We start from the raw sequence: 113609 nt of genomic DNA on the forward strand, positions 1-113609 counted from the left end.
CAGCGCGGCCAGCGCGGCGGCGTAGATCAGCCGCCGTGGACGCGGACCGGCGGTTTCCTCGGGAACGGGCGTCTGCTCACTGGTCACCCCTGAAGGGTATCGGCCGCCCACAGCGCCCCCATGGCGGGCCCGAGCGTCTCTCCGGCGGTTCCGGACCCACGGCCGTGGCGAGGTTCACGTGCTCATCTCTTACTTGATCCCTACCTCGGCCTGTGCCGGGTACCACCCAGTAGGTACTCTGCAACTCATGCGTGCACTTCTCGTGGTCAATCCGGCAGCTACCACCACAAGCGCACGTACGCGCGATGTGCTGATCCACGCGCTCGCGAGCGAGATGAAGCTCGAGGCGGTCACCACCGAGTACCGAGGGCACGCGCGCGATCTGGGCAGGCAGGCGGCGGACAGCCGGGACGTCGACCTGGTGGTCGCCCTCGGCGGCGACGGGACGGTCAACGAGGTCGTCAACGGCCTGCTGCACGCCGGGCCCGATCCGGAGCGGCTCCCCCGTCTCGCCGTGGTCCCCGGCGGCTCCACCAACGTCTTCGCCCGCGCCCTGGGCCTGCCCAACGACGCCGTGGAGGCGACCGGCGCGATCCTGGACGCGCTGCGCGACGGCAGCGAGCGCACGGTCGGCCTGGGCCTGACCTCGGGCACGCCCGGCACGGAGGACGAGGCGGTGCCCGCGCGCTGGTTCACCTTCAACGCGGGCCTCGGTTTCGACGCGGGCGTGGTGGGCCGGGTCGAGCAGCAGCGCGAGCGCGGCAGGAAGTCGACGCACGCGCTGTACGTCCGTCAGGCCATGCGTCAGTTCTTCGGCGAGGCCCACCGCCGGCACGGCACGATCACCGTGGAGCGCCCGGACGCCGATCCGGTGACCGATCTGGTGCTGTCCATAGTCTCGAACACTTCTCCGTGGACGTTCCTGGGCAATCACCCGATGTACGCGTCACCTAAGGCCTCGTTCGATAAAGGCCTCGACGTACTCGGTCTCAGCCGAATGACGACGACCGCGGTTGCCCGGTATGGCACCCAGTTGCTCACTTCGTCCCCCGAGCGTGGCCCGCATGGCAAGCATGCGTTCTCCCTGCACGACCTGGACCAGTTCACCTTGCATTCCAAGGTGCCCCTGCCCCTTCAGATGGACGGCGACCACCTAGGGCTGCGTACGAGCGTGACGTTCACAGGCGTACGCCGTGCACTGCGTGTGATTGTGTGAGCAGAAAGGGCTGAAGTCCTTTCACTCGAACGTTTAGGCCAGGATCCACCCCATGGAAGTACGGCTGTGACCTAGTCGACACCGAGGAATCAAAAAAAACTTTCCGGAAGGGGTTGTATCCGCCGCTGAGGTTTGCGAGTCTCTACGTGGCGATCGGGACAGCCCGCAACACCGGCTCCACAGATCACCGGAACCCCTCATCAAAACCCAGGACCACGGCAGGGAAACCTGACGTTCGGCCCTTCACTTGTTGAGGGATTCGTGAAAGCGTTCACATTCACAAGCAACTTGCATGTAATACCAAGGAGAGGTAGCAGCCATGGACTGGCGTCACAACGCCGTTTGCCGCGAGGAAGACCCCGAGCTCTTCTTCCCCATCGGCAACACCGGTCCTGCGCTGCTGCAGATCGAGGAAGCCAAGGCCGTCTGCCGCCGCTGCCCCGTCATGGAGCAGTGCCTGCAGTGGGCGCTCGAGTCCGGCCAGGACTCCGGCGTCTGGGGTGGTCTCAGCGAGGACGAGCGTCGCGCCATGAAGCGCCGCGCCGCCCGCAACCGGGCCCGTCAGGCTTCTGCCTGACGCACCCACCCCGCCTGAGCTTGGCGGCGCGTACAGCGAGTACGCATCTCCCGCCCCCGAGCCGCAGCGCGCAGTACCCCCGATGCGCAGCACAAGCTGGCAACGAGCATTCGAGCCCCGGACCACTTCAGGTCCGGGGCTTCTTGCTGTGCCCGTTTACTGAACACAGCGCGTTTCACTCCTACTTGTTCGCACTCACCGGCACGTCCAGGATCACCCGGGTGCCGCCCTCCGGTACCGGAACCATGTCGAACGTGCCGCCCAACTCGCCCTCCACCAGCGTCCGTACGATCTGAAGACCGAGGTTGCCGCCGGTGTGCGGGTCGAAGCCCTCGGGCAGACCGACCCCGTCGTCCTGGACCGTGACGAGGAGGCGGGCCTCCTTGGTCGTACCGCCACGGACGGCCGAGACCTCGACCGTGCCGGTCTCGCCCTCGCGGAAGCCGTGTTCCAGGGCGTTCTGGAGGATCTCGGTCAGCACCATCGACAGCGGGGTGGCGACCTCGGCGTCGAGGATGCCGAAGCGGCCGGTGCGCCGGCCGGCGACCTTGCCGGGCGAGATCTCCGCGACCATCGCCAGGACCCGGTCGGCGATCTCGTCGAACTCCACGCGTTCGTCCAGGTTCTGAGACAGCGTCTCATGCACGATCGCGATCGACCCGACCCGGCGCACCGCCTCTTCCAGGGCTTCGCGGCCGCGATCGGACTCGATACGGCGGGCCTGGAGGCGCAGCAGCGCGGCGACCGTCTGGAGGTTGTTCTTGACCCGGTGGTGGATCTCCCGGATGGTCGCGTCCTTGGTGATCAACTCGCGCTCGCGGCGCCGCAGTTCGGTGACGTCACGGAGCAGGACCAGCGAACCGATGCGCGTGCCCTTGGGCTTCAGCGGGATCGCCCTGAACTGGATGACCCCGTCACCCGACTCGATCTCGAACTCGCGCGGCGCCCAGCCGCTGGCGACCTTGGCGAGCGCCTCGTCCACCGGGCCGCGGGTGGGGGCGAGTTCGGCGGTGGTCATGCCGAGGTGGTGGCCGACGAGGTCGGAGGCGAGGCCGAGACGGTGGTAGGCGGACAGCGCGTTCGGGGAGGCGTACTGGACGACACCGTCGGCGTCGAGGCGGATCAGGCCGTCGCCGACGCGTGGGGCGGCGTCCATGTCCATCTGCTGGTTCGCGAACGGGAAGGAACCGGCCGCGATCATCTGCGCGAGGTCCGACGCGCTCTGCAGATACGTCAGTTCCAGACGGCTCGGGGTGCGCACGGTGAGCAGGTTGGTGTTGCGCGCGATGACACCGAGGACGCGCCCCTCCCGTCGCACGGGGATCGACTCGACCCGTACGGGGACCTCTTCGCGCCACTCCGGGTCGCCCTCGCGCACGATCCGGCCCTCGTCGAGAGCGGCGTCGAGGAGCGGGCGGCGGCCGCGTGGGACGAGGTGGCCGACCATGTCGTCCTGGTAGGAGGTGGGGCCGGTGTTGGGGCGCATCTGCGCCACGGACACATACCGGGCGCCGTCCCGGGTGGGCACCCACAGCACGAGGTCGGCGAAGGAGAGGTCGGAGAGCAGTTGCCACTCCGACACCAGCAGATGGAGCCACTCGAGGTCGGAGTCGTCGAGGGCGGTGTGCTGGCGGACCAGTTCGTTCATGGAGGGCACGAGTGCGAGCGTACCTGGGGGTATGTGGATGGCCTAAAAGCGCCGGGGATCGTACGGCCCTGCGCACCGGCCCGGTCCGGACGGGCCCTGAGAACACCCGCGGGCCGCGGCGCCTGAGAGGGACCCTCAACCCTCTCGGCACCGCAGCCCGGAGCAACAACGGCCGCGGGGTGTGCGGTCCCGGTCGGCCGAAGGATGAGGAGCCGGGGCAGTCAGGGCAGAGAGCACCGGTTCCTCGGTCCGCCTTCCTGTGCGGGGAAGACGGAAGTCTGTGTATTCAGTTCTCTGCAACGCATTGTGGACTAGACCACTCGATGTGTCCATGCGTTGGAGGCTGTTCGTTGTTGTCAGTTCTCCGAGGGTCCCCGAAGCGGCTCGACCCCCGCTGGAGAACTGATCGGACGCCCTAGCATCCACCACGCAGCCTAACCCGTGTGGGTTCATGTGCGGGGCCAGATGGCCATGGCAATTTCCGCGAGCGCCTCCAGTTCCGACCGGCTCGCCCCGTCGCGCGCCTGTTGGGACATGCCGTTGATGATCGCCCCGGTGTGGCGGGCGAGCGCGGCAGCGTCGAGGCCGGGCGGGAGTGCGCCGGTGGCGATGTCCGCCCTGATACGACTCTCGAAGGCGGCGATGGTGGCGTTGCGCCGGTCACGCAGGGAGTCCGCGACCTCCGGGGTCGTGCAGTTGATGGCCGCGTGGGCGATGAGACAGCCGTGCGGGCGCTCCGGGTCCGTGTACTTGGCGGCGGCTTCCCGCAGAGTCCGTTCCACCACGGCGCGGGCCGTGGGTTCCTCGGCGAGCGCCCGGTCGGCGAAGGCGGCGTAGCGGACGGTGTAGACGCGCACGGCTTCGTCGAAGAGGGAGCGCTTGTCGCCGAAGGCGGCGTAGAGGCTCGGGGCTCCGATGTCCATGACCCGGGTGAGGTCGGAGACCGAGGTGGCCTCGTAGCCGTGCTCCCAGAAGGCGAGGATCGCCTTCTCCAGGGCGGTCTCCCGGTCGAAGGAACGGGGCCGGCCGCGGGGCCTGGCCACGGGGGCGGTCTTCGCCTTGGTCTCCTCGCTGCTCACCATGGAGTGCATTTTATAGCGGGTGCTAGAGAATTGTCGGCACCCTGTTGTACGGTCTTTATGTATCGATCGCTAGGGAATTTCGAGGGGGCGTCGGCATGGGTGAGACGGGTGTGCTCGCGGGCAGGACGGCACTGGTCACGGGGGCGAGCAGGGGGATCGGGCGGGCGGTGGCCGAGCGTCTGGCGCGCGACGGGGCGCGGGTCGCCGTGCACTACGGCAGCAATGAGGCGGCGGCGAAGGAGACGGTCGCCGCGATCGAGGCGGCGGGCGGGAACGCCTTCGCGATCCGGGCCGAGCTGGGCGTGCCCGGCGACGCGGAGTCCTTGTGGGAGGCCTTCGACCAGCAGGCGCGGGGACTGGACATCCTGGTCAACAACGCGGGCATGGCGCTCTTCGCGACCGTCCAGGATACGGACGAGGAGCTCTACGACCGGACGCAGGCGGTCAACGCCAGAGCGCCGTTCTTCATCGTCAAACACGGCCTGCGGCGACTGCGCGACCACGGCCGGATCATCAACGTCACGGCGGCGACGGACTCTGCGATCTCTCGCTCGCGGGCGGCCCGGGTCGAGGCCACGAGGTCCGGGGAGCCGCCGGACTGACTGACGGTGACGACCAGGACGTCGGTGAGGTCGGGGCGGGCGCCGTAGGCCGTGGTGGTCGACATCGAGGTCAGACCGCAGGGCAGGCCGAGGCGGATCTCCAGGAGGTACTTGGCGTAGAGCGCGGCGTTGTCGGAGGTGCCGCGGGCGGTGAGCAGGACGAAGCGGGGATTGCGGGCGGCGATCTCCTGGGCGACCTGCCGGATGCCGGGGGCGCCGTCCGCCAGGATCCGGCGGAGCACGGCAGGCTGCTCGGCCATCTCGCGGGCCATGATCCGGCCGGGGAGTTCGCTCTGGGGCTCCGATGTCGTGGCGGTCATGCGGGGGGCCTCCCGGGTGGGGCCGTGCGTCCGGTTCTCGAGTGGCCGGCGGCCGGTGGCCTCTCCTATTCCACTCCCCCGGGCGCCAAGACGCCTGTGCGGGGTGCGGATCCGTCCGTCCCGGCGTCTCGTCCACACCTGTTCGCGGCCGTCTCGTACGGGCCGCTTCACCTGGGCAGGGAAAGCCGATTCTGTTAAATTGGTCTAAACCACACAGCCCTTTCAGAACGGCAGGCCCAGCGTGGAAGTTGTCATCGTTCCGGACGCCAAGTCGGGTGGCGAGCTCATCGCCGAGGCCATGGCGCAGCTCCTGCGACGCAAGCCCGACGCGCTGCTCGGCGTGGCCACCGGCTCGACACCGCTGCCGATCTACCAGGCGCTCACCGCGAAGGTGCGGGCCGGTGCGGTGGACGCCTCGCGGGCGCGGATCGCCCAGCTCGACGAGTACGTGGGGCTGCCTGCCGAGCATCCGGAGTCGTACCGGTCGGTGCTGCGGCGCGAGGTGCTGGAGCCGCTGGGCGTCGGAATGTCCTCCTTCATCGGGCCGGACGGTACGGCGGAGGACGTTCAGGGGGCGTGCGAGGCGTATGACGCGGCGCTGGCGAACGCCGGGGGTGTGGATCTGCAGTTGCTCGGGATCGGGACCGACGGGCACATCGGGTTCAACGAGCCGTGTTCTTCCCTGGCCTCGCGGACCCGGATCAAGACGTTGACCGAACAGACCCGGGTGGACAACGCGCGGTTCTTCGACGGGGACATCTCGCAGGTGCCGCATCACGTGATCACTCAGGGGATCGGGACGATCCTGGAGGCTCGGCATCTGGTGCTGCTCGCCACGGGTGAGGGGAAAGCAGATGCCGTGGCGGCGACAGTGGAGGGGCCGGTTGCTGCGGTGTGTCCGGCGTCGGCGTTGCAGTTGCACCCGCATGCGACGGTTGTGGTCGACGAGGGGGCCGCGTCCAAGTTGAAGCTGGCGGACTACTTCCGGCACACGTTCGCCAACAAGCCGGAGTGGCAGGGGATTTAGTCCGGTCTCGTCTGCCGGGTTCGGTTCGTTGCGGGGTGCGGGTTCGCTGTGGCTTGTCGCGCCCACGCGGCGGGGCCGCACATCGATACAGCCCCGCGCCCCTCAACGCAATACAGGCGCCGGTTCCCTTCCGAGGAACCGGCGCCTGTCTCGTCGTAGCGGCTACTCGCCCGCGATGACCTCCGCCGCCGCCCTGCCGCACACCCTCGCCGCGCCGTGCGTCGCGATGTGCAGGACGCCGCGTGCGGGGGCCTGGGGGACGCCCATCTCGACCACGATCGTGTCCGGGCGGCTGCGGAGGACGCTGTCCAGGGCTGCCGTCATCCAGGGGTGGCGGTGTTCGTCGCGGACGACGGCGACGATGCGGCGCCGACCCGCTGCCGCCAGTGCGGCCATCCCGGCGCCCTCGCCCGAGAAGCTGCCCGTTTCCGTGCCGGGCAGCAGGCGGGTAAGTTCCGCGGCCACACCCCAGGGGGTCTCGTCGCCCACCGCGAAGTTGGCGACCGGGGTGAAGGCGGCGACATAGGGCGGCTCGGTGAGGGGCGTGGGCCTCGCGCCGGTCAGGGTGAGGGCTCGGCGGGCCGCGCGGAGGCCTACCTCCGGGTCCGGGTCGGCCGCCGGGTCGGCCGCCGATGCCGCCGCCGTCCAGCGGGCCAGGGAGCGGACGCGTTCCGCCGCGTCCGCCAGGCGCTCCTCGGGGAGTTCGCCCGAGCGGACCGCCGACACCAACGCGTCGCGCAGACGTCGTACCGTCTCGTCGTCCGCCAGACCGCCGCCCACGCAGATCGCGTCCGCGCCGGCGGCGACGGCCAGCACGCTGCCGCGTTCGATGCCATAGGTGTCCGCGATGGCCCGCATCTCCATGCCGTCGGTGACGATCAGGCCGTCGTAGCCGAGTTCGCCGCGAAGGAGGTCCGTCAGCACCTTGTGGGACAGCGTCGCCGGGTGCTCGGGGTCCAGGGCCGGGACCAGGATGTGGGCGCTCATCACCGCGCGGGAGCCGGCGGCGATCGCGGCGCGGAACGGGGAGAGTTCACGGGACATCAGCACCGGGAGGTCCACGTCGATGCGCGGCAGGGCGTGGTGGGAGTCGATCGCCGTGTCGCCGTGGCCCGGGAAGTGCTTGGTGCAGGCGGCGACTCCGGCCGACTGAAGGCCCGTGACGTAGGCCGCCGTGTGCCGGGCGACCAGGTCCGCGGAGGCGCCGAAGGAGCGGACGCCGATCACCGGGTTGTCCGGGTTCGAGTTCACGTCGGCCGACGGGGCCCAGTTGAGGTTGACCCCGCAGGCGGCGAGGCGGCGGCCGAGTTCGGAGGCCACCTCGCGCGTCAGGTCCACGTCGTCGACCGCGCCGAGTGCGTGGTTGCCGGGGAAGGAGGAGCCCGTCCGCACCTCCAGGCGCGTGACGTCGCCGCCCTCCTCGTCGATGGCGACCAGGACGTCGTCGCGTTCGGCGCGCAGCTGGGCGGTGAGGGCAGCGAGTTGGTCCGGGGAGTCGATGTTGCGGCCGAACAGGCCCACCGAGGCGAGCCCCTCCCCCAGGCGGCGCAGCAGCCAGTCGGGGGCGGTGGTGCCGGTGAAACCGGGCTGGAGGACGGTCAGGGCGTCGCGGGTGAGCGTGTCCGTACCGCTGGCGAAAGTCGTCATCGGGTGGCGTTATCCCTTCACCGCGCCGGCGGTCAGGCCCGCGGCCATCTTGCGCTGGACGAGGAGGAACAGGACGACGATCGGCACGGCCATGAGGGTGGATCCGGCCATCATCGGGGCGTATTCGGTGCCGTGCTTGGTGGTGAAGTTGCCCAGCCAGACGGTCGCCGTCTGGTTCTCCTGGCTGAGCAGCATGAGGGCGTAGAGGTACTCGTTCCAGGCCTGGATGAAGCCGTAGACCGAGGTGGCGACCATGCCGGGGGCGAGGAGCGGGAAGACCACGCGCAGGAACGCGGTCGTGCGGGAGCAGCCGTCCACCATCGCCGCCTCCTCCAGCTCCTTCGGGATGTTGACGATGAAGCCGCGCAGCGTCCACACCGTGAAGGGGAGGATGAAGGTCAGATAGGTGAGGACCAGGCCGGACAGCCGGTCGTACTGGCCGAGGTCGTTGAGCAGCAGGAAGACCGGGATGATCATCGCGACCAGCGGGACCATCTGGACCGCCAGGATGCCGACGATCACGATCTTGCGGCCGCGGAAGGCGAACCGGGAGATGGCGAGCGCGGCCAGCAGGCCGATGACGATGCCGATCGCCACCACCGAGAGGGACACGACGAGGCTGCGGCCGACCGGGCCCCAGAAGTCGGCGATGTTCAGCGCCCGGTCGAAGTTGGCGAACGTGATGCCGGTGGGCAGCAGGCTCGGATCCGGGTCGATGGCGTCCTTGGCCGGCTTGAAGGCCGTGTTGAGCATCCAGTAGACGGGAAAGCCGGCGGTGACGAAGACGAGGAGACCGAGGAGGTTCCAGCCGGCCTTGGACTTCCGGCGCCCCGAACGGCCCTTCGAGCCGCGCCCCGGCGTGGTGGTCGCGCTCATGCTGGTCATTCGACGTCTCCGATCTTCAGCATCTGACGCATGTAGACCGCGACCACGCCGAGCAGGAGCAGCACGGTGAGCAGGGCGATCGCCGAGCCCTGGGCGTAGTCGTTGACCACGAAGGCACGGTCGTAGGAGTAGGTGGTGAGGAGCTGGAACTCGGCCTCCGGATGTCCGTTGCGCATCACGAAGACCTGCGGGAAGACGCCCATGTCCCAGATGACCGAGAGCGTCGTGAGCATCACGATGATCGGCTTGAGGATGGGGAGGGTGACGAACCGGAAGACGCCCCAGGCGCCCGCGCCGTCGAGGCGGGCCGCCTCCTCCAGTTCGGCCGGGACCTGGGTGAGCCCGGCGCTGAGGGTGATCACGACGAAGGGGACGGCTCCCCAGACCACCAGCAGCATGATCACGGCCAGGCCCTGCGGTCCGCTCGCGAACCAGTTGTGGCCGACCATCTCGACCCCGGGCAACTTGCTGAGCAGCGCGTTGAGGATCCCGTAGTCCGCGTCGAAGAGCCATTTGAAGACGGTGGTGGCGACGATGATCGGCATGCCCCAGCTGGCCACGAGGGCGATGTTGACGAGGGTCTTCACCCAGCCGGAGACCCGCTGGAGCAGCAGCGCGATCAGCATGCCGGCGACCATCGTGAAGATGACGCAGCCGGCCGCGAAGACGACCGTGCGCACGACGACCGCCCAGAACTCGCCGTCGCCCAGCACCTTGCTGAAGTTGTCGAACCCGACCGACTCGGCCGGCTTGAAGCCCCACAGCTGGGACTGCCCGAACTCCTGGAAGGACAGGGTGACCAGGCGGACCAGCGGATAGCCGAGGACGAGCGCCAGGATCAGCAGACAGGGGGCGAGCAGCAGCCAGGGGGTGCCGGCTCCGCCGGTACTGCGCCGTCCGGCCGGCTTCTTCCGCACGGCCGGTGCTGGTGGTGGTGACTGCCGCGCCGGCGGCACTTTGGCAGTGGTCGTGTCTGCGGCACTCATCCGCGCGCTCCTCAGCGGTCCCTCGAGGTCGAACGAGAAGCAGGGCCCCGTCACGCTCAACGGGGCCCCGCCGGTGGTCACTTGGTGTTGATGACCTTGTCGATCGCGGCGTCCGCGTCCTTCGCGGCGTCCTCGACCGACTTCTTGCCGGTGCCGATGGACTGCAGCATGGTCTGCAGGACCTGGGCCTTCTCGACCTGGCCCCAGCCGGGCGCCATCGGGACGAACCAGTTGGACTCGGCCGCGGTGGCCGGGACCGCCGTCGCCGGGTCGTTCTTCAGGGTGGCGAGGTCGGTCTTGTTGTTGGGCAGGTTGCCCTTGGCCATCAGGCCCTTCTGGCCGGAGGAGCCCGTGAAGGCGTTGATCCACTCGGCGGCGACGGCCTGCGCGTCGGACTTCACCGGTACGGCGAGGTCGGAGCCGCCCAGGAAGACGGGGAGGTTCTTGCCGGACGGGCCGGGCATCACGAAGTTCTCGACGTTGCCCTCGAGCTTGCCCGTCTTGTCGTTCTCCTTGGCCGCGGCGGTGGCGCCCTCCCAGGCGGGAGCGAAGATCATGCCGGACTTGCCCTGGCCGTAGACGATGTAGCGGTCGGACTCGTCCTTGGTCTTGTCGCCGTGCATGTACGTGTCGACGACGTTCTGGAACGCCTTCAGGCCCTTGACGGACTCGGGCGAGGAGAGGTTGGCCTTCCACTGGCCGCCGGACTCGACCGCGATGGAGCCGCCGGCGTCGTAGACGAAGGACATGGCCGCGTACCAGTCACGGGTGGGCTGGTACCAGGCGTTGAACTTGTCGCCCTCCTTCTTCTGGACCTTGTCCAGGGCGGCGGTGAGCTCGTCGTACGTCTTCGGCGTGGACTTGACGCCGACCGAGGCGAAGAGGTCCTTGCGCCAGTTGGCGACGCGGCCACCGGCGTAGTACGGGACACCGTAGGTCTTGCCGTCGTAGGTCACCGAGGCCTTGAGGCCGTCCAGCCAGGCGTCCGAGCTGTCGAACTTCGCCGGGTCGACGGGCGCGAAGGCGCCCTTGACCATGTAGCTCAGCATCTCGGTGTTGCCCATCTCGACCACGTCGGGGGCCTTGTCGGTGGCGAGGACCGCGTCGAGCTTGGCGTTCTTGTCCGGCCAGCCGTAGTACTCGTGCTTGATCTTGATGCCCGGGTGCTTCTTCACGATGGCCGCGTCGGCGGCCTTCACCAGCTCGGGCCAGTTGTTCTGCGCGTCCACGGTGAGCCAGACGGTCAGTTCCTTGGCGTCGGCGCCGCTGTTGTCCGAGCTGCCGCTGTCACTGTCCCCACATGCCGCGATGGAGACCATCATGCCCGCGATACCGATCGCGGCTATCAGCTTGCGCTTCACGCCACCCTCCTCAGGGATGCCACAAACCCCCCTGCCTCCCCGCACGAGCGTTGGGCCGGGACCTGGACCAATGGTGTAGACCAGTACCGGGAGCTTGGACCAGACCAGGAAGCCTGTCAAGGGTGTCCGAATAGGCTCTGACCAGCCGTTATCCGACCTACATATGCAAGAACCTTTAAGTAAGAAGCCAGCGAAATCAGCACCGCCGGAGTACTGTCTTCCACTAGACCACCTGGGACTATGGACTAGACCAAAAGAGGCGGCGACGGTATACAGAAGGGATCACGATGTGACCCGCATCCGGAGCCGGGAAGGCAGAGCATGACTACCGACGTCAGCAGTGCGGAGAACGAGGGCGGGGCCGGCGTCCGTACCGCGCGCGTGCCCAAGTACTACCGCCTGAAGAAGCACCTGCTCGACATGACGGAGACACAGTCGCCCGGTACGCCGGTCCCGCCCGAGCGCACCCTGGCCGCGGAGTTCGACACCTCCCGCACGACCGTCCGCCAGGCCCTCCAGGAGCTCGTCGTCGAGGGCCGCCTCGAACGCATCCAGGGCAAGGGCACCTTCGTCGCCAAGCCGAAGGTCTCCCAGGCACTCCAACTCACCTCGTACACCGAGGACATGCGCGCCCAGGGCCTCGAACCCACCTCGCAGCTCCTGGACATCGGCTACATCACCGCCGACGACCGCCTCGCCGAGCTCCTCGACATCACGGCCGGCGGCCGGGTGCTGCGCATCGAGCGCCTCCGTATGGCGAACGGCGAGCCGATGGCCATCGAGACCACCCACCTCAGCGCCAAGCGCTTCCCGGCACTGAGGCGCAGTCTCGCGAAGTACACCTCCCTCTACACCGCGCTCGCCGAGGTCTACGACGTCCATCTCGCCGAGGCCGAGGAGACCATCGAGACCTCGCTGGCCACTCCCCGCGAGGCCGGCCTGCTCGGCACCGACGTGGGCCTGCCGATGCTGATGCTGTCCCGCCACTCCCTGGACCGGGACGGGCAGCCGGTGGAGTGGGTGCGGTCGGTGTACCGCGGGGACCGGTACAAGTTCGTGGCACGCCTGAAAAGGCCGGTTGACTAGGAGCGCCCAAAGGGGCACGGGGCTGTGTCGATATGCGGCTCCGCCGCGCGGGCGCGACCAGCCACGACGGCGCGGCGGCCGACCGCCGGCCTCACGGCTCACCCAGCGGAGCGATACCGCACGCGGTGTAGCGCAAGCGCACATCCTGCTCTACGGTCCTCCCGTCTCCGTATGGACGGGAGGACCGCGCTGTGCGTACCGCGAACGTCCGAACCATCGCCATCTGGACCGTCGTCGCGCTGATCGCCGCCACCGGCTGGGCCGTGCTCGCACTCTCCCGCGGTGAGGACGTCTCCGCCGCCTGGATGGTCGCGGCCGCCCTCGGGTCGTACGCGATCGGCTACCGCTTCTACGCGAAGTTCATCGCGTACAAGGTCCTCAAGGTCGACAGGACCCGGGCCACCCCGGCCGAACGCCTCGACAACGGCATCGACTTCCACCCCACCGACCGGCGCGTCCTCCTCGGCCACCACTTCGCGGCGATCGCCGGCGCCGGACCGCTCGTCGGCCCCGTGCTGGCCGCGCAGATGGGCTATCTGCCCGGCACGATCTGGATCATCGTGGGCGTGATCTTCGCGGGCGCCGTCCAGGACATGGTGGTGCTGTTCTTCTCGACCCGTCGCGACGGCCGCTCGCTCGGCCAGATGGCCCGCGAGGAGATCGGCCCGTTCGGCGGCGCGGCAGCCCTCATCGCCGCCTTCGCCATCATGATCATCCTGCTCGGTGTGCTGGCCCTGGTCATCGTCAACGCCCTCGCCCAGTCCCCCTGGGGCACCTTCTCCATCGCCATGACCATCCCGATCGCCCTGCTCATGGGCTTCTATCTGCGGGTCCTGCGCCCCGGCCGGGTCGCCGAGGTCTCGCTCATCGGCGTGGCGCTGCTGCTGTTCGCCCTGGTCGCGGGGCGCTGGGTCGCGGAGTCCTCGTGGGCCGGCGCCTTCACCCTCGCGCCCTCGACGCTGGTCGTCTGGCTGGTGGCGTACGGCTTCATCGCCTCGATCCTGCCGGTGTGGATGCTGCTCGCACCGCGCGACTACCTCTCCACCTTCATGAAGATCGGCACGATCTTCCTGCTCGCGCTCGGTGTCGTCGTCTCCCTGCCGACGCTGAAGATGGACGCGGTCACCGACTTCGCCTCACGCGGCAACGGCCCCGTTTTCGCGGGGTCGTTGTTCCCCTTCGTCTTCATCACCATCGCCTGCGGCGCCCTGTCCGGCTTCCACTCCCTCATCTCCTCCGGCACCACGCCGAAGATGATCCAGAAGGAGACGCAGGTCCGGATGATCGGCTACGGCTCCATGCTGATGGAGTCGTCGGTCGCCGTGATGGCGCTGGTCGCGGCGAGCATCATCGACCCGGGCCTGTACTTCGCGATGAACGCGCCCTCGGGAGCGATCGGCACGACCGTGCAGGAGGCCTCACGGGTGGTGACCGGGTGGGGCTACGCGATCTCCCCCGACGATCTGGCCCGGGCGGCCGAGCGGGTCGAGGAGTCGTCGCTGCTGTCCCGGACCGGCGGGGCACCCACCCTGGCCATCGGTGTCTCGGAGATCTTCTCCAAGGTCACCGGCGGGAGCCTGAGAGCCTTCTGGTATCACTTCGCGATCATGTTCGAGGCGCTGTTCATCCTGACCGCGCTCGACGCCGGCACGCGCGTGGGCCGGTTCATGCTCCAGGACATGCTGGGCAACGTCATCAAGCCCTTCAAGAACATCAGTTGGAAGCCCGGCCTGGTCATCACCAGCGCGATCGTGTGCGGTCTGTGGGGGTACTTCCTCTGGGTGGGCGTCCACGAGCCGCTCGGCGGGATCAACCAGCTGTTCCCGATCTTCGGCATCTCCAACCAGCTCCTCGCGGCCGTGGCCCTGGCCGTCTGCACCACGCTGCTCGTGAAGTCCGGACGCCTCAAGTGGGCCTGGATCACCGGGATCCCGCTCGCCTGGGACGCCACGGTCACCCTGACCGCGAGCTGGCAGAAGGTGTTCTCCAGCGACCCCAAGGTCGGCTTCTTCAAGCAGCGGCAGATCTTCCAGGACGCCATCGACCGGGGCGAGGTGCTGCCGCCCGCCAAGACCATGGACGACATGCGCACCGTGGTCACCAACTCCACGGTGGACGGCGTACTGACGGCCGTCCTCGCACTGCTGATCGTCGTGGTGATCGCCGACGCCCTGCGGGTCTGCGTCCGGCACGTACGCCGTCCCGCGCTCTCCACGCTCAGCGAGTCGCCGTACGTCGAGTCGAAGATCGTCGCCCCGGCCGGGCTGTTCCCGACCCGGGAGGAGAAGGAGGAGGCACGCCATGAGGTCGGCACTGCGGCGCGCACTTAGGGGTGTGCGCTGGTACGTGCGCGAGCTGACCGACGAGTCGGCGTACGACCGCTATGTCGCGCACGTCCGCCGGGACCACCCGCAGGCGGCCGTGCCGACCCGGAGGGCGTTCGAGCGGATGCGGTCGGACCGGCAGGAGGCGGACCCCCGGCAGGGATTCCGCTGCTGCTGACACCGATTCCGGACCTTCACCAAATCGACATACCGATATGCGGACGAGGTCTTCCACTCCTGTCACACCGTGACCTAGATTGCCTGCGCGTTACACGGTGATCAGTGAGGATCGGAGCCGCCGTATGTCAACAGATTCGCCCGAGGCCAGACCACCGGTGGTGACACCCGTGCGGGTCGTCATCGCCCTGTGCCTCCTGGCACCGTTCGTCGCCATGCTGTGGGTCGGCTCGTACGCCAAGGTGGACCCCACGTTCATCGGCATCCCGTTCTTCTACTGGTACCAGATGCTGTGGGTGCTCATATCGACCGCGCTGACGATGGTCGCGTACAAGCTGTGGCAGCGTGACCAGCGCGCCCGCCGGGAAGGTGCCTCCAAGTGAACGACGGCGTGAACGGCGTGGCACTCGCCGTCTTCATCATCTTCTTCCTGGCCGTCACGGTCATGGGCTTCCTGGCCTCGCGCTGGCGCAAGGCCGAGAACGAACACACGCTGGACGAATGGGGCCTGGGCGGCCGGTCGTTCGGCACCTGGATCACCTGGTTCCTGCTCGGCGGCGACCTCTACACGGCGTACACCTTCGTCGCCGTACCGGCGGCGATCTACGCGGCGGGCGCGGCCGGCTTCTTCGCGGTGCCCTACACGATCCTTGTCTACCCGCTGATCTTCACCTTCCTGCCCCGCCTCTGGTCGGTCTCCCACAAGCACGGCTATGTGACGACGTCCGACTTCGTACGCGGCCGGTGGGGCTCCAAGGGCCTGTCGCTGGCGGTGGCCGTCACGGGCATCCTGGCGACGATGCCCTACATCGCCCTCCAACTCGTCGGCATCCAGGCGGTGCTGGACGTCATGGGCGTCGGCGGCGGGGAGGACACCAACTGGTTCGTCAAGGACCTCCCGCTGCTCATCGCCTTCGGTGTGCTGGCGGCGTACACCTACTCCTCGGGGCTGCGTGCCCCCGCGATGATCGCGTTCGTGAAGGACACGCTGATCTACATCGTCATCGCGGTGGCGATCATCTACATCCCGATCAAGCTGGGCGGGTTCGACGAGATCTTCGGCGCGGCGAACGACAAGTACACCGCCGCCAAGGCGGGCGGCCTGGTCCCGCCCGAGGCGGGCCAATGGACCTACGCCACGCTGGCGTTGGGCTCCGCGCTCGCGCTGTTCATGTACCCGCACTCGATCACCGCGACGCTCTCGTCCAAGAGCCGTGAGGTGATCCGCCGCAACACCACGATCCTGCCGCTGTACTCGCTGATGCTGGGCCTGCTCGCCCTGCTGGGCTTCATGGCCATCGCGGCCGGTGTCGACGTCACCAACCCGCAGTTGGCGATCCCGCAGCTCTTCGAGGACATGTTCCCGAGCTGGTTCGCGGGCGTGGCCTTCGCGGCGATCGGCATCGGCGCGCTGGTGCCGGCGGCGATCATGTCCATCGCGGCCGCGAACCTCTTCACCCGCAACATCTACAAGGACTTCATCAATCCGGACGCGACGCCGCAGCAGGAGACGAAGATCTCCAAGCTGGTCTCGCTGCTGGTGAAGGTGGGCGCCCTGGTCTTCGTCCTCACCATGGACAAGACGGTCGCCATCAACTTCCAGCTCCTGGGCGGCATCTGGATCCTCCAGACCTTCCCGGCCCTGGTCGGCGGCCTGTTCACCCGCTGGTTCCACCGCTGGGCGCTGCTCGCGGGCTGGGCGGTCGGCATGATCTACGGCACGGTCGCCGCGTACGGCGTGGCCTCCCCCACGCAGAAGCACTTCGGCGGCTCGTCGAAGGAGATCCCGGGCATCGGCGAGATCGGCTACATCGGCCTGACGGCGTTCGTGCTCAACGTGGTGGTCACGGTGGTCCTCACGTTCGTCCTGAGGGCCGCGAAGGCCCCCGAGGGCATCGACGAGACGCGCCCCGAGGACTACACGGCGGACGCGGGCGACCCTGGCGTACAGGTGGAACTGCCGCCGGCGACCGCGGGTTCCGCTCACTGAGGTCACGGTGATCGACGGGCCGCCGGAAATCCGGCGGCCCGTCGGCGTGCCGGTCGGGCACACTCGCCCTCATGGACATCGAGATCCGGGCAGCGGACCCCACCGAATACGACACGATCGGCGAGATCACGGCCCAGGCCTACCTCCTGGACGGCCTCCTCGCCTTCGGCAACAGCGACTGGTACCTGGGCGAGTTGAGAGACGTCGCCAAACGAGCCGCGGCGGCCGAGGTACTCGTGGCCCTCCTCGGCGGCGAGCCGATCGGCACCGTCACCTACGTCGCCGCCGGCGGCCCCATGGCGGAGCTCTCCCGCCCCGGGGAGGCCGAGATCCGCATGCTGGCCGTGTCCCGGGCGGCCCGCGGCAGAGGAGCCGGCGAAGCCCTCGTGCGTACCTGCGTCGACCGGGCGAAAGCCGCCGACGGCTGCACCGGCATGGTCCTGTCGACCCAGCCGATCATGCACGCCGCGCACCGCGTCTACGAACGCCTCGGCTTCACCCGCGCCCCCGCACGCGACTGGAACCCGATCGAGGGCGTCGAGTTCACGCTCCTCACCTACGAGTTGACTCTGTCAACTACACCCGTCGTGAACGACCGGGCTTGCTGCTCGAGTCATCACTGGCTGTGATGGGATCGGCTGCGTCCTGAGCTCACGCGAGGAGCGTGAGTTCTGGGGCCGTTGACTGGGCCCCGCAGACCCACGCCATCCACCCGCGGTGGGCGATGTTGTGGGACGAGTTGAGGTCCGCGTGCTCAACGAAGCCGCAGGACCGGCAGGCGAAGACGGCCTGGGAGGGCCGGTTGCCGCGTGCGATGTGGTGACACTGGGAGCATTCCTGGCTGGTGTACGCCGGATCGACGTACACCACCGGCACCCCGGCCTTCTTCGCCTTGTAGGCGATGAAGGCGCCGAGCCGGGCGAAGGGCCAGGAGTGGAGCGCGGCGCGTTGGGGCTTCCTCAGCCGTGCCCGCTGCCGGATGCCCGTGAGGTCTTCCAGGGCGATCCCGCGTGCGGTGCGTTCAGCCTCCGCCACGACCTGCTTCGAGATTTTGTGGTTGATGTCCTTGGTGCGGCGAGCCTCACGGCCCGCGTACTTCTTCGCACGCCGCTTCGCGGACTTCGTACCCTTCTTCTGCAGTTTGGAGCGTAGTTTGCGGTCTTGCTCACGCCGCCGGTTGATCTTCCGGCCGGAGTGCCGGGTCCCGTCCGAGGTCACCGCGATGTTCACGATGCCCAGGTCGACCCCCAGGAAGGAGGTCGGGTCCGCGTTCAGCGCCTTCTCGTCGATCTCGCAGGTCGCGATGAGGAACCAGACGCCGTCCTGACACACCAGGTCGGACTCGCCCCTGCGGTGCGCGGCGAGCACGGCCAGCTGCTCGGCCTGTCCGGTGAAGGCAAGGTCCTTCATCCGGCCGCCGGTGGTCCAGATCGAGACGGTGCGCCGCTGGTGTTGCCAGGACAGCATCCGGTCGTCGTAGGGCTGGGCGGCATCCGGCCGGAAGGCGACCGGCTTGCCCAGGACGCGGGTGTGGCGTTGGGAGCCGGGCCGCCCGTAGCGGCCGCCCCGCAGGTTGGCCTTCAAGGTGGTGTAGGCGTCGCAGGTCTTCTTGATCGCGTGCTGGGCGGCCTGCGCTCCCAGCTCCCACCGCTGCCGGATCGGAAGGTAGGCGTGCTTGCGCAGACCCAGCGGTTTGCGCTCATTTTCCTCGAAAGCAACCCGGGCGGCCCACGTGGCGGCCTCGTTGCAGGCGTGCAGGGTCGCCTCAAGTGCTTCCGCCTGTAGGGGCGTTGGCAACAGCTTCACCCGCACCACCAGCTTCATGAACACGACCCTAACCACCCGGACACGCCCGCCGACTACGCGCGTAGGTATTCCGCTTGACCGGGTGATCCCTCGACCGCGCGTTCGTTTCATGGCTCTCATTCGACTCCGCCGACGGCATTCCAGGCGCTCGCGCCCAGCGACACGGCTCGGTGACGCTCCGCGTCGCAGTCCTGGGATGCCATTCCTCCCGGGCGTGAACGCCCGGGGTTCCTCGCAAGATCACGCTGAAATCGCCGCGACACAACATCTAGGGGTGCCAACTGAACCCGGCACAAGATGTATGCTCATGCTCGCTGTCGCCGCAGGGGAATCCGGTGCGAATCCGGAACTGTCCCGCAACGGTGTACTCATGTGTGCATAAGCGCATTTGAGAGTCAGTCCGAGGACCTGTCGACAGTGTGCCCAGGCCGCCGTGGCCCGGGTGCCAAGACGTCCGGGCCTCGTGGAGTGGGCCGGTGGACGCGACGCCCCGTGCGCTCGTGTGCTGCCCCCTGCCCTCCGCAAGGCCCCCGTGCCGAGCGAGGGAGAGCCCCCACGTGACCATCGCGCCAGTCGACCCGGCTTCAGTGACGCAGGCGGAGACCGACGGTCCCGGAACCGCGCTGCTGCGGACCCTGACCGAGCTGACCGCCGACCTCCCCGACGCCGACCCCGGACGGGTCGCCGCCGCCGCACTGCGCGGCCGGTCCGCCCGGGCCGACGAGTCGGAGCTGCGCGAGCTGGCGACCGAGGCGGCCGCGGGGCTGATCTCCGAGGACCCCGCCTACTCCCGGCTCGCCGCCCGGCTGCTGACGATCAGCATCGCCGCCGAGGCCGCCTCGCAGGGCGTCACGACCTTCACCGAGTCGGTCGCGGTCGGCCACCGTGAGGGCCTGATCGCGGACCGCACGGCGGAGTTCGTCCGGGTGCACGCCGCAAGGCTCGACGCCCTGATCGACGCGCATGCCGACGACCGCTTCGGCTACTTCGGTCTGCGCACCCTGCACAGCCGTTACCTCCTGAGGCACCCGATCACGCGCCAGGTCATCGAGACCCCCCAGCACTTCATGCTCCGGGTGGCGTCCGGCCTCGCCGAGGACGACACGGCCCGGGCCATGGACGAAGTCGCCGCGCTCTACCGGCTCATGAGCCACCTCGACTACCTCCCCTCCTCCCCCACGCTCTTCAACTCCGGCACCCGGCACCCCCAGATGTCGTCCTGCTACCTCCTCGACTCCCCGCTGGACGAGCTGGACTCCATCTACGACCGCTACCACCAGGTCGCCCGTCTCTCGAAGCACGCCGGCGGCATCGGACTGTCGTACTCCCGCATCCGCAGCCGCGGTTCGCTGATCCGCGGCACCAACGGGCACTCCAACGGCATCGTCCCGTTCCTGAAGACACTCGACGCCTCGGTCGCCGCCGTGAACCAGGGCGGCCGGCGCAAGGGCGCGGCCGCGGTCTACCTGGAGACCTGGCACTCCGACATCGAGGAGTTCCTGGAGCTGCGGGACAACACCGGTGAGGACGCCCGGCGTACGCACAACCTGAACCTCGCGCACTGGATCCCGGACGAGTTCATGCGCCGGGTGAACGCCGACGGACAGTGGTCCCTGTTCTCCCCCGCCGACGTGCCCGAGCTGGTGGACCTGTGGGGCGCGGAGTTCGACGCGGCGTACCGCGAGGCGGAGGCGAAGGGCCTCGCCAAGAAGACCATCCCGGCCCGTGACCTGTACGGCCGCATGATGCGCACCCTCGCGCAGACCGGTAACGGCTGGATGACCTTCAAGGACGCCGCCAACCGCACCGCCAACCAGACGGCCGAGGCGGGCAGCGTCGTCCACTCGTCCAACCTGTGCACGGAGATCCTGGAGGTGACCGACGACGGGGAGACGGCGGTCTGCAACCTCGGGTCCGTCAACCTCGGCGCGTTCGTGCTCGGCGACGACATCGACTGGGAGCGGCTGGACGAGACCGTCCGCACCGCCGTCACCTTCCTCGACCGGGTCGTCGACATCAACTTCTACCCGACCGAGCAGGCGGGCCGCTCCAACGCCCGCTGGCGCCCGGTGGGCCTGGGTGCGATGGGCCTCCAGGACGTCTTCTTCAAGCTGCGGCTGCCCTTCGACTCCCCGCAGGCCAAGGCGCTCTCCACCCGGATCGCCGAGCGCATCATGCTCGCCGCGTACGAGGCCTCCGCCGACCTGGCCGAGCGCAACGGCCCGCTGCCGGCGTGGGAGCGGACCCGTACCGCGAAGGGTGTCCTGCACCCCGACCACTACGACGTGGAGCTCACCTGGCCGGAGCGCTGGGCGGCACTGCGGGAACGCATCGCGGCGGTCGGCATGCGCAACTCGCTCCTGCTGGCGATCGCCCCCACGGCCACCATCGCGTCCATCGCGGGGGTGTACGAGTGCATCGAGCCCCAGGTCTCGAACCTCTTCAAGCGCGAGACACTGTCCGGTGAGTTCCTCCAGGTCAACTCCTACCTGGTGGCCGAGTTGAAGAAGCTCGGCGTCTGGGACGCGCAGACCCGGGAGGCGCTGCGCGAGGCCAACGGCTCGGTGCAGGGCTTCACCTGGGTGCCGCAGGACGTCCGCGACCTGTACCGCACGGCGTGGGAGATCCCGCAGCGCGGCCTGATCGACATGGCGGCGGACCGGACCCCGTTCCTCGACCAGTCGCAGTCCCTGAACCTGTTCCTGGAGACGCCGACCATCGGCAAGCTCTCCTCGATGTACGCGTACGCCTGGAAGCAGGGCCTGAAGACGACGTACTACCTGCGCTCGCGCCCGGCGACGAGGATCGCCCGCGCGGCCCAGGCGCAGGCCCAGCCCGAGAAGACCGTCCCCGTCCAGCAGGTGACCTCCGAAGAGGCCCTCGCCTGCTCCCTGGAAAACCCCGAGTCCTGCGAGGCCTGCCAGTAATTCCCGCCCGCCACCCGACCACCACCCCTGGAGGACGGCGCTCCGCGCCGGCTGTTATGACTGACCAGAACCTGCTCGACCCCGGCTTCGAGCTGACTCTGCGCCCCATGCGCTACCCGGACTTCTACGAGCGCTACCGGGACGCCATCAAGAACACCTGGACCGTCGAGGAGGTCGACCTCCACTCGGACGTCGCCGACCTGGCGAAGCTGTCCGAGGGCGAACAGCACATGATCGGCCGCCTGGTGGCCTTCTTCGCGACGGGTGACTCGATCGTCGCGAACAACCTGGTCCTGACCCTCTACAAGCACATCAACTCCCCGGAGGCGCGCCTGTATCTGTCGCGCCAGCTCTTCGAGGAGGCCGTGCACGTCCAGTTCTATCTGACCCTTCTGGACACCTACCTCCCCGACCCGGAGGACCGTGCGGCCGCCTTCGACGCGGTGGAGAACATCCCCTCCATCCGTGAGAAGGCCGAGTTCTGCTTCAAGTGGATGGACTCGGTCGAGAAGCTGGACCGCCTGGAGACGAAGGCCGACCGCCGCCGCTTCCTTCTCAACCTGATCTGCTTCGCCGCGTGCATCGAGGGCCTGTTCTTCTACGGCGCCTTCGCCTACGTCTACTGGTTCCGCAGCCGCGGCCTGCTGCACGGCCTCGCCACCGGCACCAACTGGGTGTTCCGGGACGAGACCATGCACATGTCCTTCGCGTTCGAGGTCGTCGACACCGTCCGCAAGGAGGAGCCGGAGCTCTTCGACGACCAGCTCAGGGACCAGGTCGTCGACATGCTGAAGGAGGCCGTCGAGGCCGAGCTCCAGTTCGGGCGCGACCTGTGCGGTGACGGCCTGCCGGGCATGAACACCGAGTCGATGCGCCAGTACCTCGAGTGCGTCGCCGACCAGCGCCTCACCCGCCTCGGCTTCGCCCCGGTCTACGGCTCCGAGAACCCCTTCTCCTTCATGGAGCTCCAGGGCGTCCAGGAGCTGACCAACTTCTTCGAGCGCCGTCCGTCCGCGTACCAGGTCGCCGTGGAGGGCACGGTCGACCTGGACGAGGACTTCTGACCGAGGATCGTGGATCCCTCCTCGCCGCTGTTACGTCACAACGGTGAGGAGGGATTCTTCATGCGCCGTATCGCGACTCTCGCGGTCACAGTCCTGCTGCTGGCCGGGTGCGGAACCCAGACCGGCGGCGACCGAGGTGACAGCGGTGACTCCGTGTCGCCGTCGCCTTCGGGCTGTACGTCCGTACCGGAACTCCACGCCGCCGACAATGGCCGCACGGTCTGCCTGGCGGTGGGCGGCACGCTCCGGGTCGCCCTGGACGGGGCGAAGAACCGGCCGTGGACACCGGTCACCGCCGAGGGCAGCGGGCTGAAAGCCGCCAACAGCGGCATCGTCCTGCTGCCGGGCGACGCGAACGCGGCGTTCGAAGCGGTCTCGGCGGGCCGCACGAAGCTCAGCTCCTCGCGACCGCTGTGCGCCGCCGAGACCGGCAAGGTGTCCTGCAAGGGCCTTCAGGACTGGTCGGTCACCGTGGTGATCACTTGAGCGTGACCGCGTCCCCCACCGACACGACACGTGCGGTCGTCGTCGTGCCGGGGAAGTACCAGCGCCAGCTGCCGGCCGAGGTGACGGTGACCTTGGTGCTCAGCTTTCCGGCGTCGCCCGTCTTCACGGTCCTGACCGTGCTGTAGTGGGCGGCGCCGGCCGGGCGGTACTGGAGCTTGACCTCCTGGCCGGTGAAGCCGTGGTACTTGAGGTCCTCCCAGTCGGCCCGGGAGAGCTTGCCGTTGATGGTGAGCTTCGCGCCCTTGGCGACCGGCTCGGGGGTGGCGTCGGTCGTGAGCTTGGAGGCGCGCTTGACCTTGTACTGGGCGATGTCGTCCGAGATCCAGTAGTCGCCGTCGTTCGCCTTGACGGTGGCGTCGACCCGCCAGACGCCGGCGACCTTGTTGCTGTCGATGTCGTCACTGTCGGCGATCCAGCCGGGGTCGATCGTGACCGTACCCGTGCACACCGACGTCGTCGAACTCTTCTTCACGCAGGACGAGTCGCCGTCCCAGGTCGCGAAGCCGTAGCCGTTGGTCTTGTTGAACGTGAAGAGATCCGTGATCTTCTTGACGCCCGAGTCGTCCTTGATGGTGATCGCGACCGGGTACTTGACGGTCTTCGCCGTGCCGACGATGACGTTGCCGCCGCCATTGACGACCGTCTTCGTGACCCGGATGTCGCCCTTCCCCTCGGCGTGCGCCCCCGTGGCCGTGAGCAGTACGAGCGCTGCCGTCCCGCCTGCCACGGCCCATGTTCTGTGTCTCATGATCCTCCCCTGTCGGTGCAGGAGAGGTTAGACGGTGCGAGCCAGCCGCCGTGAGGTGCCCCTGTGCTGCTGGGCTGCCTTGATCTGGCGGTCCATGCGGCGGTCGCGGACGATGCCGATCACGGCGGGGGTGACCAGCAGGACCAGGATTCCGAGAACGATGAGCATTCCGATCAGTCCCTCTGTCTGTGCGGTAGTCATGACACCACTGTCGCGCCGGACACTCCTTACCAACAGTGGCAGGACTGCCGTACAACCTCGATTTACTGCCACTTCCGAGGCATACTGACACCATGCTGAAAAACGTGGCGGCCGTACTGCTCGACGGCGTGCACCCCTTCGAACTCGGGGTGATCTGCGAAGTGTTCGGCATCGACCGCAGCGACGAGGGCCTGCCGACGTACGACTTCGCGGTCGCCTCGGCGGAGGGTCCTTCGCTGACCACGCATGTCGGCGGCCTCACCGTGGGCACGCCGTACGGCCTCGAGCGGCTGGAGGAGGCCGACCTGATCGCGGTCCCCGCGGGGGCGGACTATGTCGTGCGCGACTATCCGCCCGAGCTGCTCGACGCGCTCAGGAGGGCCGTCGACCGGGGCGCCCGGGTACTCAGCGTCTGCTCCGGCGTCTTCGTGCTCGGCGCCGCCGGTCTCCTCGACGGGCGGCGCTGCAGTGTGCACTGGCGGCAGGCGGACGAGCTCGCCGTACGCAACCCGCGGGCGGTCATCGAGCCCGATGTCCTGTACGTCGACGAGGACCCGGTGATCACCTCCGCCGGTACCGCCGCCGGCATCGACGCCTGTCTGCACATCGTGCGCAAGGAACAGGGACCCGAGGTCGCCAACAAGATCGCCCGGCGCATGGTCGTACCCCCGCACCGGGACGGCGGACAGGCGCAGTACATCGAGCGGCCCCTGCCGAAGAACTCGTGCGACACCGTCGGAGAGGTGCTGGTGTGGATGGAGCACCACCTCGACGAGGACGTCACCGTCGAGCAGCTCGCCGACCGCGCCCACATGTCCCCGCGCACCTTCGCCCGCCGCTTCCAGCAGGAGACGGGCACCACTCCCTACCGCTGGATCCTGCGCCAGCGCGTGCTGCTGGCCCAGCACTTGCTGGAGGCGACCGACGAGACGGTGGACGCGGTCGCGGGCCGAACCGGGTTCGGCACCGCGGCCGCACTGCGCCACCAGTTCGTCCGGGCGCTGGGGACCACCCCGAACGCCTACCGAAGGGCGTTCAGGGGGCCGGAAGCGGCCTGAGCGGTCACCTCGCGAGGGGCCGCAGCAGCAGCTTGTGCGGACGCAGCGTGATGCCCACCCGCGTCCCGTCGTCGGAACCCGACACCTGCTCGAAGCGGTACTTCGTCGCGACCGCCGCCGTGATCAGTGACAGCTGCGCCATGGAGAAGTGGTCGCTTGGGCACTTGCGGTTGCCCACGCTGAACGGGCTCATGGCGTATTTCGGCACTTCCTTGACCCGCTCGGGAAGCCAGCGGTCGGGGTCGAACTCCAGGTTGCCCTTGTACGACTTCGCATCGCGCTGGATCGCGTACGGGCTGTAGACGATGTCGGCACCGGCCGGAATGCGATACCCGCCGAGTTCCGTGTCGGCGACCGCCCGGCGCGTCAATATCCACACGGCGGGGCGCAAACGCATGGCCTCGACGACGACATTGTTCGTGTGGGTCAGCGCCCGGACATCCTCGAATGCGACAGGACGGCCGCCCGTTACGGATTGCACCTCCTCGCACACCCTGTCCGCGTGTTCCGGGTGTTCCGCGAGCACTTGGAGCAGCCACATGATCGTGGAGGCCACTGTTTCGCTGCCCGGGGTGAGTATGGCGACCACCTGGTCGTGGATCTCCTGTTCCCCGATGGGGTCGCCATTGTCGTCCTTCGCCTCCAGCAATGCCGTCAGCAAATCGTCCGGCTTTTGACCAGATGTGCGGCGCTCGGCGACGATCTCGTCGACCACCAGATGCAAATCGGCCAGGGCCGCGTTGAATTTGCGGTTGGGCGGCAGGGGGAGGTTGTACAGCGGTCCGAGCGGGACGACCATCCGCCGGTACATGCCCCGGAAGACGGTGGCGAGCGCGACGCACAGCCGCTCGGCCCGCTCGTCCATGAAGTCGCCGCGCAGCAGACAGCGGGCCGCGATGCGCACGGCCACCCGGAAGGACTCGGAGGTGCAGTCGATGGTCTCCCCGGGCTGCCAGCGCGTCGTCAGCGCGTGCGCCTCCTCCTCCATGATCGGCCCGTATCCGGGGATCGCGTCGAGCCGGAAGGCGGGCTGGATGGTGCGCCGCTGCCGCCGGTGCCGCGGACCGTTGGCGGTGGCCACGCCCTCTTTGCCGAGCAGGCCCTCCAGGGACTGCCACAGCGGCCCGTCGATGACGTAGTCGGGGTTGAGTGCCATGGCCCCGGTGAGGGCCGGCGTGGTGACGGCGTACACCGTCTTGGGTCCGAGCTTGAGGCGCACGACATCGCCGTGGTCGCGCAGCTGGGACATGAAGGCCAGCGGATCCCGCAGCAGTTTCAGCCCGTGCCCGAGGACCGGGACGGCCCCTCCCGCGAGGACCGGTTCAAGGGGCCCGGGCCCCGGTGTCACCGGGGCTTCGGGCTTCACAGACTCGACGGTCATTTCTCACCTGCCGCTTCGTTGTTGACGTACGGGGGTGTGGACCGGTCGTCCCAGCTGTCGACCATGTAGCGGCCGGACTCGTGGTGGAACCAGTAGACGGTGCTGAACCAGTTGCGCATATTGCCGACGCAGGCCCGTACGGTGGCGCTCAGGTCTTTTCCGCGCAGGGTTCCGTCGTCGAGCGACGCGGCGAACCGCAGGGCTGCTTTCTCGGCGACAAGGAATTCACTGACGCATTCCTCGACCCGTCGCCGGACTTCCCTTATGGCCTCCTCGAGCGTCAGCCCCTCGTGTTTGATGAAGCTGATCCCGAGATTATGGACCTCGTCGCCCGCTATTTCCTTCGGCAGCGAACAGAGGTCGTTGTACCAGGCGGCGAATTCCTGGCTCAGGAGTGCCGCCCGCCGATATGCCGGGTGTTTCCTCACCCGGTCCGGGAGTTCCCGGCCCGCGCTCGGCTCCAGCAGATCGGTCCAGATCCAGTGCGCGAAAGTGAGGCGTCGCAGCGCGAGGTATTCCTCGACGGTCGGCACCACACCTTCCGTGCGGTTGCGGAATTCCCGGTCGTACGCCTCGATCACCGAGTGGAAGTGCCGGGCGAACCGTGCGTTCCATGTGCCGGGCAGGAACGCGTACAGCCGCACCATGGTGTCGGCGAACGCGGCGACCAGGGGATCCTCGTGATGCAGGTGCTCCCCGGGGGAGTCGAGTGCCGCGTGCAGCCGGTGCTTGAGCCGCCGCCAGGCACCGCGCCGGCGGTGGACGATGTCGCGGTCGTGCCGGTCGTCCCAGACGAAGAACCACGCGCTGTAGTCCGCTATCGCCTGGAGGACCTCGTCGGGGGCGCCCAGGTAGTAGCCCGCCATGAGGTCCGTGTAGCAAAGACCGTCGGCATATTCCTCCACCTTGTCCGCCGGCATGAGCCGCTTTTCCAGCAGCCAGGTGCGTGTCTTCTCCTGGAGCTGGGGCCAATACGAGTGGAGTTGCCGGGGAAACGCCGCCTCGATCATCGGGAGAGAGAGCGACGGCGGGACCGCGATCGCTGTCGGTGTCGCTGTGGTGCCGTGTGAGAAAGCATGCACGAACTAACCCCTCTCAGCCGTCAGTTACGCGCGCCCCTCCCGCAGTGCCGGGCGTGCGCCGTTGCGTATCCCCGCACTTCCCATTCAGCACCACAACTGACCGATCTGGGAACGCATTTGCACCATTCACTACCCCACAGTGCCGAGAATCCCCCCTTGTGTGACTCAATCTGGACCGCTAAGGGAGCACATCCGATCGAACGTGCGACGGACAGACGAACGGCGCCTGGTCAGCGAGGGAAACCTGAACAGACGCCGTGCGCAAGGGACTTGAGTGATCCCGAGAGGTCTCAGTCGTTGGCGACCACGGGGTAGCGGGGCTCGTTCTCGGCCATCTGCCGCAGCGCGTCCTTGCGTTCCCGCTTGGAGAGCCGGTCGATGTAGAGGTATCCGTAAAGGTGATCGGTCTCGTGCTGCAAACACCGAGCGAAGTACCCTGTGCCGCGGACCTTGATCGGGTTGCCCTTCTCGTCCTGCCCGGTCAGCTCCGCGTAGTCGGGGCGGGCGAGCGGCGCGTACGCGGTCGGCACGGACAGGCAGCCCTCGTTGCTGTCGTCCAGGACACGCCGGTCGGCGGGCAGGTCGACGAGCTTGGGGTTGCAGACCACGCCGACGTGCCGCTTGCCCTCGTCGTCCATGCAGTCGTACACGAAGACCTTCAGGTCGACGCCGATCTGGTTGGCGGCCAGGCCCACGCCCTCGGCGGTGCGCTGCGAGGCGAACATGTCCGCCACCAGCTGGTCCAGCTCCGCGCCGAACTCGGTGACGTCCCTGCACTCCTTGTGCAGCACCGGATTCCCGACGACGGTGATGGGCCGCGAGGTCCCACGCTCCCGCCAGCCGTTCTCCCGCTCCTCGGTCTCCTCGGTGTCGATGACGAAGCCCTCGTCGTCCACGGGGAGCACGCCCGCGTGCTGCTGATCGGTGTCCTGCTGCGCCATGACCGACGTATGCCTTCCTGAAACCATGGGAATTCTGCGAATACAGGGTAAGGGGAGCGCGCCCTGAAGGGGCGCGGGGCAGTGTCCGATATGCGGCTCCGGCGCGTGGGCGCGACCAGTCCACCACGGACCAGCAGCCGAAAGACGGCCTAACAGACCTCTTCCAGATCACGCCAGTCACGGGAATCCGGGCTGTCGGCGACCCACCCGTCCAGCAGCCCCCGGACCAGCGCGGCCGGCGCCGCGACGCCACACTCCCGCTCCGGCACCCACAACTGCCCGTCCGTCCGATGCCCCAGCGGCCCCGGATGCCCCGGCTCGCTGTGGTCATGCGGATCGAGATGCTCCCCGTCGCCCTCGTCTGACGGCATCTGCGACTCGGAACACATCCGGCACAGCAGCCGAACGGAAGACGACCAGTCCTCCGCGGCGAACCCCGCGTCGGAGGCGAGCTGCTCCAGGGCGTCCCGGTCGGCCTCCGTCGCGGCCTCCAGCAGCACCACCCACGTCGGCACCGGCGACGGCGCCCACAGCTCGATCTCGTCGAACACGGGGTACGAGTGCCCGGCAGCGGTGGTCCGCTCGCCGTGCGGCACCCCGTCGTGGAGCACGACCTCACCCCAGCGCCGCCCGGACGACGGCAACGGGATCGACAGCACCTCGATGCGGGCCGGATCCAGCCGCCGACCCCACACCACCTCGGCCTCCCCCTCCGGGGACAGCCGTACGGCGGCGCTGCCGAGGTCCATGCCGGCCGGCTCCCCGGGGTCCGCGGCCCCGCCGGGCACCCGCAGCCCGTAGGCCTGCCAGGCCCGCCGGGCCAGCGGCCAGTCCTGGAGCGCGGTGGCCGCGATGCCGACGTTCCACCAGTCGGGTGCGCCCGTCTCCCGGTCGAGCAGCGCGACGGCCCTGAGGCCCGCGGCCCGCGCCTGCTCCCAGTCGTGCCGGAACTTGTGCAGCAGGGCGAGGTTGAACCAGGACTCGGACAGCCAGGGCTCCAGATCGGCGGCGCGCGTCAGCAGCGCGCCCGCGTCCTCGTACCGACCGTCGCCGATCAGCGTGAACGCGCGGTCTGTGGCCTGCCGCCAGGAGGCGGAGGGCCGGTGCCGTCCCTTGCCGAAGATCCTCACGATTCCCGCCTGCCAGTTCCGTTCAGTGGGCTGGCCATCGCCCCCGGACACCCTCTTCTTCGCATCCAACCATGCGCGGCTGGAAGGGCGCTCATTACCCATGGGTTACCCAACCGAGGGCAGGGTAAGACTGTCCCTGGCCAGCACCCGGGCCAGCGCCTCCACGACCTCGGGCGCGTAGTCCCCCGCGGTGGCGAGCCGCAGCTCCTCCAGGGCGGTGAGGGGCCCGCCGGGTCCGGCCTCCCGCGCCTTCTCCTCGTAGGCGTTCACCGCCCGCACGATCCGTGCGGCGACAGGCTGCTGCCGGTAGGGGTCGGCCTGCCGCTCCACGACCACGGCGACCGTGCCGTCCACCCCCGTCTGCCGTACGACGGCCCCGCCGAGCAGGGCGATCCGCCGCTGCTCCTCGGTGGGCAGCCCCGCGGTGGCCCCCGCCGGGACGGGGTCGATCAGGCTCAGCTGCCCGATGTCGTGCATGAGGGCGGCGTACTCCAGGACGGTGAGATCGGGCCCGGTCAGCCCCAGGTCCCGCCCCACGGCCTTGCTGAGCTCGGCGACGCGGCGGGCGTGCCCTGCGGGGGTGTACCCGGCGATCTCGGTGGCCCTGGCGAGGGAGGCGATGGTCTGCCGGTAGGTGGTCCGTACGGCGGCGTACCGCCGGAAGGCCAGCTGGGTGAGGAGGAGGGGCACGGAGAACACGGGCAGCGCCCACAGTCCGACGACGGCGACCGCGAGGGCCATCACCGCGCCGGTCGCGCAGACGGCGGACCCGATGCCGAGCAGGGCCCGCAGCTCGTGCCTCAGCAGCGGGGCGAAGGGCCAGCGGGTGCGGGAGTGCGCGAGTGCGGCGGCGAGCACGGCGTCGCAGAGTGCCGTGAGGGCGAGGAGCGCGATCAGGACGAGGGCGTACGCCGGTCCGGCCCAGTCGTCCTGGACGCCCCGGTTGTAGAGGGGCTGGAAGCAGACGGCGCAGAAGGCGGTGCTGAGCAGACGCCGCGAGAGATGGTCGATCATCGGCCCCTGCCCGCGCGCGATGTGCGGCACGCTGGCGAGGAGCGCGGCGGCGAGCACGACGGTGATCACCTGGAGGACCCCGTGCGTGGTGGGCCGCCCGGCGTCCGCCCCGAGCAGCGCGTACGCCAGCGCCCCGGCGGCCCCGAGCGGCGCGGCCTCCCGGACCCGGGCACCGGTCCACCGCGCGAGCTCCCCGCCGGTGATCAGCACCCCGAAGGCCAGCGCGACCCCGCGCTCCTCGAGCCCCGTCCAGAGAACGACCCCGAGCGACACAAGAGCGAGAACCCCCGCCGAACCATGCACAAGCAGCCGGGGCCACCTCATCGGTGCGCTTCGGGGCGGCTGGAGACCGGGCGTCGGGGCCTCGGTGGGCGTTCCTCGTCCGCGGTCACCGCGGGGCGCCAGCCGTGTCTGCTCAGCGCCCGCACCAGCGCCGTGACCATCCGCGGGTCGAACTGCGACCCCGCGCAGCGCTCCAGCTCCTCCAGCGCGGTGGCGACAGGCCGCGCCCGGCGATAGGACCGCGTCGACGTCATGGCGTCGAAGGCGTCGGCGACCGCCACCACTCGCGCGGACTCGGGGATCTGGCTCCCCACCAGCCCGTACGGATACCCGCTCCCGTCCAGCCGCTCGTGGTGATGCAGGACGGCAGCCCGCGCCTCCCCCAGAAACGAGATCCCCCGCACCATCTCGTGCCCGTACTCGGGATGCAGTTCGATGACGCGCCGCTCTTCCGGGGTCAGCGGCCCGTCCTTGCGCAGCAGCCGTGTCGGCACGCCGAGCTTGCCGACGTCGTGGAGGATCCCGGCGAACCGGAGCACCTCGACGCGGCCCTCGTCCATGCCTAGTTCACGGGCGATCATCATCGAGGCCTGGCCGACGCGCTCGCTGTGTCCGCGGGTGTACTCGTCCTTGATGTCGACGGCCTGCACGAGTGCGCGGATGGTGGCCTGATGGGCGGCCTGTTCCCGGTGGTACTGGGCGAAGGCCCACCAGGACACGCACATCGGCAGCAGCACGAGCAGCGCGGCGACGGGCCCGTACGGGCTGCGCCACAGCACGGCCATCATCAGCCCGGCGAGCCCGTGCACGGCGATCGGTGCGAGGGAACGTACGAAGAGACCGCGCCAGGCCAGTCGTACCGGCACCCGCTCGGCGAGCGCCAGGATGCCACCGTCCAGAACGGTGAGCACCAGACAGAAGGCGATGACGGCCGCCCCGGCCGGGACGAGCACGTAGGGAAAGTCGGGGGCCACGACGGCGTCCCTGCCGCCCAGCGTCCAGTGCACCCGGGACGCCACCCAGACGGCGACGGCGAGTTGGGCGGCCCGCCAGATCCGGTGGATCGCGTGCGGCCGCTGCACGACCGGGGAGAGCAGCGCCCCCGGCAGCGCGACGAGCGCGGCGGCGGGGGGCGGCAGCAGAAAGGCCGCGGCGAGCAGCACGGGGTAGAAGGTGCCGGACAACCGCTCGCCCCCGGCATAGAGGGCGGCGAGCAGGGCAACCGCCCACCAGGGGGCGGTCACCGCCGGCAACGCGTGCACGCAGTACAGGGCGCCGAGGGCGACACCGACCACGTACACGCGTGCCCGTGCCGCTGTCCCCTCCATGACGCCCCTTTGAGATCTCCCGAGCCGGCTCAGCTTCGGAGCCTAGGAGGGCAAGAGGGGGTTCCGCGGGCCGATTACCCGCGGATTAGCACGTTCGAGTGACGACAGCCCGTTCCTCGAAGGGAGTTCAGGCCTCCTGGGCCGGGGCCGCGGTGATGTCGTGGTCGGGCACCGCCTGCCCGGAGCGGATCAGATCGAGCCGCCCCAGGACCTTGGAGCGCAGGTCGGTGGGGACGTCGTCATGACCGCAGCACCGCTTGACCAGCTTCTTCACGGCCTCTTCCAGGCCGTACTTCTCCAGGCACGGCGAGCACTCCGTGAAGTGCTGCTTGAACTTGTCGCGGTCGACGTCCGGCATCTCACTGTCGAGGAACTCGTAGAGATGATCGAGTACCTCACTGCAGTCCGTCTCGTGCGGCTCTCCGCAGCTCATGAGCCCGAACCTTTCGCTTCGTTCGACTCTCCGGCGCCGGCCGGGACCAGCCCGCGCTCACGGGCGTAGTCCTCGAGCATGCCGCGCAGTTGACGGCGGCCCCGGTGCAGCCGGGACATCACCGTACCGATGGGTGTCCCCATGATGTCCGCGATCTCCTTGTACGCAAAGCCCTCGACGTCCGCCAGGTAGACGGCGATGCGGAATTCCTCGGGGATCGCCTGGAGCGCTTCCTTCACGTCCGAGTCGGGCAGGTGGTCGAGCGCCTGCGACTCGGCGGAGCGCAGACCGGTCGACATGTGCGACTCGGCACGTGCGAGCTGCCAGTCCTCGATCTCCTCGGCCGCGGAGCGCTGGGGTTCACGCTGCTTCTTGCGGTACGAGTTGATGAAGGTGTTGGTCAGGATCCGGTACAGCCAGGCCTTCAGGTTGGTGCCCTCGCGGAACTGGTGGAAGGACGCGTACGCCTTGGCGTACGTCTCCTGCACCAGGTCCTCGGCGTCGGCCGGGTTGCGCGTCATGCGCAGGGCGGCCGAGTACATCTGGTCGAGGAATTCGAGCGCGTCCCGCTCGAAGCGCGCGGTGCGCTCCGAGGTGGTCTCCGTGCTCGTGCCCTGGCCCTCGGGCTGCTCCGCCTGGCCGTGTTCGGTCCCTGCGTCGGTACCGGGAACCGGACCCACCTCCTCAAGATTGCGGGCAGGACCGAAACCGATCCCACCAGAATCGGAGGATAGAACACGATCCGGTCCGCCCGCCGCCCGAATAGGGCCGGTCTTGGCCGCGTGCAGCACCGTCCAGTCCAGGTCAGCGCGGCTGCTGCGGCTCGGGCAGATGGTCGAACCCATGCGGCGGACTTCCTCTCTACGACGGTCGGTGCTGGTTCTTCAGCACTTCTGTCCGCCACAACAGAGCTCCGGAGCTCAGCATTCCCGAGCCTTTACCCGAGTGACCCGGCCCACTTCACCACCGCGTCGGTGATGAGTGTCACGGCCTGTTCCTGGGTGAGGTCCGCCTTCTTCGGCACCGCGAACCCATGATCCCCGTACGGCACCTCGACCAGTTCATGAGCGCCGTCCGGGAACTCCTCCGGCCTCCCGAAGGGGTCGTTGCCGCCCTGTACGACCAGCGTGGGCACCCCGGACCCGAGCAGTTCGTGGGCGCGGGACTTCTCGGGCCTGCCGGGCGGATGCAGGGGGAAGCTGAGGGCGAGCACGGCGGCGGCGCCCAGCTCGACGGCGGTGCGGCAGGCCACGCGGGCCCCGGCGCTGCGTCCGCCGGAGACGACGGGCAGCCCCGGCCCGGCCACGGCGGGCCAGATCCCCCGCCATCCCACGTCGAGGGTCTTCGGCGGAGACGCCACCTTCTTGCCCGCCACCCGCCAGGGCTGCTCGACGAGCGCGACGCTCACGCCGTGGTCCGGGAGAGTCCCCGCGAGGGCCTGCAGATCCCTCGCCTCGATCCCTCCGCCGGCACCATGGCTGACGGCGAGCACGAGGCGTGCCTTCTGCGCGGGGTGCCAGGTGATGCGGGCGTCGCCGGCATCCGTACCGATGATCTCGGTGGTCATATTCGTCACCTGGCGAGGATGCCCCACGTCGGCACGAGTCCAGGCGGATGCCCCCGACAGAGGAACCTCAGGAACACGCCCGCGACTGATCACCGGTTGGGGTGATCACGCCAAAAAGGCAGCACAGGCGTACGGGAGTCGCACATACGGTCACCTGGTGGAAGGAAGTCGGACCAGCCCATCGGGACCGAGAACCAACGTCACGCCCTGGCTGGCCGAGGGTTCCTCGGTGCCCCAGCGGCAACTCATCCGAGATTTCTGGAAGTCCCGCGCCAAGGCTTTGAAGGACATCAAGGACCGGCTGCCTGTCAGGCAGCGGGCCGGCCTACCTGGCCACAAGAAGAAGCGCGACGCCACTCCGACGCTGAACCCTCCCACTGGACGGGTGCTCGGCATCGACTGGGGCGTGAAAGAGATCGCGACCACGACCAGCGACGGCCACGACCTCCCACACCCCGACCACGGCAGGAAGGCCCGGCAGCAACTGTCCCGGTACGACCGCGTACCAGAAGATCGCCGCCTGAGCCAGGAATCCCTCTTCCCGCGAGGGAGGGGGCAGTCGGGTCAGAAGAGTGTGCCCTCTTCGGGCCCCTCCAGCTCGGTCAGCAGCTCCGGTCCGTTGTTGCGGACGTTGCTGACGGCCGTGGAGACCGGGTAGGCGCGCATCAGCCCTGCCGGGGGCGGCTCCAGGAGGGAGCGGAGGTCCTCGACGTCGGTGCGGGAGGGGTCCAGCCAGGAGTCCCAGCGGTCCGGCGTCAGCATCAGCGGCATCCGGGGGTGGATGTCGGCGAGGGCGTACGGTCCGTCGGCCGGGGCGATCGCGAGCGGGGTGGACTCCGCCTCGGTGGTGATGACCGAGCAGGTCACCCACCAGGCCTGCGGGTGGTCGTCCGGGAGGGTCTTGTCCCGCCAGAACTCGTACAGCCCCGCCATCGCGAACACCGACCCGTCGGCCGGCAGCACGAAGTACGGCTGCTTGCGCGGCCGCTTCTTCTTGCCCTCGACCTCCAGGTCCCGCTCCGCCTTGGCGGTGACCCACTCGTAGTAGCCGTCGGCGGGGATGATGCAACGGCGGGAGGAGAAGGCCCGCTTGTACGACGGCTTCTCGTGGACGGTCTCGGCGCGGGCGTTGATCATCCGGGCGCCGCCCTCGGGGGTCTTCGACCAGCTCGGCACCAGTCCCCACTTGAGCGTGCGCAACTGGCGAACCGGGCGTGGATCATCCGCGTCCTTGAGAGGACGGTCGAGGACGGCGTAGACCTCCTTGGTAGGGGCCACGTTGTAGTCGGGGGCCAGTGTCTCCTCGGGCTCCCACTTCTCGATCTCAAAGATTCCTGCGAGATCCTCGGGCCCACGACTCGCTGCATACCGTCCGCACATACGTGCCACACTGCCAGACTCCGTATGACCAAAGGGAGCCACCGCCGAACATGGACACCAGCACAGCGACCTCTCTCTGGGACGAGCTGATCGGCACCCAGCCCGACCCCGACCTGTGGGTGGTTCTGGCCACCTTGGTCGCGGCGCTCGCCATAGTGGTCCCGCACGGTCTGTGGCGTGTCTCGCGCAACGCCATCACCATCGCCCACGAGGGCGGCCACGGTCTGATCGCCCTGCTCACCGGTCGCACCCTCACCGGTATCCGGCTGCACTCCGACACCAGCGGCCTCACGGTCAGCCGGGGCAAGCCGCACGGCATCGGCATGATCCTCACCGCGGCGGCCGGCTACACCGCTCCCCCGTTGCTGGGCCTGGGCGGCGCGGCCCTGCTGGCCACGGGCCGCATCACCCTGCTGCTCTGGGTGGCCACGGCCCTGTTGGTGGCGATGCTGGTGATGATCCGCAACGCGTACGGCGCCCTGACCGTCGTCGTCACCGGCGCCACGTTCGTGGTGGTGTCCTGGCTTTCGGGCCCCCAGGTCCAGGCGGCCTTCGCGTACGCGGCGGTGTGGTTCCTGCTGACGGGCGGCGTCCGTCCCGCTTTCGAGTTGCAGGCGAAGCGGGTGCGGGGAGGGGCCGGCGACTCGGACGCGGACCAGCTGTCACGCCTGACGCATGTACCGGCGGGCCTGTGGTTGTTCCTGTTCCACGCGGTGAGCCTGTGCTCACTGATAGGCGGCGGCCGGTGGTTGCTGGAGGTGTGATGCAGCCCCGAAGGCGCTCATCACAGGGGCGCGGGGCCGTATCTGTCAGCGGCTCCGCCGCAGGGCGCGACCAGCCACGATGGCGCAGCACTCGACAGGCAACCCCCTACTAAAGTGGACCCCATGGCTTTGAACCCCGCAGACACCGCCCTCTGGCCCGCCCCCTATGCGACCGGAGCCGTCGACGCAACGGTCCAGGTACCGGGGTCCAAGTCGGTCACCAACCGAGCCCTGGTCCTCGCGGCCCTCGCCAGCGAGCCCGGCTGGCTGCGCCGCCCCCTCCGCTCCCGGGACACCCTCCTCATGGCCGCGGCCCTCCGCGAAATGGGCGTGGGCATCGAGGAAGGCGTGGGCCCCGACGGCACGGGCGAGTCCTGGCGCGTCCTGCCGGCAGGCCTCCGCGGCCCCGCCACGGTGCACGTCGGCAACGCCGGCACCGTCATGCGCTTCCTCCCCCCCGTCGCCGCCCTCGCCGACGGCGAGATCCGCTTCGACGGCGACCCGAGGTCGTACGAGCGCCCCCTGAACGGCGTCATCGACGCCCTGCGCGTCCTCGGCGCCCGCATCGACGACGACGGCCGCGGCGCACTGCCGCTGACGGTCCACGGCGGCGGGGCCCTGGACGGTGGCCCGGTGGAGATCGACGCGTCCTCGTCGTCGCAGTTCGTGAGCGCGCTGCTGCTGAGCGGCCCCCGCTTCAACCAGGGCGTGGAGGTCCGTCATGTGGGCTCCACCCTCCCCTCGCTCCCCCACATCCGTATGACCGTCGACATGCTGCGCGCGGTCGGCGCCCAGGTCGACACCCCGGAGTCGGGCGGCGAGCCCAACGTCTGGCGGGTCACGCCGGGTGCGCTGCTCGGCCGGGACCTGACGATCGAGCCGGACCTCTCCAACGCCCAGCCGTTCCTGGCGGCGGCCCTGGTGACCGGCGGCAAGGTCGTCGTCCCCGACTGGCCGAGCCGCACCACCCAGCCCGGTGACAGGCTGCGGGAGATCTTCACCGAGATGGGCGGTTCCTGCGAACTCACCGAGTACGGCCTGGTGTTCACCGGTTCGGGTGCGATCCACGGTATCGACGTGGACCTGGGCGAGGTCGGCGAGCTGACTCCGGGCATCGCGGCGGTGGCGGCACTGGCCGACTCCCCCTCGACGCTGCGCGGCGTGTCCCATCTGCGTCTGCACGAGACGGACCGCCTGGCCGCGCTCACCAAGGAGATCAACGAGCTCGGCGGTGATGTGACCGAGACGGCCGACGGACTGCACATCCGCCCGCGCCGTCTGCACGGCGGGATCTTCCACACGTACGAGGACCACCGTATGGCGACGGCCGGCGCGATCATCGGTCTCGCGGTGGAGGGCGTGCAGATCGAGAACGTGGCGACGACGGGCAAGACCCTGCCGGACTTCCCCGGACTGTGGACCGGGATGCTCGGGGCGTAGGGGCCTAGACATCATGCGTCGCTACGGCAAGAACACCGACGAGGACGACATCCGCAGCCGCCCGAACCGCAAGGGCAACCGGCCGCGTACGAACATCCGCCCCAAGCACGAGGAAGCGGTCGAGGGCATGGTCCTCACCGTCGACCGGGGCCGGCTGACGTGTCTGGTCGACGACACGGTCGTGATGGCCATGAAGGCCCGCGAACTGGGCCGCAAGGCAGCCGTCGTCGGAGACCGGGTGGCCATCGTCGGCGACCTCTCCGGCCAGAAGGACACCCTGGCCCGTATCGTCCGCATCGCGCCGCGCACCTCGGTGCTGCGCCGTACCGCGGACGACGACGACCCCTTCGAGCGCGTGGTCGTCGCCAACGCCGACCAGCTGGCGATCGTCACGGCCCTGGCCGACCCCGAACCCCGCCCGCGCCTCATCGACCGCTGCCTGGTCGCGGCGTTCGACGGCGGCCTGACCCCCCTCCTGGTCCTGACGAAGTCGGACCTCGCCCAGCCCGACAAACTCCTTGAGCTGTACGGCCACTTGGACATCCCGCACGTCGTCACCAGCCGTGAGGAACTGGAGAACGGCAGCGCGGTGGAGCGGGTGCGCGCGGAACTCGACGGCAAGATCACGGCGTTCGTCGGCCACTCGGGCGTGGGCAAGACGACGCTGGTGAACGCGCTGGTCCCGGAGGACCGCCGCCGGGTGACGGGCCATGTGAACGCGGTGACCGGCCGCGGCCGCCACACCACCACCTCGGCGCTGGCGCTGCCGCTGGCGGGCGACGCGGGCTGGGTGATCGACACCCCGGGCCTGCGGTCGTTCGGGCTGCACCACGTCGACCCGTCCCGCGTGATCCTCGCGTTCCCCGACCTGGTGCCGGGAACCGAAGGCTGTCCCCGTGCGTGCAGTCATGATGAGCCGGACTGCGCGCTGGACGAGTGGGTAGCCGAGGGGCACGCCGACCCTGCGCGGCTGTACTCGCTCCGCCGTCTGCTGGCGACCAGGGAACGCACGGAAGGCGACTGACCTCCGCGTTGTTTGGCTCCGTACAGGTCAGGCAAAGGCATAATCGCACCGAGCCGGACCTACGGGAGGACAGCACATGGCGTGGCTGCTGGTGGTGGTCGCCGGGTTGTTGGAGACCGGTTTCGCCGTGTGCCTCAAGCTCTCGCACGGCTTCACTCGACTGTGGCCCACGGTCGCGTTCTGCATCTTCGCCCTCGGCAGCTTCGGTCTGCTGACCCTGGCGCTGAGGAAACTCGACGTGGGCCCGGCGTACGCGGTGTGGACCGGCATCGGGGCGGCGGGTACCGCGATCTACGGCATGATCTTCCTCGGCGACCTGGTGTCGACGCTGAAGCTCGTCTCGATCAGCCTGGTCATCGTGGGCGTGATCGGCCTCCAGCTGTCCGGCTCGGCACACTGAGGGCCGCTCGGACGGCTCTCCTGACGGCCCGTCCGCCGTCGAAGTCGACGTCGGGCGGGGTCACTTCGGGCAACGGGCAACGGCTTTCACACCGGTTGCCGGTGCAGCGCGCTGCGTACCAGGTCCGCGACCCCGCCCTCACCCGGCGGAGCGGCCACACACGACAGTGCGACCCGGACGGTCAGCTCGCAGGAGCGGGCGAGGTCGGCGTGGTCCGCCTTGTTCGCACCGGGTCCGCCGAGCACCGCCACGGCACGGTCGCGGACCAGCGCCACGAAGTCGCCGGGGGACGGCAGCGGACCGTCCGCCCGGCGCTGTGCCGGTACGGCCGAGGAGGACGGGACCGCGGACAGCGTCGGGGAGGGCAGCCGCTCGCTCCAGCAGCCGGTGAGCAGGGCCCGTACGAGTGCGTTGTCCTTGGCGGTGGCCGCGGTCCACTCGGCGGTCGCGGTCAGCCGGTCACGGGCGTCGCTGTGGGTGGCGAGCGCGCGCTCGACGCCGGCGAGATAGCTGTCGGCCTCCCTTCTCACCAGCGCGCGGGCCAGCCCTTCCTTGCTCCCGAACTCGTTGTAAAGCGTCTGCCGGGACACTCCTGCCGCCGCCGCGACATCCACCATCCGCACGGTGGACCACGGCCTGCGGGCCAGCGCCGTGTACGCGGCGTCCAGCAGGGATTCCCTCGCTGCAGGCATCATCGCCTCCTAGGGGCGAGCGGCTCTGGGCCCCAGATTTGACGCGCGTGAGGGCACTGTCAAGGGTTCGCGAGGGCATCGGGGGGCGCTCTTGATCCACCGCACGCCGTCCGCCCGGGGCCCGTCCGCACCTTGGTCCCGTGTAGCCCCGCACCGACCACGGCAGATAGCGTTCGTCCCATGCCGGACTACCTCGACGACCTCCGCTTCGCCCATGTCCTCGCGGACGCGGCCGACGCAACCACCATGGACCGCTTCAAGGCGCTGGACCTCAAGGTCGAGACGAAGCCGGACATGACCCCGGTGAGCGAAGCGGACAAGGCGGCGGAGGAGATCATCCGTACCCATCTCCAGCGCGCCCGTCCGCGGGACGCGATCATCGGCGAGGAGTACGGCGTCCAGGGCACCGGCCCCCGCCGCTGGGTGATCGACCCGATCGACGGCACCAAGAACTACGTCCGGGGTGTTCCCGTCTGGGCCACCCTGATCTCCCTGATGGAGGCGGCGGAGGGCGGCTACCAGCCCGTTGTCGGCGTCGTCTCCGCGCCGGCGCTCAACCGCCGCTGGTGGGCCGCGAAGGGCAACGGCGCCTTCACCGGGCGCAGCCTCACCTCGGCCTCCCGGCTGCATGTCTCCCGCGTCTCGAAGATGTCGGACGCCTCCTTCGCGTACTCCTCCTTGAGCGGCTGGGAGGAGCGCAGCCTCCTCAACGGCTTCCTGGACCTGACCCGCGATGTGTGGCGCACGCGCGCGTACGGCGACTTCTGGCCCTACATGCTGGTCGCCGAGGGCGCGGTCGACCTCTGTGCCGAACCCGAGCTGTCCCTGTGGGACATGGCCGCCAACGCGATCATCGTGACGGAGGCGGGGGGCTCCTTCACCGGCCTCGACGGCCGCCCGGGCCCGCACAGCGGCAACGCGGCCGCCTCCAACGGTCTGCTCCACGACGAGATGCTGGGTTATCTCAACCAGCGCTACTGAGCGCGTACGCCCTCAATCGGCCGCACGCGCCCCCTTGTTGACCCTCGCTTTACCTGCGACTCTGAGGGGACCCTCATTTGTGAACTTGTGAATCCTCGAACTATCCCGGGGATTCGTAGGAGGTGACTCCGCACCCATGCTCGTCCGCGACGCCATGAGCACGGTGGTCCTCACCATCGGCCCCGCCCACACCCTCCGCCAAGCCGCCGCCCTGATGTCAGCCCGGCGCGTCGGCGCGGCCGTGATCCTCGACCCCGATGCCGGCGGCATCGGCATCCTCACCGAACGCGACGTCCTCAACGCCGTGGGACTGGGCCAGAGTCCGGACACGGAACGCGTCCACGACCACACCACCACCGACGTCGTCTTCGCGACACCGTCCTGGACCCTGGAGGAGGCGGCCCGGGCCATGGCCCACGGCGGCTTCCGGCACCTCATCGTCCTGGACCACGGCGAGCCGGTCGGCATCGTCTCGGTCCGCGACATCATCCGCTGCTGGGCACCGGCACGACAGCACGTCCCGGCCTGAGCGCAGTACCGGGGGGTGGGTCGGGCGGCCCGGCCCACCCCCCGCCACACTGGACATTGTCCAACTCGAGGTGCACTCTAAATTCACACCTATTCGGAGCCTGGTCCCCCTTGCTGTTAAGGTGACCCCTATGAGTGACCTTCTGGAACGACTGCGCGGCCGCGGATGGCGGATGACCGCGCAGCGGCGTGTCGTGGCCGAGGTCCTCGACGGCGATCACGTCCACCTGACGGCCGACGAGGTCCACGCACGGGCCGTCGCCAAGCTGCCCGAGATCTCCCGCGCGACCGTCTACAACACGCTGGGTGAGCTGGTCTCCCTCGGCGAGGTGCTCGAGGTGGCCACCGACAAGCGCGCCAAGCGGTACGACCCGAACGCGCACCGGCCCCACCACCACCTGGTCTGCGCCCAGTGCGGCGCGATCCGCGACGTCCACCCGAGCGGCGACCCGCTCACCGACCTCCCCGACTCGGAGCGCTTCGGCTTCACGGTCTCGGGCGTCGAGGTGACGTACCGCGGCGTCTGCCCGAACTGCGCGGCGGCATAAACCCGCTTCCGAAGCCCCGGCCCCCTTGGGCGCCGGGGCTTTGTGCTGTCTACAGGCTTCCCGGATCTGACGGACCGTCATATGGTCAACGGCACCCACCAGTCCGTTCCGCACTCCGCGAGGAGACCCCGTGGGAGAGCTGTATCCGAAACTCAGCGCACGTGATCTGACCCGAACCTTCGGCCGAGGCCCCGGCGCGGTGCCCGCCCTCGGCCCGCTGGACCTGTCCGTGACCGCCGGTGAGTTCGTCTGTGTCGTCGGCCCCTCAGGCTGCGGCAAGTCGACCCTGCTGCGCATCGCCGCGGGTCTGCTGCGCCCCAGCACGGGCCGCCTGGAGATCCGTACGACCAGCCCTCGCCCGGCCGCCATGATCTTCCAGGACTACGGCATCTACGACTGGAAGACGGTCCGCGCCAATGTCCGCTTCGGCCTCGACATCCAGCGCGTCCCCCGCCGCGAGGCCGACGCCCGCGCCGACGCCTGGCTGGCCCGCATGGGCCTGTCGGACTTCGCCACCGCCTACCCGTCGACCCTCTCCGGTGGCATGCGCCAGCGCGTGGCGATCGCCCGGGCGCTGGCGGTGGAGCCCGAACTCCTCCTGATGGACGAGCCGTTCGCGGCCCTGGACGCCCAACTCCGCATGATCCTCCAGGACGAGCTCCTGGAACTCACCCAGACGACCCGCACCACCACCCTCTTCATCACCCACAGCCTGGAGGAGGCGATCGTCCTGGGCGACCGCGTCCTGGTGATGTCCGCCCGCCCCGGCCGCGTCATCGCCGAGCGCCGCCCGCCCTTTCCCCGCCCGCGCACCGGCGACATCCGCTCCGCGCCGGAGTTCACGGACCTCAAGAGCGAGTTGTGGGACCTGCTGCGCAAGGAGGCGGTGCCGGCATGACGACGACCGCTCCCGCACGGGAGTCCGTCCTGGTCCGCGCCCCGGGCCCGCACGAGCTCCATCCCGTACGCACCCACAGGCGCCGACGCGCCCTGGAACTGTCCCTGGCGGCGGCCGTCCCCCTGTTCCTGGTCCTCCTGTGGCAACTGGCCGCCGACCGGGCCTGGATCGACTCCCGTGTCTACCCGGCACCGTCCACGATCTTCGCGGACGGCTGGGACCGGGCCGCGGAGGGCGAGCTGTGGCCGGACGTGTGGGCCACGACGAAGCGCGTCGTGGCGGGCTACGCGGTGGGCACGGCCGCGGGGTACGCGCTGGGCCTGCTGATGGGCTCGCTCTCCCTGGTCAGAGCAGCACTGGAGCCCCTGCTGGACGCCCTGTACGTGGTCCCGAAGCTGGCCCTCCTGCCGATCTTCCTGAACATGTTCGGTCTGGGCGAGGGGCCGCAGGTGGCCCTGGTCGCGGCCACGGTCTTCTTCTTCGTGTGGATCTCGACGATGTCCGCGGTCATGTCGATCCCGGAAGGCCACCGCGACGCGGGCCAGGTCTTCGGTGCCTCACCCTGGCAGATGTTCCGCCACGTCCTGCTGCCGGCGTCACTGCCGTCGGTCCTGGTGGGCGCCCGCATAGCGGCGGGCGTGGCCGTGCTGGTGATCGTCGCCTCGGAGCAGATCGCGGCGACGAACGGCCTGGGCCATCTGATCTTCGACTCCCGCGCGCTGTTCCAGAACGACGTGATGTTCGTGGGGATCGTCTGTGTGGCGGCCCTGGGGGTCGTCTTCTCCGAACTGGTGCGGGTGGTGGGCCGGTTGCTCACCCCATGGGCACCGCGGGACCGTGGACGGGGGCAGTCATGAGGGGACGGACGTGCGTGGTGGCGGCACTGACCGCCGTACTGCTGACCTCGGCGGCCTGCTCGTCGCCGTACGAGGACAACGCACCGCGGGCGGACGCCGGGAAGCGCACGATCAGCCCGGTGGAGGGCTGTGGCGCCACGTCCTGGACGGACCCGGCCGACCTCTCCGCGAGCCGTCTGCCGGCCCGCTGCCAGCCCGGCGCACCGGCCCCGAAGCCCCTGGCGAAGAGGCAGAAGCTGACGATCGCGACGGGAACACTGAGCGCCGAGTACGTGGCACCGCTGCAAGTGGCCCTGGACAAGGGCGAGTTCGCACGTGAGGGCCTGGACGTCACCCTCAAGGTCCTCCCCACGCCGGACGCGCTGCCCCTGCTCGCCAAGGGCGGCCTCGACGCGATCTGGGCGGCTCCGGAGGCGGCCGTGATGAACGGTCTCCGGGGCGGCTTCGACATCAAGTGGGTCGCGGGTAACTTCTCACCGGGCCCCGGCTCGAAGAGCGGCCTGTGGGTGCGGCTGAAGGACGGCGAGAGCGCGTCCCACGTGTCCATGGCCGACCGCAGACTCGGCACGATGATCGGCAAGGGCTCCGTCATCGCGTACCCCATGGAGAAGGCCCTGGAGAAGCACGGCGGCGGCCTCGACAGGATCCAGTACCAGCAGCTGGGCTCCGCGGACGTCCTCACCGCCCTGGAGAACGGCGGCGTCGACTCGGCCTGGCTCCTGGACCCGGTGTGGCGCAAGGTCGACGGACAGCCCGCCTACGCCTTCCTCGGCGGCCAGCCGCAGGGCGAGCCGCTGGGCGGCATGCTGTACGGCCCCTCGCTGCTCCAGCGGGACGTGGACGCGGGAGTGGCCCTGCTCCGCGCATACATCCGCACGGTGAACTCGTACTTCGCGACGGACTACAAGAAGGACGAGGCCTACGTCACCTATCTGGCGAAACTCCTGAAGGCAGACCAGCAGATCCTCCGCTCGACCCCGTCCCTACGGATGGACTGGGAGATCCGCAAAGGCACGACCGACCGTCTGCAAGCGGCATACACCGCGCAAGGAGTCTCCGAGGGCGACCCGCTGCCGGAGTCCAGGACAGTCGACCGCACCCTGTACGAGGAGGCGGTGGGCCACCGGCGATGAAGAAACACCGAGGGCCGGAATCCTTCTGGATTCCGGCCCTCGGCCTTCAGTAGCGGGGACAGGATTTGAACCTGCGACCTCTGGGTTATGAGCCCAGCGAGCTACCGAGCTGCTCCACCCCGCGTCGGTGAAATGAACACTACGTCAACGCGGAGGACGGAAGCAAATCGCTTTTCCCCCGGTCCCCGGAGCCGGCCCGTCAGGCCGACAGCTCCTGCCGCAGCGCGTCCCGCAGGCGAGCCGCCCGCTCCGACACCTCCTGCGGTCCCAGCGTCACGGCCCGGTCGGCCCAGCGCTGGCCCTCCGCGAGCTCCCCACGACGCGCGTAGACCAGGGCGAGCCGCAAAGCCGCCCGGCCGTGTCCCGCGTCCGCCGCACGGGTCCACCACACCGCCGCCTCGGGCTCGCTCCCCTCCCGGGCCAGCAGCAGCCCGAGATTGAAGGCACCGTTGCGGGAGCCCGCCTCGGCCGCCTCCCGGTACCACCGAGCCGCCCCCACGACATCCCCGGCGGGCAGCGGCCAGCATGCCCACCCGCACCTGTGCCCGCCGATGCCCCTGGGACGCCGCCCGCTCGTACCACTCCTCGCACTCGCTCTTGGAGGAGTGCACCGGCTCCCCCAGCTCATGCGCGGGCACGGGCGGACGCCGGGCGTCCAGCACGGTCGCCAGCCGGTACGCCGCCTCCGAGCTGCCGCCCCCGGCCGCACACCGCAGATGCTGCTCCGCCGCCGCCTCGTCCCCGTCCCGCAGTCGCGCGATCCCGACCTGGAGCGCCGCCTCGGTGTGCCCGGCGGCCGCGGCCCGCTCGTACCACCGCAGCGCGACGACATCCTCGCCCCGCCCCGCGAAGAGAATCCCGAGGTTGAACGCCGCGTCCACGCTCCCGGCCTCGGCCGCCTTGGAGAACCACGGCTCCGCCCCGGCGGTGTCCCCGCCCTGCAGCAGCAGGATCGCCAGCGCGTTCGCCGCCTCCCGGTGTCCGGCGTACGCCGCCCGCCGGTACCACTGCTCAGCCTGCGCGGTCCGCGCCTGCTCGGCACAGAGCAGCCCGAGGTTGTACGCGCCGTTGACATCACCGGCGTCCATCGCGGCCCGGTACCACCGCTCGGCGGTCTGCGTCTCACCCCGCTCGGCGTGCAGCGCCCCCAGCGCGTTCGCCGCGTTGCCGTCCCCGTCCTGCGCGGCGCGCAGCCACCAGACCGCGGCGCTCTCGACGTCTCCCGCGTCACGCAGCAGGAACCCGAGGGCACAGGCGGCCCGTGCCTCGCCGTCCTTGGCGGAGGTCAGATACCAGCGCCCGGCCTCCTTGAGCTCACCGCGCCGCTCCAGGATCGCTCCGAGGTGCAGCGCGGCCCGCCGGTGTCCGCGCGCGGCGGCCTGCCGGTACCACTGCTCGGCCGCCGGGGAGACACCGTTGTCGGGCCCGTCGTCCCCTTCGGCCGACACTTCGCGATCAAGAGCACGCGCCAGCCGGTAGGCCGCCTCACGGTGCCCCCGCTCGGCCGCGGCCCGCATCCACTGCCCGGCCGTGGCGTCCCCGCGGTGCTCCAGCAGATCGGCGAGCGCGTACGCGCCGAGGGCGTGCCCCTGCTCGGCGGACTGGCGCAGCCAGTACTCGGCGGCGGGCTCGTCGCCCTTCTCCCGGTGGTGGCGCCCCAGCGCGTGCGCGGCCGCGGCGGACCCGGCGACGGCGGCGATCCGCCACCATCCGGCGGCGTCGTCGGCGTATCCGCGCTGGTGCAGCAGGACGCCCAGGTTGTTGGCGGCGGCCCGGTCACCCGCGGCGGTGGCGGCACGCAGCTGGGGTTCGGCTCCGTCGAGATCACCGCGGCGCAGCAGCATGGCCCCGAGGACGCTCATCGCCTCGACATCGCCGGCTTCCGCGGCGAGCCGCTGCCTTGCTTCCTCGGCGGCCTCACCGGTCTCGTCCCGGTCGGAAGGCTGCACAAGATCGGCAGACTGCACAAAGTCAGCAGACTGCTCAAACCGCCCTGTCTCCAACAGAGTTGCCTTGTCCCCCATAACGTCCATCGTCGCACCACCTGCAACCTGGGTACACCTGGTATACCGCAGCCAGTGAGGTCACTTCAGCGTTTTGTCGACATGCCCACAGAGAGACAAGTCAAACACAGTTCGCCCAACTCCCCACGGCGGCACAGCCATCCCTCTGTCCGGCACATGCGTTCGCACACCACGAAGGCCCGGATCCTTGATCAGGATCCGGGCCTTCGTTTTCAGTAGCGGGGACAGGATTTGAACCTGCGACCTCTGGGTTATGAGCCCAGCGAGCTACCGAGCTGCTCCACCCCGCGCCGTTGTGTTCAAACCGTACCACGGCGCGGGAGGGGCATTTGACCAGCTCAGGAACCGGTCAGCCGCTGGGACTGCTGCTCGGGCTCGGACTGCCGCTCGGACTCGGGCTGCTGCCGCCGGTCTTGTCCTCCTTGGACTGTGCGTCCTCGGCCCGTTGCAGCGCTTCCTCCAGGTCCTTCTGCGCCAGGCCGTACGCCTCCCAGTCGCCCTTCTTCAGGGCAGCCTGGCCGTCCTCGAAGGCCTTCTGGGCGTCGTTCAGCGCCTCTTGGACCGTCGGGTTGTCGGAGGTCGGTGGCGGTTTCGTGGTGTCCCCGCCGTCGTCCTCCGGTGGCGTGGTGGTCTCGCCGTCCGCCCCGAACACCTTGTTGAGGGCCTCGTCGAGGGTGTCCTCGAAGGCGGTGTTGCCTCCGTAGGTCACCAACACCTTCCGCAGCAGCGGGTACTTCAGTCCACCACCGCGTACGTAGACCGGCTCCACGTACAGCAGTCCTCCGTCGAGCGGCACCGTCAGCAGGTTGCCGTACTCCACCTTGGAATCACCTCTGTTGAGGAGGCTGATGGTCTCGGCGATGTCCTGTTCGGAGTTGAACTGGCTCTGTACCTGTTTAGGGCCTTGGACGCTGGTGTTCGTCGGCAGTTTCAGGATTCTGATCTTGCCGTAGTCGCTGGTGCCCGCTTCGGCGTCGACCGACATGAACGCGCTGAGCTGGTCACGGCCGTTGGGCGTGAACGTCGTCGTGAGCGAGAACGCCTGCGCCTTCTGGTCGGGCATCTTCATGCTCAGGTAGTACGGCGGCACCGGCTCGCCCGACGTGTTGGTCGGGTCGTCCGGCACCTGCCACACCTCGGAGCCGCTGAGGAACGTCGTCGCGTCCTTCACGTGGTACCGGCTGAGCAGCTCGCGCTGGACCTTGAACAGGTCCTGCGGGTAGCGCAGATGCGCCATCAGCGAGTCCGAGATCGCGGTCTTCGCCTTCACCGTGCCCGGGAACGCCTTCATCCAGGTCTTCAGGACCGGGTCCTTGGTGTCCCACTGGTACAGGTTCACCTGGCCGGTGTAGGCGTCGACGGTCGCCTTCACCGAGTTGCGGATGTAGTTGACCTGGTTCTGCTGGGCCACCACCGCGCGCGAGTTGTTCGTCGCGGTCAGCGAGTCGGCCGTGGTGTCACCGAGGGTCGTACGCGACGAGTACGGGTAGCCGTTCGTCGTCGTGTACGCGTCGACGATCCACTGGATCTTCCCGTCCACGACCGCCGGGTAGGCATCGCCGTCGATGGTCAGCCACGGGGCGACCGCCTCGACGCGCTCCTTGGGCGTGCGGTTGTACAGGATCCGCGAACCCTCGCCGATCGCGCCGGAGTACATGATCTGCGGCTCGTTGAACGCCACCGCGTACGCGGCCCGGTTGACCGGGTTGGAGAGGTTGACCCCGCTCTTGCCGGTGTAGCTGAAGGTCTTCTCGCCGCTGTCGTCGGAGTAGTCGATCTCCTTCTGGGGACCGCCGACGATCGAGTACTCGGTGGTCTTCTCGCCGTAGTAGACCCGCTGCTGATACGTCCCGAGGTCGCCCTGCGAGGGCAGGTCGGACTCGGTGAAGACCGGGCGGCCCTCGGAGTCGGCGGCGGTGCCCTTGGCGGCGACCACGCCGTAGCCGTGGGTGTAGCGGAAGTGGTCGTTGATCCAGTTGTTCTTCGGAATGCCGGCGAGGTTCAGCTCGCGCAGACCGATGACCGTGTCCTGGTCCTTGCCGTCCTTGGTGTAGCGGTCGACGTCCAGGTTGATCGGGAACGCGTAGTAGTTACGCATCTGCTGAAGCTGCTGGAACGTCGGCGAGACGATGTTCGGGTCCACCACGCGGATGCTGGCCGTGTTGTCGACGTCGTCGCGCAGCTTGGTCTTGTCCGTGGTCGTGGACGTGCCCGTGTACTCGTTGACGTCGGCGTCGTCGATGCCGTACGCCTCGCGCGTCGCCTTGAGGTTCTTGGTGACGTACGGCGCTTCCTTGGCCTGCTCGTTGGGCTGGACCTGGAACTTCTGGACGATCGCCGGGTACAGACCGCCGATGAGGATCGCCGACAGCACCATCAGACCGAAGCCGATGACGGGCAGCTGCCAGGTGCGCCGCCACAGGGTGGCGAAGAACAGCAGGGCGCAGATGACGGCGATGCAGAACAGGATCGTCTTGGCCGGCAGATAGGCGTTCGCGTCGACGTACCTCAGGCCGGTCCAGTTGTCGGTCGCCTTGAAGTCGCTGGACTTGACCGCGAGGCCGTACCGGTCGAGCCAGTAGGCCACCGCCTTCAGGGCGACGAAGATGCCCATCAGCACCGACAGATGGCCCGTGGCGGCGGCCGTGGCGCGCGCTCCCGGGCTGGTGATCCTGAGCCCGCCGTACAGGTAGTGCGTCAGCGCGGCGGCGATCACGGACAGGATCGCAGCTGCGAAGCCGAAGCCGAGCAGGAACCGGTACCAGGGCAGGTCGAAGGTGAAGAAGGAGATGTCGAGCTTGAACTGCGGGTCCTTCTCACCGAAGGACACGCCGTTGACCCACATCAGCCAGGTCCGCCACTGGCTCGACGCCGAGGCGCCGGCGATGAGGCCGACGAGCGCGGTGATCCCCAGCAGCAGCCACTTCTTGTAGGGCGCGATGCCCATGCGGTAGCGGTCGAGGTTCTGCTGCTCCATCGACATCGCGCTCAGCGGCGGCCGCAGCCGGTGCGCCAGCCAGATGTTGAAGCCGACCGACAGGGCCATCAGCAGGCCGAAGACGAAGAACAGGCCGATCTTCGTCCACAGGGTCGTCGTGAACACGGACGAGTAGTTCACCGACCGGTACCAGAGCCAGTCCGTCCAGAACCCGGCGAACATGGTGAACGCCATGCCGAGCACGGCAAGGACGCCCAGTGTCATGAGCAGGGTCCGGACACGCCGGGACGGGCGGCCCACTCTGATCCGTGGCCCCGTCGGGCCTCCGCCGCGGTCCGGCATCTGGAAAGCCAAGGTGCGCACCTCGAAAGTCGCTGTTGGTCCGTCAGACCCGCGTCCCCGCGGGCCGTCCGTGGGCCACGTGATCGTAGGCCCTCACCTATGCAACTTACTCACGCTTTACTCGGTTCCCGATTCGGGCCATGAACGAGGCAGGATTGTGACCATGTCCAACACACCCATGGCAGCGAGCCCCCTGACCCGGGCCGTACTCGAGATCGACGAGTACGTGTCCGGCCTCGGCTGGGACCAGCCCGCTCGCCTCTTCGCCCTCGTAGACACCGCCCGGCTGCGCGCTCAGGAACCGGGCATCGCGGCCCAGCTCGGCCTGGAGGACGAGCAGGCGACCACCGGTCTCACCCCGATCGAGCAGGAGGAGATCCCGGCGGGCAAGCCGCTGGACGAGTTCCTCGGCACGATCGCCTGGCCCGACCCGGTCGTCGGCTGCGCCCTGACGGTGGAGCGCCTGATGCTCCCGCCGTCCGCCGAGGCGTCGGTCCCGGAGGGCCTGAGCGACAAGAAGCTCTCCCAGTGGGTCGCCAAGCACCCCGACCGCCAGGAGGTCCGCATGACGGTCGCGGTCCTGCGCGACGGCACCCGCGACTCGGCCCTGCGCCTGCGCGAGAAGGACTCCCCGACGGAGGTCCTCACGGGCGGCGCCCTGGTGCCGGGGCTCGCGGAGGCGCTGTCGGCGACGTTCGAGGACTGAGTTCTTCCGGTACGACGGCCTCTTCCCGTACGTGAACGAGGGCGCCCCTGGTCCTGGGGCGCCCCCGTTCACGTACGCGCGCGTGCCTGTTCCGTCAGCCCTTGGTCGTGCACTTGGGCAGGCCGTCGGTGTCGCCGGAGCGGATGTCCTCGAGGGCGCCGAGGGCGTCCTCGATGGTGTTCACCTTGACCAGCGTGAGCCCGCCGGGAGTGTCCTTGGCGGCGGCCGCGCAGTTGTCGGCGGGCGTGAGGAAGTACTGGGCGCCCTTGTCGTGGGCGCCGACGGTCTTCATCTCGATGCCGCCGATCGGGCCGACCTTGCCGTCGTCGTCGATGGTGCCGGTGCCGGCCACGAACTTGCCGCCGGTGAGGCTGCCCGGGGTGAGCTTGTCGTAGACGCCGAGCGCGAACATGAGCCCGGCACTCGGCCCTCCGACGTCGGCGAGCTTGATGTCGATGGTGAACGGGAAGGTGTGGTCGATCCCGGCGGAGATCCCGACGATGGCGCGCTTCTCACCGTCGTCGTCGGACGCCTTGGTCGTGACGGTCACGTCCTCGGTTCTGGTCGCCGTCCGCTGCTCCTTCTCCGCGGCGGCCTGCTCCTTGGCGGGCACGATGGTGAAGACGACCTTCTCGCCGGTCTTGTGCTTGGTGACCAGCTCGGCGACGTCGGCGGGCGCCTTGACGGCGGTCCCGTCGACGGCCTTGATGACGTCACCGGCGTGCAGCCTGTCCTCGGCCGGGGAGTCCTTGACGACCGTGGAGACGATCACGAAGGACTTCACGGGGACGTCCAGCTCCTTCAGGGCGGCGACCTTGGCGCTCTCCTGGGACTGGCTGAACTCCTCGGCGTTCTCCTGGGTGGACTGTTCCTCGGTCTTGCCGTCCGGGTACAGCGTGTCGTGCGGCACGACCTTGTTGTCGTGCGCGAGCCAGCCGTACACGGCCTCGACGAGGTTCATCTTGTAGTCGGCGCTGGTGACCCGGACGGTGGTCATGTTCAGGTGGCCGCTCGTCGCGTACGTCTTCCGGCCGGAGATCTGGAGCACCGGCTCGCCGTCGTGATCGCCCAGGGTGTTCACCGTCGGCCCGGGGGACATCTCCGCGTACGGCACGGGGATCAACACACCCGCGCACAGGAGTGCGATCAGCATCAGGGTGGAGGCGAGCATCGTCGCGGTGCGGCGTGGCATGGCACGACAGTACGGGACGCCCCTGTCAGCGACCCGTCAGGGCCGCCTGAAGGACTGTCTCAGGGCTGCTTCTCCATGGCCTTGCGGAACCGGGCGTACCCGTCCAGCTCGGGCCCGTCGCTGCGAGTGCTGCGGGTCCGGTTGGCCCAACTGCCCCACAGACCTGCGCCGATCGCAGCCAAGAGCGGAATCAGCAACCAGGCGAGCGCCGCCATGTCGTCCTCCCAACCCCGGTGCGCGACCGCAACTGACTGATCAGCAGATTAACCATCCGCACGGACAACGCTCACGCCAGGGGTGCGGTTACGCAACCGGAGAGAACAGAAGGAAGGGTTCGGCAGAGGCCGTGGGCTCAGCAGGCGCCGACCCGCCCTCCCGTCGCCCGACCACCGCCCCCTCAACGACGGCGCTACGCGCCGACCCATTCATCGGTGCCGTCGGAGAACTTCTGGTGCTTCCAGATCGGCACTTCGTGCTTGAGGTCGTCGATCAGCTTCCGGCAGGCCTCGAAGGCCTCCCCGCGATGCGGGCACGACACGGCGACGACGACGGCGAGATCCCCGACGCTCAGGTCCCCCACGCGATGCACCGCGGCCAGCGCCCGCACGGGGTACTCGGCGACGACCTTCTCCGCGATCCGCCGCATCTCCGCCTCGGCACTCGGATGACACGAATAGCCGAGCTCGTCGACGTCGGCTCCGCCGTCGTGATTGCGCACGGTCCCGACGAACAGCGCGGTCCCCCCGGCCGCGTCGTCCCCGACGGCCTTGAAGACCTCGTCCAGGGAGAGCGCGGTCTCACGAATGGCGATGAGCTTGATCGCGTCCTGCGCGCCCCGCTCACCGGGGTGATCGTCGATGGCTGCCATGCCCCCATCGTGCCTCATGCCCGCGACCGCACGGAATAGCGTGATCGCCCGGCACGCGCGCGTGGGCGTTTGGAGCCTCCTACAGGCCTGGACCCCTCGATCTCAGATCCGCCGTCGGGCCTTCCGCGCCCGCCGCACCACGGCCGCCGCGCCCAGCAGCGCCACCGTCGCACCCGCGGCACCCGCGGCCGTCGCGTCCTTGCGGCCCAGTCGGCGCCCCACGACCGTGTGCCGTCCGGAGACCTCCTCCAGCAGCTCCGCGAGGACCTCCTCGTTGGTCCACTGCGGCCGCCATCCGGCGTCGTGGAGCCGACTGCCGCTCACCACCCAGGGGTACATCGTGTAGGCGAGATCCCCGGCCGGAGACGGTGTGAGCCCGATCCGGTGCAGCCTGGCCGCCGCGCCCAGCGCGACGGCCGACGGCAACTCCATCCGCCGGATCCCGCTGAGTTCCTCGACCTCCTCCTGCTCCAGCCACCCGTCACAGCCGACGGCGAGCTCGCCCTCGACCTTCTCCAGGACGGCGTACTCCAGAGCACTGCACAGATCCTCGACGTGGCAGAACTGCCAGGCGGGCCGGGAGCCGGCCACAACCAGCAGCCGCGGCGACTCGAAGTACCTGGTCAGCGCGGTGTCGATGCCTCCGACGAGGACAGCGGGCCGCACCACGGTGACATTGAGCCCGGGGTGCGCCCGCGGAGCGCGCCGCGCGAGCCGCTCGACCTCCAGCAGGTCCCCGACCCCGGTCGCCTCCGCCGTCGCCCGCAGCTCCGCGTCCTCGGACAGCGGCAGCTCGTTGTCCGGAAGGGCGCCGTAGACCATGGCGGAGGTGCACAGCACGACCCGGTGCACGCCGGCCGCGGCCGCGGCGGTCAGCACGGTCTGCGTACCGCGCACGTTGTAGGCCGTACGGGCGGCGCCGTCGGTCTCCAGATCGAGATCGAGCGCCAGATGCACCACGACGTCCGCGCCCCGCAGCTTCTCCGCGATCGCCGGATCCCGCACATCCAGGATGTGCCACTGCGCCGCCGCGCACTCGCCTCGCCGCTCGTCGATGGCGATGACCTGCTTGATCTCCTCCGAAGCGGCGAGCCGCTCGGTGAGCAGCGCGCCGACACCGGCGGCGGCGCCGGTCACAGCGACGACCGGTCCGCGCAGGCCGGGACGGGTTGACTGGTTTCGCGCTGCGCGAACCTGTGGATCAGGGGAACTCACCGGGCGTCTCCCGCGGTTGTCTTCAGTACGGGCGCGAGTGACGCGTACGTACCAGGTGGCATCCATCCTGCCGCAGGCCGAGACTCGGCGGAGCATCGAGGCCCGATCCGCCCACGGTGTCTAGGCTGGGTGGTGTTATCGGGCAGTCGCGCCGTCGGAGAGACACCGGCGGCCTTACCAGCCGAGGAATCCCGTGAGTGACACCCCATTCGGATTCGGCCTTCCGCCGGAGGAGCCGGACGACGGCGACGAGGGCAAGAAGAAGGACCAGCAGAGCGGTGGTGGTCAGGGCCCGGCCAACCCGTTCGGTTTCGGCGGGCTGCCTGGAGCCGGCGGCTTCGGTGCCCCTGGTGCCGACAACCCGTTCGCTGCCATGTTCGGTTCCCTGAACCCCAACGACCTGGGCGCCGCGTTCCAGCAGCTGGGCCAGATGCTCTCGTACGAGGGCGGCCCGGTGAACTGGGACATGGCCAAGCAGATCGCCCGCCAGACGGTCTCCCAGGGCACCGCCGACGGCACCAAGGACGCGAGCGTCGGCCCCGCCGAGCGCACCGCGGTCCAGGAGGCCGTCCGCCTGGCCGACCTGTGGCTCGACGACGCGACGTCACTGCCGTCCGGCGCGGGCTCCGCCGTGGCGTGGTCCCGCGCGGAGTGGGTCGAGGCGACCCTGCCCGCGTGGAAGGAGCTCGTCGACCCGGTCGCCGAGCGCGTCGGCACCGCCATGGGCGACGTGCTGCCGGAGGAGATGCAGGCCATGGCCGGCCCGCTGATCGGCATGATGCGCTCGATGGGCGGCGCCATGTTCGGCACGCAGATCGGGCAGGCCGTCGGCGTGCTCGCGGGCGAGGTCGTCGGCTCCACCGACATCGGCCTGCCGCTCGGCCCGGCCGGCAAGGCCGCGCTGCTGCCGCTCAACATCGAGGCGTTCGGCAAGGACCTGGGCGTGGCGCAGGACGAGGTGCGGCTGTATCTCGCGCTGCGCGAGGCCGCCCACCAGCGTCTCTTCACGCACGTGCCGTGGCTGCGCTCGCACCTGTTCGGCGCGGTCGACGGGTATGCGCGCGGCATCAAGGTCGACACCGCCAAGCTCGAGGACGTGGTCGGCCAGTTCGACCCGCAAAACCCCGAGCAGCTCCAGGACGCTCTCCAGCAGGGCATGTTCCAGCCGGAGGACACGCCCGAGCAGAAGGCGGCGCTGGCCCGTCTGGAGACGGCTCTGGCGCTCGTCGAGGGCTGGGTGGACGCGGTGGTCCACGCCGCCGCGAAGCCTCGTCTGTCGTCCGCGGACGCGCTGCGCGAGACCCTGCGCCGCCGTCGCGCCTCGGGCGGCCCGGCCGAGCAGACCTTCGCCACGCTGATCGGCCTGGAGCTGCGCCCCCGCCGGCTGCGGGACGCCTCCCGGCTGTGGGCCTCGCTCACGGACGCGCGCGGTGTCGACGGCCGGGACGGTCTGTGGGCCCACCCGGACATGCTCCCGACCGCCTCCGACCTGGACGACCCGGACGGCTTCGTCCACCGCGAGCAGCTGGACTTCTCCGAGCTGGACAAGATGCTCGGCGAGGCGGCGCAGAAGCCCGACCTGAAGAAGAAGGACGCCGACGCCGACGCTGACAAGGACGACAAGGACGACGACACCGAGTGAGCCTGTTCGACGACGCGGTCCTCGTACTGAAGGGCTACGAGGACCAGGAAGAGCTGCGCCAGACCTACCTGGACCATCTGGCGACGCACCCGGACGGCATGTGGAAGGCCTGTGGCGACGGGCACATCACGGCGAGCGCGCTGGTGATCGACCCGTCGCGCGGGCAGGTCCTGCTGACCCTCCACCGGAAGCTGCGGATGTGGCTCCAGATGGGCGGCCACTGCGAACCGGTCGACGAGACCCTGGCGGCGGCCGCCCTGCGCGAGGGCACCGAGGAGTCCGGCATCGAGGGGCTGACCCTGTTGCCCGGCGGCCCGGTCCGTCTGGACCGCCATCACACGCCGTGCGCCTGGCACCTCGACGTCCAGTACGCGGCGCTGGCCCCGGCCGGGGCGGCGGAGGCGATCAGCGACGAGTCCCTGGACCTGCGCTGGTACGCGTACGACGAGGTGGCGGACGTGGCGGACGAGTCCGTCGTACAGCTGCTCGAAGCGACCCGGGCCAGGCTGTGAACGCGTAAGGGGCGACCACCATGGGTGGTCGCCCCTTACCTGTCAGCTGTGGCTAGCTCCAGGCGTTGCCCTGGTTCTGGCCGCGGGCCCCCTGCTGCCCCATCCCGTACTGCGCGGCGAGGCCGGAGCCGATCTGGGCATTCTGCGGCGGCAGCAGCTCGCTGGGCTGGACGATCGCGTAACCGCTGCCCATGAAGCTGAGCTCCCAGCCCTCACCGGTGTTGCCCCGGCGCCGGAACACCCCGGAGGAATGCGTCTGGGCCTGCATCTGGACGCGCAGCGAGGTCGACCAGGCGACGATCGCGTCGGCGTCGCAGTTGACGTACTTGTCGGGCGTCACCTGCATCATCAGCGGCGCACCGGAGGTCATGAGGGCGACCTTGCCGCGGCCGGTGATGTTGAGCTGGTACTTCCCGGAGCCGGAGATGCCGTAGAGGCTGTCGACGGCGATGACCTCGTGGTGCAGCGACGAGTCCATGGCGAGGACGTAGTTGCTGTCGACGGTCAGTCCGTCCTGCTCCACGTCCACCAGATGGACGTGCTGCTTGAGATTGGCGAGATAGACCGTGCCCTGCCCGTGGCAGCGCATCAGGTCCAGGCCCTCGCCGGTCCGCGCACGCGCGCGTCCCTGCTGGTTGCTCTGGTACTCGGCGTCGAACTCCATCAGGCCCTGGTAGGCGACCATCGTGCCCTTGCGGGCGAGGATGTCGTCGTGGCCCTCCAGGCTGACGCGGAGCATCTGCTTGTTCTGCAGGCTCCAGCGGTCCTGGGTCTGCTGGTCGTTGTAGGCGAAAAGCGGACTCTGCATGACGTTCTGGCTCCCCCTCAGCCCCGGAACCGGAGACGGTCGGTGCTGTCCTCGCTGGGCTGGACGACGACGATGCCCTGGCCCGAGAAGGCCATCTGGTAGGCCTCACCGCTGCCCCGGCCGATGAGTGACTGCGCCTTGAAGCTGCGCTTGCCCTTCACCTTGAGGTTCGGGGACCAGGCGACGAGCGCGTCGGGGTCGACGTACGTCTCGTCCTCGCCACCGCCGCAGTCGACGACGATCGGCTTGCCCCGGGAGGTCAGCGCGACCCAGCCCTGCCCGGAGATCTTGGTGTTCCACAGTCCCTGCCCGGCGAACTTCGCCAGGCCCTTCACGCGCTCGACACCCCAGGTGAGGTGCGCGTCGAAGGCGAGCAGGTTGGTGGCGTTGACGGAGATGCCGTCGCCGTTGAGGTTGATGACGACCACGTTGGCGCCGTAGTCGGCGAGATAGAGCAGTCCGTCGCCGGTGCACTTCATCAGGGGCGCGCCCTCGCCGGTCATCCAGTCCTTGGCGATCTGGCGCACGGCCGGCGGGTTGGGCTCGTACTGGACGAACCCTTCGTAGGCGACCATCGACCCCACACGCGCGAAGAGGTCGTTACCGGTCTGCATGGCGATCTTGGCCATGTGGTTGCCGTGGTTCTCCATGCGGGCCGTGACGGGTGCGGGAGCGAAGCCCGCGAGTGGCTGGTTCATGACGGACTCCCTCAGATCTCGTACGGCTGGACGACGATGAAGTTGCCGGGCGCTGCCCGGAACTGCAGGTTGACGCTCTCCCCGGTGTCGCCGGGGTAGGCGTTGCGCCGCATCCGGACCTGGCTGGAGACGACCACCTGGGCGGCGGGCGACCAGGCGACCACGGCGTTGGCGTCGGCGAACGTCGTGGGCGTCACCGGCAGCACCACGGGTGTGCCGTGCGTCTTGAGGACGATCGTGCCGGTGCCCTGGAACAGCATCGTGAACAGCGCGCCGCCCGGGATGCCATGTCCTTCGATACGGCGGACCTCGTACTGGAGGCTCTCGTCGAAGGCGAGGACGTTCTCGGCGGAGACGCAGATGCCGTCGCCCTGGAGTTCGATGGGGTGCAGCATCGTGGAGTTCTCGGCGAGGAAGACCTGACCCTGGCCGGTACAGCGCATCAGCTGCATCTCCTGGCCGGTCGCGTTGCCGACGACCCGGCCGGCGAAGCCCGCGCCCTTGTAGCTGAAGTCGACCTTGCCCTGGTAGAGCACCATGCTGCCCTGCCGGGCCAGCACGGGGTGCCCGCCGATGCCGAGGTCCACGCGGACGAGCTTCTTGTTCTGCTGCGTCCAGCGCTGGCCGGTGGGCGTCTCCTTGAACTGCTGGAGAGCGCCGGAGACCCCGGCGGCCTGGGGTGCGCCCTGCGGTACGCCCTGGGGCGCGCCGTAGGGGGCCTGCTGGCCCGGGACCTGGCCGTACGGAGGCTGCTGACCGTAGCCCGGGGGCGGGGTCGGCTGGCCGTAGCCGGGCGGCGGGCCCGGCGCCTGGGGCGCCTGCGGGGCCTGGGGCTGGGCGCCGTAGCCGGGCGGCGGGGCGGGCTGGCCGTACGGGGGCTGCTGCGGCTGGCCGTAGGGCGCGGGAGCCGGGGCAGGGGGCGGTACCGGGGCGCCGCCGGGCGGGGTCATGGGCGCGACGATGGTGGGCTGGGCGTGCATGTTCGGCGCGGGTGCCGGGGCCGGGGGCGGAGTCGCCCCGGGCGGAGGCGCATAGCCCTGCGGGGCGGGTGCGGGCGCGGGAGACGGGGCGCCGAACGCGGGCGGCGCGGTGGCCTGGGCCGGCGGGGCGAAGCCCGGGGTGGGGCCGGCCTGCGGCTGCGGCGGGGCCGCGGGGGGCTCCTCCTCCGCCACCTCGCCGCCGAAGTTCTTCAGCAGTGCGTCGAGGCCGCCGTCGAAGCCCTGTCCGACCGCGGCGAACCGCCAGACGTCCTTCAGGTAGAAGTCGCCCAGCATCACGGCCCGCTCTGTGGAGAACTCCGAGCCGTTGAAGGAGTAGCGGGCCACTTCCTCGCCGCCGGCCACGATCCGGAGGTATCCGGGGGCGATCTGCGACATCTGGCCGGCGCCGTCGATCGTCGCCGTGAAGGACAGCTTGTGGATCTGCGCCGGGATCCGGTCGAGGGTGACCCGGAAGGACTCCGAGTCACCCGCCTGGGCGCCCAGAAGCTGGATGGACTCCTCGGGGGACTTCGGCTGGTTGAAGAAGACGAAGTACCGGTCGTCCGAGAGCCGTTCGTCGGCGTCGAGGCCGAAGCAGCTGATGTCGAAGCTCAGTCCGGGGCCGGTGATCTGCACACCTACGTACAGATCCGTGCCCGCGGTGAGGTCACTGACCTTGGCCTTGTGGCCGCGTTGGAATTCCCTGGCCATGCGTAACGACCGTCCCCCATCCAAGTGCGAGTGCGTCGCGCCAGGCTAACGGCAAACTCGGACAGTGGACGAAGTCGGTACAGACCCGGTACACAATCCCCGGCCGGGGGTGTGTCGGTCACTCTCCGCTCGCGCCGGGCACATGCGGCAACCGGTCGGCCGCGACCACGCCTTCGAGATAGCCCCGGGCCCGCTCGGTGCGCGGATACGCCTCCAGGAGCCGCCAGAAACGGGGCCCGTGTCCGGGCACGAGCAGATGTGCGAGCTCATGGACGAGGACGTAGTCGACGACGTATTCGGGCATGCCCTGGAGCCGGTGCGAGAGGCGGATGCTGCCCTCGGAGGGGGTGCACGAGCCCCAGCGGGTGTTCTGGTTGGTGACCCAGCGCACCGAGGCGGGCCGGGCGCGTCCCTCGAAGTACTGGGCGGACAGCCGTGCGGCGCGCTCGGCCAGTTCGGTGTCGCCGAGGACCCGCTTGCTCTCCTGGGCGGCCAGCTTGTCGAGCATGACGCTCACCCAGCGTTGCTCCTCCGCCTCCGACATCCGGGCAGGGATCAGCACGACGGTGCGGTCGCCCTCGCGGTACGCGGAGACCGTCCGGCGTCGTCGGGCGCTCCTGCGCACCTCGATCGCGCTCGCACCCGAGCCGCTGGGCGGCTGGCTCGACGTGCGTCGCTGTGGTGTTCCGGCGCGGTGCAGTGGGTCGGCGGACACGCCCCGACGTTACCCGCTGTGAGGGCTGGAAGTCCCGACTCCGGGACGGTTCGGTCCGGATCCCCCGCCAAGCGTTTGATTTGTACGACGAATACCCACCGCCTGTGGACAACTTTCGGCGGCGCGTCACCGATCCGGGCATGCTGGCATGCGCCGACGGAGCACAACGGACCACCGAGGGGTCTCCGGGCGGCGCACGGGGATGTTCCACGAGGGCTACGGGGGCCTGTCATGCAGTCTTCACAAGATCCGCCGGTTACGGCGATCCCACTGGTTCCGCTGGTGAAGCCCGCGCTGCGGCGCGGCTGGCGCGACCTGAACACCGTGCAGTTCGGGATGACCCCGGCGCACGCGATGACGCTGGGCCCGATGGACACGGCTACAGGCAGTTTCCTCGATCTGCTCAACGGCACCCGCGGTCCGGGGCTGCTGCGCGAGGAGGGGCGGCGCATGGATCTGCCCGACGGCCATGTCGACCGGCTCCTGGAGCGGCTGGCGCGGGCCGGGCTGCTCGACGACGCGCGGGGCGGCGGCCGGGCCGGTGACACCCTGCGAAGGAAGAAGCGGGTCCTCGACCGGCTCCGCCCCGATCTGGCCTCGCTGTCCCTGACGACGTCCGAACCGGGCGAGGGGATCGAGCTGCTGGCCGCCCGCCGCTCGCTGCGCGTGCAGATCAGGGGTGCGGGCCGGGTGGGCGCGGTGCTGGCCTCGCTGCTCGCGGGCGCCGGGGTCGGCGAGGTCGATGTGCGCGATGTCGGCGAGGTCGAGCCGTGGGACGTCGCTCCGGGCGGGCTGCCCGCCGAGGCGATCGGCGAGCGCAGGGACGAGGCCGCCCGGCGCGCGGCACGCCGGTCCGCGCCGGACCGCTCTCCACGCCGGCCGCCCTCCGGGGAGGGCGAGCCCGGGTTCTCCCTGGTGATCCTCGCCCCGAGGGACGACGTCGCGGTGCACGCCCCACCGCCTGCCGACCCACTCGTCGACTCCGGTACGCCCCATCTGTACGCCGGTGTCGTGGAGGCGACCGGTGTCGTCGGCCCTCTCGTCCTGCCGGGGGTGACGGGTTGCGCGGACTGTCTGCACGAGGGGCGTGCCGACCGGGACCCGGTGTGGCCCCGGCTGGTCGCGCAGTGGCGGTCGGGTTCGGGGCGGTCTCGCCAGGTGCGTCCGTGCGACCTGGCGCTGGCCACTACGGTGGCAGGGTTGGCGGCCGCGCACGCCCTTTCCTTCCTCGACGGCCGGACCCCGTCGAGCGCCGGCGCCCGCTGGGAGGTGTCCCTCCCCGCGCTGAACTGGCATGCTCGGCCGGTCTGGGCGCATCCCGCGTGCCGGTGCGGAGCCGCGCAGAAAGGTAAGGAGGAACACACCGTCAAGGACGGGGAGTCGCACGAGACAATGGCGGAGCAAGGGCCGTCGAAGGAATTGCGCCGTAAGGCGGATGCGGCACGGCCTGCTGGGACCTGGAGGGCGCATGTCTGATCTTCCCCGCAAGGCGGTCACCCGTACCGCCAAGCTCGCCGCGCTCCCGCTCGGCTTCGCAGGCCGGGCCACCTGGGGGCTGGGCAAGAGAATCGTCGGGGAGTCCGCGGAGATCGTCGGCCGTGAGCTGCAACAGCGCACGGCGGAGCAGCTGTTCAAGGTGCTCGGCGAGCTCAAGGGCGGTGCGATGAAGTTCGGCCAGGCCCTGTCCGTCTTCGAGTCGGCGCTGCCCGAGGAGGTCGCCGGTCCCTATCGGGCCGCGCTGACGAAACTCCAGGAGGCGGCACCGCCGATGCCGACGCGCACGGTGCACCGGGTGCTGGAGGAGCGGCTCGGGGAGGACTGGCAGGAACTGTTCGTCGAGTTCGAGGACAAGCCCTCCGCCGCGGCGTCGATCGGCCAGGTGCATCATGCCGTGTGGCATGACGGCCGCGAGGTGGCGGTCAAGGTGCAGTACCCGGGAGCCGGCGACGCCCTCCTGTCCGACCTGAACCAATTGAGCCGTTTCGCCCGACTTTTGGGCCCGCTGATCCCCGGCATGGACATCAAGCCGCTCATCGCGGAACTGAGGGACCGGGTCTCCGAGGAACTGGACTACGGCCTGGAGGCCCAGGCCCAGCAGATCCATGCCGAGGAGTTCGCGGACGACCCGGACGTCGTGGTGCCGGCGGTGGTCCACCAGTGCGACCAGATCCTGATCACCGAGTGGATGGGCGGCGTCCCCCTGTCGGAGGTCATCTCGGACGGCACCCAGGAACAGCGCGACCGCGCCGGCCAGTTGCTGGCCCGCTTCCTCTTCTCCGGCCCGGCCCGCACCGGTCTGCTCCACGCCGACCCGCATCCCGGCAACTTCCGCCTCCTGCCCGGTGGCCCCGACGGCGAGGACGACTGGCGCCTGGGCGTCCTGGACTTCGGCACGGTCGACCGCCTCCCGGGCGGCCTGCCCACCCCCATCGGCGACTCCCTGCGCATGACCCTCGACGGCGAGGCGGAAGCGGTCTACGAACTGCTGTGTCTGGAGGGCTTCGTCAAGGAGTCCATAGAACTGGAACCCGACGCCGTCCTCGACTATCTCCGGCCGATCATCGAACCGGCCCTGCTCGACGAGTTCACCTTCACCCGCGGCTGGATGCGCAGCCAGGCGGCCCGCATCGCCGACATCCGCTCCCCCGCCTACCAGCTGGGCAAGCAGCTCAACCTCCCCCCGGCCTACCTCCTCATCCACCGCGTGACCCTGAGCACGATCGGCGTCCTGTGCCAACTGGGCGCGACGGTACGGCTGCGGGAGGAACTGGAGGAATGGCTGCCGGGGTTCGTGCTGGAAGAGGAGACCGAGGAGTCGGCGGCGGAAGCGTGAGCCGCTGGTGAACCGGGGCGGCGGCAAGGCGTCAGCGAGGCCCTACCACCAAGCGGAGTCCAAACGCCCCTCGATCGCCCTGAGGTTGTCCCTCGAGCAGGTGTCGCAGAAGTACTGACGGACGCCGTTCTCCACGGAGCAGATCCAGGTGGGCCGCGGGCCGTCGGCGGTGGTGCCGCAGCGGGCGCACACCAGAGGCCGGGGCTCCGAGGCGGAGCCGCTGTCTTCGCTGCCTCCCGGAAGACTCGTCACGCGGCGACGATATCGCCGCGGCCGGCGGATCGGCGCGCGCAACGCACCGCGGGGGCCGGTCCGTTCGCACGGACCGGCCCCCGCGGGGAGCTTTCGCCTCCCGGAGTCCGGAAGGCCACTGCTTCAGGTGGCTTCGCCTACTGCATGACCGCGATGGCCAGCGCACGGCGGGCGCGCATCGAGGCGCGCTCGGCCCGGCGCTGCATGCGGCGCGCGGCCGCCAGGCTCACGGCCCGGCGTTCCTGCTCCGCCTGGTGCAGTCGCTCGTGCATATGCGCACGAGCGAGGGCTTCTGGTTGAAGTTGCATCTCTCGGGTCCTGTTCTGGCGCAAGTCGCTCGCGCCGACGGTGGTGAAGTCTGGAATCGCGGAGCCTGCGGGCTCGGTGGTGGACGGCTTCATCGGGGCCTGCTTCTTGGGGTCGAGCGTGAGGGGGCGGTCGATCGTTCCTGCGATGGTGTTCATGCCGTGACCGGGTTCTTGCGCGGGCGGCCACGCGGCCGCTTCCGGGCGACGACGACACCCTGGACGAACAGCTCGCCACCCCAGACACCCCAGGGCTCACGCCGCTCCTTGGCGCCGGCGAGGCAGGCCTCCATCAGCGGGCAGGTGCGGCAGAGGGACTTGGCGTACTCGACGTCGGCCGGCGACTCGGCGAAGAAGACCTCCGGGTCGTACGAACGGCAGGGGACGGGTACACCGAGGCTCTCGATGGCGTCGTCGAGCGCGGTGAGCGCGGTGAGCGGGATCAAGGTGGAGTCCTCCGTGAGGCCGGGCGGGGGGATCGTTTCGGAAGGCGGTACGGACGGGGCGTGCGCTTCGAGTTGCACGGTTCGTTTTCCTCGTCTGGTCGGCCCGGCCCTGTTGGGCCGGTGGTCGGCTTGGTACCGGGTTCTTTTCTTGTCCCGAGGCCCCTTCGCTCCGTCATCCCCGTTCGAGGACAAACAGAAGGGCCGCGGATCCCGGATGGGGTTCCGCGGCCCTGAAGGCGCCGGCCTGATCACATCAGGCTGGATCACTCCAGGGTTCTGGCCCACGGAAGGCCCACATCAGGTGGTGCTGCGTCGCCTGCTTCCGGCTTCCGGCACCGGCTGCCGTAAAGGCATAGGCATGCGCCTGTCCCTCTACTGCTTCCAGTGCCTTAGTCGGTCGCTCATTGCGCTCACGAACGGGAAGACCGGCGCGAGACACGGAGGCTGCCGGGCCGGCGACACGAATGCCGGACAGACCGGTGCCCTGGTTCGAGACAGCGAGCATGCACAGGGAGGCGACGACCGAGCGATCGGTCATTTTCGCGGTGAAGCTGGCGTTGATGCTGGTCACTGGGCTCGCCTCCTCTCGGCGTCTCGGGGGACTGGGATGAACCAGTCCTGCGGGTATGTAAGTAGAGCACGGAATCAGGGCCTCCGAGAAGGCCTCCGTTCCCGTGGAAAGAACCTATGGGGATTGCTGGGGCATGCGCAAACTATTTTTTCGACGAGTTCGGATCAGTTCCCCGCTTCTTCCGCCCCGGGCTCCTGGCCTGCGCAGATCGCCAGCACATCGGCTCCGAAACGGTTGAACTTGCGGACGCCGACCCCCGGGATCCGCGCGAGCTCGCCCTCGTCGTCGGGGACGGCCTCGGCGATCGCCATCAGTGTCTTGTCGGTGAAGACGCAGAACGCGGGCTGTCCGCTGCGCCGCGCCTGCTCCGCCCGCCACTCGCGCAACCGCTCGTAGAGGCCCTCGTCCATGTCGGAGGGACAGTCCTCGCACCGCATCAGTTTCATCTCACCGGCGTCGGTGAGAGTGCGGCCGCAGACCCGGCAGCGGGCCGGGGTGCGCTGGGTCCGCCGGGGCACGGCACCGGCCGGACCGCTCGTGAAGCCGCGCTCCACGCCGCCTGGGCCGCCGGTGGCGGCGCGCGCGGCGGCGCCGGTCGAACCGGGGCGCAGCCCGTCGAGGAAGCGGCTGGGGCGGCGACTGGGGCGTCCGCCGGGCGAGCGGGACAGTGCCCAGGAGACATGGAGGTGCTCCCGGGCGCGGGTGACGCCGACATAGAGGAGGCGGCGCTCCTCCTCGATCTGCTCGTCGGTCTTTGCGTAGGTGATCGGCATCATGCCCTCGGCGACCCCGACCAGGAAGACGACGTCCCACTCCAGGCCCTTGGCCGAGTGCAGGGAGGCGAGGGTGACGCCCTGGACGGTCGGGGCGTGCTGGGCGCCCGCCCGCTCGTCCAGTTCGGCGACGAGGTCGGCGAGGCTGGCACCGGATCTTGCCGCGGCGAAGTCCTGCGCCAGGTTCACCAGGGCGGCCAGCGACTCCCAGCGCTCCCTGACCGCGCCGGATCCTGCCGGGGGTTGAGTGGTCCAGCCTTCTCCGGAGAGCACGGCCCGCACCTGGGAGGGCAGGTCGGGGGCGTCGTCCAGGAGGGCGTCGTTGCCGCCGAAGCGGGAGGCGGCGCGCAGCGCGATGCCGGCCTTGCGCACCTCAGGGCGGTCGAAGAACCGTTCGGCGCCGCGCAGCTGATACGGGACGCCCGCGTCGGCGAGGGCCTGTTCGTACGTCTCGGACTGGGCGTTCGTACGGAACAGGACGGCGATCTCGGCGGCCGGGACACCGGCGGCCATCAGTTCGCGGATGCGGCGGGCGGCGCCCTCGGCCTCGGCGGGCTCGTCGGTGTACTCGGTGTAGACGGGCTCGGGGCCGGAGGCGCGCTGTGAGACCAGCTCCAGGCGGTGATCGGCGGCACGGCCGCTGGCCTGGGCGAGCAGGCCGTTGGCGAGATGGACGACCTGGGGGGTGGAGCGGTAGTCGCGGACCAGCTTGACGACGGTGGCACCGGGGTGGCGGGTGCGGAAGTCGAGCAGGTGGTCGGGAGTTGCTCCCGTGAACGAGTAGATCGTCTGGCTGGCGTCGCCGACCACGCAGAGGTCGTCCCGGTCGCCGAGCCACAGCTCCAGCAGGCGCTGCTGGAGGGGGCTGACGTCCTGGTACTCGTCGACGACGAAGTGCTGGTACTGGGCGCGGACCTGGTCGGCGATGTCGTGCCGGTCCTGGAGGACGGCCACCGTCAGCAGCAGGACGTCCTCGAAGTCGATGACGCCGCGCTCGCGCTTGAGGTCCTCGTAGGCGGCGTAGAGCTGGGCGACCTCGGCGGGGTTGCGGGGGACGTCCCGGCCCGCCTTCGCGGCCGCGAGGGCGTAGTCGCCGGGGACGGTCTGGGTGACCTTGGACCACTCGATCTCGGCGGTGACGTCCCGCAGCTCACCTCGGTCGAGGCGGATACGGCAGGCGGCGGCCGCGTCGACGACGAGCTGGATCTTGCGGTCGACGAGCCGGGGCATGGAACCGCCGACCGCTTTCGGCCAGAAGTACTGGAGCTGGCGCAGGGCGGCCGAGTGGAAGGTGCGGGCCTGGACCCCGGCGGCACCGAGCTGGCGGAGCCGGCCGCGCATCTCACCGGCGGCGCGGTTGGTGAAGGTGACGGCCAGCACGCTGGAGGGCTGCAGGATGCCGGCGCGCACTCCGTAGGCGATGCGGTGGGTGATCGCCCGTGTCTTGCCCGTACCGGCGCCGGCCAGCACGCACACCGGCCCGTGCAGCGCCAGGGCCACTTCGCGCTGCTCGGGATCGAGCCCTTCGAGCACCGCGTCGGCCGTGTCCGGGACCTGCGGGAAAAGGGTGGAGTGCGTTGCTGCTGTCACATCGCCATGCTGCCAGGTCGGCGGGGACGGCTGTGCCGGTTGTCCACAGGCAGGGGCTCGCAGTCGTACTAATGCGGCAGGCGTCACCCGGCCGGGCAGCGCGGTCGGGAATGGCGCTCCGGTCGCTTACGTTCACCTGTGTGGACCACCTCGTCCCCGAGCCACCAGAGGAGCGCGCGAGACATGCAGGGCACTGTGACGATGTACAGCACCACGTGGTGCGGCTACTGCCAGCGGCTGAAGAAGCAGATGGACCGCGAGGGCATCGCGTACACCGAGATCAACATCGAGCAGGACCCGGCGTCCGCGGCGTTCGTCGAGAAGGCGAATGGCGGAAACCAGACGGTCCCGACCGTGCTGTTCGCCGACGGTTCGACGCTGACGAACCCGTCGCTGGCCCAGGTGAAGCAGAAGATCGCCGCGTAAGCGACGCATGTTCACGCGAGTGGGGCGGCTCCCGATCGGGAGCCGCCCCACTGCGTTGTCAGACGCCGCGCGTCGGCAGCGGCTTTCCGTACCAGAGCTCGATCAGGCGGGCCGCGATCGAGATGCCGTAGGGCGGCAGGACCTCGCCGGAGTCGAAGGCGGCGCCCAGTTCGTCGCGGGAGAACCAGCGGGCCTCGCCGATCTCGTCACCGTCGACGTTGATCTCGGTGGAGGTGGCGCGGGCCAGGAAGCCGAGCATGAGGCTGGACGGGAACGGCCAGGGCTGGCTGGCGATGTATTCGACCTGGCCGACAGTGATGCCGGCCTCCTCGAAGACCTCGCGGCGCACGGCCTGCTCGATGGACTCGCCCGGCTCGACGAAGCCGGCCAGCGTCGAGAAGCGGCCCTCGGGCCAGTGGACCTGGCGGCCCAGCAGGATGCGGTCGTCCTCGTCGGTGACGGCCATGATCACGGCGGGGTCGGTGCGCGGGTAGTGCTCGGCGCCACAGGCCTGGCAGCGGCGGATGTGGCCGGCCGCCGCGATGACCGTGCGCTCGCCGCAGCGGGAGCAGAAGCGGTGGGTGCGCTGCCAGTTCTCCAGACCGACCGCGTGCACCATCAGGCCCGCCTCGCGCGGTGACAGCAGCAGGCCCGCCTCGCGCAGACCCGCCGGGCGCGCGGACTGGTCGATGCGGCCGGGCAGGGCGTCCTTCTGGAGGGCGAAGTAGCTGACGCCCTCCTCGTCGATGCCGAGGAAGTAGCGGTGTGCCTCGGTGAGCGGCGCCTCGAAGGCGGGCGTCATGAGGAGTTCGGTACGGCCGTCGGCCGTCTCGTCGACGAGGATCTGGCCGCCGGACACCACGAAGCAGCGGGTCGTGGGGTGGCTCCACGCCGCGGCGAGCCAGGCCTCGTCGAGCCGGTGGTGGGCGGCCCGGTCGATGCCGCTGGGGGCGGTGAGCGAGATGGGTCGATCGGCGGTGTGGTCGGTCCAGGTGGTCACGGGTACTTCCAACTCCCCCGGTGGAACGGATTGTTTCGGCGGGCGGTGCGGCGGGACGTACGGCGGGAGGCGACCGCGTCCGGTGTTCGGCGGTACGGGACAGCTCTTCCAGTCTGCCCCGTGCTCCATGCCGGTCCGGGCGCCTCGGGGTGATCAGGGCGCATGCCGCCAGTGCTCGGCGAGGTCTCCCCACAGGTACGCGGTGGTCTCGACGCCTTTGAGGAGCAGGTCGAGTTCGACCTTCTCGTTCGGCGCGTGCCAGCCGTCGGAGGGGACGGAGATACCGAGGAAGAGCACGGGGGCGCCGAGGACTTCCTGGAGGTCGGCGGCCGGCCCGGAGCCGCCCTCGCGGGTGAAGCGGACGGGCTTGTCGAAGGCGCGGCCCATGGCGCGGACGACGGACTGCAGGGCCGGGTGGTCCAGCGGGGTCAGACACGGGCGGGTGGCCGCGCCGAACGTGATCTCGCAGCGGATCCCGGCGGGCACCTGCTCGGCCGCCCACGCGCGGACGGCCTTCTCGATGTGATCGGGGTCCTGTCCGGCGACGAGGCGGAAGGACAGCTTCACCATCGCGGAGGACGGGATGATCGTCTTGCTGCCGGGGCCCTGGTAGCCGCCGCCGATGCCGTTGACCTCGGCGGTGGGGCGGGCCCAGACGCGCTCCAGGGTGGTGTGGCCGGCTTCGCCCCGCGTGGCGTACGACTTGGCCGTGCGCAGCCATTGCCGCTCGTCGAAGGGCAGCTCGGCGAAGAGTTCGCGCTCGCGGTCGGTCAGTTCGACGATGCCGTCGTAGAAGCCGGGGACGGCCACGCGTGCGTCGTCGTCGTGCAGGGCGGCGACCAGGCGGGCGGCGGCGGTCGCCGGGTTGGGCACGGCGCCGCCGAAGGAGCCGGAGTGGATGTCCTGGGCGGGACCGTGGAGCCGGATCTCGCACTCGGCGAGACCGCGCATGCCGGTGCAGACGGTCGGGGTGTCCTCGGCCCACATGCCGGTGTCGGAGACGATCACGGCGTCGGCGGCGAGTCGCTCCGCGCGCTCCTCGACGAGGGCTCGGAAGTGCGGCGAGCCGGACTCCTCCTCGCCCTCGATCAGCAGCTTGAGGTGCACGGCGGGCGTGCTGCGGCCGGTCGCGGCGAGGTGGGCGCGGACGCCGAGTGTGTGGAAGAACACCTGGCCCTTGTCGTCGGCCGCCCCGCGCGCGTAGAGCCGATTGTCGCGGACCACGGGTTCGAAGGGGTCGCTGTCCCAGCCGTCCTCCAGGGCAGCGGGCTGCACGTCGTGGTGGCCGTAGACGAGGACCGTGGGCGCGCCGGGGACGTCGGAGGGCCACTCCGCGAAGACGGCGGGGGCGCCGGGTGTCTCCCAGACCTCGGTGGTCGGGAAGCCGGTCTCCTGGAGTCGGGCGGCGAGCCAGTCGGCGCTGCGGCGTACGTCGGGCGCGTGGTCGGGCTGGGCCGACACGGAGGGGATGCGCAGCCACTCGGCGAGGTCGCCGAGGAAAGCGGTGCGGTGCTGCTCGATGTACGTACGGACGGCGCTGACGGCACTGTCAACGGGGTGGCTCATGGTCACGAGCCTATCGGCCCGCACCGACATCCTCGGTGGGCGGTTCCTCACACTCTGCCTGCGTGGAAGGGTCCTCCAGCAGCAGCCGCTCCAGCGCGCTCCGGTCCGCGAGGTCGTCCGGCCGGTCGATCTCACCGCTGCGGACGTACAGGAAAGCGGCCGTGACCGACTCCAGCGGCACCCCCTGCTGCTCGGCCCAGGCGAGGCGGTACAGCGCGAGCTGAAGCGGGTCGGCGGTGCGGTCCCGGTTGGTCTTCCAGTCGACGATCTCGTACGTCGCCGTCTCGCCGTCGCCTTCCTTGTAGACCGCGTCGATACGGCCCCGCACCACGCGGCCGGCGATGGCCAGCTGGAAGGGGGCCTCCACCCGGTAGGGCGTGCGGTGGGCGAACTCGGTGCGCTCGAAGGCGTCCTTGAGGCCTTCCAGGTCGCGTTCGTCGGCGATCTCGGCCTCGCTGCCGGGCAGCTCCTCCGGCTCCAGCATGGGCAGCGTCAGCGCTTCGAAGCGAGCCTCCACCCATGCGTGGAAACGGGTGCCTCGGCGTGCGGCGGGTTGTGGGGGGCGCGGCATGGGGCGCGCGAGTTCCTGCGCGAAACCGTCCGGGTCGGCTGCCAGGCGCAGCAGCTGGGAAGCGGTGAGCGAGGCGGGCAGGGGTACGTCGGTGACGGCCTCCCGCGCGCGGAGGAGCTCCCCGGTAAGGGCATCAAGGTCGCGGTCCCAGGAGGCGAGGGTGCGGGCCTCCTCCGGGGTGAGGCGGGGGCGTGCCGGCTCGGTGCCCGGGTCGGGTTCCACCGGGTGGGCACGCGCGTGCGCGGTCGCGCCGGTGTCGGGTGCCGTCGCCTGGTGCGGGACTGTCGGGCGGTCCGTCGTCCAGGTGTCCCAGTCGGCCGAGTCGGCGGATTCGGCTGCGTCGTCGGGGAAGACCTCGTCCTCGTAGGGAGGCTCGTCGTCCTCCGGTGGCGGCCAGTCCGGGTCGCTGTACGTCTCCGGGTCGTGCTCGGCGGCCGGGTGGCCGTCCGTGTGGGTGGCGAGGCGCTCCAGGTGGGCCAGGACCGTCTCGGCTGCGGCGCGGCGGCGGGTCAGGGCCATGTCGTCGAGGGGCAGGGGCCAGACCTGGTCGACGGTGGCCGCGTGGAGGGCCGGATTCTGCTCGTCCTCGGCGGGCTCGTCCGCCCACGCCTCGATCTCGCCGTGGCCGGCCTCGCAGTGCGCGTACAGGGCCTGGAGGAAGTCGGACGGGCCGCGGGGCTTCTTCTGGGCGGGGCCCCACCAGTGGCCGGAGCCGAGGAGGAGGGAGCGGGGGCGGGTGAAGGTGACGTAGCCGAGGCGGAGTTCCTCGGTGTGCTGGTGCTCCTTCATGGCCTCCTGGAAGGCCTTCAGACCGCGGGAGTCCCACGCCTCCACATCGGGCAGGGTGTCGGCGTCGCCGCGCAGGTCGTGCGGCAGCACCTTGCCCTGGGCGGTCCACTTCTCGCGGCCCTGGGTGCTGGGGAAGGTGCCGGTGACCAGGCCGGGCACGGCGACGACGTCCCACTCCAGGCCCTTGGACTTGTGCGCGGTGAGCACCTTGACCGTGTTCTCGCCGCCGGGCAGGGCGTTGTCGAGGCCCTTCTCGTACTGGGCGGCGGTGCGCAGGAAGCCGAGGAAGGCCAGCAGGGTCGCCTCGCCGTCCCCGGCGGCGAACGAGGCGGCGATGTCCAGGAAGTTGGACAGGGTCTCGCGGCGGCGGGCGGCCAGGGCGTGCGGGGACGCCGACAGTTCCACCTCCAGGCCGGTGACGGCGAGGACACGGTGCAGGACGTCCATGAGCGGGTCGGCCAGGGAGCGGCGCAGGTCGCGCAGTTCGGTGGCCAGGCGGGCGAACCGCACGCGCGCGTCCGGCGAGAAGGGCAGCCCGTCGTCGTCCCCGCCGCCGTCGAACGGCGTCTCCAGGAACGTGTCCAGGGCGTCCGCGAGCGATATCACCTCGGACGGGTCGACCCCCTCGACGGCCTCGGCGAGCCGGCGGTCCGGGTCGTCGTCGCCGTCCACGCGTGCGTGGGTCACGAGGCGCCGGGCGCGGCGCCCCAGGAGGGCGAGGTCGCGCGGTCCGATGCGCCAGCGAGGGCCGGTCAGCAGACGGACCAGGGAGGCGTTGGCTCCGGGGTCCTGGAGGACCTCGCAGACGGCGACCAGGTCGGCGACCTCGGGCAGGTGCAGCAGGCCGGAGAGGCCGACCACCTCGACCGGGACGTCCCGGGCGACCAACGCGGCCTGGATCTCGGCGAAGTCGGTCGCCGTGCGGCACAGGACGGCGATCTCGCCGGGCGCCTTGCCCGTGTTCACCAGATGCGCGATCGAGTCGGCGATCCAGTCGATCTCCTCGGCGTGGGTGCGCAGCAGGGCGCAGCGCACCATGCCGTCGCGTTCGGCACCGGGGGCCGGGCGGAGGGCCTCCACGCCCGCGTGCATGGCGCGCAGGGGCTCGGCGAGGCCGTTGGCGAGGTCGAGGAGGCGGCCGCCGCTGCGGCGGTTCTCGCTGAGCGACTGACGGGTGGCCAGGTGGCCGTCGGCGTGGGCGAAGTGCTCGGGAAAGTCGTCGAGGTTGGCGACGGAGGCGCCGCGCCAGCCGTAGATCGCCTGGCAGGGGTCGCCGACCGCGGTCACCGGGTGGCCGGTGTCGGCGCCGAAGAGACCCGCCAGGAGGACGCGCTGGGCGACGGAGGTGTCCTGGTACTCGTCGAGCAGCACCACCCGGAACTCGTCGCGCAGGATGCGCCCCACCTCGGCGATCTGGGCGAGCTCGGCGGACAGGGCGATCTGGTCGCCGAAGTCGAGCAGGTCGCGCTCGCGCTTGGCCGCGCGGTAGCGGACCACCAGCTCGGCCAGTTCGCGGCGCGCGGCGGCCGCCTCGGGGACCTTGCGCAGGTCGGCGTTGGTGAGTTTGGCGCGCTCGAGGGAGAGCAGCAGCTCGGCGTCGTACGCGCGCAGCGCTTCCGGCCGTACGAGGTGTTCGGCGAGCTCGGCGTCGAGGGTGAGGAGGTCGCCGACCAGGTCCGGGAAGGAGCGGGTCAGGGCCGGGTAGGGGCCCGGGGCTTCGCGCAGCACGCGCGCGGCGAGCTGGTAGCGGGTGGCGTCGGCGAGGAGGCGGGAGGTGGGCTCCAGGCCGATGCGCAGACCGTGGTCGGTCAGCAGGCGGCCCGCGAAGGCGTGGTACGTCGAGATGACGGGCTCGCCGGGCGGATTGTCCGGGTCGATGACGTCGGGGTCGGTGACGCCCGCCTTGATGAGCGCCTTGCGGACGCGCTCGGCGAGTTCGCCGGCGGCCTTGTTGGTGAAGGTGAGGCCGAGTACCTGCTCGGGGGCGACCTGGCCGGTGCCGACCAGCCAGACCACGCGGGCCGCCATCACCGTCGTCTTGCCCGACCCGGCACCGGCCACGATCACCTGCGGTGCGGGCGGCGCGATGATGCAGGCCGTCTGCTCCGGGGTGAACGGGATGCCGAGGAGCTCCTTGAGCTGATCGGGATCGGTGATGCGGGCGGCCATGTCGGAGAGGCTAGCGGCGCCCACTGACAGTCGAGGACGAATCGCCCTCCAGAGCACATCCGGGCTGGAAGAAGCGCAGGTCAGCACAGGTGGTGCAACCGATCACACCAGGAGGGTCACTCGACCACGTGACGTCCTTCGGGGCGAGCGCTGCACGACGCCCGGAACGCGCAGTGCGTGCAGTGCTGCCCCGTGCTCGGCGTGAACCGCTCGTCGAGGACCTTGCCGGCGGCCGTGGCGAGCAGATCTCCGACCCACTCCCCTTCGAGAGGCTCCTGTGCCTGCACCTTGGGCAGCGTCTCGCCACCGTCCCGCTTGGCGGCGCCCTGACGCAGCTGAACGAGTTCCGCGCCGCCCGGCTCCGGACGTACCCCGTCGAACGCCTCGTCGACGGCACCTTCCCGGACGGCCAGCTGGTAGACGGCGAGCTGCGGGTGGTGCTCCACCTCCGCCTTGCTCACCGCCTGCTTGCCGGTCTTGAAGTCGACGACGTAGGCGCGCCCCTCGCCGTCCGCCTCGACGCGGTCCATCTGGCCCCGGATGCGCACCTCGTAGTCGCCCGCTCCGAGGGTGACGTCGAAGTCGTGCTCACTGGCGACCGGTGTGCGTCCGGTGCGGTCCATGACGTGCCACTGGAGGAAGCGTTCGAGCGCCACGCGCGCGTGCTCCTTCTCCTGCGCCGACTTCCAGGGCGCGTCGAAGGCGAGCGCGTTCCACACGGAGTCGAGGCGCTCCATCAGGACGGCGAGGTCGGCCGGGGTGTGTCCGGAGGCGACCTCGTCGGCGAGGACGTGGACGACGTTGCCGAAGCCCTGGGCGACCGTGGCGGGCGCGTCGGCCTTCACCTCGCGGCCCAGGAACCACTGCAGGGCGCAGGTGTTGGCGAGCTGGTCGAGGGCGCTGCCGGAGAGCACGACGGGCTGGTCGCGGTCGCGCAGCGGCACCTTGGACTCGGTCGGTTCGAACATGCCCCACCAGCGGTAGGGGTGGGCGGACGGGACGAGCGGACGGCCGTCCTCGTCGGCGAGCGCTGCGAGCCTGGCCAGCCTGCGGGCGGCGGCCTCCCTGAGGGTGTCCGAGACACGCGGGTCGACGGTGGTGGCACGGAGTTCGGCGACGAGCGCGGCGACGGACAGGGGGCGGCGCGGGCGGCCGGTGACGTCCTTGGGTTCGACGCCGAGTTCGGTGAGGAAGCGGGAGGGCTGGTCGCCGTCGTCCGCGGGTGCCTTGACCGCCGTGACGACCAGACGTTCACGCGCGCGTGTGGCGGCGACGTAGAACAGGCGGCGCTCCTCCGCCAGCAGCGCGCCCGGGGTGAGCGGTTCGGCGAGTCCGTCGCGGCCGATGCGGTCGGCCTCCAGCAGGGAGCCGCGGCGGCGCAGGTCGGGCCACAGGCCCTCCTGGACGCCCGCGACGACGACCAGGCGCCACTCCAGGCCCTTGGAGCGGTGCGCGGTCATCAGGCGGACGGCGTCAGGACGTACGGCACGCCGTGTGAGGGTGTCGGCGGCGATGTCCTCGGCGTCGATCTCCTCCAGGAAGTTGAGGGCGCCCCGGCCGCCGGTGCGCTCCTCCGCGCGGGTCGCGGTCGCGAACAGCGCGCACACGGCGTCCAGGTCACGGTCGGCGTTGCGGCCGGCCGCGCCGCCGCGCCGGGCGGCACGCTCCAGGCGCGTGGGCCACGGTGTTCCCTCCCACAGGTCCCAGAGCGCCTCCTCGGCGCTGCCGCCGCCCGCGAGTCGCTCACGGGCCTTGCGCAGCAGTGCGCCCAGCCGCTGGGCGCCACGCGCGTACGCGGGGTCGTGCACGGCCAGCCGCTCCGGCTCGGCGAGCGCCCGCGCGAGCAGCTCGTCCGAGGGCGGCGGCAGCGGGTTGCCGGCCGCCCGCTCCTCGTCGCGCAGGGCTCGTCCGAGGCGGCGCAGGTCGGCGGCGTCCATGCCGGCGAGGGGGGAGGCGAGGAGGGTGAGGGCGGTCTCGGTCTCGAGCCAGCAGGGGGCCTGCTCTTCGACGGGCGCCTCGTCAATGGGCGCCTCATCGGCGGAAGCCTCTTCAGCGGGCACCGCCACGGCAGAGTTCTCCCCCGGAGCAGCCTCCTCGTCAGGGCGCGCCGAGGCCTCCGCCGTGGCCACTGCCCGCAACGCCGTCAGCAGCGGCGCCACCGCCGGTTCGTGCCGCAGTGGCAGATCGTCGCCGTCGATGTCGAGGGGCACCCCGGCCGACGTCAGGGCTCGGCGGACCGTCGGGATGGTGCGTGACCCCGCGCGCACCAGTACGGCCATCTCGCCCCACGGGACGCCGTCCTCCAGATGCGCCCGGCGCAGGATGTCGGCGATGTTGTCCAGTTCCGTGCCCGGCGTCGGGTAGGTGAAGACCTCTACGCGGCCGCCCTCCCGGACCGGGGCGAGCGCGCGGTGGGCGCGTGCCTTGTCCGCCGGGAGCCGGGTCAGCGGCATCCGCTGGGTCAGCAGCCGGGTCGCGTTCAACAGGGCGTCGCCGGAGCGGCGGGAGGTGCGCAGGACCTCGACGGGCGCCGGGCGGCCGTCGAGGCGCGGGAAGGCCTGCGGGAAGTCCAGGATGCCGTTCACGTCGGCGCCCCGGAACGCGTAGATCGACTGGTCGGGGTCGCCGAAGGCGACGAGGTCGCGGCCGCCGCCGGCGAGGGCGTGCAGCAGCCGTACCTGGGCCGGGTCCGTGTCCTGGTACTCGTCCACGAACACGGCGTCGTACTGCGTGGCGAGCCGCCCGGCGACCTCGGGGCGGTGGGCGAGGAGCACCGCGCGGTGGACCAGTTCCGCGTAGTCGAGCACGCCCTGGAGGTCGAGGACGTCGAGGTACTCGGCGAGGAAGGCGGCCGCGGCCCGCCAGTCGGGGCGGCCGATGCCACGGGCGAAGGCGTCCAGGGCGTCCGGGCCCAGGCCCAGTTCGCGGCTGCGGGCGAGTACCGCGCGGACCTCGTCGGCGAAACCGCGGGTGGTCAGGCAGGCGCGCAGCTCGTCCGGCCAGCGCACATGCGCGAGTCCGAGCCGCTCCAGGTCGGGCTGGCCGGCGAGCAGCCCGCGTACGGCGACGTCCTGCTCGGGGCCGGACAGCAGCCTGAGCGGCTCCACGAACAGGTCGCTGTCCTGGTGGGCGCGGACCAGGGCGTAGCAGAACGAGTGGAAGGTGGTCGCCCGGGGCGCGCGGGCGGCCCCAATGCGCAGGGCCATGCGGTCGCGCAGTTCGACGGCCGCCTTGCGGCTGAACGTCAGCACCAGCACGCGCGCGGGGTCACCGCCCCGGGCGATCCTGGCCGCCACGGACTCGACGAGCGTGGTGGTCTTGCCGGTGCCCGGACCAGCGAGGACGAGCACCGGACCGGCCCCGTGCTCAACCACGGAGCGCTGTGCGGCGTCCAGACGAGGGGGGACCACGCGGGTCGGCGGGGTACGCACCAGTCGATAAGCGCCACGGCTCCCCTGCCGCACCTGGGGGTGCGGCAGGCGCCTGGTGAAGGAAGAGGAGCTCACGTGGTTCGCCGGTCCTGGTGGGTGTGCTGGTCGGGCGTCCGCCGTACGTGCAGGGCGGTGATCGCGGGATGAGGGGGACGCGTGCAGTCGACGCTACGCCGACGAAGAGATCGGAAGCAGGTCTTCCGCTTCTTCCCGTACGACACTCACGGCGCTCGCGACACCTGCGTCCCTCGCCCCACGAACGTACGCCATGCCACGGACATGCCCGCTTTCGCCCGTTTCCCCCGTACGGATCACAGGCCACCCCTGGACCCGTCCGATGGCGGAAGCTGTCAGGTGTGACCTTCCGCGCGTTCGCCGCCCTCCCATCGCGCCCGCTTCATGTCGAGGCGCGGCAGGTGGCCTTCGGCGGCCCTGCTCGCGGTCCTCAGCGGTGTGCCCTCCGCGCGGTAGTGGTCGAGCGCCCGCAGCTCGTGGCCCGGGAGCAGCACGCCGTCCGAGCGGACGACCCGCCACCACGGGACGGCTCCCCCGTAGAGGGCCATCACCCGGCCGACCTGACGCGGGCCGCCCTCCTCCAGCCACTCGGCCACGTCGCCGTACGTCATGACGCGCCCGGGCGGGATGAGTTCCGCCACTTCCAGGACGCGCTCGGCGTACTCCGGCAGGGCGTCGCGCGGAAGACTCTCGTCACTCATCCGCCCCATCCTGCCCCACCCCACCGACAACGTGACGCGCTGACCACCGTGCGTATCTCTCGCCCCGGGGCGGCGCTTCGGGCAGACTGTGCGCCCCCGCGTTTGCACCCTGATGCCCCCGTGTGTCGGTGGGGCATGCCACCATCGTGCGGGCGGTGACCGGTGATACGAGATCAAGAAGAGACGATGAAGCAACAGGGCGTGCACCCGGAGGGCGCGGAGAGCACCTCTGACGCTTCGTCGCGCCCGGGCACCAGTGGCGAAGACGCGGCGGCCGAGTTCGAGGACGAGACGCACAGCGACGAGGTCGAGGGCGACGAACCCCTCCTCCCCGCGCGCGTGCACCGTCCGTCGGACCTCATGCGGCTCCTCGTCGGTGTGCTGGCGGTGGTGATCCTGCTGGCGATCGCCGCGTTCGCGCACGGCACCACCTCCGGTCTCGAACAGGACATCAACAAGGGCACGGGACAGGCGCCCGACCTGCTCATCAAGATCGCCGGCCTGGCCTCCAGCATCGCGATCCTGCTGGTGCCGGTCGCCTTCGCGATCGAGCGGCTGATCAAGCGCGACGGGCTGCGCATCGCGGACGGCGTGCTCGCGGCGGTCCTGGCGCACGGAGTGACCCTCGCCACCGACCTGTGGGTCGCCAAGGCCGCCCCCGACTCGATCCAGGAGGCGCTCACCCAGCCCTCCCCCGGTGACATCCACGCCCTCACCGACCCGGTGCACGGCTATCTCGCGCCGGTCATCGCCTACATGACGGCGGTCGGCATGTCGCGCCGACCGCGCTGGCGCGCGGTGCTGTGGATCGTGCTGATGCTCGACGCCTTCTCGATGCTCGTCACGGGTTACACCACGCCGTTCTCGATCATCCTGACGGTGCTGATCGGCTGGACCGTGGCCTACGGCACGCTGTACGCGGTCGGCTCGCCCAACGTCCAGCCCACGGGGCGGACGCTGATGGCGGGCCTTCGGCACGTCGGCTTCCATCCGGTGAGCGCGGCCCGCGAGGAGGTCGCGGAGACCCCCGAGACGGGCGACCGGGGCCGGCGCTACTTCGTCACGCTGGAGGACGGTCCGCCGCTGGACGTGACGGTGGTCGACCGGGAGCAGCAGGCGCAGGGCTTCTTCTACCGCGCGTGGCGCAATCTGACCCTGCGCGGCTTCGCCACCCGCAGCAGCCTGCCCTCGCTGCGCCAGGCACTGGAGCAGGAGGCCCTGCTCGCCTACGCGGCCATCGCGGCCGGCGCCAACGCCCCCAAGCTCATCGCGACCTCCGAGCTCGGTCCCGACGCCGTGATGCTCGTCTACGAGCACACCGGCGGCCGCACCCTCGACTCGCTGCCTGACGAGGACATCACCGACGACCTGCTCCGGGACACCTGGCACCAGGTGCGGGCCCTGCAGTCCCGGCGCATCGCCCACCGGCGCCTCGTCGGCGACGCGATTCTGGTGGATCGTTCCGGCACGGTGATCCTCACCGATCTGCGCGTCGGCGAGATCGCGGCCGGCGACCTGCTGCTGCGCATGGACATCTCCCAGTTGCTGGTGACGCTCGGCTTGCGGGTGGGCGCCGAGCGCGCGGTGGCCGCGGCGGTGAGCGTGCTCGGCCCCGACGCGGTGGCCGACTGTCTGCCGATGCTCCAGCCCATCGCCCTCAGCCGCTCCACGCGCGCGACGCTGCGCACACTGGCCCGGGAACGCGCCCAGCGCGAGCGCGACGCGATCCTGGAGGCGTCCCGACAGGCCAAGCAGGCCAGACTCGAGGAAACGCACGACGACGCCAGACCCGTACTCGAGAAGCCCGACAAGAAGGCCGTACGCGCGGAGGCGCGGGCCGAGAAGCGGGCCATCGACGAGGCCCTGGAGGAGGCCCGCGAGGAGGACCTGCTCACTCAGATCCGCCACGCGGTGCTGCTGATCAGGCCGCAGGCGCCGGTCGAGCCGGCCCGCCTGGAGCGAGTGCGGCCACGCACCCTGATCAGCGTCATCGCCGGTGCCATCGGCGCGTACTTCCTGCTGACGCAGCTCACCCACATCGAGTTCGGCCCGCTCATCCAGAACGCCGAGTGGGGCTGGGTCGCCGCGGCCGTGCTGTTCTCGGCGGCGAGCTACTTCGCGGCGGCGATGTCGCTGCTGGGGTTCGTGCCCGAGCGGGTGCCGTTCACGCGGACCGTGGGGGCGCAGGTCGCCGGGTCGTTCGTGAAGATCGTCGCGCCGGCCGCAGTGGGCGGTGTCGCCCTCAACACGCGCTTCCTGCAACGCCAGGGAGTGCGGCCCGGGCTCGCGGTGGCCAGTGTCGGCGCCTCGCAGCTGTTCGGGCTCGGCTGCCACATCCTGATGCTGCTGTCCTTCGGCTATCTGACCGGCACCGAGAAGACACCGTCGCTGTCGCCGTCCCGGACGGTCATCGCGGGTCTGCTGACGGTGGCGGTGCTCGTGCTCGTCGTCACCTCCGTGCCGTTCCTGCGGAAGTTCGTCGTCACGCGCGTGCGGTCGCTCTTCGCGGGCGTCATCCCGCGCATGCTCGACGTGCTCCAGCGGCCGCAGAAGCTTCTCACCGGCATCGGCGGCATGCTCCTGCTGACCGCCTGCTTCGTGATGTGCCTGGACGCCTCGATCCGGGCCTTCGGCACCGAGGGCTCCTCGATCAGCATCGCCAGCGTCGCCGTCGTCTTCCTCGCCGGCAACGCGCTCGGCTCGGCGGCCCCGACGCCGGGCGGTGTGGGCGCGGTCGAGGCGACCCTGACCGTCGGCCTCATCGCCGTGGGCCTCGAGAGTGAGGTCGCCGCCCCGGCCGTGCTGCTGTTCCGGCTGCTGACCCTGTGGATTCCGGTGCTGCCGGGCTGGCTGGCCTTCAACCACCTGTCCCGCAAGGGCGCGCTGTAGGCACGCGCGTACGCCGTACGTCAGCCACGTACGCGTGCCTCGGACGACCGGCACGCGCGTACCTCGTACGGCCCGTGCCCCGAGCGGCCCGAGGTGGCCGACCGCAGGATGGGATCATGCCGAACCCTCCCCGCCTGCGCGTCGCTGCCCTGACCGTCTCCGCCGTCCTGCTGTCCAATCTGCTGGCGGGCTGCGGCGACGACTCCGAGGACCAGAACGTCACAGCCCAGAAGCTGAGCTGGAAGGACTGCCCGGCACCGGACGGGGCGGAGGGTGGTGGTGACGCCCCGTCACCTCTGCCGAACGGCGACAAGTGGCAGTGCGCCACCCTGAAAGCGCCGCTCGACTGGAACAAGCCCAAGGGCGACAAGATCGGGCTCGCGCTGATCCGGGCGAAGGCCAGCGGCGACGAGAGCAAGCGGATCGGCTCCCTGATCTTCAACTTCGGCGGCCCCGGCGGCTCGGGCGTCACCACGCTGCCCGCCTTCGGCGAGGACTACGCGAAACTGCGCACCCGCTACGACCTGGTGAGCTTCGATCCGCGCGGGGTGGGCCGCAGCGAACCCGTGGAGTGCCTCAACGACCTTCAGCTCGACGCGTACTTCCAGCAGGACGCGACCCCTGACGACGCGGCCGAGCGCACCAGGCTCCTGGACGACACCAGGGAGTTCAACGCGGCCTGCGAGGACAACTCCGAGAAGGTCCTCTCCCATGTGCGCACCACCGACGCGGCCCGCGACCTGGACCTGATGCGCCAGATCCTCGGCGACGAAAAGCTGCACTACTTCGGCATCTCCTACGGCACCGAACTCGGCGGCGTCTACGCCCATCTGTTCCCCGGGAAGGTGGGCCGCGCGGTCTTCGACGCGGTCGTCGACCCGACCGAGGACTCGGAGGAGGGCTCCCTCGGGCAGACCAAGGGCTTCCAGCGCGCGCTCGACAACTTCGCCGAGCACTGTGTGTCGCAGACCGAGGACTGCCCGATCGGCGACAGCGCACAGGACGTCAAGACCCGTATCGCCAAACTGCTGAAGGACCTCGACAGCGCGCCGATCCCCGGTGTCGGCCTGCGCGAGCTGACCCAGACCGCGGCGACCAGCGGAATCGCCCAGTCGCTGTACTCGCAGGACTTCTGGGAGTACCTCACCGAGGGCCTGGAGCAGGCGTACGACGGGGACGGCCGGGTGCTGATGCTGCTGGCCGACTCCATGAACGGGCGCAACGAGGACGGCGAGTACAGCAATCTCAGCGCGGCCAACATCGCCATCAACTGCGCCGACGACAAGCCCCGTTACACCGAGGACTACGTGGAGCGGAAGCTGCCGGAGTTCCGGTCCGTCTCCCCCATCTTCGGCGACTACCTGGCATGGGGCATGGTCAGCTGCACCGACTGGGCCGTCGCGGGCGCCGCCGAGCACCCCGACGTGAGTGCGGCCGGCTCGGCGCCGATCCTTGTCATCGGCAACACCGGCGACCCGGCCACACCGTACGAGGGGGCACGGAAGATGGTGGACGCGCTGGGCAAGGGCGTGGGCGTGGAGCTGACGTACAAGGGGCAGGGGCACGGCGCGTACGGCAGCGAGAACACGTGTGTGCACAGCGCGGTGAACGGCTATCTGCTGGACGGGAAGGTACCGACGGCCGGGACGATCTGCCCCTGACACGAGGATTCCGGAAAATCAGCAGGTCAGAGCGTTATCCACAGGCATGCGTAGCTGTGATGCGGGCCGCCTACCATGGCATGACCGCCATCCGCGGCACAGTGCGGACGGCCTGCATGGGGGGACTGCGATGACGCGTTTCGTACGGTGGACGGCCCTGGCCGCCGCCGCGGCACTGCTGGTGGGGGGCTGCAGCGGCGGCTCGTCCGACGACGGCAAGAACGACGAGGGCACGAACACGTCCACTCCGTCGTCGGGTGCCTCCGACACCGAGGCGGCCGCCGCGCTGCCGTCCTCGCTGACCTCTCAGAAGCTCGACTGGGAGGGCTGCAAGGGCACGGCGGACTCCCCCGCGCCGAGCAGCGAATGGCAGTGCGCGACGCTCAAGGCGCCGCTGGACTGGGCGAAGCCGGAGGGCAGGACGATCGGTCTGGCGCTGATCCGCGCCAAGGCCCGCGGCGACAGCGACGAGCGCATCGGCTCGCTGCTGTTCAACTTCGGCGGCCCGGGCGGCTCGGGCGTGTCCATGATGCCGCTGTACGGCGCGACGGTCTCCACGCTCCGCGAGCGGTACGACCTGGTGAGCTGGGACCCGCGCGGGGTCGCCGCCAGCGAGGGCGTCCGCTGTCGCGGCGACAAGGAGATCCAGTCCGCCGAGAGCGTGGACGCGACGCCGGACACCGCGGCTGAGGAAGCGGCGTACTTCAAGGACGCCACCACCTTCGGCAAGGGCTGCCAGAAGGCAGCCGGGGCGCTCCTGGCGCACGTCTCGACCACCGACACCGCCCGCGACATGGACCTCATGCGCCAGGTGCTGGGCGACACGAAGATGCACTACTTCGGCATCTCCTACGGCACCGAACTCGGCGGCGTCTACGCCCACCTGTTCCCGAAGAACGTCGGGCGGCTGATCCTCGACGCGGTCGTCGACCCGAGCGCCGACACGGTGGGCCACGCGGAGAACCAGACCCGGGGCTTCCAGCGGGCGCTCGACGACTATCTGAAGTCGACCGGCCAGGACCCCGAGCAGGGCACGCGGAAGATCGCCGACCTGCTGAAGAAACTCGACGCGAATCCGCTGCCGACCGGCTCCGACCGGAAGCTGACGCAGACGCTCGCGGTCACCGGCATCGTGCTCCCCCTGTACAGCAAGGCCAGCTGGCCCACCCTGACCAGTGCGCTGGAGGCCGCGGAACAGGGCGACGGCTCGGAGCTGCTGACGCTCGCCGACGGCTACAACGAGCGGGACACCGCGGGCCACTACGGCACGACGACCCACTCGCAGCGGGTCATATCGTGCTTGGACGACAAGCAGCGGCCGACCGCCGCGGAGACGAAGAAGCTGCTGCCGACGTTCGAGAAGCTCTCGCCCGTCTTCGGCGCCTTCCTGGGCTGGGACACGGCCGGCTGGTGCCACGACTGGCCGGTGACCGGACAGTGGGACACCCCGGAGGTGAGCGCTCCCGGTGCGCCGCCGGTCCTCGTGGTGGGCAACACCGGCGACCCGGCGACGCCGTACGAGGGCGCCCGGAAGATGGCGGACGAACTGGGCAAGGACGTCGGTGTGGTGCTCACCTGGAAGGGCGAGGGGCACGGGGCGTACGGCAGCGGGAGCGACTGCGTCGACTCCACGGTGAACGCGTATCTGCTCAAGGGCACGGTGCCGAAGGACGGCAAGGTCTGCTCATGACGACGGCGGGGGTTCCCCGCACCCGTGGTGCGTGGAACCCCCGCCGATCACGGCAGGTCCGGTCAGTACACCGGCTTGTCGGGCTCGATCTGGTGGACCCAGCCGATCACGCCGCCGCCGACGTGCACGGCGTCCGCGAAGCCCGCGGACTTCAGCACGGCGAGGACTTCCGCACTGCGGACACCCGTCTTGCAGTGCAGGACGATCTTCTTGTCCTGCGGGAGGCTCTCCAGGGCGGTGCCCATGAGGAACTCGTTCTTCGGGATCAGCTTGGCGCCCGGGATGGAGACGATCTCGTACTCGTTGATCTCGCGGACGTCGATGATCTCGATGTTCTCGCCGTCGTCGATCCACTCCTTGAGCTGCTTGGGAGTGATCGTCGAGCCGGCGGCCGCCTCCTGGGCCTCCTCGGAGACGACGCCGCAGAAGGCCTCGTAGTCGATGAGCTCGGTGACGGTCGGGTTCTCGCCGCAGACCGCGCAGTTCGGGTCCTTGCGGACCTTGACCTGGCGGTACTGCATCTCCAAGGCGTCGTAGATCATCAGGCGGCCGACGAGCGGCTCGCCGATGCCCGCGAGGAGCTTGATGGCCTCGTTGACCTGGATGGAGCCGATGGACGCGCACAGCACGCCCAGGACGCCGCCCTCGGCGCAGGAGGGGACCATGCCCGGGGGCGGGGGCTCCGGGTAGAGGCAGCGGTAGCACGGGCCGTGCTCGGCCCAGAAGACCGAGGCCTGGCCGTCGAAGCGGTAGATCGAGCCCCATACGTACGGCTTGTTCAGCAGCACGGCCGCGTCGTTGACGAGGTAGCGGGTCGCGAAGTTGTCGGTACCGTCGACGATCAGGTCGTACTGGCTGAAGATCTCCATCACGTTCTCGGCCTCGAGCCGCTCTTCGTGAAGGATCACGTTCACGTACGGGTTGATGCCGAGGACGGAGTCGCGCGCGGACTCGGCCTTGGAGCGGCCGATGTCGGCCTGGCTGTGGATGATCTGGCGCTGCAGGTTCGACTCGTCGACCTCGTCGAACTCCACGATGCCGAGCGTGCCCACGCCCGCCGCGGCCAGGTACATCAGCGCCGGCGAGCCCAGGCCGCCGGCGCCCACACACAGCACCTTGGCGTTCTTCAGCCGCTTCTGCCCGTCCATCCCGACGTCGGGGATGATCAGGTGGCGGGAGTACCTGCGGACCTCGTCTACGGTGAGCTCGGAAGCGGGCTCGACCAGGGGTGGCAGCGACACGGGGACTCCGTTGGTCGGTCAATCACTACGGTTGTTCTCCCCGTAACACTGCCATGGCCTTCTTCATTCCGAGACACCTGTTCCGATCCGCGAGACGATTTCGTCCCAGTAGCCGGGCATGGCCTCCCAGGGGTCGGTGCGGCCGTGCCGGTCCGTGCGGTCCGTGAAGTAGATGGTCGAGGCGCCCTGCCAACGGGCGATGCGCAGCGCCTCGTCGAGATGGCCGCCCGGCACCCCGTGGACGAGATGGCAGAAGCGCTCGGGCGGATAGTCGGCGGTCCACTCGGCCACCTGCGACCAGCGGTAGTCGCTCCACGCGCCGGAGAAGGTGACCAACTGGTCGGCGCTCTCCGCGTAGCCGGGGTGCGGATGGGTGCCATGGCCGAGGACGACATGGGCGTCGTCGCGGATCGCGCGGAGCGTGGTGACCGTGCGGCGGATCTCGGGGAGCGTGGCGCGCTCGGTCGGGCAGCGGTCGAGGAGGAAGCCGTCGGCCTTGTACCAGTCGATGTAGCGGTGCGCGTCGGAGATCATCTCGCCGAAGCTCCGCGCTCCGTAGGTCGCGTCGATGTGGCCGAGGACCCGGACGCCCGCGTTGCGCAGCCGGCCGGCCGCCTCCAGACAGTGCGGGTCGGGGCGGCTGCCGGGGCCGTCGGCGACGTTGAGGACGACCCAGTGCACGGGCGTGCCCGGGCGGGTGAGTTCGGCCCATTCGGCGGGGGCGACGAGGGGGTGGGCGAAGCCGGGGACACCGACGCCGGTATGGAGCCCGGTACCGGACGCCGCCTTTTTCGTGCTGGTCAGATGCGGCATGCCGCCTCCATCCAGATGTCGGCGAGGGACTCTTCGAGGTTGATCCGGGGGCGCCAGCCAAGCCGGTCGCGTGCGGTGCGCACATCGGCCTGCTGCCAGCTGCCGCAGCCGTCCGGGTACGGGTACGCGGCCGGAGCGGCATGGTCCGGTTCGGAGCGGGGATGGCCGATGGATGCCCGGAGTGGGCCGGGAGGTCCGTCGAGTTCGTGGAGGGCGCCCCCGTATCCGGCCACGCGGGCCAGGACGGCGGCGGCGTCACGGAGGCGGACGGCACGACCGGAGCCGATGTTGATGACGCCCTGCGCGGCGGAGAGGCTGGCGGCGTGGACGGCGCGGGCGACGTCGCGGACATCGATGAAGTCCCGTTGGGCGCCCAGGCCGCCGAGCTTGAGTTCGCCGTCACCGGACTGCATGGCGCGGCGCATGGCCTCGGCGAGGCGGCCGAGCGGGGATCCCGCGGGAGTGCCGGGGCCTGCCGGCGAGAAGACGCGGAGCACGACCGCGTCCAGGCCGGAGCCCAGGACCAGTTCGGTGGCGGCGAGCTTGCTGACGCCGTACGGGCCACCGGGGCGGGGGACCGCGTCCTCGGCGGTGGAGGAGCCGGGCTGGCTCGGGCCGTACTCGGCGCCGCAGCCGATCTGGACCAGCCGAGCCCCGCAGCCGCTGCGCCGCAGGGCCTCGCAGACGGTGGCCACGGCGACGGTGTTGTGGCGGGCGAGTTCACGGGCGCCGCCGCGGGTGGCGCCCGCGCAGTTGATGACCACGCCGGGGTGGACCGCGTCGAGGAAGCGGGTGAGTGCTCCGGGGCTGCCGGACGCGAGGTCGAAGCGGACGTCGGCGTCGTCGCCGCGGCCGAGGGCGGTGAGCTGGACGGCCGGGTCGGCGAGCAGGCGGTCGGCGACGAAACGGCCGAGGTAGCCGTTGGCTCCGATCATCAGGACCCTCATCGTGCGGCTCCCGTCGCCGGGCCTTCGGGTCGGGAGGTGTTCATGTGGTGCTCTCCTGTCAGGACGGTGTGCCGCCGGCAAAGGGGCGAGATGCCTGCGCCGGCCTGCTGGGGTGAGTGGGGGCGCGCGGGGCGCCGTACTGCTTCGTCATGCGTTGCGGGGTTCACGCCCCGTTGCCTCACCACTGCTGGTCCGTGGGGGCGTGGGCCGAGGCCCTCGTCAGCCTGCGGGTCGCGTGCAGCAGGAGGGTGAGTGCTCCCGCCGCGCAGGCGAGTGCCGGGACGCCGCCCGGGCCCCATGCCGCGGCGAGGGTCTCGATCGGGGCGCCCAGGAAGTCGCAGCCCGGGAGGCGGGCGGTGAAGACCGAGGCGATGGCGGTCAGTTCCGTCAGGGCCGTGGCGGTCAGGACGAGTGGCGGGGCGTGGGTGAAGCCGTGGATGGCGAGGAGACGGGAAAGGAAGAGGAGGGCGCCCAGGGTGAGGGTGTGGGCGTAGCGGGCGGGTTCGCCCAGGACTGCCGAGGTCGGGATCAGCAGGACCGTCAGGGCGCACAGGTACAGGGCGAACACGCCGAACAGCAGCGGCAGTACGGAGGCGGTGAAGTCCTCCAGGCCCCGGCTGAGCGTGAGTTTGCGGCGGGCTCTGGTCGTGAAGAGGTGGGCGGTCCAGGCCGCGGGGGCGCAGGACAGCGTGAGGGCCAGGACGGGGGCGGTCGTCAGCGGCCAGGGGCCGTCGGGGGCGCCGGTGGGGAGGGCGTCGGGGCCGCCGGTGACGGCTGCTTGGAGGAGGCCGTCGCCCAGGAGGGCGTAGGCGATCAGCCAGCAGGTCAGGGTGAGGGTGCGGGGTGGTGAGTGGTGGGTGGTGCTCAGGGGGCCGCGGGTGAGTGCCGCGCGCAGCGCCAGAGCCACGGCGAGCGTGCCCACGAGGGCCGCGGCCAGACGGGGCTGACCGTCGGTGAGGCGGAGTCCGGCCACTGTCGCGGCGCACAGTGCGCCCGGCAGGAGGGTGAGCAGGATCCAGTCGGCGCTTGCTCGGGGGGCGTCGGAGGGGGTGGCGGGTGCGGCGGGTTCGCCGTCTCTCGACACGCGCGCGTACATCTCCTCGGCGAGGGAGAAGACGTCCCGGTGGCGGAAGCGGGTCGCGGTGCGGTCGGTGACGCCGTGTGCCTCCAGGCCTGCCGCGATCTCCAAGGGATCCACGGCTCGTTCGCACAGCTCGCGATGGCGGTGGATCAGGGTCTTCACGGGGTCCCCGGCGGTGCGGCGGGGTGCGGGGGGCCGGCTTCGGGCCGGGGTCGCCTCGGGGGCGCGGGGGATCGTGCTGTCCTCGTCCGCGGTGGCTACGACGGTTTCGGTGCCGTCGGCGTCAGCGTCCTCGCCTTCGTCGCCGTCCCCCACCAGCCACTCCTCCGAGCGTGTGTCCCACGGGCCGGGGCCGGCCGGAGTGCCGGGACGGTCCAGTTCGCCGAGGTCGCTCATCGCGCTCCCTCCGTGGCGGGCAGCGGGGTGTTGGCGCGCACCGGAGGGCCTGCCGCCCAGCCGGGGCCGCCGCGGGCGACGACCCGTGGCCCGGAGTCCGTCCAGCGGCCGGGCATGTGGGCCTCGGCGGGGACGGCGAACGGAAGCGGTTCCCCGGTGGTGTCGAGGACGACCCGGCGGACCGGGTGTCGCGAGACGATCTCCAGGTAAATGCCGTGAAATGCCGTGATGTTCTGCTCGACGGTGAACAGCTCGAGCGCCCGCGCGCGTGCCGCGGCGCCCAGGCGCGCACGGCGCTCGGGATCGCGCAACAGGGTCACGCACGCCTCGGCGAGCGCCCGCGGGTTGCGCGGGGGGACGACGAGTCCGGTCCCGCCGATGGCCTCCACCACCGCGCCCACGTCCGTGGACACGGTCGCGCGGCCGCAGAACATGGCCTCCACCAGGCTGATCGGGAAGCCCTCGACGACACTGGACAGGACGGTCACGGCGCCCGAGGCGTACGCGTCGGCGAGGGCCGGCACCTCCGGGCCGCCGATCTCCCCGAAGGAGACCGGGTTGTCACCGACGGCGTGCAGGCCGTCCGCCTCGTCCGGGAAGAGTTGCGCGGCCAGCGCCTTGCAGTGGCCCAGGTAGGCCGTGCCCTCGGGACCGGCGGGCGCTCCGATGATCCGCAGCCGGGTCTTGGGCTCCTCCTTGCGGATCTCCGCCAAGGCGTGCAGGAGGGAGATGAGGTCCTTGGTCGGTTCGATGCGGCCGACCCAGACCAGAGTGTCGGGATCCGCGCTCTCCGGGGACTCGCCGACCTCCGCGAAGCGGGCGGCGTCCATGCCCGGATAGACCGTGCGGATCTTGTCCCGGTCGGCACCGCAGCGCTCCTGCCAGCGACGGGCGTGTGTGTTGCCGGGGGTGACGAGCGCGGCGCGGCCGTAGATCTCGGCGGCGAGCCGGCCGTGGAAGGCGGCGAGCAGCGACCGCACCGACGGCGAGGCCTCCGTGGCGGACAGGTAGTGCGTCCGCAACCGCACCCCGTACTCGGTCACCAGCAGGGGGACGTCGGAGAAATGGCGGGCGAGCAGTCCGGGCAGCGCGGCCGGGCCGCCGGAGGCCGCGTGGCACAGGTCGACCGAGCCGAGCCCGTCGTCCTCGTACCAGTCGAGGGACAGGGGGCGCAGCGCGCGTTCCAGGTGGGCGGCCACGGCGAGCAGATCGGGTACGCGCGCCTCGCGGGCCGTGCGTGCGACGCCCGGCGCCCGACAGGCGTGCTCGAGGGCGCGCACGGCGGCCTCGGAGCGCAGCGCGCCCACCAGCCCGCCCTCGTCGCGGGCCAGTTCGGCGAGACCGTACAGCGCGCTGCCGAAACGGTCCGCCTCAAGGGCCGACGGCTCCTCGGAGGGGCCCGCGCAGAGTACGGCCGCCAACTCGCCGTAGCACTCGGCGAACCGCCGGCGCGCACGGCGGCCGTACCCGACGCCGTCGTCCTCGGCCGTCCACAGTGGCGCCGTACGCACCCGGCTGACCTGCGAGGGAAGCGGGACCCAGCCCTCGTCCTCCTGGCGCTCGCTGCGGCTGAGCGCGTAGATGTCGAACTCGTGCTGCCCGAGCCCGCGCACGAGCCGGTCGCACCAGAGCCTGGCGTCACCGCTCACATACGGATAGCCACCCTCCGTAAGCAGTCCGATGCGCACGAGCGCACCCCCGATCTCCCGTAAGGGGAGCCGCCGTTGGTCCGGCGGCTCACAGCGGGACGAACGTATGCGGACATGACGGTGGCGCGACGGACGGTTGTCCATCGCGCCACCAGAAGGGGTGAACGGTCGTAACTTTCCCGTGCGGGCCGCGTTCGCTCGCGCTAAGAGATCAAGCAGTTACGTTACGTCAGGCAGTGGCCAGTTCCCTCCGTGCCGCTCTGCGCCGCGCGGCCACCTCGGGATCGAGCGCCGGTACGGCGGCCAGGAGCTGCTTGGTGTACGGGTCCCGGGCGTTGTCGTACACCTCGTCTGCGGGTCCCGACTCGACGATCCGGCCGCGGCGCATCACCGCGACCCGGTCGCTGACCTGCCGTACCACGGCGAGGTCGTGGGCGACGAAAACGAGAGCGAGCCCGAGTTCGCGCTGCAACTCGCCGAGCAGGGCGATCACCTGGGCCTGGGTCGTCACATCGAGCGCGGAGACCGGTTCGTCGCACACGATGACGCGCGGGTCGGCCGCGAGCGCCCGCGCGATGCCCACGCGCTGGCGCTGTCCGCCGCTGAACTCGTGCGGATAGCGGTCGTAGTGCGCCCCTTCGAGCCCCACGCGCTCCAGCAGTTCCCGCACGCGCCCCTTGATGCGTGTCTCGTCCTTCTCGCCCCGCGCGCGGAGCGGGTCGGCGATCGACTCGCCCACGCTGCGGCGGGGGTTGAGGGAGGAGACGGGGTCCTGGAAGACCATCTGCACGTCCGGGCGCACCCCGCCGCCCGGCTCGATCTCCCCCGCCGTCGGCTCCAGCAGCCCGACCAGCATGCGCCCGAGCGTCGTCTTGCCGCTGCCGCTCTCACCGACGATGCCGAGGGTCTCCCCGCGACGGATCGTCAGCGACACGTCGTCCACGGCGACGAACGCCCGCTTGCCGCGGCCGAACTCACGGCGGAGGCCGCGCGCTTCGAGGACGACGTCGGTGGGCCGCGCAGGCGTCTCGGAGGCGGGCTTCGACAGCGCCCCGGAGGGCGGGCCCGGCGGTTCGGGGTCCGCGTCGGAGTGCGGCCCGGCAGCCGTCGGCGAGGACCCGCCCGAGGCGGTTCCGGGACCGCTCGACGGCTTTGCGGGACCCTCGGGAGACGGCACGGCGGCTGCCGTCGAGCCCGTCCTGGCAGCCGGTACTCCTGCCGCCGCGCGCCGCCGCGCTTCCACCCGCGGCACCGCCCCCAGCAGCTCCCGCGTGTACGCCTGCGAAGGCGCCCCCAGCACATCCCTCACCGCTCCGTGCTCGACCACGCGCCCGTGCCGCATCACCAGCACCTCGTCGACGCTCTCGGCCGCCACGCCCACGTCGTGCGTGACGAGCAGCAGCCCCATGCCGGTCTCCTCGCGCAGCGTGTGCAGCAGGTCGAGGATCTGGGCCTGGACGGTGACGTCGAGGGCGGTGGTCGGCTCGTCGGCGATCAGGAGGTCCGGCTCGCAGGCCAGCGCCATGGCGATGAGCGCGCGCTGGCGCATGCCGCCGCTGAACTCGTGCGGACGGGACCGGGACCGGCGCGGCGCGTCCGCGATTCCCACCCTGTCCAGCACCTCCACCCCACGCGCGCGTGCGGCTCGGCGCGACACGCGCGCGTGCACGCGGTACACCTCGGCGATCTGGTCGCCGATCGCGTAGTACGGGTCGAGGGACGACAGGGGGTCCTGGAAGACCATCGCGGCCTTCCCGCCCCGCAGCCGCCGCAGCGCCTCGTCCGATACCGCCTGTACGTCGATGCCGGCGACCTCGATCGCACCGCCGACCTTCGCGCCCGTGCCGCGATGCAGCCCCAGCAGCGCGGACGCGACCGTGGACTTGCCGGAGCCGGACTCACCCACCAGGGCGAGGGCGGCGCCCTTCTCAAGGCGGAAGGAGAGTCCGTCGACGGCCCGCAGCTCGCCGAACTCGACCGTCAGGTCCCTGACGTCCACCAGACTCATGCGAGCACCACCCGTCGGTCGGCCACCGCGTACAGCACGTCCGCGACGGCGTTGGCGAGGACCACGAAGAAGCCGACGACCAGGACCATGCCGACGACGACCGGCAGGTCGACCACCTTGACGGCGTGGACGAGCTCCTGACCGATGCCCGGCAGTCCGAAGAGCGTCTCGGTGAGCACCGCGCCGCCGACCGCGCCGCCGAAGTTGTTGGCGTTGAGCGCGATGACCGGCGCGAGCGCCCCGCGCAACGCGTGCCGCCCGATGATCGACCGCTCCCCCACGCCGTACGCGCGGAAGGTGCGGATGTGGTCCTCGGCCAGCGTCTCCAGCATCGACGCGCGCGTGAGGCGGGCGAACGCGGCCGCCTCGATGAGGGCCAGCGACAGCCAGGGCAGCAGCAGGTTCCACGCCCACTGCTCGGGGTCGTCGGTGAGTTTCACGTACTGCGGGAACGGCAGCAGTTGCAGCTGCCCGCAGACGACGATCATCAGAACCAGACCGATCACGAAGACCGGCGTGGCCACACCCGCGAGCGTGATGCCGGTCAGGACGCGCTCGGTGAGCCGGCCGCGCCGCCACGCGGACAGCACGCCGGTGCCGACACCGAGGATCAGCCAGAGCACCATCGCGCCGAAGACCAGCGACAGGCTGACCGGCAGCTTGGCCAGGATCAGCTGGGTGACCTGCTGGTCGCTCTGGTACGACAGCCCGAGGCAGGGCGCCGAGCAGTGCTCCACGGACGTGCCGGTCGAGTAGTCCTGGCCGGCGACGAGGCTCTGCAGGAAGTGCCCGTACTGCGTGTAGAGCGGGTCGTTCAGGTGCAGTTGGTCGGCGACCTGCTGCACCTGGGCGGGCGAGCAGCGCGGGCCGCAGGTGATCTGGGCGACGTTGCCGGGGGTGACGTAGAAGACGACGTAGACGATCACCGAGATGGCGAGCAGGGTGACCAGGGCGCCGAGGAGGCGGCGCAGCACGAAACCGGTGAAGCCGCTCATGCCTTGGCCTCCCTCTTGCGGCCCGTTCCGACGCGCAGACGTGAGGCCGCGCGCGGGTCGAGCGCCGTGCGGACGCCGTCGCCGAGGACGGTGAGGGCCAGCACGGTCACGAAGAGCGCGCCCGCGGGCAGCAGCAGGTACTGCGGGGCCGCCTGGTACCAGACGTCGGCGGCGGTCAGCATCTGTCCCCACGACGGCGTCGGGGGTTTCACTCCGACACCGAGGAAGGACAGCGCGGCCTCGACAGTGATGTTGATCGGGACGAGGAGCGCCGCGTAGGTGATGACCGGCGCGGCGAGGCCGGGAAGGAGCTCGCGGCGGGCGATCCGCCAGGTGCTCCAGCCGCTGAGCCGGGCCGCGGAGACGTAGTCGAGCCCCTTGAGGGTGAGGGTCTGCGCGCGCGTGATCTTCGCGATGTTGCCCCAGGCGATGAGGCCGATGACGAGGGCGACCAGGACGGGCCGCGGGAAGTCCGACGGCACGATCGCGAGCAGGGCCAGCGCCATGATCATGAGGGGCAGGGCGACGATGATGTCGGTGAGCCGGCTCAACAGTTGATCAACCCATTGACTGCCGAGTGCGGACGTCACGCCCACCAGGACGCCGATCAACACCTGCACGACGGTCGCGGCCAGCGCGACACCCAGGGAGACACGAGCGCCGTAGACGAGCCGCGCGAACATGTCGCGCCCGGTCTGCGGTTCGACGCCGAGCCAGTGGTCGCCGCCGGCGCCCCCGAAGGAGCCGACGGGCACGCCACCGCGCGCGGAGTCGACCAGGGAAGGGTGGTAGGTGGTCGGGTCCTGGCCCTCGAGCGCGGTCAGCAGCGGCGCCGCGAGCGCGACCAGGACGAGCAGCGCGACGACGGCAGCCGCGACGAGGGCGGCGCGCTGCGTCCGCAGCCGCCGCCAGAACTGACGGGCCCCCGAGGCCCCCGAGACGGACGCCTCGGGGGCCTGGGTGGCGACAAGTGCCTCGCTCACGGCGCTACTTCACCGCGACCTGCGAGATGTCCAGCACCCCGGTCCAGTCGCTGATGACGACGTTCTTGATGTCCTTGCCCACCAGACGCTTGTAGACGGGGTGGAACAGCGGCACGGTCAGCGCCTGCTCGCCGATCTTCTTGTCCAGTGCACCCCACCGCTTGGCGGCAGCGTCAAGGTCGGTCAACTTGTTGATCGAGTCAATCTCGGCATTGACCGACTTGTCGTTCAACAGGCCCGTGTTGAAGTTCGCGCCGTCCTTCACGATCTGTCGGCCATCGAAGATCGGGGCGAGGAAGGGACCGCCGGACGGCCAGTCCGCACCCCAGTGGGCGAGGAAGAAGCCGGGCTCCGTCTTCACATTGTGGATCTTGTCGGAGTAGTCGTTGTCCTCCAGGCCCTGCAGCTTGACCGTGATGCCGGCCTTCTTGAGCGCGTCCTGGATCGCGGTCGCGATCTCCGGGCTGGTCTCGAAGTCCTTGGCGTTGGAGTGGGTCAGCGTGATGGTGAGCCCGTTCGCGTGACCGGCCTCCTTCAGCAGCTCCTTGGCCTTCGCCGCGTCGCCGGCGTCACCCGCCGGGAACAGGTCGTAGGGCTCGTAGCCGAAGGACTTCTGGTTCGGCAGGAAGGTGGTCGCGGGCTCGGCGAGGGACGACCCACCGGCCGCGTTCACCACGGACGACCGGTCAATGGCGTACGAGATCGCCTGCCGCACCTTGGCGTTGTCGAACGGCTTGACCGTCGGGTTGAACGCTATGTAGTTCGTGTAGCCGAAGTGACCGGTGCCGACGCGAGCGGCCAGCTCCTTGTCGCCCGTCACCTTGGCGAGCTCGGCCGGCCCGAGGTTGGTGTCCGTGGTGACCGCGGTCGAATCCGCCCCCTGGGACGAAGACAGCCGCTGGTTGATCACGGAGGAGTCGAGCCCGGACCGTACGTCGACCTTGTCCGGGTAGGCCTTGCGCTCGGCGTCCGTCGAGGCGGACCAGTACGTGTTGCGCTCCAGGACGAGGTGCTCACCGTCGTTCTCGTTCTTGACGACCTTGTACGGGCCGGACGAGACCGGGTGCTCCTCGTACTTCGTCCCGGTGTCCTTGACCTTGGGCACCGGCGTGAACTGCGTCTGTGTGGCCAGGTACGGGAACTCGCCCTCGGGCTTGTTCAGATGGAAGACGATGGTCCGCTCGTCCGGCGTCTCGATCGCGTCGAGCCCGCCCTTGTCCTTGTACGGCCCCTGGTAGTCGGCGGCACCGACCAGCCAGTCCCGCAGATAGGGGGCGCCACCGGAGAGCTCGGGGGCGAAGGACCGCTCGATGCCGTACTTGATGTCGGCGGACGTGATCGCGGCGCCGTCCTCGTACTTCAGGCCCTTCTTCAGGGTGTACGTCCACACGGTCGCGTCCTTGCTGGGGCGCCCCGTGTCGGTCGCGAGGTCCGGGACGACCTCGGCACCGGCCTCGCCGTTCTCACGGTTGCGGGTGGTGAGCGTACGGAACACCAGGGACGGGACGTTGCCGCCGCCGGAGGTGTAGAGACGGGCCGGGTCGAAGTCCTGCTGCGGGTTGGAGTTCAGGACCGTCAGGGTGCCGCCCTTGTGGGGCGTGGAGTCACCACCGGAGCCCTTGGCATCGTTGTCGTCCGGCCCGCAGGCGGCGGCGCCCGCCGCCAGAACCAGGCTTACGGACACCGCGGCCACGCGGCGCGCTATGACGGACGGTTGACGCATCGGAGACGACCTCTCGAATGGTGAGACAGGCAGACAAGGGGTGAGACGAAAGTGCACAGAGGTCTGCCCGGGCGTCAGGTCGTCGAAAAACCGTGACCAGGTCACGGGAAAGGAAAAAGATCGCGACGCGAACGCCTCAGGGCGGACGTCAGCGACAGTGAATGTCGGCCACGCACAGTGCGGTCACGCCGATGAGCGCCAGCTCGATGGCGGCGCGAACGGAGGCGTGACGGGGCGACATGCGCAGCAATATGTACGACTTTTCTGCGCATGTCAACGCGGCACAAGAGGCGCCCGTCAACTCCCGGGATAGGCCCAGGGGTTGGCTTTGCACGTGATTCCGTCGTGGTTCAGGAACTTGGTCTGCTGCTGCATGACCGGGGCGAGTTCGCCGTTCTTGTCGCAGGTCACGTGGTGGTAGCCGAGCCGGTGGCCGACCTCGTGATTGATCAGCATCTGCCGGTAGGCGTGAATTTGATCACCGTAGGTCGGGGACCCCTGAGCCCACCGATAGGCATTGATCATCACGCGCTCGGTGGAGGCCGAATCGCAGGACACGTTGTCCACGGTCGTGTCCAGGCCGGACTTCGCACACCACTCCGCGGTCGTCCCCGGACTGGCGAGCGTGATCACGAAGTCGGGCTTCCCGGAGTAGACGCGCTCGAAGGTGCGGGCCCCGTTGTGCGCCCAGCTCCGGTCGTCGTTGAGCGTCTTGTGCACGGCCTCGGCGAACAGTTCGCCATCCAGCCCGAGCCCCTGCTCGACATCGACCCGGTAGGTGAACTTCTGCCCCGTACCGGGCGCCTTGACGATGCCCTTGACCGCGTCGAACTTCCCCGACCCGTCGAGCTTCGCGCTGAGCGCGTACCTCTTGTCCATCTTCTGCTCGTACGTCAGCGTGGCCACCCTCGCCGACGAGGACGGCGTCGGCCGCCCGTCCGAGCGCGAGGCCGAATCCCGGGCGTCCCGCGCCTGGTCGGTGGCCGACTGCGACCGTACGGCGTCGTCCCGCCCATCGGCGACCTGACCCGCGACGACGATGGCCAGCACGGTGGTGACGGCGGCCGCCGCGATGCCGGTGAAGGCCCGCCCCTTGCCGCCCTTCTGCTGCGTGGGCTCACCGCTGGGCGGCTCGTCGTCGTCGACGTCGTCGACATCGGTACGAGGCTGCGGCACGGTCCGCCAGTCGGTGACGGAGGCGTACGGGTCGGCCGGTCCCCGAGGAGAACGCGGCGCGAAGACGTCCTGGTCCCCGAAGGCGTCGAGATACTCCTGCCGAGGGCTCCCCGCCCCTGTCTGCCGGGGTCCTCCGGGAGGCGCCTGCCGCTGCCGCGGTATCGCGACGCCGGACGCACCAGCCATGCCGTGCGCCCCCAACTCACCCCATGCACCGCCTGCTTCACGCTGCTCGGGGTGACCGCCACGGACCCGGGGGGTGCCGTGCGCGGGGGTGCCGTCGGAGAACCTGGTCGTGCCGTGGGCAGGGGTGCCGTCGGGGAAACGGGGCATGCCACGCGAAGGAGTGCCGTCGGGGAGACGCGGCACACCCTGCGCGGGCGTACCGTCGGCGAGCCTCGGCACACCATGAGCCGGTGTCCCGTCAGCCGAGCGCGGAACCCCCCGCGCAGGCGTCCCGCCCCCGAACCGCGGCACCCCCCGCGCCGGAGTCCCGTCGGCGGACCCGGGCGCCCCCTGCGCGGGCGCCCCGTCCGGGAACCGCCGAGCCCCCTGTGGGGCCTCCCGGTAGACCGGATCCCCGTACACCGGGGGCCCGCCCGGCGCCCGCACCCCCTGCCGCGGCGGAGCAGCCTCGGCCTCCCGGCCCTCTTGTCTTGCGGTCATGTCCGCGGGGTCGCTCTTGGGAGCGGGCCCGCGGCGGCGACTGTGTCGTCCCACCCCGCCCCTCAGCTCCCCGCGCTCGCGGTCTCGGCCGCACTGTCGGACGCACCGGCATCCACAGACGCCCCACCACCGGACGGGCCCACGGCCCCGCCCCCGCCGTCGGAGCCCTCCGTGTCCGCCAGGAACTCCCGGAACGCCCGGGACACCGTGTCCGGATACTCCATCATCGCCACATGCCCCGCCTCCGGCAGGGTCAGCAGCCGGGAGTCACGGAAGGCCCGGGTCGCCTTCTGGGCCATGCGATAGCCGACGAGCTGGTCGCGGCCGCCGTAGACGAGCAGGGTCGGCGCGAGGACCCGCTCGGCCTGGCGCCACAGTGCGTGCTGCCCGCCGAGCGTGTACGCGTTGACCAGCCCGCGCGCGGACCGTGTCATCGCGTCCCAGAAGTACGGGAGTTGCTGCCGTCGCTCCATCTCCTCGACGGCGTGCCGGAACCCCTCCGGGGACACCCGCGTGGGATCGCCGTAGCAGAGCGCCGTGACGCCGCGGACGCGCTGCTCGGCCGTCCAGTCGCGGCTGAGCCGGGTGAACAGCGCGGCCACGCCCGGCACCGCGAGGAGCGCCGTGGGCACCGCGCTGCGCTGCACACGGATCTCGGGGAGCGCCGGCGACACGAGCGTCAGCGTCCGCACGAGGTCGGGGCGGACCGCGGCCACGCGCGTGGAGACCGCGCCGCCGAGGGAGTTGCCGAAGAGGTGAACCGGGCCGCGGCCGGAAGCGTCCAGAAAACGAATCACCGCACGTGCGTGTGCGGTGATCGAGTAGTCGCCGTCGTCCGGCGGCGGCGAGTCCCCGAAACCGGGCAGGTCGACGGCCTCGCCATCGAGAACACCCTCGAGCTCCAGCATCAGCGCCGACCAGTTCTGCGAGGAACCGCCGAGGCCGTGGACGTAGAGCGCGGGGGGCAGACCCTCGCGCGCGGGCGGTCTCGAACGGACCGACAGCGTGATCCCCGGCAGCCCCACCGACCTGAGCCGCTCACCTTCCGCCACCCTGACGGGCGTCACCCTCGGGAGCACATTGGCGGCCGGTACGGACGGCAACTCGGTCGAAGACATGCGGCAATGTTACGAGACGATCACGCAGTGGTTCATGTGTTCGCCGTCACAGAGTCCACGCACATCGCATAGCGTCCAGATCGTGTGTCTCCTAGGCTCGTACGCAGGGCACCCGCATGTGGCCCCCTGCATCAGTCAGGGACGTTCTAGGAAGGGAGCCCGCAATGCCCTACGACCCCAGCGACCCCGACACCTTCGAGGACAGCGGCGGTGACGTCGAACTCGACGTCGAGGCCCCCGAGGGCGACGCCGCCGAGCAGCAGACGGCCGTCTCCCAGGACCGCGACGACCCGTTGACCGACGTCGACACAGGCCAGGCCGACGAGGCCGACCTCATCGAACAGGCCCGCGTCGTACAGATCGACGAGGAGGACTATCGGTGACGCCCCGGGCTCCAGCACCGAGCGGGAGCGCGACAGGCGTTGCCCGCTAAGTACCCCTTTGAAACCTTCGCGGGGCTTTCGCCGCCGTCCGGTACGTGAAATTCTGCGCTCCCACCGCGCACACCACGGTTACCGAAAAGTACGATGGCGGCGCGGCGCACACCGCGAGTGGACGAGTTTTGGGAGGCGGCGTGACAGCCATCGAGCAGACAGAGGCGGCACGCCCTCGAGGTACGCGCCTGCCGCGCCGTGCCCGACGGAATCAGTTGCTGGGCGCCGCACAGGAAGTCTTCGTGGCGCAGGGCTACCACTCGGCCGCGATGGACGACATCGCCGAGCGCGCCGGGGTCAGCAAGCCGGTGCTCTACCAGCACTTCCCGGGCAAGCTCGACCTGTATCTCGCACTGCTGGACCAGCACTGCGAGTCCCTGATCCAGTCCGTCCGGCACGCGCTCGCGTCGACGAGCGACAACAAGCAGCGCGTGCGGGCGACCATGGACGCCTATTTCGCGTACGTCGAGGACGACGGCGGCGCGTTCCGTCTGGTCTTCGAGTCGGACCTGACCAACGAGCCCGCCGTGCGCGAGCGCGTCGACAAGGTCACGAACGAGTGCGCCGAGGCGATCTGCGACGTCATCGCCGAGGACACCGGCCTCTCGCGCGCGGAGTCGATGCTGCTGGCCTCGGGCCTGGGCGGTCTCGCGCAGGTCGTGGCCCGCTCCTGGTTGCACAGCGACCGCAGCGTGCCGCGCGATCAGGCGGTCCAGCTGCTGACGTCCCTGGCGTGGCGGGGGATCGCCGGCTTCCCGCTGCACGGCATCGATCACCACTGACCCGACACTTTGTTCCCGCCCGCTGTTCGCTCCTGGCGTTCTTGCGCGGAGCGTGAACGTCCCCTCACCGGGCTAATGTGTGCTGGGTACGGCGCGCAAGGTCGCGCACTTCACTGACCGTCGGAGGGACATAGCCGTGGAGGTCAAGATCGGCGTGCAGCACGCGCCCCGCGAGATCGTTCTGGAGAGCGGTCAGAGTGCCGAGGAGGTCGAGCGCGTGGTGGCCGAGGCACTGGCCGGAAAGTCGCAGCTGCTGAGCCTCACGGACGAGCACGGCCGCAAGATCCTGGTCCCGGCGGAACGCCTGGCCTACGTGGAGCTCGGCGAGCCGGCCCCGCGCAAGGTGGGCTTCGGCGCGCTGTAGGCGGACGCATACGAGAAGGGCCCGGCGACGTGAAGTCGCCGGGCCCTTCTCGTCGTACGGACAGAGCTCCGCAAGATTTTTTCTCCACATATGGAGCACAAGTCACCCACGGAGGAGGGTTGCATTCCGCAGGTCACGGGTATGACGGGCTACGACCGCAATGCGCAGCGTGACCGTGTGGGAGGGACCCCGAATGATGTTGCTGGAAGCACTCGGTTCCGCGTTGCTCGGTCTCGTCCTGGCCGCGGCGGCGGCGCACCGGCTGGCCCACCGCCTGCCGGCCCGCTCCCTGGTCATGGCGACGGGCGTCGCCGGAGCCCTGTTCGGCGCGTTCGTGACGCACAGCGCGCTGGGCGCGGGCAGCATCCTGGTCAACCTGATCGGCGCGACGGTCGTCTCGGCCGCGTCCCTCTCGCTCCTGCTGCGCCCCGCGGGAAGACTCCGCCGTAGGTCGGCACCGGCGTAGGGCCGACTGCGGCGTAGGGGCGACTGCGGCGCGGGGAACTGCGCGACGAGCCCCCACACCCGGCCAGTCGCGCAACAACCCGAGCCACCCCCCGCGAAGCGCTAGGTGTATTGCCCTGAGAGGTTAGGAACACGGCTGGCGGGTGGCTGGCCCTTGAGCGCGGTGTGTCCGCGGTGGTGATTGTAGGTGTGCAGCCAGCCGAGGAAGGCGTCGCGTCGTTCCTGCTCTGATCGGTAGGGGCGGGCGTAGGCCCACTCGTCGAGCAGAGTGCGGTTGAACCGCTCGACCTTGCCGTTCGTTTGCGGCCGGTAGGCGCGCGTGCGCTTGTGCGTGATCCCGGCTGCGGTCAGGGCATCACGCCACAGACGGGACTTGTAGCAGGAGCCGTTGTCGGTCAGCACGCGCTCGACGGTGACTCCGATGGAGGCGAAGAACGACTGCGCCCGCTCCCAGAAGGCGACGGCGGTCTCCTTCCTCTCGTCTGCATGGATCTCGCTGTAGGCCAGGCGGGAGTGGTCATCGACAGCGGTGTGCAGGTAGCTGTAGCCGGCGCCGGAACGCTTCTTGCGGCCTGCTTGGCGGCCCAGGACCTTGTGGCCGCCGCCGTCGGGAATGTTGCCGAGCTTCTTGATGTCGACATGCACCAGCTCGCCGGGCCGGTCGCGTTCGTAGCGGCGTATGACGCGGCCGGTGGCCCGGTCCAGATGCGCCAGGCGGGCAAGGCCGTATCGGGTCAGCACCCGGTGCACGGTGGAGGGCACCAGCCGCAGCAGGCCGGCGATGCGGGCCGGTCCCCAGCGGCGCAGCACGCGGACCTTGATGATCCGCCGCTCGGTACGGGTCGGGGTCCGCCGTGGGCTGGCGTGCGGGCGGCTGGAGCGGTCGGCCATGCCCGCCTCGCCGAGCTGCCGGTAACGGTCGGCCCATCGTTGGGCGGTGCTTACAGAGACCTGGAAGCGTTCTGCAGCCCGCCGCAGGGGCCAGTTGTCGTCCACGACGCAGCGGGCCAGGCGCAGGCGTCCGGTCTCGGTCAGCGGTGCGTTACGGTGCGGCATGAGGGCCTTTCTGGCCGCCGGTGCAGATGTCGCAATCCACACCGAGCCAGAGGGCCCTCACCCATTTCAAGAACACATGTCAGTGATCGCTGTCACCAACCTCCGTGGACAGAACAGCTAGGCCGCCAAGCCCAGCGCGGCCATCCGCTTCGTGTGCGCCTCGGTGATCCGCGAGAACATCCGCCCGACCTCGGCCAGATCGAACCCGTCGGCAACCCCGCCCACGAGCATCGTCGACAACGCGTCCCGGTCCGCGACGACCCGCTGCGACTGCGACAGGGCCTCTCCCATGAGACGTCGCGCCCACAGAGCGAGACGCCCGCCCACGCGCGGATCGGCGTCGATGGCCGCCCGTACCTTCTCCACGGCGAACCCGGCGTGCCCGGTGTCGTCCAGCACCGCCAGCACCAGCTCACGGCTGTCCGAGTCCAACCGCGCCGCGACCTCCCGGTAGAAGTCACTGGCGATCGAGTCGCCCACGTAGGCCTTGACGAGCCCCTCCAGCCAGTCCGAGGGCGCCGTCTGCCGGTGGAAGCCGTCCAGCGCGGCGACGAACGGCTCCATGGCCGCCGTCGGCTCCGCACCGATCTCGGTCAGCCGGTCGCGCAGCTTCTCGTAGTGGTGGAACTCCGCCGACGCCATCTTGGCCAGCTCCGCCTTGTCCGCGAGCGTCGGCGCCAGCTTGGCGTCCTCCGCGAGCCGCTCGAACGCCGCCAGCTCCCCGTACGCGAGCGCGCCGAGCAGGTCCACGACAGCGGCCCGGTACTGCGGTTCGGCGGAGGCCGTCGCCCAGTCCTGGGCGGCGACTCCGGTGGGTTCGGGAGAAGCGTCGGAGGTGTTGTCAGGCGTCGTCATGAAGCGCACAATAGCCCGCTCCCCGCGTGGTGGAAGTCCCTGGTGAAGCAGTGTGACGACGACTACGTGACCAAATCGGCCATCGCATGTGCGCGTTTCCGGGGTATGGTGGTAATGCGCCTGCTGAGTACGCACGTCTATGAGGACCGCGTATGTCGACGGGCCGCACGTATGAGGATGCCCGGTCGGTGGCCCCGGTCGGCTCCGACCTGACAGCTCTCCTTGGCCGTACGGCACTGTGCGTACGGCATCCGGAGGGACCCTCAGCGGTTCGAGCGCTTGAGCGTCGGCAGAGGTCCCGTGCCATTACGGCTACCCCCGTAAGGCAGTCGACGTCCCCAGCACGGTCCTAGACGACCCCCGAGCTCGCCTCGCACCGCGCACACAGAAGAGGCAAAACCCTGACTACGACGTTCAGAGATCTCGGAATCCTTGCCGAGACCGCCGAAGCCCTCGAGGCCGTCGGCATCATCAACCCCTTCCCCATCCAGGAGATGACGCTCCCCGTCGCCCTTTCGGGCTCGGACGTCATCGGCCAGGCCAAGACCGGCACCGGCAAGACGCTGGGCTTCGGCCTCCCGCTCCTCGAGCGCGTCACCGTCCCCGCCGATGTCGAGGCCGGCCGCGCGAAGCCCGAGGACCTCACCGACGCCCCGCAGGCCCTCGTCGTCGTCCCCACGCGCGAGCTGTGCCAGCAGGTCACCAACGACCTGCTGACCGCGGGCAAGGTCCGTAACGTACGCGTTCTCGCCATCTACGGCGGCCGGGCCTACGAGCCGCAGGTCGAGGCCCTCAAGAAGGGCGTCGACGTGATCGTCGGCACCCCGGGCCGGCTGCTGGACCTCGCGGGCCAGAAGAAGCTCAGCCTCAAGCACATCAAGGCCCTCGTCCTCGACGAGGCCGACGAGATGCTCGACCTGGGCTTCCTGCCCGACGTCGAGAAGATCATCAACCTGCTGCCGGCCCGCCGTCAGACGATGCTGTTCTCGGCGACCATGCCGGGCGCGGTCATCGGTCTCGCCCGTCGCTACATGTCGCAGCCCACGCACATCCGCGCCACCGCGCCGGACGACGAGGGCCAGACGGTGCGCAACACCGCGCAGTTCGTCTACCGCGCGCACAACATGGACAAGCCCGAGATGGTCGCGCGCATACTGCAGTCCGACGGCCGGGGACTGGCCATGGTCTTCTGCCGTACCAAGCGCACGGCGGCCGATCTCGCCGACCAGCTCCAGCAGCGCGGCTTCGCCTCCGGCGCCGTCCACGGCGACCTCGGCCAGGGCGCGCGTGAGCAGGCGCTGCGGGCCTTCCGCAACGGCAAGGTGGACGTCCTCGTCTGCACCGACGTCGCCGCCCGCGGTATCGACGTCGAGGGCGTGACCCACGTCATCAACTACCAGACCCCCGAGGACGAGAAGACGTACCTGCACCGCATCGGCCGTACCGGCCGCGCGGGCGCCAAGGGCATCGCGATCACCCTCGTCGACTGGGACGACATCCCGCGCTGGCAGCTCATCAACAAGGCGCTGGAGCTCAACTTCAACGACCCGCCGGAGACGTACTCCACCTCCCCGCACTTCTACGAGGAGATGAACATCCCCGCGGGCACCAAGGGTGTCCTGCCGCGTGGCGAGCGCACTCGCGCGGGCCTCGCCGCGGAGCAGGTCGAGGACCTGGGTGAGACCGGTGGCCGTGGTGGCCGCGGTCGCGCCGACCGGGCCGACCGGGGCGACCGAGGTGGCCGCGGTGGCCGGGACGAGTCCCGTTCCGCCGACCGCGAGCGCCCGGCCCGTACGCCTCGGAGTCGCCGTCGTACCCGCAACGGCACACCGCTGGACGGGACCGCCGCTCCGGTGGGCACGACCGCGCCGGAGGAGACCGCGGTGACCGAGGACGCGTCCGCGTCCCGCACCCCGCGTCGCCGTCGCCGCACCCGTAACGGAGCCGCCTCGCTGGAGTCGGTGCCGGCCACGGCGTCCGAGGCCGCGGAGGTCGCGGTCGACACGGCCGAGGCCGCGGAGACCCGGCCGCGCCGCCGCCGTAGCCGCAGGTCGGAGACCGCCGCCGTCGAGGCGCCGGTCACCGTCGAGGTCCCGGAGGTCGTCGCCGAGGTCAAGGAGCCCGAGGCGCCCGTCGCCGAGGCGACCGAGACGAAGCCCCGCCGCCGGACCCGCAAGGCCGCGGAGACGGTCGCCGTCGAGGCGCCGGCCGTCGTCGAGGTAGCGGAGGCCGAGGCCCCCGTCGCCGCGCCGCGTCGCCGTACGCGCAAGACGGCTGCCGCCGCGGAGACCGCGGTGGACACGGCCGAGGGCACGGAGGCCAAGCCGCGCCGCACCCGCAAGGCCGCCGCCGCTCCCGAGGCCGCCGTCGACACCGCCGAGGCCGTGGAGACCAAGCCGCGCCGCACGCGGAAGACGGCCGCCACCGCCGAGACCGTGGTCGACACGGCCGAGGCCGCCGAGGCCAAGCCCCGGACCCGCCGCACCCGCAAGGTCGCCGAGACCGCCGCGACGGTCGCCGAGATCCCGGCGCAGGCCGCGGAGGAGCCGGAGACCAAGCCGCGCCGTACACGCAAGACGGCCACTGCCGCGGAGACCGCGGTCGACACGGCCGAGGCCCCCGCCGCCGCGCCGCGCCGCCGTACGCGCAAGGCCGCCGAGGCCGCCGAGGCCGTGGTCGACACCGCCGAGGCCACGGAGGCCAAGCCCCGGACACGCCGCACCCGCAAGGTCGCCGAGACCGCCAAAGCCGCTGCGGCTCCGGAGGTCACCGAGGCCAAGCCGCGTCGCACCCGCAAGGTGACCGCCGCCGCCGAGACGGCCGCCGACACGGCGGAGGGCGCGGAGACCAAGCCGCGCCGCACCCGCAAGACGGCCGCCGCCACGGAGACGACCGAGGCCAAGCCGACACGCGCCCGCAAGACGACCGCCGCCGCCACCGAGGCCAAGCCGGCTCGCACGCGGAAGACAGCCGCGGCCGCCGACATCCCGGCGCAGGCCGCCGAGGAGCCGGAGACCAAGCCGCGCCGCCGTACCCGCAAGGTCACGGCCGCCGCGGAGACCGCGGAAAGCTGACCGCTCACCCGACGGCCCGGCCCACCTCACGTGGGCCGGGCCGTCGGCGTTTCCGCCCCCTCCGGAGGAGCGAGCCCGGCTCACTCACCCACCCACATGGCCCCTCGCCCCCGTAGCAGCGAGAGGGCCGCCCACGAACCCTCCTCACATGGACCACGGCAGGCCGCTCGGCCCGTCACACGCCCCGCCAGGGCCCCGCATGGCCCACCTCACACAGCCACCGCCGCCCTCCACCCGCCCCGCCGGATAGCCTCATCGCATGAGCAGGCCCCCCACCTTCGCCCCGCCCCCCGGCGCCCGCGCCCACTCCCTGCGCACCGCTCGCGGTGAGTTCGCCGTCGTCGACGCGGCCGTGGCGGACGGCGTCGCCCCCAGGGGAACCGCTCTGCTGCTGCCCGGGTTCACCGGCAGCAAGGAGGACTTCAACCCGCTGCATGAGCCGCTCGCGGCGCGCGGGTACCGCACGGTCGCGGTGGACGGACGGGGACAGTTCGAGTCCGACGGTCCGGCGGACGACGAATCGGCGTACGCACAGGACGAGTTGGCGAAGGACGTGCTCGCGCAGGTCGCGGCTCTCGGCGGGCCCGTGCATCTCGTCGGGCACTCCCTCGGCGGCCAGATCGCGCGGGCCGCCGTCCTCCTGGACGCCGGCTCCTTCCATTCCCTCACCCTCATGTCCTCGGGCCCCGCGCAGATCTCCGGCTCCCAGCAGCAGCGCGTGAAGCTGCTCCGGGACGCGCTGACGGTGATGGGCATGGCGGAGGTCTGGGACGCGATCCAGGCCATGGAACCGCCGGAGGAGACCGACACCGGCGGCGCACTGGACTCCGGGCTCGACGACCGGGAGGACCTGCGCCGGCGCTGGATGGCCACCAAGCCGGCCCAACTCATCGCCACCGGACGACAGTTGTCCGCCGAGCCGGACCGAGTGGCCGAACTGGCCGCCGTACCGCTGCCGTTCCACGTGCTGTCGGGCTCGCACGACGACACCTGGCCGGTGCCGCTGCTCGACCACATGGCCGTCCGCCTGCGGGCCCGCAGGACCGTGATCCCCGGCGCCGAGCACTCCCCCAACACGGACCGCCCCCTGGAGACGGCCCGCGCCCTCGCCGACTTCTGGGACAGCGCCAGCTCGCCCCAGCAGGGCCGGGCCGCCGAGAACCGCTAGTACTGCTTCTGCAGGTGCTCCCAGAACCCGTCCCGCAACGCCCGCCGCAGATCCGCCTGCCCCCGCAGGGAGTACTGGAGCAGCCCTTCCGCCTCCACCAGCAGATCCTGGTCCACCGACCCCGGCAGATAAGGGTGCCCCGGCAGCAGCTCCCCCACCGACTCCCGCCCCCGCGCCGCCAGCCACTTCGCCGCGATCTGGGCGCCCACGAAGCGGACGTCCTCACGGCCGGGCCGGTTCACCGAGGTCTCGAAGGCGGCGGACGTACGCCGTGACACGTACGGCTTGAAGAAGTCGAGGTCGAGGACGCGCTGGCTGTCGACCTCCCAGAGCAGCGGCTCGGCCTGGTTGCGGCCCTCGGGCGCCTCGATGCCCCACAGGTGGACGCGGGCGCCGTACCCCTGGGCCGCCTCGACCGCCGAGACCAGGTCCTCGTCGCCGCCGAGCAGGGCCGCGTCGCTGATCGCCCGGTGCCGGGCCAGGGACTCCAGATCGGACCTGATCAGTGAGTCGACGCCCTTCTGCTGGTTGTTGGCGTTGAGATTGCCCAGCCGTACCTTGACGTCCGGAAGCTCGGCGACCGTCTGCTGCTCGGCGGTGTGGATGCGGCGCCGGGCGCCGTCGTACCAGTAGACCCGCAGCAGTCTGCTGTCCGCGAAGATCGTGCGGGCCCGGTCGATGAGCGCCTCGATCAGCCCCTCGGCGTCCAGGTCGAAGGCCCGGCGGTCCTCGGTCCCGGCGACCAGACGGCCCGCGGCCGCGTACAGATACCCCGCGTCGACGAAGATCGCATGGGTCGAGGGCGTCTTCGCCACCTCGGCGAGCATGCGCGTCAGCAGCTCGTTGGTGCGGTCGATGCGGGCGGCGAGTGCCGCGAGGTTGTCGTCGTTCATCGCTTCCATTGTCCCGGCGGTCACGCTGCGAACACAACCGGTCCCGGTCGGTCTCCGAAGGGACGGCGGAGAGTTGCTTACCGGTCAGTAGTTAGCCGTTCGAAAAATTTCTTTAGCGTAGGGAATGTTTGTAACACGCACCCCGTTGACTACCTACGTACGCAGTAATTCTCCGCAGGAGGATGACCAGACGAAGGGAGAAGCCCATGCGCTTCGAAATCATGCGACTCGACGACGTCGACGGCACGCCCGTGGACAGCACCGTTGTGGACGCCGCCTCCGTCAATCGGATCGTTCAGCAGGCCGCCTCGATAGGCCAGCGACTCTGGATCCGCCCGGCCGAGGCCTCGGCCTCGTAACACATACGCGGTAACACCCAGGCTTCAGAGCCCCCGTACGGCAACGATGTCGTACGGGGGCTCTGCGCTGTCCGGCCACGGGATCAGCTCGCCTGGATGACCTGCGTGATGCCGTTGATGATCTGCTGCACGGCGATCGCGGAGAGCATCATGCCCGCGAGCCGTGTCACCAGGACCACGCCGCCGTCCTTGATGACCCGGATGATCAGCAGCGAGTACCGCATCACCACCCACAGCACGACATGGATGGCGAGGATCGCCGTCCACACCGACACCTGCGTGGCGACGCTGTCGGCCTTCTGCACGGCGAGGATGACCGACACGATCGCGCCCGGCCCGGCGAGCAGCGGCATGCCCAGCGGCACCAGCGCCACATTGACGTCCTTGGTCTGCTTGGGTTCGTCGGTCTTGCCGGTCAGCAGGTCCAGGGCGATCAGCAGAAGCAGCAGCCCGCCCGCGATCATCAGCGCGGGGACGGAGACATGCAGGTAGTCGAGGATCTGGTGCCCGAGGAGCCCGAAGACGGTGATGACACCGCCGGCGACACAGACGGCCTGGAAGGCCATCCGCTTCTGCACCTTGGCGGGCCGGCCGGAGGTCAGCGCCAGGAAGATCGGGGTGATCCCGGGGGGATCCATGATGACGAAGAGGGTCAGGAACAGGGAGCCGAAAACGGCAGCGTCGAACACAGGAGAACCTTGCGAGGAGAAAGGGAGAGATCAGATGGACGTGAGAGCGAGTCTCAGACTCCGCCGGTCCCCGGCACCGGGAACGCGCCGGTGGCACGCCGGGTGATCTCGCCGTACACCTCGGGGTCGGTCCGGTACTCGCCGAGCGTGACGGTCTTGCGGCTGCCGTGATAGTCGGAGGACCCGGTGACCAGCAGCCCCAGCTCGGCGGCGAGTCCGCGCAGCCCGGCCCGGGTCTCGTCGTCGTGGTCCATGTGGTCGACCTCGATACCGTCGAGCCCGGCCGCGGCCATCTCGGCGATCGCGGACTCCGGCACCGTGTGCCCGCGCTTGCTGGCGCCCGGGTGCGCGAAGACGGTGACGCCGCCCGCGGCCTTGACCAGCCGGATCGCCTCGAAGGGGTCGGTCTCGTGCTTCTCCACGTGGGCCCGGCCGCCGTCGGCGAGCCAGTCCTGGGTGAAGGCGTCGCTCACGGTCGGTACGACCCCGAGTTCGACGAGCGCGGTGGCGACATGCGGCCGCCCGACGGACCCGTCCCCGGCGATCCGCATCACCTGTTCCCAGGTGACGGGCACACCCAGCTCGTTGAGCCGGGCGACCATGCCCCGCGCCCGCGGCACCCGGTCGTCCCGCACCAGCTCCCGCTCGGCGAGCAGCTCCGCCTCCTCGGGATCGAAGAGGTAGGCCAGCATGTGCATGGACACGCCGTCGATACGACACGACAGCTCGGCCCCGGTGACGAGCGTGAGCCCCTCCGGCAGCGCCGCGATCGCCTCGGCATACCCGCGAGTGGTGTCGTGATCGGTCAGCGCGACCACGTCCAGCCCAGCAGCAGCGGCATTACGCACCAGCTCAGCAGGCGTGTCCGTCCCATCCGAAGCCGTGGAGTGGGTGTGCAGATCAATGCGCACGACACGAACTCCAGACACCGACGGAACACAAGGGACCGCACAAGGATAACCGGATCCCCAAGGCCCCCCGTCACACCCGAAACCTGCGAGAGACCTTTACATCAACTTCCCTAGGGGCGCGGGGAACTGCGCGATCAACCACAACGCACCCGCAGCCGCCAACGCACCGAAGCCCCCACCCCCGTAGGCGCTACGGCTCGAGCAAGCGCGGCGACAACGCTCCGCAGGGCACCAGCTCCACCTCGGCCCCCGCGTCCCGCAGATCCGTCAGCACCAGCTCGTCGTACATCAGCAGGCCCGACTGCTCGGGCCACACCACGGCCCACAGCCACAGTCCGCGAGCCTCGCCCGCGAAGACCGCACGATCGTCCGGCACCCCGGAGACATGCCACAGCGGCGTGGGCCGCCCAGCCGCCAGCACCTTGGCCTGCGGCGGCTTCTCGACGCTCATGTACGGTCCCGGGTCCGGCCCGTCGATCCCGGCGTACCGCGCCCCGAGCCCCACACCGAGTTCCTCGGCGACCAGGATCAGTTCTCCGATACCGCCCAGCGGTCCGGGCCCCGTGCACGCCACAGCTGTCGCGCGCCCTCCGCTGCGGTCGTCGCCCGCGCAGCCCACGCCCGTGAACAGCCAGCCGACCGGCAGTGGCCACGGCATCCAGACCGGTACCTGTGTGCGGTGCACCACGACGTCGAGCGCCTCGACGCTGGGCGGGATCACCGGCTGGAGCGGATGCACCGTCCCGTGCACATCGCACTGCCAGGTGTCGGCGAAGAGTCCGGGAGCCCTGACCCGGCCACCACACTTCGGGCAACTGGGTTCGCCCCTCATAGGGCCCCACGGTCCTACCCCTGCTCCCCCACGTCAAGGACGATCACCCGTCCGGACGGAACCGCCTTCAGGATCGCCCCACCAGGGGAAACTAGATGTAGCTTGCATTATTTAGCTGCCCTAACTTACTATGTGCATATACCAACCATCTCCTCGCCGGAATTGGAGAAACCATGGACGCCTTCGACGCGGGAGCGGGCAGCCTCCTGCGACAGCCCAAGGCGGTCTGGGCCACGGCCGGTGCCTCCGTCGTCGCCTTCATGGGCATTGGACTGGTCGACCCGATCCTCCCGTCCATCGCCCAGGGCCTCGACGCCACCGCCAGCCAGGTCTCCCTGCTCTTCACCTCGTACTTCCTCATCACCGCCGTCGCGATGCTGGTCACCGGCTTCGTCTCCAGCCGCATCGGCGGCCGCAAGACCCTGCTGCTCGGCCTCGCGTTCGTGGTCGTCTTCGCCGGCCTCGCGGGCACCTCGAACTCGGTCGCCGAACTCGTCGGCTTCCGGGCGGGCTGGGGCCTCGGCAACGCCCTCTTCGTCTCGACGGCCCTCGCCGTCATCGTCGGCGCGGCGGCGGGCGGGAGCGCCGCGGCGATCCTGCTGTACGAGTCGGCGCTCGGCCTGGGCATGGCATGCGGGCCGCTGCTGGGCGCGCTGCTCGGCGACGCCAACTGGCGCTACCCGTTCTTCGGCACGGCGTTCCTGATGGCGGTCGGCTTCCTGTGCATCACAGTGTTCCTGAAGGAGCAGCCCAAGCCGGACCGCAAGACCTCACTGCTCGACCCCCTCAAGGCACTGGGCCACGGCGGCCTCGCCTCCGCCGCCGCCTCGGCGTTCTTCTACAACTACACGTTCTTCACCGTGCTGGCCTTCACGCCGTTCGTGCTGAACATGACCCCGTACAAGTCGGGTGCCGTGTTCTTCGCCTGGGGCGTGCTGCTCGCCGTGTTCTCGGTGCTCGTGGCACCGCGTCTGCAACGGCGGTTCGGTTCGCTGAAGGTGCTCGGCGGCTCGCTCGTCCTGCTCGCCGTCGACGTACTCGTCCTCGGCTACGGCAGTCACACCCTCGCGATCGTCTGCACGATCCTCTCCGGCGCGTTCATCGGCGTGAACAACACCGTCTACACGGAACTGGCGCTCGGCGTGTCGGACGCGCCGCGCCCGGTGGCGAGCGCCGGCTACAACTTCGTGCGCTGGTTCGCGGCCGCCGCCGCGCCCTACTTCGCGCCGAAGATCGAGGAGTGGAGCGACATCCACATGCCGTTCGTGGTGGCGGCGGTGACCGCCGTCCTGGGCGCGCTCGTGGTCGTCGTACGACGGAACGCGCTCACTCACGAAGCGGAGGAACTGGAGTCGAAGCACGCCACAGAGGACAGCGTGGCCGTCTTCGCCAACTGACGCTTTTCAGCCACCGGTTGGTGACGTCAGTCACTCCAGCGGGACGGACTTCCGGGACGGATCCCGGAGATCCGTCCCGTTCGTCAGCCAGCGCTCCTGGAGGGCCTGAGCACCGTGGACGCGCTTCCAGGCGGCCTCGTTCGGGGTCATGGGCAGCAGCGGCAGGAACTGGACCGGGTCCATGGGCTCGTCGAGCTCCAGGTCCTCGACCAGGCCGCCCGGTTCGGCCACCAGGACCGAGGTGAACGGGGCGCCGGGCCACAGGGGTTCGCCGACGTCGAGGGAAGCGCCGGGGGCCACGATCACGCCCTCGACCTGCGGGGACGCGGCGAGTACGGCGAGCGGCCGGAGCACCTTGTCGGTGTCGGCGAGTCCGGCGCGGACCGAGAGGACCAGCTCGGCGCGCGGTCCCTTGACCGGGTCGGCGAGCGTCGCGGTGGGGTCGCCCATCGGTTGCGCCGACATGCCGAGCGTGGCGTAGCGGACGATGTCGCCCTCCTGGAAACGCAGCACCTCGACACGGTCCGTGCCGAGGAAGGTGACCGCGGCGCGCGCGTCCGGTTCGCCCAGCGCCGTACGCAACCGGGCCTCGACCAGAGGAAGAACATCAGCCATGCCGCGAGCATAGAACTCGTCAGTACCGGGCAAAGCAGCGCCTTGACTATTCGGTCGGCTGATACTCTTTGCCGGTGGTTCGGGGCAGCACGCAGAAGCGTCGCTATCGAGTCCCGACGCCGTGAGACTCCCCCTACGGGGAATGGCTCGTCCCTTACGAGGGACCGACCGGAGGAGGTGGGGCTGTCATGGATCGAAGTCGACCTGGTAGTACCACTCGCTCTTCCGGCCACTGATGTAGCTGATCCGCCCTCGGCCGATCGCCGCCTCTCACGCTCGCGTCTTCATCGTCGGAAGAGCACTTCGTCTCGTTTTGCCTGATCTGTTTGATCTGTATCAGCAGCGAAACCCGCTACCGCAATGGTGCGGTGCTCCCCGCTTTGTGGACGTGCCAAACATCCGCAGTCAGGACGTCCTCATTCCGGGCAGTTCCATCCGTTGAAGCGGCTTTTCGTTGCCTGTCGCGAAGGAGCCCGCCATGTCGATGATCCGCGACCTGCGTGCCGTGGTCCGACCCTCCCGCGTCTCGCTGCGCAAGAGCAGCAGCACCGACTACGACACCACGCGTGACCCCGGGACGCCCTCGGCCGTCGTCGACTGCGCCGTCTACCGCGACGGGGCCCGCATCCAGCTGCCGACGGCCCTGACCCCGCACGAGGCGATGCGTCAGGTGCGCCGTGACGGGGGCTTCGTGTGGATCGGGCTGCACGAGCCGACCGAGGCCGAATTCTCCGGTATCGCAAGCGAGTTCGGGCTGCACCCGCTGGCCGTGGAGGACGCGGTGCAGGCACACCAGCGGCCCAAGCTGGAGCGCTACGACGACTCCCTCTTCACCGTCTTCAAGACCA

100 protein-coding genes, 2 tRNA genes, 4 pseudogenes and 1 riboswitch (2 of these 107 only partly in view) are annotated in these 113609 nt (G+C 70.3%); of the genes and pseudogenes, 43 read left to right on the top strand and 63 right to left on the bottom strand.

Annotation, left to right across the window (positions count from 1 at the left end; genetic code table 11):
• Positions 1-87: the 5' end (the start) of a hypothetical protein gene (locus QF037_RS16660; RefSeq protein ID WP_307026022.1), read on the bottom strand. It extends 363 nt beyond the left edge of the window; 87 of the gene's 450 nt are visible here — the first part of the coding sequence; it begins with the start codon at positions 85-87; the stop codon falls past the left edge of the window.
• A gap of 160 nt (positions 88-247) precedes the next feature.
• Between QF037_RS16660 and QF037_RS16665 the strand changes: the two genes are divergently transcribed.
• Both QF037_RS16665 and QF037_RS16670 read left to right on the top strand, forming a co-directional pair.
• Positions 248-1216 carry a diacylglycerol/lipid kinase family protein gene (locus QF037_RS16665; RefSeq protein ID WP_307026024.1) on the top strand — a complete coding sequence of 323 codons (969 nt, stop codon included), beginning with the start codon at positions 248-250 and terminating at the stop codon, positions 1214-1216.
• Between the two features lie 319 nt (positions 1217-1535).
• On the top strand, positions 1536-1793 hold the full coding sequence (locus QF037_RS16670; protein WP_016639615.1) for a WhiB family transcriptional regulator: 258 nt from the start codon (positions 1536-1538) through the stop codon (positions 1791-1793).
• Positions 1794-1974: 181 nt separating this feature from the next.
• Here QF037_RS16670 and QF037_RS16675 read toward each other — a convergent pair whose 3' ends face one another.
• Positions 1975-3441 carry a sensor histidine kinase gene (locus tag QF037_RS16675; protein ID WP_307037199.1) on the bottom strand — a complete coding sequence of 489 codons (1467 nt, stop codon included), beginning with the start codon at positions 3439-3441 and terminating at the stop codon, positions 1975-1977.
• A gap of 449 nt (positions 3442-3890) precedes the next feature.
• Entirely contained in the window at positions 3891-4523 is a 633-nt protein-coding gene (locus tag QF037_RS16680) for a TetR/AcrR family transcriptional regulator (protein WP_307026026.1), read from the bottom strand.
• A gap of 95 nt (positions 4524-4618) precedes the next feature.
• Here QF037_RS16680 and QF037_RS16685 point away from each other — a divergent pair.
• Positions 4619-5068, top strand: a pseudogene (locus QF037_RS16685) (SDR family NAD(P)-dependent oxidoreductase); the annotation flags it as partial.
• Here QF037_RS16685 and QF037_RS16690 read toward each other — a convergent pair.
• Positions 5032-5445, bottom strand: a pseudogene (locus QF037_RS16690) (SIS domain-containing protein); the annotation flags it as partial. The pseudogenes QF037_RS16685 and QF037_RS16690 overlap by 37 nt on opposite strands.
• A gap of 241 nt (positions 5446-5686) precedes the next feature.
• On the opposite strand from QF037_RS16690, the gene nagB reads away from it, so the two are divergent.
• Positions 5687-6472: a glucosamine-6-phosphate deaminase gene (gene nagB, locus QF037_RS16695; RefSeq protein WP_307026027.1), complete on the top strand. Its 786-nt coding sequence runs from the start codon at positions 5687-5689 to the stop codon at positions 6470-6472.
• Between the two features lie 162 nt (positions 6473-6634).
• On the opposite strand, the gene QF037_RS16700 is transcribed toward nagB, so the two are convergent.
• The 4 genes from QF037_RS16700 to QF037_RS16715 all read right to left on the bottom strand — a co-directional run bounded on the left by QF037_RS16700 (position 6635) and on the right by QF037_RS16715 (position 11351).
• On the bottom strand, positions 6635-8119 hold the full coding sequence (locus tag QF037_RS16700) for a glycoside hydrolase family 3 protein (protein ID WP_307026030.1): 1485 nt from the start codon (positions 8117-8119) through the stop codon (positions 6635-6637).
• A 9-nt stretch (positions 8120-8128) separates the two neighbouring features.
• The gene (locus QF037_RS16705; RefSeq protein ID WP_307026032.1) at positions 8129-8995 is read right to left on the bottom strand and encodes a carbohydrate ABC transporter permease; all 867 of its coding nucleotides are present in this window, start codon (positions 8993-8995) and stop codon (positions 8129-8131) included.
• A 5-nt stretch (positions 8996-9000) separates the two neighbouring features.
• Complete coding sequence (locus QF037_RS16710; protein ID WP_307026033.1) at positions 9001-9990, bottom strand: carbohydrate ABC transporter permease; 990 nt, start codon at positions 9988-9990, stop codon at positions 9001-9003.
• A 77-nt stretch (positions 9991-10067) separates the two neighbouring features.
• A complete protein-coding gene (locus QF037_RS16715; protein WP_307026035.1) occupies positions 10068-11351 on the bottom strand; it encodes an extracellular solute-binding protein in 1284 nt (427 codons plus the stop codon).
• Positions 11352-11672: 321 nt separating this feature from the next.
• On the opposite strand from QF037_RS16715, the gene QF037_RS16720 reads away from it, so the two are divergent.
• The 6 genes from QF037_RS16720 (at position 11673) to QF037_RS16745 (ending at position 17557) form a co-directional block, all read left to right on the top strand.
• The gene (locus QF037_RS16720) at positions 11673-12437 is read left to right on the top strand and encodes a GntR family transcriptional regulator (protein WP_307026037.1); all 765 of its coding nucleotides are present in this window, start codon (positions 11673-11675) and stop codon (positions 12435-12437) included.
• A 191-nt stretch (positions 12438-12628) separates the two neighbouring features.
• The gene (locus tag QF037_RS16725; RefSeq protein WP_307026039.1) at positions 12629-14767 is read left to right on the top strand and encodes a carbon starvation CstA family protein; all 2139 of its coding nucleotides are present in this window, start codon (positions 12629-12631) and stop codon (positions 14765-14767) included.
• Entirely contained in the window at positions 14739-14939 is a 201-nt protein-coding gene (locus tag QF037_RS16730) for a YbdD/YjiX family protein (RefSeq protein WP_307026040.1), read from the top strand. Before QF037_RS16725 ends, QF037_RS16730 begins: the two co-directional genes overlap by 29 nt.
• A 124-nt stretch (positions 14940-15063) precedes the next feature.
• A complete protein-coding gene (locus QF037_RS16735; protein WP_266822188.1) occupies positions 15064-15321 on the top strand; it encodes a DUF3311 domain-containing protein in 258 nt (85 codons plus the stop codon).
• On the top strand, positions 15318-16928 hold the full coding sequence (gene mctP, locus QF037_RS16740; protein ID WP_307026044.1) for a monocarboxylate uptake permease MctP: 1611 nt from the start codon (positions 15318-15320) through the stop codon (positions 16926-16928). The genes QF037_RS16735 and mctP overlap by 4 nt, the downstream gene beginning before the upstream one ends.
• Positions 16929-16999: 71 nt before the next feature.
• Complete coding sequence (locus QF037_RS16745; RefSeq protein ID WP_307026045.1) at positions 17000-17557, top strand: GNAT family N-acetyltransferase; 558 nt, start codon at positions 17000-17002, stop codon at positions 17555-17557.
• A gap of 22 nt (positions 17558-17579) precedes the next feature.
• On the opposite strand, the gene QF037_RS16750 is transcribed toward QF037_RS16745, so the two are convergent.
• Positions 17580-18752, bottom strand: coding sequence for an RNA-guided endonuclease InsQ/TnpB family protein (locus QF037_RS16750; RefSeq protein ID WP_307026047.1), 1173 nt, complete (start codon positions 18750-18752; stop codon positions 17580-17582).
• Positions 18753-19035: 283 nt separating this feature from the next.
• Positions 19036-19164: riboswitch (cobalamin riboswitch) on the top strand.
• Between the two features lie 127 nt (positions 19165-19291).
• Here QF037_RS16750 and QF037_RS16755 point away from each other — a divergent pair.
• From QF037_RS16755 to QF037_RS16765, 3 genes are read left to right on the top strand one after another with little or no spacing between them, the layout of a single operon-like run.
• Positions 19292-21661, top strand: coding sequence for a ribonucleoside-diphosphate reductase subunit alpha (locus QF037_RS16755; protein WP_307026049.1), 2370 nt, complete (start codon positions 19292-19294; stop codon positions 21659-21661).
• A 56-nt stretch (positions 21662-21717) separates the two neighbouring features.
• Positions 21718-22725: a ribonucleotide-diphosphate reductase subunit beta gene (locus QF037_RS16760; RefSeq protein ID WP_307026051.1), complete on the top strand. Its 1008-nt coding sequence runs from the start codon at positions 21718-21720 to the stop codon at positions 22723-22725.
• Between the two features lie 60 nt (positions 22726-22785).
• Positions 22786-23211, top strand: a complete 426-nt coding sequence (locus QF037_RS16765; RefSeq protein ID WP_307026053.1) for a hypothetical protein — start codon at positions 22786-22788, stop codon at positions 23209-23211.
• Here the strand turns inward: QF037_RS16765 and QF037_RS16770 are convergent.
• Together QF037_RS16770 and QF037_RS16775 are read right to left on the bottom strand one after the other, a co-directional pair.
• Positions 23204-23980, bottom strand: coding sequence for a hypothetical protein (locus QF037_RS16770; RefSeq protein WP_307026055.1), 777 nt, complete (start codon positions 23978-23980; stop codon positions 23204-23206). The genes QF037_RS16765 and QF037_RS16770 overlap by 8 nt on opposite strands.
• Before the next feature lie 27 nt (positions 23981-24007).
• A complete protein-coding gene (locus tag QF037_RS16775; protein WP_307026056.1) occupies positions 24008-24181 on the bottom strand; it encodes a hypothetical protein in 174 nt (57 codons plus the stop codon).
• A 92-nt stretch (positions 24182-24273) separates the two neighbouring features.
• On the opposite strand from QF037_RS16775, the gene QF037_RS16780 reads away from it, so the two are divergent.
• Positions 24274-25239, top strand: coding sequence for a helix-turn-helix domain-containing protein (locus tag QF037_RS16780; protein ID WP_307026058.1), 966 nt, complete (start codon positions 24274-24276; stop codon positions 25237-25239).
• Positions 25240-25243: 4 nt separating this feature from the next.
• Here the strand turns inward: QF037_RS16780 and QF037_RS16785 are convergent, their stop codons facing one another.
• The 9 genes from QF037_RS16785 to QF037_RS16825 form a co-directional block, all read right to left on the bottom strand.
• Positions 25244-26620, bottom strand: coding sequence for a bifunctional albaflavenone monooxygenase/terpene synthase (locus QF037_RS16785; RefSeq protein ID WP_307026060.1), 1377 nt, complete (start codon positions 26618-26620; stop codon positions 25244-25246).
• Positions 26617-27702, bottom strand: coding sequence for an epi-isozizaene synthase (cyc1, locus tag QF037_RS16790; protein ID WP_307026062.1), 1086 nt, complete (start codon positions 27700-27702; stop codon positions 26617-26619). Before cyc1 ends, QF037_RS16785 begins: the two co-directional genes overlap by 4 nt.
• 290 nt (positions 27703-27992) lie before the next feature.
• Complete coding sequence (gene def, locus QF037_RS16795; RefSeq protein ID WP_307026063.1) at positions 27993-28643, bottom strand: peptide deformylase; 651 nt, start codon at positions 28641-28643, stop codon at positions 27993-27995.
• A gap of 149 nt (positions 28644-28792) precedes the next feature.
• Entirely contained in the window at positions 28793-29773 is a 981-nt protein-coding gene (locus QF037_RS16800) for a tetratricopeptide repeat protein (protein ID WP_307026065.1), read from the bottom strand.
• 105 nt (positions 29774-29878) lie between these two features.
• The gene (locus QF037_RS16805; protein ID WP_307026067.1) at positions 29879-31111 is read right to left on the bottom strand and encodes an HD-GYP domain-containing protein; all 1233 of its coding nucleotides are present in this window, start codon (positions 31109-31111) and stop codon (positions 29879-29881) included.
• Positions 31108-32397: an HD-GYP domain-containing protein gene (locus QF037_RS16810; RefSeq protein WP_307026069.1), complete on the bottom strand. Its 1290-nt coding sequence runs from the start codon at positions 32395-32397 to the stop codon at positions 31108-31110. The genes QF037_RS16805 and QF037_RS16810 overlap by 4 nt, the downstream gene beginning before the upstream one ends.
• Before the next feature lie 127 nt (positions 32398-32524).
• Positions 32525-32830, bottom strand: coding sequence for a mycothiol system anti-sigma-R factor (rsrA, locus tag QF037_RS16815; protein ID WP_307026071.1), 306 nt, complete (start codon positions 32828-32830; stop codon positions 32525-32527).
• Complete coding sequence (gene sigR / locus QF037_RS16820; RefSeq protein WP_266822218.1) at positions 32827-33510, bottom strand: RNA polymerase sigma factor SigR; 684 nt, start codon at positions 33508-33510, stop codon at positions 32827-32829. Before sigR ends, rsrA begins: the two co-directional genes overlap by 4 nt.
• A gap of 257 nt (positions 33511-33767) precedes the next feature.
• The gene (locus tag QF037_RS16825; RefSeq protein ID WP_307026074.1) at positions 33768-34397 is read right to left on the bottom strand and encodes an alpha/beta hydrolase family protein; all 630 of its coding nucleotides are present in this window, start codon (positions 34395-34397) and stop codon (positions 33768-33770) included.
• A gap of 208 nt (positions 34398-34605) precedes the next feature.
• On the opposite strand from QF037_RS16825, the pseudogene QF037_RS16830 reads away from it, so the two are divergent.
• Positions 34606-34947, top strand: a pseudogene (locus QF037_RS16830) (RNA-guided endonuclease TnpB family protein); the annotation flags it as partial.
• 14 nt (positions 34948-34961) lie between these two features.
• On the opposite strand, the gene QF037_RS16835 reads toward QF037_RS16830, so the two are convergent.
• Entirely contained in the window at positions 34962-35777 is an 816-nt protein-coding gene (locus QF037_RS16835; RefSeq protein WP_307026076.1) for an SOS response-associated peptidase, read from the bottom strand.
• A gap of 50 nt (positions 35778-35827) precedes the next feature.
• Between QF037_RS16835 and QF037_RS16840 the strand changes: the two genes are divergently transcribed.
• From QF037_RS16840 to QF037_RS16855, 4 genes are all read left to right on the top strand, one after another.
• Positions 35828-36541 carry a M50 family metallopeptidase gene (locus QF037_RS16840; protein ID WP_307026078.1) on the top strand — a complete coding sequence of 238 codons (714 nt, stop codon included), beginning with the start codon at positions 35828-35830 and terminating at the stop codon, positions 36539-36541.
• Between the two features lie 123 nt (positions 36542-36664).
• The gene (gene aroA, locus QF037_RS16845) at positions 36665-37981 is read left to right on the top strand and encodes a 3-phosphoshikimate 1-carboxyvinyltransferase (RefSeq protein WP_307026079.1); all 1317 of its coding nucleotides are present in this window, start codon (positions 36665-36667) and stop codon (positions 37979-37981) included.
• Positions 37982-37994: 13 nt separating this feature from the next.
• Positions 37995-39005, top strand: coding sequence for a ribosome small subunit-dependent GTPase A (gene rsgA, locus QF037_RS16850; protein WP_307026081.1), 1011 nt, complete (start codon positions 37995-37997; stop codon positions 39003-39005).
• A 76-nt stretch (positions 39006-39081) separates the two neighbouring features.
• Positions 39082-39405 carry a DMT family transporter gene (locus tag QF037_RS16855; RefSeq protein ID WP_030594474.1) on the top strand — a complete coding sequence of 108 codons (324 nt, stop codon included), beginning with the start codon at positions 39082-39084 and terminating at the stop codon, positions 39403-39405.
• An 86-nt stretch (positions 39406-39491) separates the two neighbouring features.
• Here the strand turns inward: QF037_RS16855 and QF037_RS16860 are convergent, their stop codons facing one another.
• Entirely contained in the window at positions 39492-40100 is a 609-nt protein-coding gene (locus tag QF037_RS16860) for a TetR/AcrR family transcriptional regulator (RefSeq protein WP_307026084.1), read from the bottom strand.
• A 177-nt stretch (positions 40101-40277) separates the two neighbouring features.
• Between QF037_RS16860 and hisN the strand changes: the two genes are divergently transcribed.
• The 6 genes from hisN (at position 40278) to QF037_RS16890 (ending at position 45042) form a co-directional block, all read left to right on the top strand.
• Positions 40278-41078, top strand: coding sequence for a histidinol-phosphatase (hisN, locus tag QF037_RS16865; RefSeq protein ID WP_307026086.1), 801 nt, complete (start codon positions 40278-40280; stop codon positions 41076-41078).
• 136 nt (positions 41079-41214) lie between these two features.
• Positions 41215-41607, top strand: a complete 393-nt coding sequence (locus tag QF037_RS16870) for a CBS domain-containing protein (RefSeq protein WP_307026088.1) — start codon at positions 41215-41217, stop codon at positions 41605-41607.
• A gap of 130 nt (positions 41608-41737) precedes the next feature.
• Positions 41738-42154, top strand: a complete 417-nt coding sequence (locus tag QF037_RS16875) for a Fur family transcriptional regulator (protein ID WP_266822234.1) — start codon at positions 41738-41740, stop codon at positions 42152-42154.
• Positions 42155-42284: 130 nt separating this feature from the next.
• A complete protein-coding gene (locus QF037_RS16880) occupies positions 42285-43052 on the top strand; it encodes an ABC transporter ATP-binding protein (protein ID WP_307026092.1) in 768 nt (255 codons plus the stop codon).
• A complete protein-coding gene (locus QF037_RS16885; protein ID WP_307026094.1) occupies positions 43049-43909 on the top strand; it encodes an ABC transporter permease in 861 nt (286 codons plus the stop codon). The genes QF037_RS16880 and QF037_RS16885 overlap by 4 nt, the downstream gene beginning before the upstream one ends.
• Entirely contained in the window at positions 43906-45042 is a 1137-nt protein-coding gene (locus tag QF037_RS16890) for an ABC transporter substrate-binding protein (protein WP_307026096.1), read from the top strand. Before QF037_RS16885 ends, QF037_RS16890 begins: the two co-directional genes overlap by 4 nt.
• 50 nt (positions 45043-45092) lie before the next feature.
• On the opposite strand, the gene QF037_RS16895 is transcribed toward QF037_RS16890, so the two are convergent.
• The 4 genes and pseudogenes from QF037_RS16895 to QF037_RS16910 all read right to left on the bottom strand — a co-directional run bounded on the left by QF037_RS16895 (position 45093) and on the right by QF037_RS16910 (position 50346).
• A tRNA-Met gene (locus QF037_RS16895) sits at positions 45093-45166 on the bottom strand.
• Positions 45167-45241: 75 nt separating this feature from the next.
• Positions 45242-47075, bottom strand: a pseudogene (locus QF037_RS16900) (tetratricopeptide repeat protein).
• Between the two features lie 207 nt (positions 47076-47282).
• Positions 47283-47356 (bottom strand) — tRNA-Met (locus tag QF037_RS16905).
• A gap of 59 nt (positions 47357-47415) precedes the next feature.
• Positions 47416-50346 (bottom strand): UPF0182 family membrane protein, encoded by a 2931-nt coding sequence (locus tag QF037_RS16910; protein WP_307037201.1) that lies wholly within the window; start codon positions 50344-50346, stop codon positions 47416-47418.
• A 163-nt stretch (positions 50347-50509) separates the two neighbouring features.
• On the opposite strand from QF037_RS16910, the gene QF037_RS16915 reads away from it, so the two are divergent.
• Positions 50510-51052, top strand: coding sequence for a PPA1309 family protein (locus QF037_RS16915; RefSeq protein WP_307026098.1), 543 nt, complete (start codon positions 50510-50512; stop codon positions 51050-51052).
• 94 nt (positions 51053-51146) lie between these two features.
• On the opposite strand, the gene QF037_RS16920 is transcribed toward QF037_RS16915, so the two are convergent.
• The 4 genes from QF037_RS16920 to QF037_RS16935 all read right to left on the bottom strand — a co-directional run bounded on the left by QF037_RS16920 (position 51147) and on the right by QF037_RS16935 (position 54327).
• Positions 51147-52244 (bottom strand): YlbL family protein, encoded by a 1098-nt coding sequence (locus tag QF037_RS16920; protein WP_307026100.1) that lies wholly within the window; start codon positions 52242-52244, stop codon positions 51147-51149.
• A gap of 59 nt (positions 52245-52303) precedes the next feature.
• Positions 52304-52459: a hypothetical protein gene (locus QF037_RS16925; RefSeq protein WP_199924634.1), complete on the bottom strand. Its 156-nt coding sequence runs from the start codon at positions 52457-52459 to the stop codon at positions 52304-52306.
• A 194-nt stretch (positions 52460-52653) separates the two neighbouring features.
• Positions 52654-53112 carry a molybdenum cofactor biosynthesis protein MoaE gene (locus QF037_RS16930; RefSeq protein WP_307026103.1) on the bottom strand — a complete coding sequence of 153 codons (459 nt, stop codon included), beginning with the start codon at positions 53110-53112 and terminating at the stop codon, positions 52654-52656.
• 102 nt (positions 53113-53214) lie between these two features.
• Positions 53215-54327, bottom strand: a complete 1113-nt coding sequence (locus tag QF037_RS16935; protein ID WP_307026105.1) for an SDR family oxidoreductase — start codon at positions 54325-54327, stop codon at positions 53215-53217.
• A 193-nt stretch (positions 54328-54520) separates the two neighbouring features.
• On the opposite strand from QF037_RS16935, the gene QF037_RS16940 reads away from it, so the two are divergent.
• Positions 54521-55969: a zinc-dependent metalloprotease gene (locus QF037_RS16940; protein WP_307026107.1), complete on the top strand. Its 1449-nt coding sequence runs from the start codon at positions 54521-54523 to the stop codon at positions 55967-55969.
• The gene (locus QF037_RS16945; RefSeq protein ID WP_307026109.1) at positions 55966-56481 is read left to right on the top strand and encodes an NUDIX hydrolase; all 516 of its coding nucleotides are present in this window, start codon (positions 55966-55968) and stop codon (positions 56479-56481) included. Before QF037_RS16940 ends, QF037_RS16945 begins: the two co-directional genes overlap by 4 nt.
• 52 nt (positions 56482-56533) lie before the next feature.
• Here QF037_RS16945 and QF037_RS16950 read toward each other — a convergent pair whose 3' ends face one another.
• From QF037_RS16950 to QF037_RS16965, 4 genes are all read right to left on the bottom strand, one after another.
• Positions 56534-57289, bottom strand: coding sequence for an AIM24 family protein (locus QF037_RS16950; protein WP_307026111.1), 756 nt, complete (start codon positions 57287-57289; stop codon positions 56534-56536).
• Between the two features lie 17 nt (positions 57290-57306).
• Entirely contained in the window at positions 57307-57987 is a 681-nt protein-coding gene (locus tag QF037_RS16955; protein WP_307026113.1) for an AIM24 family protein, read from the bottom strand.
• Positions 57988-57998: 11 nt separating this feature from the next.
• Positions 57999-59678, bottom strand: a complete 1680-nt coding sequence (locus tag QF037_RS16960) for a TerD family protein (protein ID WP_307026116.1) — start codon at positions 59676-59678, stop codon at positions 57999-58001.
• Positions 59679-59796: 118 nt separating this feature from the next.
• Positions 59797-60393, bottom strand: a complete 597-nt coding sequence (locus QF037_RS16965; RefSeq protein WP_307026118.1) for a M48 metallopeptidase family protein — start codon at positions 60391-60393, stop codon at positions 59797-59799.
• A 270-nt stretch (positions 60394-60663) separates the two neighbouring features.
• Here QF037_RS16965 and QF037_RS16970 point away from each other — a divergent pair, with 270 nt between their 5' ends.
• Both QF037_RS16970 and QF037_RS16975 read left to right on the top strand, forming a co-directional pair.
• Entirely contained in the window at positions 60664-61869 is a 1206-nt protein-coding gene (locus QF037_RS16970; protein WP_307037203.1) for a TOMM precursor leader peptide-binding protein, read from the top strand.
• Positions 61862-63226, top strand: a complete 1365-nt coding sequence (locus tag QF037_RS16975) for an ABC1 kinase family protein (protein ID WP_307026120.1) — start codon at positions 61862-61864, stop codon at positions 63224-63226. The genes QF037_RS16970 and QF037_RS16975 overlap by 8 nt, the downstream gene beginning before the upstream one ends.
• 42 nt (positions 63227-63268) lie before the next feature.
• On the opposite strand, the gene QF037_RS16980 is transcribed toward QF037_RS16975, so the two are convergent.
• The 5 genes from QF037_RS16980 to QF037_RS17000 all read right to left on the bottom strand — a co-directional run bounded on the left by QF037_RS16980 (position 63269) and on the right by QF037_RS17000 (position 67163).
• The gene (locus QF037_RS16980) at positions 63269-63478 is read right to left on the bottom strand and encodes a hypothetical protein (RefSeq protein WP_307026122.1); all 210 of its coding nucleotides are present in this window, start codon (positions 63476-63478) and stop codon (positions 63269-63271) included.
• 137 nt (positions 63479-63615) lie between these two features.
• A complete protein-coding gene (locus QF037_RS16985; protein WP_307026124.1) occupies positions 63616-63942 on the bottom strand; it encodes a hypothetical protein in 327 nt (108 codons plus the stop codon).
• Positions 63939-64307 carry a WhiB family transcriptional regulator gene (locus QF037_RS16990; RefSeq protein WP_171145190.1) on the bottom strand — a complete coding sequence of 123 codons (369 nt, stop codon included), beginning with the start codon at positions 64305-64307 and terminating at the stop codon, positions 63939-63941. Before QF037_RS16990 ends, QF037_RS16985 begins: the two co-directional genes overlap by 4 nt.
• Before the next feature lie 175 nt (positions 64308-64482).
• On the bottom strand, positions 64483-64767 hold the full coding sequence (locus QF037_RS16995) for a hypothetical protein (protein WP_095046840.1): 285 nt from the start codon (positions 64765-64767) through the stop codon (positions 64483-64485).
• 197 nt (positions 64768-64964) lie between these two features.
• On the bottom strand, positions 64965-67163 hold the full coding sequence (locus tag QF037_RS17000; protein ID WP_307026127.1) for an ATP-dependent DNA helicase UvrD2: 2199 nt from the start codon (positions 67161-67163) through the stop codon (positions 64965-64967).
• A gap of 183 nt (positions 67164-67346) precedes the next feature.
• On the opposite strand from QF037_RS17000, the gene QF037_RS17005 reads away from it, so the two are divergent.
• Positions 67347-67589 carry a mycoredoxin gene (locus QF037_RS17005; protein WP_307026129.1) on the top strand — a complete coding sequence of 81 codons (243 nt, stop codon included), beginning with the start codon at positions 67347-67349 and terminating at the stop codon, positions 67587-67589.
• A 58-nt stretch (positions 67590-67647) separates the two neighbouring features.
• Here QF037_RS17005 and nudC read toward each other — a convergent pair whose 3' ends face one another.
• From nudC to QF037_RS17030, 5 genes are all read right to left on the bottom strand, one after another.
• Positions 67648-68589: an NAD(+) diphosphatase gene (gene nudC / locus QF037_RS17010; RefSeq protein WP_307026132.1), complete on the bottom strand. Its 942-nt coding sequence runs from the start codon at positions 68587-68589 to the stop codon at positions 67648-67650.
• Positions 68590-68742: 153 nt separating this feature from the next.
• Positions 68743-70155: a dipeptidase gene (locus tag QF037_RS17015; protein WP_307026135.1), complete on the bottom strand. Its 1413-nt coding sequence runs from the start codon at positions 70153-70155 to the stop codon at positions 68743-68745.
• A gap of 10 nt (positions 70156-70165) precedes the next feature.
• The gene (locus tag QF037_RS17020; RefSeq protein WP_307026137.1) at positions 70166-73684 is read right to left on the bottom strand and encodes an ATP-dependent DNA helicase; all 3519 of its coding nucleotides are present in this window, start codon (positions 73682-73684) and stop codon (positions 70166-70168) included.
• 116 nt (positions 73685-73800) lie between these two features.
• Complete coding sequence (locus QF037_RS17025; protein ID WP_307026139.1) at positions 73801-77190, bottom strand: ATP-dependent helicase; 3390 nt, start codon at positions 77188-77190, stop codon at positions 73801-73803.
• A 275-nt stretch (positions 77191-77465) separates the two neighbouring features.
• Positions 77466-77831: an MGMT family protein gene (locus QF037_RS17030; RefSeq protein ID WP_307026141.1), complete on the bottom strand. Its 366-nt coding sequence runs from the start codon at positions 77829-77831 to the stop codon at positions 77466-77468.
• A 186-nt stretch (positions 77832-78017) separates the two neighbouring features.
• Between QF037_RS17030 and QF037_RS17035 the strand changes: the two genes are divergently transcribed.
• The 3 genes from QF037_RS17035 to QF037_RS17045 all read left to right on the top strand — a co-directional run bounded on the left by QF037_RS17035 (position 78018) and on the right by QF037_RS17045 (position 84071).
• Complete coding sequence (locus QF037_RS17035) at positions 78018-80720, top strand: lysylphosphatidylglycerol synthase domain-containing protein (protein WP_307026143.1); 2703 nt, start codon at positions 78018-78020, stop codon at positions 80718-80720.
• 116 nt (positions 80721-80836) lie between these two features.
• Entirely contained in the window at positions 80837-82381 is a 1545-nt protein-coding gene (locus QF037_RS17040) for an alpha/beta hydrolase (protein WP_307026145.1), read from the top strand.
• 130 nt (positions 82382-82511) lie between these two features.
• Positions 82512-84071, top strand: a complete 1560-nt coding sequence (locus tag QF037_RS17045; RefSeq protein ID WP_307026147.1) for an alpha/beta hydrolase — start codon at positions 82512-82514, stop codon at positions 84069-84071.
• 62 nt (positions 84072-84133) lie between these two features.
• Here the strand turns inward: QF037_RS17045 and moeZ are convergent, their stop codons facing one another.
• From moeZ to QF037_RS17100, 12 genes are all read right to left on the bottom strand, one after another.
• Positions 84134-85312 carry an adenylyltransferase/sulfurtransferase MoeZ gene (moeZ, locus tag QF037_RS17050; protein WP_307026149.1) on the bottom strand — a complete coding sequence of 393 codons (1179 nt, stop codon included), beginning with the start codon at positions 85310-85312 and terminating at the stop codon, positions 84134-84136.
• 63 nt (positions 85313-85375) lie between these two features.
• Positions 85376-86125, bottom strand: coding sequence for a spherulation-specific family 4 protein (locus QF037_RS17055; RefSeq protein ID WP_307026151.1), 750 nt, complete (start codon positions 86123-86125; stop codon positions 85376-85378).
• Positions 86113-87072 (bottom strand): NAD-dependent epimerase/dehydratase family protein, encoded by a 960-nt coding sequence (locus QF037_RS17060; RefSeq protein WP_307026154.1) that lies wholly within the window; start codon positions 87070-87072, stop codon positions 86113-86115. Before QF037_RS17060 ends, QF037_RS17055 begins: the two co-directional genes overlap by 13 nt.
• Positions 87073-87250: 178 nt before the next feature.
• Positions 87251-88549: a hypothetical protein gene (locus tag QF037_RS17065; RefSeq protein WP_307026157.1), complete on the bottom strand. Its 1299-nt coding sequence runs from the start codon at positions 88547-88549 to the stop codon at positions 87251-87253.
• A complete protein-coding gene (locus tag QF037_RS17070; RefSeq protein ID WP_307026159.1) occupies positions 88546-90237 on the bottom strand; it encodes a DUF3492 domain-containing protein in 1692 nt (563 codons plus the stop codon). The genes QF037_RS17065 and QF037_RS17070 overlap by 4 nt, the downstream gene beginning before the upstream one ends.
• A 190-nt stretch (positions 90238-90427) precedes the next feature.
• A complete protein-coding gene (locus QF037_RS17075; RefSeq protein WP_307026161.1) occupies positions 90428-92206 on the bottom strand; it encodes a dipeptide ABC transporter ATP-binding protein in 1779 nt (592 codons plus the stop codon).
• On the bottom strand, positions 92203-93201 hold the full coding sequence (locus QF037_RS17080) for an ABC transporter permease (RefSeq protein WP_307026163.1): 999 nt from the start codon (positions 93199-93201) through the stop codon (positions 92203-92205). The genes QF037_RS17075 and QF037_RS17080 overlap by 4 nt, the downstream gene beginning before the upstream one ends.
• Complete coding sequence (locus QF037_RS17085) at positions 93198-94184, bottom strand: ABC transporter permease (RefSeq protein ID WP_307026165.1); 987 nt, start codon at positions 94182-94184, stop codon at positions 93198-93200. The genes QF037_RS17080 and QF037_RS17085 overlap by 4 nt, the downstream gene beginning before the upstream one ends.
• 4 nt (positions 94185-94188) lie before the next feature.
• Positions 94189-95907: an ABC transporter substrate-binding protein gene (locus QF037_RS17090; protein ID WP_307026167.1), complete on the bottom strand. Its 1719-nt coding sequence runs from the start codon at positions 95905-95907 to the stop codon at positions 94189-94191.
• Positions 95908-96055: 148 nt separating this feature from the next.
• Positions 96056-96148 carry an Ms4533A family Cys-rich leader peptide gene (locus tag QF037_RS51000; protein WP_323185132.1) on the bottom strand — a complete coding sequence of 31 codons (93 nt, stop codon included), beginning with the start codon at positions 96146-96148 and terminating at the stop codon, positions 96056-96058.
• Between the two features lie 56 nt (positions 96149-96204).
• Positions 96205-97803 carry a DUF3152 domain-containing protein gene (locus QF037_RS17095; RefSeq protein ID WP_307026169.1) on the bottom strand — a complete coding sequence of 533 codons (1599 nt, stop codon included), beginning with the start codon at positions 97801-97803 and terminating at the stop codon, positions 96205-96207.
• 8 nt (positions 97804-97811) lie between these two features.
• Complete coding sequence (locus QF037_RS17100) at positions 97812-98867, bottom strand: alpha/beta fold hydrolase (RefSeq protein WP_307026171.1); 1056 nt, start codon at positions 98865-98867, stop codon at positions 97812-97814.
• Between the two features lie 164 nt (positions 98868-99031).
• Between QF037_RS17100 and QF037_RS17105 the strand changes: the two genes are divergently transcribed.
• From QF037_RS17105 to QF037_RS17120, 4 genes are all read left to right on the top strand, one after another.
• A complete protein-coding gene (locus tag QF037_RS17105) occupies positions 99032-99250 on the top strand; it encodes a hypothetical protein (protein WP_307026173.1) in 219 nt (72 codons plus the stop codon).
• Positions 99251-99441: 191 nt separating this feature from the next.
• Positions 99442-100083 (top strand): TetR/AcrR family transcriptional regulator, encoded by a 642-nt coding sequence (locus tag QF037_RS17110; protein ID WP_266822312.1) that lies wholly within the window; start codon positions 99442-99444, stop codon positions 100081-100083.
• Positions 100084-100219: 136 nt separating this feature from the next.
• The gene (locus QF037_RS17115) at positions 100220-100447 is read left to right on the top strand and encodes a DUF3107 domain-containing protein (RefSeq protein ID WP_046262201.1); all 228 of its coding nucleotides are present in this window, start codon (positions 100220-100222) and stop codon (positions 100445-100447) included.
• A gap of 196 nt (positions 100448-100643) precedes the next feature.
• Positions 100644-100913 carry a hypothetical protein gene (locus QF037_RS17120; RefSeq protein ID WP_307037205.1) on the top strand — a complete coding sequence of 90 codons (270 nt, stop codon included), beginning with the start codon at positions 100644-100646 and terminating at the stop codon, positions 100911-100913.
• 101 nt (positions 100914-101014) lie between these two features.
• Here the strand turns inward: QF037_RS17120 and QF037_RS17125 are convergent, their stop codons facing one another.
• Together QF037_RS17125 and QF037_RS17130 are read right to left on the bottom strand one after the other, a co-directional pair.
• Positions 101015-101968: an IS481 family transposase gene (locus QF037_RS17125; RefSeq protein WP_307026179.1), complete on the bottom strand. Its 954-nt coding sequence runs from the start codon at positions 101966-101968 to the stop codon at positions 101015-101017.
• A gap of 117 nt (positions 101969-102085) precedes the next feature.
• The gene (locus QF037_RS17130) at positions 102086-102823 is read right to left on the bottom strand and encodes a ferritin-like fold-containing protein (protein WP_307026181.1); all 738 of its coding nucleotides are present in this window, start codon (positions 102821-102823) and stop codon (positions 102086-102088) included.
• A 494-nt stretch (positions 102824-103317) separates the two neighbouring features.
• On the opposite strand from QF037_RS17130, the gene QF037_RS17135 reads away from it, so the two are divergent.
• Both QF037_RS17135 and QF037_RS17140 read left to right on the top strand, forming a co-directional pair.
• Positions 103318-105897, top strand: coding sequence for a DEAD/DEAH box helicase (locus QF037_RS17135; RefSeq protein WP_307026183.1), 2580 nt, complete (start codon positions 103318-103320; stop codon positions 105895-105897).
• Between the two features lie 259 nt (positions 105898-106156).
• A complete protein-coding gene (locus QF037_RS17140) occupies positions 106157-107065 on the top strand; it encodes an alpha/beta fold hydrolase (RefSeq protein WP_307026185.1) in 909 nt (302 codons plus the stop codon).
• Here QF037_RS17140 and QF037_RS17145 read toward each other — a convergent pair.
• On the bottom strand, positions 107062-107958 hold the full coding sequence (locus QF037_RS17145) for an NYN domain-containing protein (protein WP_307026187.1): 897 nt from the start codon (positions 107956-107958) through the stop codon (positions 107062-107064). The genes QF037_RS17140 and QF037_RS17145 overlap by 4 nt on opposite strands.
• Before the next feature lie 206 nt (positions 107959-108164).
• Between QF037_RS17145 and QF037_RS17150 the strand changes: the two genes are divergently transcribed.
• A complete protein-coding gene (locus QF037_RS17150; protein WP_095046964.1) occupies positions 108165-108317 on the top strand; it encodes a hypothetical protein in 153 nt (50 codons plus the stop codon).
• An 83-nt stretch (positions 108318-108400) separates the two neighbouring features.
• On the opposite strand, the gene QF037_RS17155 is transcribed toward QF037_RS17150, so the two are convergent.
• The 3 genes from QF037_RS17155 to QF037_RS17165 all read right to left on the bottom strand — a co-directional run bounded on the left by QF037_RS17155 (position 108401) and on the right by QF037_RS17165 (position 110749).
• Entirely contained in the window at positions 108401-109006 is a 606-nt protein-coding gene (locus QF037_RS17155) for a MarC family protein (protein WP_307026190.1), read from the bottom strand.
• Positions 109007-109059: 53 nt separating this feature from the next.
• The gene (locus QF037_RS17160) at positions 109060-109917 is read right to left on the bottom strand and encodes a PHP domain-containing protein (protein ID WP_307026192.1); all 858 of its coding nucleotides are present in this window, start codon (positions 109915-109917) and stop codon (positions 109060-109062) included.
• 190 nt (positions 109918-110107) lie between these two features.
• Positions 110108-110749: a DUF6758 family protein gene (locus tag QF037_RS17165; protein ID WP_307026193.1), complete on the bottom strand. Its 642-nt coding sequence runs from the start codon at positions 110747-110749 to the stop codon at positions 110108-110110.
• A gap of 173 nt (positions 110750-110922) precedes the next feature.
• Between QF037_RS17165 and QF037_RS17170 the strand changes: the two genes are divergently transcribed.
• Positions 110923-112146 (top strand): MFS transporter, encoded by a 1224-nt coding sequence (locus QF037_RS17170; RefSeq protein ID WP_307026194.1) that lies wholly within the window; start codon positions 110923-110925, stop codon positions 112144-112146.
• A 30-nt stretch (positions 112147-112176) separates the two neighbouring features.
• On the opposite strand, the gene QF037_RS17175 is transcribed toward QF037_RS17170, so the two are convergent.
• Positions 112177-112761: a suppressor of fused domain protein gene (locus QF037_RS17175; RefSeq protein ID WP_307026198.1), complete on the bottom strand. Its 585-nt coding sequence runs from the start codon at positions 112759-112761 to the stop codon at positions 112177-112179.
• A gap of 478 nt (positions 112762-113239) precedes the next feature.
• On the opposite strand from QF037_RS17175, the gene QF037_RS17180 reads away from it, so the two are divergent.
• Positions 113240-113609, top strand: partial view of a magnesium and cobalt transport protein CorA gene (locus tag QF037_RS17180; protein ID WP_307026200.1) — the 5' end (the start) only. It continues 749 nt past the right edge of the window; only the first 370 of its 1119 coding nucleotides appear in the window; it begins with the start codon at positions 113240-113242; the stop codon falls past the right edge of the window.

Origin of the sequence: Streptomyces canus, from assembly GCF_030815415.1 — a bacterium.
Classification (GTDB): domain Bacteria; phylum Actinomycetota; class Actinomycetes; order Streptomycetales; family Streptomycetaceae; genus Streptomyces; species Streptomyces canus_F.

What these genes read in the sequence shown, in the direction of transcription:
- QF037_RS16665 (WP_307026024.1), top strand. Translation starts at nt 248, where the DNA reads ATGCGTGCACTTCTCGTGGTCAATCCGGCAGCTACCACCACAAGCGCA.
- QF037_RS16670 (WP_016639615.1), top strand. Translation starts at nt 1,536, where the DNA reads ATGGACTGGCGTCACAACGCCGTTTGCCGCGAGGAAGACCCCGAGCTC.
- QF037_RS16675 (WP_307037199.1), bottom strand. Translation starts at nt 3,441, where the DNA reads ATGAACGAACTGGTCCGCCAGCACACCGCCCTCGACGACTCCGACCTC.
- QF037_RS16680 (WP_307026026.1), bottom strand. Translation starts at nt 4,523, where the DNA reads ATGGTGAGCAGCGAGGAGACCAAGGCGAAGACCGCCCCCGTGGCCAGG.
- QF037_RS16700 (WP_307026030.1), bottom strand. Translation starts at nt 8,119, where the DNA reads ATGACGACTTTCGCCAGCGGTACGGACACGCTCACCCGCGACGCCCTG.
- QF037_RS16705 (WP_307026032.1), bottom strand. Translation starts at nt 8,995, where the DNA reads ATGAGCGCGACCACCACGCCGGGGCGCGGCTCGAAGGGCCGTTCGGGG.
- QF037_RS16710 (WP_307026033.1), bottom strand. Translation starts at nt 9,990, where the DNA reads ATGAGTGCCGCAGACACGACCACTGCCAAAGTGCCGCCGGCGCGGCAG.
- QF037_RS16720 (WP_307026037.1), top strand. Translation starts at nt 11,673, where the DNA reads ATGACTACCGACGTCAGCAGTGCGGAGAACGAGGGCGGGGCCGGCGTC.
- QF037_RS16730 (WP_307026040.1), top strand. Translation starts at nt 14,739, where the DNA reads ATGAGGTCGGCACTGCGGCGCGCACTTAGGGGTGTGCGCTGGTACGTG.
- QF037_RS16735 (WP_266822188.1), top strand. Translation starts at nt 15,064, where the DNA reads ATGTCAACAGATTCGCCCGAGGCCAGACCACCGGTGGTGACACCCGTG.
- QF037_RS16745 (WP_307026045.1), top strand. Translation starts at nt 17,000, where the DNA reads ATGGACATCGAGATCCGGGCAGCGGACCCCACCGAATACGACACGATC.
- QF037_RS16750 (WP_307026047.1), bottom strand. Translation starts at nt 18,752, where the DNA reads ATGAAGCTGGTGGTGCGGGTGAAGCTGTTGCCAACGCCCCTACAGGCG.
- QF037_RS16760 (WP_307026051.1), top strand. Translation starts at nt 21,718, where the DNA reads ATGACTGACCAGAACCTGCTCGACCCCGGCTTCGAGCTGACTCTGCGC.
- QF037_RS16765 (WP_307026053.1), top strand. Translation starts at nt 22,786, where the DNA reads ATGCGCCGTATCGCGACTCTCGCGGTCACAGTCCTGCTGCTGGCCGGG.
- QF037_RS16770 (WP_307026055.1), bottom strand. Translation starts at nt 23,980, where the DNA reads ATGAGACACAGAACATGGGCCGTGGCAGGCGGGACGGCAGCGCTCGTA.
- QF037_RS16775 (WP_307026056.1), bottom strand. Translation starts at nt 24,181, where the DNA reads ATGACTACCGCACAGACAGAGGGACTGATCGGAATGCTCATCGTTCTC.
- QF037_RS16780 (WP_307026058.1), top strand. Translation starts at nt 24,274, where the DNA reads ATGCTGAAAAACGTGGCGGCCGTACTGCTCGACGGCGTGCACCCCTTC.
- QF037_RS16785 (WP_307026060.1), bottom strand. Translation starts at nt 26,620, where the DNA reads ATGACCGTCGAGTCTGTGAAGCCCGAAGCCCCGGTGACACCGGGGCCC.
- def (WP_307026063.1), bottom strand. Translation starts at nt 28,643, where the DNA reads ATGGCGCAGCAGGACACCGATCAGCAGCACGCGGGCGTGCTCCCCGTG.
- QF037_RS16805 (WP_307026067.1), bottom strand. Translation starts at nt 31,111, where the DNA reads ATGAGGTGGCCCCGGCTGCTTGTGCATGGTTCGGCGGGGGTTCTCGCT.
- QF037_RS16810 (WP_307026069.1), bottom strand. Translation starts at nt 32,397, where the DNA reads ATGGAGGGGACAGCGGCACGGGCACGCGTGTACGTGGTCGGTGTCGCC.
- rsrA (WP_307026071.1), bottom strand. Translation starts at nt 32,830, where the DNA reads ATGAGCTGCGGAGAGCCGCACGAGACGGACTGCAGTGAGGTACTCGAT.
- QF037_RS16825 (WP_307026074.1), bottom strand. Translation starts at nt 34,397, where the DNA reads ATGACCACCGAGATCATCGGTACGGATGCCGGCGACGCCCGCATCACC.
- QF037_RS16835 (WP_307026076.1), bottom strand. Translation starts at nt 35,777, where the DNA reads ATGTGCGGACGGTATGCAGCGAGTCGTGGGCCCGAGGATCTCGCAGGA.
- QF037_RS16840 (WP_307026078.1), top strand. Translation starts at nt 35,828, where the DNA reads ATGGACACCAGCACAGCGACCTCTCTCTGGGACGAGCTGATCGGCACC.
- aroA (WP_307026079.1), top strand. Translation starts at nt 36,665, where the DNA reads ATGGCTTTGAACCCCGCAGACACCGCCCTCTGGCCCGCCCCCTATGCG.
- rsgA (WP_307026081.1), top strand. Translation starts at nt 37,995, where the DNA reads ATGCGTCGCTACGGCAAGAACACCGACGAGGACGACATCCGCAGCCGC.
- QF037_RS16855 (WP_030594474.1), top strand. Translation starts at nt 39,082, where the DNA reads ATGGCGTGGCTGCTGGTGGTGGTCGCCGGGTTGTTGGAGACCGGTTTC.
- QF037_RS16860 (WP_307026084.1), bottom strand. Translation starts at nt 40,100, where the DNA reads ATGATGCCTGCAGCGAGGGAATCCCTGCTGGACGCCGCGTACACGGCG.
- hisN (WP_307026086.1), top strand. Translation starts at nt 40,278, where the DNA reads ATGCCGGACTACCTCGACGACCTCCGCTTCGCCCATGTCCTCGCGGAC.
- QF037_RS16870 (WP_307026088.1), top strand. Translation starts at nt 41,215, where the DNA reads ATGCTCGTCCGCGACGCCATGAGCACGGTGGTCCTCACCATCGGCCCC.
- QF037_RS16875 (WP_266822234.1), top strand. Translation starts at nt 41,738, where the DNA reads ATGAGTGACCTTCTGGAACGACTGCGCGGCCGCGGATGGCGGATGACC.
- QF037_RS16885 (WP_307026094.1), top strand. Translation starts at nt 43,049, where the DNA reads ATGACGACGACCGCTCCCGCACGGGAGTCCGTCCTGGTCCGCGCCCCG.
- QF037_RS16890 (WP_307026096.1), top strand. Translation starts at nt 43,906, where the DNA reads ATGAGGGGACGGACGTGCGTGGTGGCGGCACTGACCGCCGTACTGCTG.
- QF037_RS16910 (WP_307037201.1), bottom strand. Translation starts at nt 50,346, where the DNA reads ATGCCGGACCGCGGCGGAGGCCCGACGGGGCCACGGATCAGAGTGGGC.
- QF037_RS16915 (WP_307026098.1), top strand. Translation starts at nt 50,510, where the DNA reads ATGTCCAACACACCCATGGCAGCGAGCCCCCTGACCCGGGCCGTACTC.
- QF037_RS16920 (WP_307026100.1), bottom strand. Translation starts at nt 52,244, where the DNA reads ATGCCACGCCGCACCGCGACGATGCTCGCCTCCACCCTGATGCTGATC.
- QF037_RS16925 (WP_199924634.1), bottom strand. Translation starts at nt 52,459, where the DNA reads ATGGCGGCGCTCGCCTGGTTGCTGATTCCGCTCTTGGCTGCGATCGGC.
- QF037_RS16930 (WP_307026103.1), bottom strand. Translation starts at nt 53,112, where the DNA reads ATGGCAGCCATCGACGATCACCCCGGTGAGCGGGGCGCGCAGGACGCG.
- QF037_RS16950 (WP_307026111.1), bottom strand. Translation starts at nt 57,289, where the DNA reads ATGCAGAGTCCGCTTTTCGCCTACAACGACCAGCAGACCCAGGACCGC.
- QF037_RS16955 (WP_307026113.1), bottom strand. Translation starts at nt 57,987, where the DNA reads ATGAACCAGCCACTCGCGGGCTTCGCTCCCGCACCCGTCACGGCCCGC.
- QF037_RS16960 (WP_307026116.1), bottom strand. Translation starts at nt 59,678, where the DNA reads ATGGCCAGGGAATTCCAACGCGGCCACAAGGCCAAGGTCAGTGACCTC.
- QF037_RS16975 (WP_307026120.1), top strand. Translation starts at nt 61,862, where the DNA reads ATGTCTGATCTTCCCCGCAAGGCGGTCACCCGTACCGCCAAGCTCGCC.
- QF037_RS16985 (WP_307026124.1), bottom strand. Translation starts at nt 63,942, where the DNA reads ATGAACACCATCGCAGGAACGATCGACCGCCCCCTCACGCTCGACCCC.
- QF037_RS16995 (WP_095046840.1), bottom strand. Translation starts at nt 64,767, where the DNA reads ATGACCGATCGCTCGGTCGTCGCCTCCCTGTGCATGCTCGCTGTCTCG.
- QF037_RS17005 (WP_307026129.1), top strand. Translation starts at nt 67,347, where the DNA reads ATGCAGGGCACTGTGACGATGTACAGCACCACGTGGTGCGGCTACTGC.
- QF037_RS17015 (WP_307026135.1), bottom strand. Translation starts at nt 70,155, where the DNA reads ATGAGCCACCCCGTTGACAGTGCCGTCAGCGCCGTCCGTACGTACATC.
- QF037_RS17020 (WP_307026137.1), bottom strand. Translation starts at nt 73,684, where the DNA reads ATGGCCGCCCGCATCACCGATCCCGATCAGCTCAAGGAGCTCCTCGGC.
- QF037_RS17030 (WP_307026141.1), bottom strand. Translation starts at nt 77,831, where the DNA reads ATGAGTGACGAGAGTCTTCCGCGCGACGCCCTGCCGGAGTACGCCGAG.
- QF037_RS17035 (WP_307026143.1), top strand. Translation starts at nt 78,018, where the DNA reads ATGAAGCAACAGGGCGTGCACCCGGAGGGCGCGGAGAGCACCTCTGAC.
- QF037_RS17040 (WP_307026145.1), top strand. Translation starts at nt 80,837, where the DNA reads ATGCCGAACCCTCCCCGCCTGCGCGTCGCTGCCCTGACCGTCTCCGCC.
- QF037_RS17045 (WP_307026147.1), top strand. Translation starts at nt 82,512, where the DNA reads ATGACGCGTTTCGTACGGTGGACGGCCCTGGCCGCCGCCGCGGCACTG.
- QF037_RS17055 (WP_307026151.1), bottom strand. Translation starts at nt 86,125, where the DNA reads ATGCCGCATCTGACCAGCACGAAAAAGGCGGCGTCCGGTACCGGGCTC.
- QF037_RS17060 (WP_307026154.1), bottom strand. Translation starts at nt 87,072, where the DNA reads ATGAGGGTCCTGATGATCGGAGCCAACGGCTACCTCGGCCGTTTCGTC.
- QF037_RS17065 (WP_307026157.1), bottom strand. Translation starts at nt 88,549, where the DNA reads ATGAGCGACCTCGGCGAACTGGACCGTCCCGGCACTCCGGCCGGCCCC.
- QF037_RS17075 (WP_307026161.1), bottom strand. Translation starts at nt 92,206, where the DNA reads ATGAGTCTGGTGGACGTCAGGGACCTGACGGTCGAGTTCGGCGAGCTG.
- QF037_RS17080 (WP_307026163.1), bottom strand. Translation starts at nt 93,201, where the DNA reads ATGAGCGGCTTCACCGGTTTCGTGCTGCGCCGCCTCCTCGGCGCCCTG.
- QF037_RS17090 (WP_307026167.1), bottom strand. Translation starts at nt 95,907, where the DNA reads ATGCGTCAACCGTCCGTCATAGCGCGCCGCGTGGCCGCGGTGTCCGTA.
- QF037_RS51000 (WP_323185132.1), bottom strand. Translation starts at nt 96,148, where the DNA reads ATGTCGCCCCGTCACGCCTCCGTTCGCGCCGCCATCGAGCTGGCGCTC.
- QF037_RS17100 (WP_307026171.1), bottom strand. Translation starts at nt 98,867, where the DNA reads ATGTCTTCGACCGAGTTGCCGTCCGTACCGGCCGCCAATGTGCTCCCG.
- QF037_RS17105 (WP_307026173.1), top strand. Translation starts at nt 99,032, where the DNA reads ATGCCCTACGACCCCAGCGACCCCGACACCTTCGAGGACAGCGGCGGT.
- QF037_RS17120 (WP_307037205.1), top strand. Translation starts at nt 100,644, where the DNA reads ATGTTGCTGGAAGCACTCGGTTCCGCGTTGCTCGGTCTCGTCCTGGCC.
- QF037_RS17125 (WP_307026179.1), bottom strand. Translation starts at nt 101,968, where the DNA reads ATGCCGCACCGTAACGCACCGCTGACCGAGACCGGACGCCTGCGCCTG.
- QF037_RS17130 (WP_307026181.1), bottom strand. Translation starts at nt 102,823, where the DNA reads ATGACGACGCCTGACAACACCTCCGACGCTTCTCCCGAACCCACCGGA.
- QF037_RS17135 (WP_307026183.1), top strand. Translation starts at nt 103,318, where the DNA reads ATGACGCTCCCCGTCGCCCTTTCGGGCTCGGACGTCATCGGCCAGGCC.
- QF037_RS17140 (WP_307026185.1), top strand. Translation starts at nt 106,157, where the DNA reads ATGAGCAGGCCCCCCACCTTCGCCCCGCCCCCCGGCGCCCGCGCCCAC.
- QF037_RS17145 (WP_307026187.1), bottom strand. Translation starts at nt 107,958, where the DNA reads ATGAACGACGACAACCTCGCGGCACTCGCCGCCCGCATCGACCGCACC.
- QF037_RS17150 (WP_095046964.1), top strand. Translation starts at nt 108,165, where the DNA reads ATGCGCTTCGAAATCATGCGACTCGACGACGTCGACGGCACGCCCGTG.
- QF037_RS17165 (WP_307026193.1), bottom strand. Translation starts at nt 110,749, where the DNA reads ATGAGGGGCGAACCCAGTTGCCCGAAGTGTGGTGGCCGGGTCAGGGCT.
- QF037_RS17170 (WP_307026194.1), top strand. Translation starts at nt 110,923, where the DNA reads ATGGACGCCTTCGACGCGGGAGCGGGCAGCCTCCTGCGACAGCCCAAG.
- QF037_RS17175 (WP_307026198.1), bottom strand. Translation starts at nt 112,761, where the DNA reads ATGGCTGATGTTCTTCCTCTGGTCGAGGCCCGGTTGCGTACGGCGCTG.